This window comes from Nocardia sp. NPDC058244, from assembly GCF_042882065.1.
GTDB lineage: Bacteria > Actinomycetota > Actinomycetes > Mycobacteriales > Mycobacteriaceae > Nocardia.
The window spans coordinates 532,953-648,028 of sequence record NZ_JBHVWX010000003.1 but is presented as its reverse complement, the minus strand read 5'-3'; the positions used below and the strand labels follow the sequence as shown (position 1 = coordinate 648,028).

The following is a 115,076-nucleotide window of genomic DNA, read 5'->3' as shown; positions in this document are numbered from 1 at the left end:
ACGCTGTGATGTTCGGCGACCCAGAATCGGTGATATCCCCACCGCTCGGCCAGCTGGGCGAACTCGACGGTGTCGCGCAGCGCGTCGGCGTGAGACTGGCCACGCCGGACACGCGAGCGATCCAGGATCGAGAGGCGAGTCGCCTCGGGTATCGGGGTCATATCCCTGTCAACGCCGCGTGTCGCGGGAGATTCCACGGCGGGTCGCGGCTTCGCAAGATTCGATCGGCACCAACCCTGGACCAACCTTGCCCACCCATAGTGTCTGGCGACCCCGACAACCGAGATCTTCCGAGGAGTGCACCATGCCTTACCAAGCCGGGTCCGGACGCCGTGAGCGGCCTCCGCACGTTCATGCCGCGAACCACCGTCATCGAGCCATCGACACGACCGAGGACGCCCGTCACGTGCTGCAACTGCTGACCGCCATGCACGGACCCGTCGTCCTGTACCTCCCGCCCGACTCCGACGGTCACACCCCGATCTGTGTGCGCCGCACCGACTTCCACGCCGACGACGGCGACGTCCTGGCGGGCCAGACCGCCTGGCACACGGAATTCTGGCTGGCCGAACGCTTTCACGTCGGGCTGGAGGACCTCGACGTCGGCATCGATGTCCGCACCGCGCCCGCCGCCGATCGCCGGAGCGCCTCGCTGGAATCCTCCTGCGGCTTCCGCTTCACCCTGCGCATCGAGAGCGCACAGGCGACGACGGGCCTCGTCGAGGAGGCCTCCTAGCACTCCGACGGCCGACGGGGGGTTGTCGGTGGGTGTGGTTACCCTGCCGGGATGGTCGGACTGGACCCGGCGTTGCGCCGGTTGACGCGGGATGTGGGAAAGCTGCTGCAGCCATACGGTTTTCGTGGATCGGAAGCCAGATGGACGCAGGTGGCGGCGGGTGGGGTGGCGTCGGTCGGCCGCGGCCGGGTCCAGCGGAGCTGGACCGACGGTCAGCAGGAGGTCCGATTCGGGCTGGAGGTGAGCGCGACGCCGACGGCGTGGTGGGAGTTCGGCGACTGGTGCAGGCAGCGGCTGGGCGGTCCGCCCACGACGCTCGCGGACGCGACCGGGCCCGGACTCGTCGAACTGCGGGGGATACCCGCCGAATACACCGAACCGTGGTCGCTGCGCGTCGATCCCACCGTCGACGGACAGCAGGTACGGCAGTCCGACATCGAGGCGCTGCGGGCGGAACTGCCGCGCCGGGTCCACGTCTACGCGCGCCGGGCGCTGCGCCTGCTGGAACCGGACCGCTATCTGGACGAATTGCTCGCCGACCCCGACCCGGGGTCGCGCACCTGGGAAGCGGTCGTGGTGTTGCTGGCCGAGCGCGGCCCGGGGGACCGGCTCGACGAGGCGCTGGCGCGGTACGAGATGTGTCTCCGGGCCGAGGACGCCCAGGTGGGGCCCGTGAATGCCCTTGCCTACGTGCGTGATCGCGTCGCCACTGCCTGAACGTCGCTGTCGCCGAGTCCCTGCGACCGGTCGGGCGTACCGGTAGCATCGCTAACCGAATCGGAAGGTTCAGTCCAGCAGTATGTTTCGATGCGATCGCCTGCATTGGGGTCCGGGAAACACCGGTGATCGAGAGGTTCATGGTGGAATCGGTAACGAGTCGGTTGGTAATCGATACAACAGGGGAAGACATCCAGGGGGAGAGCGCGCGCATCCGGGAGCAGGGCCCGGCGGTGCTGGTCGAGCTGCCCGGCGGGGTGCCGGCGTGGTCGGTCACCGATCAGGCGCTGCTGGAGAAGCTGCTGACCGATTCGCGGGTCTCCAAGGACGCTTCGCAGCATTGGCCGTCGTTCGTCGCGGGCGAGATCCCGCCCGACTGGCCGCTGTTCCTGTGGGTCGCGGTGTCGAACATGTTCACCGCCTACGGCGCCGACCACCGCAGGCTGCGCAGGTTGGTGGCGCCCGCGTTCACCGCACGCCGCACCGAGGCCATGCGCGAACAGGTCGAGCGGATCACCACCGACCTGCTCGACGCGCTGGCCGAGACCCCGCCGGGCGAGGCCGTCGACCTGCGGGAGCACTTCGCCTATCCGCTGCCGATCCAAGTGATCTCGGAGCTGATGGGCGTGCCCGAATCGCTGAACCCGGGCCTGCGGACGTGTGTCGACGGCATCTTCGACACCACGCTCACCCCGGAGCAGTCCCAGGCCAACTACCTGGAGATGTACCGGATCCTCGGTGAGCTGGTGGCCTTCCGCCGCGAGCACCCCGGCGACGACATCACCAGCCTGCTCATCTCGCAGCGCGACGAGGACGAAGGCGGCGCGCTCACCGAGGAAGAACTGATCGGCACCCTGCTGCTGGTCATCTCGGCCGGTCACGAGACCACCGTCAACCTCCTCGATCAGGCGATCATCGCGCTGCTCACCCGGCCCGCGGTGCTCGCCGAGGTCACGGCGGGCACGATCACCTGGGCCGACGTCGTCGAGGAGACGCTGCGCTACGAGTCGCCGGTGGCGCACCTGCCGTTGCGGTTCGCGGTGTCCGACATCGACATCGACGGCGTCCACATCGCCCAGGGTGAGGCGATCCTGGCGAGTTACGCGGGCGCGGGACGTGACCCCAAGCGGCACGGCGAGACCGCCGACGAATTCGATCCGACCCGGGCCGACAAGTCCCACATGGCGTTCGGCTACGGCGTGCACCACTGCCTCGGCGCGCCGCTGGCCCGGCTCGAGGCACTGGTCTCGCTGCCCGCGCTGTTCGAGCGGTTCCCCGCGATGAGTCTGGCCGCGCCGGTCGGCGAGCTGGGTACCGTGCCCAGCTTCATCTCCAACGGGCACAAGCACCTGCCGGTGCGTGTGCACGGCGAGTAGCCGGCGGTGGTCCCTGCTCGGACGCCCGAGCAGGGACCACGCTCATCGCGACGGCGTCGCGAGCGGCGGCGTCTTCGGGAAGCGCACCGGCAGGGCGGCCAGCGCGCGGTGGAACGGCCCGGGACGCCAGACCAATTCGGCCTCGGGCACCGCTAGTTCCAGCTCGGGCAGCGCGTCGAGCAGCTGATCGATCGCCTCCTGCGCGATCAGGTAGGCGGGGGACTTGGCCGGGCAGCCGTGCGGGCCCGTGCTCCACGCCAGATGTGCCCGGTTGTCCAGGAAGTCACCGCTGCCGATCGAGGGATCGTTGTTGCACGCGGCCATGCTGATCACCACCGGCTGGTGGGCGGGCAGCCACACGTCGTCGACCAGGATGGGCTGGCGCGGGTAGGTGGTGCAGAAGTTGGCCATCGGCGGATCGGTGTAGAGCACCTCGTCGAGCGCGTCGCGGGTGGACAGGCTGCCACCGAGCAGGCTGCCCGCGAAGCGGTGATCGGTGAGCATCAGCCGGATCGTGTTGAGGACCAGGTTGAGCATCGGCTCGATCCCGGCGCCGTACATGGTCAGCAGCTGGTTCATCAGCTCTTCGTCGTTGAGCTGCTGCGGGTGCTGCACGAGCCGGGTGGTGATGTCGTCGCCGGGGGTGGCCTGTTTGAGCCGCACCAGGTCGTAGAGCGCGTCCTCGAGCATCTGCGCGCCGCGGACCGCGGTGTCGCCGCCCTCGAACATCTGGGCCATCCCGGTCGCGACCCGTCCGCCGATCTCCTCGGGGACGCCGAGCATGGCGTTGATCGTCGCGAAGACGACCGGGAACGCGTACTGGCTCAGCAGATCCGCCGTGCCGTCGGCGCAGAAGCCGTCGATCACCGGCATCGCGATCTGTTCCACGGTCCGGTGCAGCCGATACAGGTCGACGCCCGCCAGCCCGGCCACGGTCACCTGCCGGTACCGGACGTGTTCGGCGCCGCTGGTGCGAATCGCGTTGGGGCGGTAGCGCATCATCGGATACACCGGGCAGTCGACGGGGATCTCGCGCTGCCACATGCGCGGATCCGCCGGGAAATGGTCGGGGTCGTTGAGGATCTGAACGGCCGTGCGATAGCCGATCACCAGGGTGGCCGGCACACCGGGCACGAGATCCACCGGCACCAGCGAGCCGTACCGGTGCCGCATGGCGCGATAGGCGCTCTGCGGGTCGGCCGCGAATTCCGGCGAGTACAGCGGGACGCGATCCTGGCCGTCGCGCGAGTCCGGTGACACCGGGCAGCGGGTCGGGGCGAGGTCGAGCGGAAGATCGAGCGGCACCGCGGGTTCTCCTCTCGGTGGTACCAGGAAGGGCGTCGGGTCGGCCGTCACGCGGGCGACCGATCGCCGCGCCGCGGTGCCGTCCCCAGCTCGCGCCCGACCCGGGCCGCTAGCTCGTTCATCCGGTGCGCGACCAGGGCTAGGTCGACGTCGCTGCTCGTCGCGACCCCGAGCAGGGTGCCCGCGCCACCGGCGGTGATCAGCACCATGCCCTCCTCGTACTCGGTCATGTTCTGGCGCACCGGATTTCCTGGCTTGCCGCAGAACTCGCCGAGTGCCTTGCCCAGGGACCGCAGGCCGGAGGCGGCGGCCGCGAAACGCTCGGCCTCGTCGCGGGTGACACCGGCGGAGTGGGCGATGCGCAGCCCGTCGTCGGACAGCAGCACCGCGAAGCGCACACCGTCGAGCTCGAGGTCGTCGAGTAACCAGGCGAGCCGGTTGGTGCTGTCTGCGAGGGGAGTGCTCATCGGATGTCCTGCCCTTCCGTCGATTGCGCGGCCGCGGCGCGGCCGTGTCGGGAACCGCTGTGCCAGGCGGCGGCGAGTTCCGGCCTGCCCGGTGTGTCGGCGGTGTTCGCGCGGTCGTCGAGCGGGGCGACGTCTCGACGCCTGCGTTTGGGGAGCCCGCCGCTGGTCCGGCTGTCGGCGAGATCGTCCGGCGCCGGCGCGGCGGGCAGCGCCGCGGCGGGCCGGTGCTTACCGGTCGTCTCGGTCGCGGCGGCGAGCGCGGGCTGTTCGCGCAGCACGGGTTCCGGGTCGATCGGGCGTGGCTCGGCGACGACGAGCAGCGCCGCCGGGATGAAGACCATCGCCCGCGTCCCGCCGTAGATGTTGGGCCCGTCGACATAGGCGGCGAAGCCGTAGCGCCGAGCCAGCGCGGCGACACCGGGGAACCCGACGCGGGGCGACGGGCCGAGCGAGTTGATGTCGACCGCGCGCTCCCCGGAGAGCACCTGGCGCGCCTCCTCCATCTGCTCCTGGCTCATCCGCACGCCCGCGTCGTCGATGATCAGGGTGACGCCGTGATGCCCCTCCTGGAAGGAGATGTCGACGAACGAGGACGGCGGCGAGTAGCGCAGCGCGTTGTCGAGCAGCGTGGCCACGGTGTGGACCAGCGGTTCGACGGCCCGGCTCACGATCACCTGATCGCAGTTGCCCGACCGGATCCGCAGGTAGTCCCGCACCCGGCTGGTCGCGCCGCCGATCACCTCGTCGACGGTCTGCTGCGGCCAGCGCCTGCCGGGCAGGCCGCCGGAGACGATGACATAGGACTGCGCCTGCCGGATCATCTGCTGCACGGTGTGGTCGATCCGGCTCAGGATCGCGTAGACCTCGTCGTTGCGGTTCTCCCGCAGTGCGTTGCTGACCACCTGGCCGACATCGGCGCCGAGGCTGACGACGGTGGTCCCGAACGAACGGACCGCGCTGTTGGTGGCCGCGCGCGCGTCGCCGGCGACCTGTGCGCGAGTCGCCGCCTCGGCCGCCTCGACCCGCGCGATGGCCCGTTCCTCGGCGGCCGCTTCGACGGCGGCGGTGGTGTCGTGGCGGACCTGGCTCAGGTCGGCGGCATGACCGACCGCGATCCTGGCCACCTTCTGCGCGAACGGCGAATCCTGGAGCAGGGCGGGAACTTCCGCGGTGACGATCGGTTCGGTGTGCTGGCGGATCGCGTCGGTGATGCGCGGCAGGGTGAGCTCGGCCAGCCGCGTCATCGCCTCCTCGTGGGCGTAGAGCTCACGTTCGGCCGCGTCGAGGCGATGGCGGACGCGGCGTTCGTTGCGCAGCGCCAGGACCGCGACGGTCACCGCGCCCAGGAGCACCAGAGTGGCAAGAGAGAACAGGAGCACCGCGATTGTCGGAGTCATCGGTTCCTTCGTCGTCACCGACCGAAGAGCCCACGTGGCCGGCACCCCGCCGGTCTCTCCGGCGAGCCGCGTCGCCGACGTTCACTGTCCGAAGTGGTTGTACCGCTGCACCATTCGAGACGAACATGTGCGAACTCGGTTTCTGCCCGAGCTCGCTGCCCTGCGCTGTCCGGCGATCCCGGACACCCTAGCAGTGCTTTGTTGGACTATCGAAATGTGTTGACGGCGGCCGGTATTCAGCGCACCGGCCAGATCGGCAGGCGCAGTGCGGCAGCGGCCGTGGCGGGTACCACCGGTCGCTCGGGTGCGATCGGCGCGATGCGCTGGTAGGGCGCTCCGGCCGGTGGCCGCGGGTCGGGCTCGCCGTTGTTGGGCCACAGCGCGGCCGCGCGCTCGGCCTGGGCGGCGATCGTGAGCGAGGGGTTGACCCCGAGATTGGCCGAGATGGCCGACCCGTCGACGATGCTCAGAGTGGGATAGCCGTGCACGCGGTGGAACGGGTCGATGACGCCGGTCGCCGCGTCGGCCCCGATCACGCACCCGCCGAGGAAGTGCGCGGTGACCGGAACGCCGAACACGTCGGGCCAGGTGCTGCCCGGGGTGGCGCCGAGTTTGCCCGCGACGCGGCGGGTGGCCTCGTGGCCCGCCGGGATCCAGGACGGATTCGGTTCGCCGTAGCCCTGTTTCGAGGTGAAGCGGCGGCCGAACAGGCCGCGCCGGGTGTAGGTGGTGATCGAGTTGTCCAGGCTCTGCATCACCAGCAGGATCAGGGTCCGCTCGCTCCACCGGCCGGTGCGCAGCAGGCGCGGCGTCAGCAGCGGATGCCGCAGGGCGGTGAGCAGGACCCGGGCCCAGCGCGGTGCGCGATGACCGCCGTCGACGAGGTAGGTCTGCAACAGGCCCATCGCGTTGGACCCCTTGCCGTAGCGCACCGGCTCGACGTGGGTGTCCGGGGTCGGATGGAACGAGGAGGTGATCGCCACGCCCGTGGTGAGTTCGCGCTCCGGGTCGACGGTGGTCCGGCCCGCGCCGAGAATGGCCTCGGAGTTCGTCCGGGTCAGCACGCCGAGCCGGTCCGACAGGCCGGGCAGGACGGCCTGGTCACGCATCCGGAACAGCAGGTTCTGGGTGCCCCAGGTGCCCGCCGCCAGCACCACCTGGCGCGCCGACAGCGTGGCGCGATGCTTGCGCACCCAGGCGCCGGTGCGCCGGGTGTCCACGCGCCAGCTGCCGTCGGGTCGCGGGCGGATCGCGTCGACGGTGGTCAGCGGAAGTACTTGCGCGCCCGCCTGTTCCGCCAGCCCGAGATAGTTCTTGACCAAGGTGTTCTTCGCGCCGTGGCGGCAGCCGGTCATGCACTCGCCGCACTGGAGGCAGCCGGTGCGGTCGGGTCCGGCACCGCCGAAGTAGGGATCGGCGACGGTGCGGCCCGGCTCGCCGAAGTACACGCCGACCGGCGTCGGGACGAACGTCTCGCCCACGCCCATCTCCTCGGCCACCTCCCGGATGACGGTGTCGGCGGGGGTGAGATGCGGATTGGTGACGACCCCGAGCATCCGGCGGGCCTGGTCGTAATGCGGGCTGAGCTCGTCGTCCCAGTCGGTGATGGCGGCCCACTGCCGGTCACCGAAGAACGCCGCTCCCGGCTTGTAGAGGGTGTTGGCGTAGTTGAGCGAACCACCGCCGACCCCGGCGCCCGCCAGAATGAAACAGTCGCGCAACCGATGCACGCGCTGGATGCCGAAACACCCCAGCCGCGGGGCCCACAGGTAGCGGCGCAGATCCCAGTTCGTCGCGGCGAAATCGGCATCGGCGAAACGGCGGCCCGCCTCGACGATTCCGACCCGGTAGCCCTTCTCGACCAGCCGCAGCGCGGTGACGCTGCCGCCGAAGCCGGAACCGACGATCAGCACGTCGAAGTCGAACCCGGCCGCGGTGCCGTCGGTGGTCTGTTCCAACACCGTCCAGACACTAGGGCCCGGATGTCCGCGGAACGGAAACGTCACAGGTCGTTGGACGAATTCACCATGGCGGGCCGGTCGATCTGTCACGTGGAACAGCGCGCGCGGCCACCGCGCGATGGCCGGTTCTCCTATTCTGGGGAGCGCTGCAGCTCCCGGGCGTGAAAGGGGGAGGTCGAGGAATGCCGCCCAAAGGAACCCACCGACGGAAGCAGCCCGGTCAGCTTCGCCGCCAGCCCTCGCAGGATCGCGCGAAGGAGACCCGGGATCTCATTCTCGACACCGCCGCGGAACTGTTCGGCTCGCTCGGTGTCGCGCAGACCTCGACCAATCGCATCGCGGCCGAGGCCGGGGTCAGCATCGGCACCCTGTACCGGTACTTCGCGGACCGCTCGGTCATCGTCGACGAACTGCTCGATCGCCTGCTGGCCGATCTCGAACAGGGCTTCACCGCCCGGGCTTTCGAGTTCTCGGGCTCGGGTGGCGACGCCTCGGCCGAGTACTGCACGCGGATCGTCAGCGAGATCCTCGGCATCTTCAGCGACATCCTGGTCGCGAATTCCGCGTTGCTGCGGGCCTTGATCGGCGGCGTGCAGTTCTACAGCACCGGGCTGCCGCAGTTCGAACAGCGGCTGCGGTTGCTCGTCAAGGTCGTGCTGATCCAGGGGCTCGGGCCCGCCGACGACGGCTATCTCGACACGGTGACCTTCGTCTTCATCAATACCGGTTTCGCCGCTGTGGTGCGGGCCGCCGCGGTGGAGGTCTCCGCGCCGGAGCGCGCCGACGCCATCGCGATGACGGCGCGCATGATGGGCACGTGGCTGGCGGCCGAGGTCGCCGAGCGGGAACGGGCGGACGCTCAGGCCGCGCGCATGGCGCGATAGACGGCCGCGCCGACGAAGGCGCCCAGCTCATCGGGCTCCCACCCGGATCCGTCGGTGAACAGGGTCCGCACCGCGCCCTCGCCGGCCGAGACCCACAGTTCCACCAGGGCGGGGAGCTTGTGCTCGGCGTCGGCGGTGCCCCAGGCGTGCAGCGTCGGGCGCAGGAGTTCGGTGCAGCGCGCGATCGCCAGGGTCCGGCCCCGGCCGAAGGACGCGGCGACCGCGGGATCGGGATTGCCGTAGAGCAGCCGCCACGCGGCGGGCCTGCTCGCCACCTTGTGCAGCAGCGCGCGGTAGCCCTCGACGAAGACGGTCTCGTCGGCGTCGGTCGTGCGCGGCGGCAGGACATCGAGCACACCGGAGACCAGGAACGCCTCCTCGCGCTCGATCAGCGCGTCGATCAGCTGAACCCGGTCGGGGAAGCAGGCGTAGACGACCGGCCTGGTCACGCCCATGTGTTCGGCGATCGCGCCCATGGTCACCGCGGCGATGCCCTCCTCGGCCGCGATCGCCAGCGCGGCGTCGAGGACCTGGGGGCGTCTGCGCTCGGGCCCGAGATGTGCCGCCCGTTCTCGCCGCTGAACGGCCGACTCGCTTCCCATCGGTCCACGATAGCAACCGCCGACAGGTTCCTACACCCGTGTAGAAAAATGCTACATTTATGAATGAAGCGCCCGACCACGCTGGACGCCCGCACGAGGAGCCGACGATGCCCCAGGTCCTGTTCAACCCGAAGAACTGCGATTTCGCCCAGTTCGACCCGGAGACCCGCAGGCTGCTGCACGCGGTCGTCGACTGGTTCGAGGCCCGCGGCAAGGCCCGGCTGCTCCAGGACGACAAGGAGCAGGTCTGGCCCGCCGACTTCCTGGACTTCGTGAAGCGCGAGCGCCTGTTCGCGACGTTCCTCACCCCGGCGGCCGAGGCCGACGGCGATCCGGACAAGCGCTGGGACACCGGCCGCAATGCCGTGCTCAGCCAGATCTTCGGCTTCTACGGCATGACCTACTGGTATGTCTGGCAGGTCACCATCCTCGGGCTGGGCCCGATCTGGCAGAGCGGCAACGCCGCGGCCAAGAAGAAGGCGGCCGCGCAGCTCGATTCCGGCGAGATCTTCGCCTTCGGGCTCTCGGAGAAGGACCACGGCGCCGACGTGTACTCCACCGACATGATCGTCGACCCGCAGCCCGACGGCGGCTACTCGGCCACCGGCGCCAAGCACTACATCGGCAACGGCAACCTGGCCTCGATGGTGTCGGTGTTCGGCCGCCGCTCCGACAAGCCCATCATCGACAGCGCGAAGGCGCTGACCAGCAAGCCGACCGAAGCGGATTACGAGGGGTATCTGTTCTTCGTCGCCGACAGCCAGCACCCGGCCTACAAGCTCCAGCGCAATGTGGTCAACAGCCAGATCTACGTCGCGGCCTTCGAGCTGGACAACTACCCGGTCGCCGAGGCCGACATCCTGCATCGCGGCGAGGACGCGTTCCACGCGGCGATGAACACGGTGAACGTGGGCAAGTTCAACCTCGGCTTCGGCGCCATCGGCGCCTGTGAGCACTCCTTCTACGAGGCGATCGACCACGCGGAGAACCGGATCCTGTTCGGGCACAAGGTGACCGAGTTCCCGCAGGTGCGTTCGCTGATCGCCGACTCCTACGCGCGCATCGTGGCGATGAAGCTCTACAGCGAGCGCGCGATCGACTACATGCGCTCGGCCTCGCCGCAGGATCGCCGCTACCTGCTGTTCAACGCCATCGAGAAGATGTCGGTCACCCGGCAGGGGCAGCGCGTCATCGAGGATCTGGCCGATGTCATCGCCGCGCGCGGCTTCGAGAACGACATGTACTTCCCGGTCGCCATGACGGCGATGTTCGGCCTGCCGCGGCTCGAGGGCACCGTGCACGTGAACATGGCGCTGTCGCTGAAGTTCATGGCCAACTACATGTTCCATCCGGCCGACGCGGGACTGGCCGCGCTGCAATCGATTCCCGGCGCCGCGGTGGCCCCCACCGGTGCCGCGCGGGCGGTCACCGGCGCGCTGAGCTGGTCGAGCCGCAAGCTGGCGCCGCGACTCGGCGCGGTGGTCAAGCCGCTGCGCGCCGAATTCGCCAGTGCCAGTTACGCTCCGGTGCCGACCCGGCGCGACACCGCCGATGACGAGTTCCTGTTCCGGCAGGGTCCGAGCAGCGGCCTGGGCCGGATCCGGTTCGCCGACTGGCGCCCGGTCTTCGAGAGCTTCCGCGCCGTGCCCAACGTGGCGGTGTTCCTCGAGCAGGTGCTCGCGCTCCAGGGTCTGCTGGCCGCCGCGGCGCCGACCGCAGCCCAGCAGCAGGACGTCGACTTCCTCTTCGCGCTCGGCGAGCTGTTCACCGCGGTGCCCTACGCGCAGCTGATCCTGGAACAGGCGCGCATCGACGGCACCGACCCCGCTGTGCTCGACCAGATCTTCGACGGCTTCGTGCGCGCCTTCTCCACGAACGCGGTGACCCTGCACAACAAGCCGACCGCGACCCCCGCCCAGCAGCGCCGCGCGCTGGACCTCGTCCGCAGGCCCGTCCACGACGGGACGCGCTTCGACCGAGTGCTCGCCGAGGCTCGCGCACTGGCGGGCACCTACCGGATGAACCCCTAGCCGGAAGGCGCTGTCCGCGAACGTGAATTATGTTGCTGTGCAACATTATTGCTAGGGTTCGTGGCGGTGGTGTGGCCGATGGATCCCGCAGACCCGTTGCGCCGCACCACCTCTGGGGAGGCCGGGATCAGGAGCCGGTGGGGACCGGGTCCCAGTGCCGCAGGATCCAGCGGTTCTTGCCGAGGGCCTTGGCGGTGTAGAGGCAGTTGTCGGCGGCGGTCATCAGGTCGCGAGGCTCGGCGCCGGCGATCCGGGAGACGATCGCGCCCAGGCTGATGGTGATCTCGATCTCGTGATCGGCGACGACGAAGGGTTCGTCGACGGCGGCGTGGAGCAGGTCGACGGTGCGCTGGATGCGCGCCGCGTCGGCCGGCGGCGGCAGCACCGCGATGAACTCGTCGCCGCCGATGCGCGCGAGCAGATCGGTCTCGGGATCGAGGCAGGCCTGCAGGCGGGCGGCGACCTCGATGAGCAGGCTGTCACCGACGGTGTGGCCGAAGGCGTCGTTGATCTCCTTGAAGCCGTCCATGTCCAGCGCGCACACCGCGGCGACGTCGTCCGGCGCCGCCGCGGTGATCAGCGTGTCGAGGTGGGCGAGCAGGTGCCTGCGGTTGGCCAGCGCGGTGAGCGGGTCGTGGTGGGCCTGCCAGTGCAGGCGCTCGGTGGTGGTGCGGCGCTCGGTGGTGTCCTCGCCGAAGCCGAGCAGATAGAGGCCGCCGGAGGCGGACACGCATCGGGTCACCGTCCAGCTGGCCCAGCCCTCGGTGCCGTCGGGGCGCTCGTACTCGCCTTCGATCCGGATGGTGCCGGTCTCGGAACGCTCGAGTTCGCCGTGGACGCGTTCCCTGGCGTGGTGCACCTCCTCCTCGGCCAGGTCGAAGCCCGAGGTGCCCTGGAGTTCGGCCAGCGTCTTGCCGGTCAGCCGTTCGAAGGCGGGATTGGCGTTGATGATGTTGCCGTGCGCGTCGCCGATGGAGATGGCGATGGACGCGTGCCGGAACGCCGTCTCCAGCCCCTCCGTGGCCGGGGCGGCGGCGTCGGCCAGTGTGCGGGCGAAGCCCTGCCCGAAGCCGCCCGCGACGATGCCGAATGCCGCCGGGCCCGCGCCCGCCGCCTCGCTCATCGCCTGCAGGATCGGCATCGACCGGGCGATGGTCACCGGGTCGGCGCAGCCGAGGTCGTGCACGGCGGCCCCGGCCCGCTGGGCGACGACGGGGTCGGGATGTCCGGTGGCGAGGGTGGTCAGCAGCCGCTCGGTCCAGGTCTCGAGCGCGGTCACGAGGCACTCCGGCGGTGCGGCGTCGTCGACGGTGGCGGTCAGCTGCGCGGCCCAGCGCGCGGCGAATGCGCGGGACATGTCGGCTGACCACCTCCTGGCCGAGTGGGGATCGCTTCCAGCTATGGGCTGGCAATCGAACCTACCACCTGCGGAAAGTGCCGAGGCCGAGGTTGGCGAACTCCAGGTCGATCGTCCGATAAGTTCGCCCGGACGGCCGGTCGACCGCCGGTCGGGGGAGCCCGGTACCGGTCGGATCGGTATCCGATCAGCCCAGCCGGCGCAGGGCGCGCTCGGCCGCGTTGACGCCACACATGCCGTGCGCGCCCGGTCCGGGCGGGGTCGCCGCCGAGCACAGGTAGTGGCCGGGAATGCCGATGTCGTACGGCTGCAGGGTCTTTCGTGGGCCGAAGAGCAGCTGGGGGATGTCCTTGGCGCCGGTCATGATGTTGCCGCCGACATAGTTGGCGTTGTAGTCGGCGAACTCCGTCGTGGTGCGGGTGGTCGAGCCGACCACGCGGTCCCGGAACCCGGGCGCGAAGCGTTCGATCTGGGCGATGATCGCCGCGGTGGCGTCGCCGGTGTAGCCGTGCGGGACGTGGGCGTAGGTCCACACGGGGTGCACCGAGCCCACCGACCGCTGCGGATCGGCGAGATACTGCTGACCCACCAGGACGAACGGGCGCCGGGGCAGCCGACCCGCGTGGATGTCGCGTTCGCCCGCGGCGATCTCGGCGAACGAGCCGCCCAGATGCACCGTGCCCGCGCGCCGCGCCGCCGCGGCGGTCCACGGGACGCCGCCCTCGACCGCGAAGTCGACCTTGAACGCGCCGGGCCCGTAGCGGAAGCGCCGATAGGCGCGGGCGATCCGGGGCGGGAGGCGGTCGCCGACGATCTCGGCCACCGCCGTCGGCGCGACGTCCCAGACGGTGATGTCGGCGATCGGCAGATCGGCGAGCGAGCGCACCCGCACGCCGGTCTCGATCTTGCCGCCGTGGTCGGCCAGCGCCGCCGCCATGCTGTCGGCGATCCGCTGTGAGCCGCCGACGGCCACCGCCCAGCCGTAGCGGTGACCCGCGGTCAGGATGCCCAGCCCGATACTGGCGCTCAGCGGCCGCTCGAGCGGCTGGAACGCGTGCGCGGCGACCCCACCGAACAGCGCCCGGCCCGGCTCGGTGCGGAACGCCTTCGCCAGTAGCGCGGCGGGTGCCGTCGCGGGAATGCCGAAGCGCGCCAAGCGGAGTGGGTGCCGGGGCAGCCGCAGCAGCGGCCGCATGATGTCGGTGCCGGTCTCGTCGTAGCCGGCGACCGTCCGCTCGAACAGGGTGCGCCACAGCCGTTCGTCCGCGCCGAGGCCCGTGGCGGTCTCGGTGACCGACCGGTGCAGGACGCCGGCGCTGCCGTCGTCGAGCGGATGCACGCACTCGAGGTCGGCCCGCGCCCAGCGCAATCCGTACCGCTCGAGGTCGACGCGTCGCAGGAACGGCGACCCCACGGCCATCGGATGGATGGCCGAGCAGTGGTCGTGCAGCAGGCCGGGCACGATCGCCTCGCTCGAGCGGGTGCCGCCGCCGATCGTGTCGGCGGCCTCGAGCACCGTCACCGTCACGCCGGCCATGGCCAGGGTGATGGCCGCGGCCAGGCCGTTGGGGCCGCTACCGACCACTGTCGCCGTTGTCATCGACTCGTCCTCTCCTACTCGGCCGACTGGGCCACGGTGTCGTGCTGCGCGGCGATCGTGGTGACGTCGTCGCGTCGCCAGGTCACCCGGTGCGGGATGGGGCCGTCGGGCAGCCACGGCAGCGCCGCCACCGCGTCGGCGACCTCCCAGGTGCCGCGTTCGAGGACGCCGAGCGCGGCGTCGACCACCAGGTACCGCTGGGTGCCGCGGTGGATCGGCTGCGACTCCACCCACACTACGATCCATTCTCCCGGCGCGAACCCGACCCGGGCCTGCACCGCGGCGATCAGGTCGAGACCGTGCAGGTGACCGTCGCCGAAGTTGAACCCGATCAGCGAGTTGCAGGCGAACTCGGCCTCGCGCACCGTCCAGCTGTCCAGCGCCGGAATGTGCTTGTACAGCAGGGAGAACAGGCCGCGGCCCTGACTGTGCATCGACCGCCAGGCGATGGTCTGCTGCATGGTGATCTCGGCGACCGCGGGCGGGTAGCCCATGGCCAGCAGTTGGTCGATCTGGTTGTCGGCGGGCCGGTGCGCGATGGTGTTCAGCTTCGCCTCCGCGCCGGGGGCGAAGGCCCACAGCGCCGAGGCCCAGTTGCCCGCGTACTGGCGCATGGACGGCAGGAACGAGACCAGATCCGGGCGCAGATTGCCCAGCACCGGGAAGAACGCGAGACCCGCCGCGATCGCCACCGTCAGCCACGGGGAGGACATGTCGAACACGCCGTAGCCCTCGGCGTTCGGGAACCCGAGGAACAGGAACACGGTGAGGTAGGCAAACAGGATGTTCCACTCCAGCGGCACCGCCAGCGGGAAGGTGGAGGTGATGAACAGGTGGAAGATCACCATCATGGCGACGCCGGCCAGGTTGAGCCAGTGGTTGGTGGTGAACAGCAGCACGATCGGGGTGACCACCTCGACGGTGGTACCGCCGACGTGGGCCATGAACGAGGCCAGCCCCGACGGGCGGATGTCGTGCGGGAAGTCGCGGTAGTGCGCGCGTTTGATCGACCGGAAGGGCATCGCCGGGCTGTTGGACACCATCGGGGGCACCACATTGGTGAAGTGCTTGCCGAATTTGGACACCCCGGCGCCGACCCACACGATCACGATGAGCAGCTTGGCCGCGATGATCATGTCGGTGAACGGCAGCACCGCGAAGAACAGCAGCGCGGGCAGGTACTGCTCGCCGCGGGCCGCCAGGAAGATCGTCTTGTCGCGCAGTCCGCACAGCACGTACAGCACGATCGGCGCGACCAGCAGGGCGGGCGCGACCAGCCCGGACGTGTTGTCCGGCAACGCCGCCAGCAGCGAGGCGGTGGTCTTGCCCGGCGCCAGCAGCGCGACCAGCAGGGACGCGAGGAAGCCGAGGTAGAGGGCCACGTCCAGCAGGGTGCGCGAGTCACCGTCGGTGAACGGCACCCGATGCCACGGTCGCAGGCGGATGGCGCCGCGCCGGGCGAAATACAGCGCGCCGCCGGTCATCGGCTTGAACTTGCCCGCCAGCGGCCCCCACGAGCCCGCGACGCCGATGGCCTCGAGCAGGACCGTCCACAGCACCAGCTTCTGGTAGACGATCGGCTGGTTCCACCACTGCGCGACATCCCAGAACGGCCCGGTGCCCGAGGTCACGGTCGCCAGCACGACGCCGCCGAGGACATAGACCACCAGCAATTTCAGGATGTAGATGGTGTGGATCATCTTCGGCGTGCCGAAGCCGTATTCCGCCCAGTGCAAGGCCAGCGTCCGAATACGTTCGCGCAGTGTCAGATCCAGAAATGTCTCCGTATCCACCGGCGGGAAATCTCCCGTCTTGAAGCCCATGGCCCGATTCCTTTCTTCCTGCTCGCGGGCGCGGCGGACCGCGACCGAAAGTCCGACTTCCGTTCGAATTGATGTGTGGCGCAGTGGTGTTCAGACGTGCGTGGCGAGTTCCCGCAGTTGTTTCTTGTCGATCTTGCCGACCGGATTGCGCGGCATCTCGGCCGTGAGCAGGATCGCGACGGGCACCTTGAACGCGGCCAGTTCCGCCCGGCAGTGCTCGGTCAGCTCCGCGGCGGTGATCGTGGCCCGCGGCGCGGCCACCACATGGGCCACCGGTACCTCGCCGAGCACGGCGTCGGGTACCCCGACCACCGCGGCCTCGTGGACCGCCGGGTGCCGGTAGAGCGCGTTCTCGATCTCCTTGGGGTACAGGTTCTCCCCGCCGCGGATGATCATGTCCTTGATCCGGTCGACCAGCACCAGGTAGCCGTCGGTGTCGAAGTAGCCGACGTCGCCGGTGTGCAGCCAGCCGTCCACCACGGTGGCGGCCGTCTCGGCGGGCTTGCCGAGATAGCCCCGCATGACATTCGGTCCGCGGACGACGACCTCCCCGGGTTCACCGGGCGCCACCAGCGCGCCGTCGGGGTCCATGATCGCCACCGCCTGGCCGGGCAGCGGCAGCCCGACCGTGCCCGGTTTGCGCTGTCCCGCCACCGGATTCAGGGTCGACGCGCAGGTGCCCTCGGACAGGCCGTAGCCCTCCACGATCGGCACGCCGTAGCGCTGCTGGAAGCGGTCGATGAGCTCGGCGGGGGTGGGCGCCGCGCCGCAGATCGCCAGTCGCAGCGAGGACGCGTCGGGGTGCTCGCCCTCGGGCTGGGCCACCAGCATCGCGTAGATCGCGGGCACCGCCGAGAAATAGGTGGGCCGGATCCGTGCCACGGCGTCGAAGAATCCCGACGCGGAGAACTTGCCCGCGATGGTGGTGCGCCCGCCCGCCAGCAGCGGCGACAGCACGCTGACCACGATGCCGTTGACGTGGAACAGCGGCAGGATCAGCAGGCTGTGGTCGGTCGCGTCCAGGCCGAGCGCGCCGATGATCATCGTGCACATGGCGGCCAGGTTCTCGTGCCCGAGCAGCACGCCCTTGGGCCTGCCCGTGGTGCCGCTGGTGTAGATGATCAGCGCCAGGTTGTCGACGGGCGCCGCGGCGGCGACCGGGCCGGCGGACCGCGCGAGGTCGTCGACCGCGAGGGTGACCCCCGCGCGCCCGGATTCGCCGATCACCACCCCGGCGCCCGAATCCTCGATCTGGTACCGGATGTCGTCGTCGGTGAGGCCGGGGTTCACGGGCGTGACCGCGGCGCCGAGCCGCCAGGCGGCGAACAGGACCACCACGAGCTCCACCCGGTTGGGCAGCACGACGGCGACGACATCGTCGGCCCGGACTCCCGCCCGGTGCAGGACCGACGCGGCGGCCTCGACCCGCGCGTGGAACTGCGCGTTGGACAGCGTGGTCGAGTCGTCGGCCAGCGCGGGTCCGTGCGGGTCGGCGGTGGCTCTGACCTCGGGCAATTCGGCGATGTGTCGCATGATTCCTCACCGGAGACTGATGTGATCTGGATTACATGTCTCAAGGTAGGGCGCGGATCGGGCGCCGCCTACGGGCCCGCAGCCCAGCAATGCGACGCGGTGTTGTGCCCCGGGCACAAACCGCGCCGTCCGCCCCGGCACCGGGGGTACTGTCTGCGCCCATGGCCCCTGACAACGACCCCCTCGTGCGGACGGTGGCGGGCCGGATCAAGGCGGACCTGGACCGGCTGGCCCCGACGATGACCTCGATGTTCACCGAGGTCATCCCCGAATTCCGGCACGACGACGAGGTGCGCAGGCTGATGGTGGCCAGCACCGAGTCCAACCTCGCCGCCATCCTGGACATGCTCACCCTGGCCATCGGCATCGACGACGTCACCGTGCCGCCCGCCGCCGCCGAATACGCCCGCCGCTTCGCCCAGCACGATCTGTCGCTGGAGGCGCTGCTGCGGGCCTACCGGCTCGGCGAGCACATGTTCGTGCAGTGGACGATGACGCTGCTGACCGAACTGAACCCGCCCACCGACATCGCCCTGGCCGCCGCCGCCCGCATCGCCGACATCGTCAACAGCTATATCGACCAGGTGATCGAGGGCCTGATCGACATCTACGAGAGCGAACGCCGCCGCTGGGACGCGCGCACCGACGCCGCCCGCGCCGCCCAGGTGCGCGCGGTGCTCGACGCCGACGATCTGGACCTGGCCTCGGCCGAGCAGATGCTGGGGGTCTCGCTGCGCGGCTGGCAGCAGTTCGCGGTGCTGTGGACGCCACCGGGCACCCGCGATCCCGGCGCGATCCTGCGGGCTGGCATCGCGCTGATGGCCGCCGCGACCGGCAAGACCCCGATGACCGTCGAGGTCGACGACTACAGCCGCTGGGTGTGGATCTCCTCGGCCGGGAAGCCGGTGCTCGACACCGAAGGGCTCGTCCGCGGTCTGCGCGGGCAGCCGAAACTGTCGGTGGCACTGGGAGATCCGGCCACCGGCCTGGACGGCTTCCGGCAGACCTGCCGCGACGCCCAGCGGGCCCGCACCGTCGCCCTGGCCACCCGGACGCACGGGCTCACCGGATACGCCGACGTGGCGCTGTCGGCGCTGTTCACCGACCGGGTGCCCGAGGTGCAGGAGTGGGCGAGCCGGGTGCTGGGCGGGCTGATGGGGGAGGACGAGACGGCCGCGCGATTGCGCGAGACCGTGCGGGCGTTCCTCGACGCGCGCGGCAGCTACACCGATGCCGCCGCCCGGCTGCACGTGCACAAGAACACCGTGCACTACCGCGTGCGCAAAGCCGAAGAGCTGCTGGGTCATCCGCTCACCGAGCGCAGACTCGACCTCGAGGTGGCCCTGCGGGCCTGCGCTCAGCTGGGTCTGCCGAAGTCGTGATCCGGGCGTGATCCGCTGTGAATGCCCACAGCGTTGGGCCGATCCGCGGGCGGATTCGATCGGGGGCGCCGATGGTGGAGGGATGGGAACGCGATTCCCATACCGAACGACGCACTACTGGGGAATCGGAATGAACGCACCGGATGACCATCGGAAAAGAACAGCGCGGGAATGCCTGCCGAGCGCCACGCGCCGGAATATCGACCCCTATATCCGATCGGAAGTCGCGAGAATTCACGAGAATTGGCTCGACGACGCCGAATTCACGACATCGGCCGCCGATCGCGCCGCCCGCGTCGACGCCGAGGCGGCCGAGCTCACCGGCCGGGTCGCCGTCGCCGAAGCGGCCATCCTCGACGACCTGCGCGCCGACTGGCGCGCGATCCACGGCAGCGGGATCCCCGCCGCCCGGACCGTCGCGGCCCTGCGCGGCACCGCGCGCGAGGACGCCCGCCATGCCGTGCTGTGTGAACACCTGTATCCACGGGTGTCGCGGGACATGCTCGCGGAGCGCCGCCGCGCCGAATACGCGGCGGCCGACCGTCGCCTCAACGCCGCGGTCCACACCGACCTGCACCGGTGGCGGCGCCGGGCGGTCCACCCGACCGCGCCGACCCGCGCGATCGTGGCCAGGACCTGGGGCACCGTCCGGTCCGCGGAGTTCCTGGTCCTGGCCCACGCCCTCGTGCAGACGCGCGTCGAGGACGGGCTCCCGGTGCCGGTGACACCGCTGGATCCGCTGACCGAACAGCTCACCGACGCCATTCGTGATCAGCTGATGGCCGACGGCCTGCTGCCGGTCTGAGGGTTCGCCGGGACCGGGCGCTGGGCTCGAGTTACCGTGACCACACCACGACGAGGTGGTGTGGGGAAAAGGAGGCATCGCGGATGCCACGTCTCGATATCGGTGGAACGTCGATCGCCTACGACGAGGCGGGATCGGGGCCACCGGTCGTCTTCCTGCACAATCTCGGCGGCGATCGCACCATCTGGCGGGCGCAGTACGACGCGCTGCGGTCCGCGCACCGGGTCGTCGCCGTCGACCTGATCGGCTACGGCGAATCGGAGGCCCCCGACGCGGGGTACACCCTGGAGAACTACCTCGCCATGGTCGAGGCGGTCTTCACCGAACTGGATCTGCGCGAGGTGACGCTGGTCGGGCACTGCTTCGGCAGCGCGCTGTCGCTGCTGTTCACGCAGGCGCGTCCGGACCTGGTGCGGTCGCTGGTGCTGAGCAGCCCGCTGACCCCCGCCACCGTGAAGCCGACCAGGACCGGCTGGGCCGCGCTGCTCGGCAAGCATGTGCGCCTGGACTCGCTGCTGTCGATGGTCCGCATCCCGGGTCCGCTCGCCGGGCTCATCGTCGCCGAGCAACTCGGCGCGGGTGGCGCCCACACCGACGCGACCGCCCGGCATCTGCGGTCGAGCTGGACCGAGCCGCGCAGGCTGATGGTGACCGCCGCGATCGCCCGCGAGATCCCGCGCCTGGCCACGCTCGACGAGTTCGTGCCGCCCGAGGATTTCCCGCCGATCACCACGATCTGGGGCGGGCGCAACCGGGTGCTGTCGGCGCGCGCGGGCGCGCAGCTGAATCGGACGCTGCGGCCGGTGCGCGAGATCGTCGTCGACGACGCCGGGCACCTGGTCATGGTGGAGGCGCCCGAGACGGTCACCGCCGCGGTGCTGTCGGCGATCGAGCACGCCGACCGGCCACACTGAGGAGTTCGCCGGTGGGCGGTGCCACCGGCGAAGACCCACTGACTCAGGCGATCTCGGCGGGCGCGGACAAAGCGGCCTGCATGGCGACGCCGTCCACGTAGGTGTGCTTCTCCTTCACCGCGCCGTCCTCGACGAGCACCATGTCCGCGATATCCACATCGACGGCGCCGCCGGTGACGGAGGTGCCGGACAGCTTCCAGCGCACCACCCAGAAGTCGTCGCCGACGCGCAGGTCGACCTGGGTGAAGGTCAGGTCGGGGACCAGGGCGAAGGTTTCCGCCGCGGCGACGCGGATCTCGTCGCGTCCGTGCGCCGGCGCGCCGCCGGAATGCAGGTGGAAGATCGAATCGGTGGTGTGCAGGGCGACGATGCGATCGGGGTCGCGGTCGGCCCAGCAGGCGTGGTAGCGCTCGAACAGATCCTTGGTGGCATCGGACATGCGGCCGGCCCCTTCCGAGATACAAACAGGATGACTGTATGTTCCCGGAGCGGGGGTGCCCGGTCAAGGGGGCGAAGGGCCTCGATCCGCCCTGGCGGCCGTGCTGGCCTAGACTTCGACGTCGCCATGAACCCTGATCGCCGAACCCAAGCCGAGCGCTCGGCCGCCACCCGTGCCGCGGTCGTCCGCGCCGGGCGAGAACTGTTCGGGCAGTTCGGATACGGCGCGGTGAGCACCATCGCGGTCGCCGAGGCCGCGGGGGTCAGCCGGGGCGCGCTCTATCACCAGTTCGCCGAGAAGAAGGATCTGTTCGAGGCGGTCTTCGAGGACCTCGAACGCAGCCTGGTCGAGGTGATCGCCACCGCGGTCGCCGCGGCGCGGGCCGCGGATCCGATCGCGAGCCTGATCGTCGGCTGCCTGGCCTGGTTGCAGGCCTCCACCGCCACCGAGGTGCGGCGGATCGCGCTGCTCGACGCGCCGGCGGTGCTCGGGTGGAGCCGGTGGCGCGAGATCGAGTTGCGGCACACCATCGGCCTGGTGGAGAACGCGCTGGCCGGGGCGATGGCGGCCGGGCGGATCAGGAAGCAGCCGGTGCGGCCGCTGGCGCTGGTGGTGGTGGGCGCGCTGGACGAGGCGGCGCAGTACCTGGCGAACTCCGACGATCCCGAGGCGACGACGGCTGTCCGGGGCGTCATCGAGCAGCTCATCTCGGGCCTGGCGGTCGACTAGGGAGTGTCGACCCCGGGGGTGATAGGTTAGCCTTGCCTAATGGCTACCGAGACTGTGTCCCGTCCGACCATGGTCTACGCGCCGCTGCGGGTCCGCCGCGCGGTGCGGCTGACCCCGCGCATGGTGCGCGTCACCCTGACCTGTCCGGACCCAGCCGCCCTCGGGGACGCGGGACCGGATCAGTACACGAAGCTGTTCTTCCCGCTGCCCGGCCAGCGGCGTCCCGTCGTCCCGCCGCCGCTCGACGACGCGGGCAGCGTGATGAGCTGGTACCAGCGGTATCTCGCCATGGCCGACGAGATCCGCCCGCCGATGCGCACCTACACCATCCGGGCGCAACGGCCCGAGATCGGTGAGCTGGACATCGATTTCGCGCTGCACGCCGAGCACGCCGGACCCGCGTCGGAGTGGGCCACGACCGCGGCGCCCGGCGACGAGATCGGCCTGCTCTGCCCGCCGCACGCGCTCTACACCCCGCCGCCGAATCCCGCCTGGCAGTTGCTGATCGGCGACGAGACCGCGATTCCGGCCATCGGCGCGATCGTCGAACGCCTCGACGCGGGCGCGGCGGTCTTGGCGTTCATCGAGGTCGCCGGTCCCGCCGACGAGCAGCGGTTCGACACTCGCGGTGACGTGCGCGTCCGGTGGGTGCATCGCGGTGATCGCCCGCACGGCGCGGCCGTGGTGGACGCGGTGTGCGCCGCCGAATTCCCTTCGGGCGCACCGTACGCGTGGATCTCCGGCGAGGCCGAACTGGTGAAGCTCACCCGCCGCAATCTCGTGCGCGACCGCGGTATCGACAAGCGCGCCATCACCTTCACCGGGTACTGGCGGCAGGGGCGGACCGAGGAGGACAACGGCCGCGAGAAGGTTCGCCGCGCCGCCGCCGGGGAGCCGCTTGTCGACGAGGAGTGATCCCCGGCCGTCCGGTCTGTGATGCCACTAATAGTTATTGCACTAACTATTAGTGGCATAATAGTGTGTGGACGAAGGAAGGCGGTGGATCATGCAGGAGCTCGACGACCCGTTGCGGCTCGACCGGCAGGTGTGTTTCGCCCTGGCGGTGGCCAACCGATCGGTGCTGGCGGTCTACCGTCCGCTGCTCGAACCGCTGGGCCTGACCCATCCGCAGTACCTGGTGATGCTGGCCCTGTGGGGTGAGGCGCCGATGTCGGTCAAGGCGGTCGCCGAGGCGATCCAGCTCGACTCGGCGACGCTGTCGCCACTGCTCAAGCGGCTCGAATCCGCCGGCTTGATCACCCGCCGTCGCGATCCGCACGACGAACGGACGCTGCACATCGATCTCACCGCGGCGGGCCGCGACCTGCGCAGGCAGGCCGAGGAGATTCCGCCGGCGGTCGTCGAGCGGCTCGGTGTGAGCCTGGCGGATCTGGAAGAATTGCGCGATGTCCTCGGCCGGGTCAACGCGGCCGCGCGGCGCGCATCGGACGTGAGGGAGCACCAATGACCGCCTCGACCCCCAATCTCTGGCAGCGCGTGCGCTACGTCACCGGGGGCACCCTGCCGCCGGAGATGGCGGACTGGGTCCTCGCCGACCTGACCGGTCCCGGCGCCACCCGCCGCTACCTGATGCGCTTCCTGCTCCCGGTGCTGCCGATTCTGTGCCTGTTCCTGCTGGTCCCCGGTCCGCTCTGGATGGGCCTGTCGATGATGGCGCTGCTCTACCTGCCGCTGGTCTACTTCACCGTCGCCCTGGTCTACGTCTACCGGCGGCACCGCCTGGTCAGCCACGGCTTCGACCCCGAACTGGCCGACGAGGCCGAGCGCCGCCGCGCCGACGCCGAGCGCGCCGCCTACGAGAGCCGTCACCAGCGCGGCTGAGCGCCGCGTCAAGCCTGGGGGAGACCCTGGGAGATCGCGGCGAGGGTTTCGACCACGGGTTGATCCGGGTCGACGGTGACACCCTTGCCGCGCAGGAAGCCGTCCAGGAGCTGGCAGACCGAATCGGTGCTGCGCTCGATGAATTCCCTGGTGGCGGCGGGATCCGGCGTGCCGGGCACGTCGAGCCAGAGATCGGTGACCGCGACGAGGAAGCCGACGATGCCGCGCGCGAGGTGCTCGACACCGTCGGTGTCGAGACCGACCGCGGCGAACAGTGTGCTGGTGCGTTCGGCGAGATCGCCGGACAGGCGCCTGCCCACATCGAGCGGACGGGCCGTGCCGTCGCCGGTCGGGACGCTCTGGGTGATCGCGACGTAGCGGAACACGTTCGGGTACGTGAGCACGACCTCCGTGGCCGCGGTCAGGAACTGGTGCACGGTCGTCCGGCGGGTCTGCATCATCAGCGACAGATCCGGCGCCACCGCCCGGTAGATCTGGTCGACCAGCCAGTCCGCGACGGCCCGGTCCAGGTCGGACTTGTCGGTGAACATGCGGTACAGCCGCGGTTTCGCGACGCCCACCTCGGCCGCGATCGCCCCCATCGTCACCTGCGCGCCGTCGCGGCCGATGGCGCGGATCGCCCCCTGGACGACATCGTCGCGCGAGAGGATCCGCGCGGCCGAACGCCCCGATGTCATCGACATGTCCCTGTTCTTTCCGCGTCGCCCCAAGCCGTATCGGCAGCATACCGGCAGTTCCAGTGGTGATTGCCCGGTCGTGCTTGACAGGGTCGCCACCGGCCCGGGAAACTCTCCACCGGTACCAGCGGTACCGTGTAATCGAACCCGGAGTACAACGTGCAGTGGCGCACGCGTCCAGAAGGAATTCCCATGGCGGCTCACCTCGACCATCAGTCCAGTGTCCGGCCCGAACCACGGCGACAGCACCGGGTCCGCAACGGTGAGATCGAGCTCGCCGTCTTCGAGTACGGACGGCCCGACGGTGTACCCGTGGTACTGGTCCACGGCTGGCCGGACACCCATCACCTGTGGGACGGCGTGATCGCGCTGCTGGCGGACGACTACCGGGTGCTGGCCTACGACACCCGTGGGTACGGGGAGTCCAGCGCGCCGCGCGCGGTGTCGGCGTATCGCCTGGACCGGCTCGCGACCGATTTCTTCGCCGTGATCGATCAGCTCAGCCCGGAGCAGCCGGTGCACGTCGTCGCGCACGACTGGGGCTCGGTGCAGGTCTGGGAAGCGGTGTGCGAGCCGGGCGCCGAGGAATTCGTCGCGTCGTTCACCTCGATCTCCGGTCCCAACCTCGACCATCTCGGCACGTTCCTGCGGGCCCCGCTGCGCAGGCCGACGCCGCGCGCGGTGTGGAACACGCTGGCCCAGGGCCTGTCCTCGGCCTACACCGGGTTCTTCATGCTGCCGGTGCTGCCCGGCCTGTTCTTCCGGGTGGCCGGTTCGGCGCGGCTGTGGCGGCTGTTCCTGCGCCTGGTCGAGGGCATCCGGCCCGAGCAGGTCACCGTCGCCGACAGCCTGCGCCGCGACATGGTCTCGGGCCTGCGCTTCTACAAGGCCAACATCATTCCGCGGATGGTCGCGCCGCGGGACCGCCGCACCGCCGTGCCCGTCCAGCTGATCGTCAACACCCGCGACATCGCCGTGCGCCCGGCCGGCTACGACGGCTACGCGGAGCGGGCCGACGAGCTGGTCCGCCACGACCTGCCGCGCGGCCACTGGCTGCCCTTCACCGACCCCGGCGCGATCGCGGACTACGCGGAGAAGTTCATCGCCGCGCACTCGACCGACACCGGAAAGTAGTTCTCCCATGACCGATTTCGATCTCGTCATCACCGGCGGCACCTGGTTCGACGGCACCGGCGCCCCCGCGCAGCGCCGCCATCTCGGCATCACCGACGGCGTGGTGCGGCGGGTCTCGGCCGAGCCGCTGCCCATCGGACCGAACACCGAGGTGATCGACGCCGACGGCAAGTGGGTGCTGCCCGGCTTCGTCGACGTGCACACCCACTACGACGCCGAGGTGCTGATCAAACCGGAGCTGTCGGAGTCGTTGCGGCACGGTGTCACCACCGTCGTCATCGGCAACTGCTCGCTGTCGACGGTGCTGGCCTCCAACACCGACTGCGCCGACATCTTCAGCCGGGTCGAGGCCGTGCCCCGCGACGCCGTCTACGACACCCTCGACCGCACGCGGACCTGGTCGGATCCGGTCGAATACGCCAAGGCGATCGACGAGCTGCCGCTCGGGCCCAATATCGCTGCGTTCCTCGGGCATTCGGATCTGCGCACCCATGTGCTCGGCCTCGGTCGCGCCGTCACCAGGGACACCCGGCCGACGGCCGCGGAGCTCGAGCGGATGCAGGAGCTGCTCGGTGAGGCGATCGCGGCGGGCTTCCTCGGCCTGTCGTCGATGTCGAACCCGCTCGACAAGATCGACGGCGACGAGTACCGCTCCCGCTCGCTGCCCTCGACCTACGCGCGGGGCAAGGAGGTGCGCGCGCTCAACCGCGTGCTGCGCCGCAACCGCCGCGTCCTGCAGAGCGCGCCCACGGTGAGCCTGCGCCCGAACATCGCGAAGTTCTTCCTGGCCAGCGCCGGGATCGGACGTCGTCCGCTGCGCACCTCGCTGCTCTCGGCCGCCGACTCCAAGGCCTATCCGCCGCTGGTGTGGTTCATGCTGACGGTGGCGCCGCTGCTGAACCGCTTCGCGCGCACCGACTTCCGCTGGCAGCACCTGCCGGTACCGTTCACCGTGTACGCCGACGGCATCGATCTGGTGGTCTTCGAGGAGTTCGGCGCCGGCGCGGCCGCGCTGCACCTGAAGGACCAGGTCGAGCGCAACGAACTGCTGCGCGACGAGTCCTACCGGCGCTGGTTCCGCACGCAGTACGACAACAAGTTCACCCCGCGCATCTGGCACCGCGATTTCTTCGACGCCGAGATCATCGCCTGTCCCGACGCCGCCGTGGTCGGCAAGACGATCGGCCGGGTCGGCGCGGACCGGGGCCTGCACCCGGTCGACGCCTACCTCGACCTGGTCGTCGAACACGGCTCCGCGCTGCGCTGGCGCACCACCATCGCCAACGACCGGCCCGGCTACCTGGACAAGCTCGCCGCCAGCAGCGGCGTGCAGATGGGCTTCGGCGACGCCGGCGCGCACCTGCGCAACATGGCCTTCTACAACTATCCGCTGCGTCTGCTGGAACGGGTGCTGCGCGCGCAGGAAGCGGGGAAGCCGTTCCTCAGCGTGGAGCGGGCCGTGCACCGGCTCACCGGGGAGCTCGCCGACTGGTTCCGGATCGACGCCGGTCACCTGCGTGAAGGCGATCGCGCCGACCTGCTCGTCCTGGACCCCGCCTGCCTGGACGCCCGGGTGCACGAGCTGCACGAGGCGCCGCTGCCGGAATTCGGGCTGAACCGGATGGTCAACCGCAGCGACGACGCCGTCCCGGCCGCCGTCGTCGGTGGCAAGCGGGTGTTCGCGCGCGGCGAGTTCGCCGACGGGCTCGGCACCACCTGGGGCGCCGGCCGTTTCCTGCGCGCCGACACCCCGGTCACGGAGGAGGTCCGATGAGGCTGCCCCGCCGCCGGAGCGCACCCGCGCCGGTTGCGCTGCACGCGCGCAATGTGCGGTTCGACTGGACCGACACCGCCCTGCGGTGGATGCCGGACGAGCCGGTCGCCTCGCACGTCGTCAACTCGCTGAATCTGCTGCTGCCCGAAGGGGAGCGGATGTTCTGCGCGGCCTACAGCGAGGCGCTGCCGTACGTGCGCGACGCCAAGCTGCGCGAGGACATGCTCGGCTTCATCGGCCAGGAGTCGATGCACGCCGAGACGCACCAGAAGGTGCTGGCCGGGGTGCTCGCCGCGCACGGCATCGATACCGCGCCGTATGTGCGGCAGATGGAATTCGTCTTCCGCAACACCCTCGGCGCCCGGGACGCGGGGACCGCGGCCACCGAGGTGCGGATGGTGGAGCGGTTGACCTTCATCGCCAGCCTCGAGCACTTCTTCGCCTGGCTCGGCGACTGGATCCTCAACGCCGACTTGGAGAAACACCACGCCGATCCGCGGATGCTCGACCTGTTCCGCTGGCACGGCGCCGAGGAGGTGGAGCACCGCAATGTCGCCCACGATGTGGCGATCTACATCGGCGCGGGCTATCTGCGGCGCGCGGTGATGATGATGATCGTCATCCCGATCCTGCTGGTGCTGATCCTGCGCGGCACCCGCTACCTGATCAACCAGGACCCCGGCATGCCCGACATCGGCTATCCGATGCTGCTGTGGCGGATCCTCGGCGCCATGCGGCGCGGTGCGCTGCCACGCCTGCGGGCGCTCGCCGTCAGCGCGCTGTCGACGTTCGATCCGCGTTATTCGCCGAACAATGTGGGCTCGACCGAGCAGGCGATCGCGTATCTGGCGAAGTCGCCCGCGGCCAGGGCGGCGCACCAGTGACCGGGCCCGGCGTCCCCACCACGCTGCCGCCGGACCTGTACGGCAAGCACGACCACGACCCGACCACCCGGGTGATCGACCGGATCGCCACCGCGAAGGTGAGCCTGTCGACGCTGCTCAACCGGCGCAGGCTCGAATCCGGCGTGGACGACCGCCGTTTCCCGGTCGTCGTGACCGAGCGGACGATCGTCGCGGCCGACGCCGACGTGGTGAGCCTGCGCCTGGAGTCCCCGTCGGGGCGTGCCCTGCCGCGCTGGCAGCCGGGCGCGCACGTCGACCTGGAACTGCCCTCGGGGCGCGTCCGCCAGTACTCGCTGTGCGGCGATCCGGCCGACCGGGGCGTCTACCGGATCGCGGTGCGCCGCATCCCCACCGGTGGTGGCGGGTCGATCGAGGTGCACGACGCCCTGCTGGTCGGCGCGGAGCTGACCGTGCGCGGTCCGCGCAACGCCTTCCCGTTCGCCCCGCCCGGGCGCGGATCCACCGCGCGCCGACTGCATTTCGTGGCCGCTGGCATCGGTATCACCCCGATCCTGACCATGGCCAGGGCCGCCGACCGGCTCGGGGTGCCGTGGACGATGGTCTACTGCGGGCGCACCCGCGCGACCCTTCCGTTCCTCGACGAGATCGCGGAGTTCGGTGACCGCGTCACGGTGCGCACCGACGCCGAGCACGGCATCCCCACCGTCGCGGAACTACTCGCCGGTGTCGGCACCGACACCGCGATCTACTGCTGCGGACCGACCGTCCTGACCGCCGCCCTGCTGGACGCGGTCAGGCAGCGCGACGGCATCGAATTCCACGCGGAGCGTTTCTCGCCCGCGCCCGTCGTGGACGGCGCGCCGTTCACGGTGCGACTGGCGGGCAGCGGTGAGTCCGTGGATGTCGGCGCGGACGAGACCATGCTCGCCGCGCTCCTGCGCGTGCGGCCCGACCAGCCGTACTCCTGCCGTCAGGGCTTCTGCCGGACCTGCGTGGTGCGGGTGGTGGCCGGTGACCCCGACCATCGCGACACCGTGCTCACCGACGCCGAGCGGGCCGAGGGCAAGGCCCTCGCCTGCGTATCACGGTGCGACAGCGGGACTCTCGTCCTCGACCTGTGAGGCCGCGCGGCCGGTCGCGGCGCCGAGCATGGTCTCGAGCTCGGCGAGCACCTCGTCGAGCGGCTCGGTGGAGCCGTCGACCCGGCACAGGATGACCGCGCCCTCCACGGCCGCGATCGCCATCGTGGCCAGCCGCCCCGCACGCGCCGGGTCGACGCCGTCGGCGGTCAGGGCCGCGTCCAGGGCGCGATGCCAGCGGCGCAGGATCTCGGCGATCTCCGGGCGCAGGTGCCGGTCCTCGGAGGAACCGCCCACCGCGACCGAGACCACCGGGCAGCCCGCCTCGTATTCGGAGGAGCGCAGGATCGCGGTCCAGAACTCGCCGATGCTGCGCAGCGCCGTGCGTGATCCGCGCGCTGCCGCCTGATCGATGATCGTGCCGATCGTGTCCCCGGCGAGGGTGAGCGATTCGGTCATGATCTGGGCCCGGCCACCGGGGAAGTGGTGGTAGACCGACCCGCGGGGCGCGCCGCTGCGGGCCAGCACGGCATCGACGGTCACCCCGGCCGCACCGCGTTCGCGCAGCAGTTCCACGGCGCTGTAGAGCATCTTCTGCCGGGTGTTGGTGCGGGCTCCCACGGGGACGGTCTCCTTCGGCGATCTCGGGTCGGGCACCTGTCATGGTAGGCGCCCACTCTCTATGTTATGTTGCATAGCATACTACTCGGGTGTGACGGCGATCTCCGTCACCGCGGCGAAGGATGTCCCATGGTGGAAACGCAGCCGAAGGCGACCGCGTGCGTCCTGTGTGAATGCAACTGCGGCATCACCGTCGAACTGGACGGGCGCAGGCTGGCGAAGATCCGCGGCGACAAGACGCACCCGGCGTCGGAGGGCTACACCTGCGAGAAGGCGATGCGCCTCGATCTGTATCAGAACGGCCCGCATCGCCTGACCACCCCGCTGAAGCGGCAGGCCGACGGCAGCTATCGCGAGATCGATTGGGACACCGCCCTCGACGAGATCGCCGCGCGCTTGACCGCGCTGCGCGACGCGCACGGCGGCGACACGATCTTCTTCTACGGCGGTGGGGGACAGGGCAATCACCTCGGCTCGGCCAACGCCCTCGCGCTGCGGGGCGCGCTCGGCTCGGGGTATCACTCGAACGCGCTGGCGCAGGAGAAGACCGGCGAGATCTGGGTCGACGGGCGCCTCTACGGCGGGCACACCAAGGGCGACTTCGAGCATGCCGAGGTGCTGGTCTTCGTCGGCAAGAATCCGTGGCAGTCGCACAGTTTCCCGCGGGCGCGGCCGATCCTCAAGCAGGTCGCGGGCGATCCGGCGCGATCGATGGTGGTGATCGATCCGCGCGTGAGCGAGACCGCGGCCATGGCCGACTTCCACCTGCAGGTGGCGCCGGGGCGCGACGCCTGGCTGGTGGCGGCGCTGGTCGCGGTGATCATCCAGGAGGACCTGGTCGACGCCGAGTTCGTCGCCGCGCACACCGCGGGCTACGACGAGGTGCGAGCGGCGTTCCTGGACATCGACATTCCCGCGTTCGCCACCATCAGCGGCGTCGAGGTCGACCGGATCAGGGCCGCCGCCCGCCGGATCGCGACGGCGTCGAGCGTGTGCGTCTACGAGGATCTCGGCATCCAGCAGGCGCCCAATTCCACGCTGGTCTCGTATCTGAACAAGCTGCTGTGGATCGTCACCGGCAATTTCGGGCGGCCGGGGACGATGTTCCTGCACTCGTCGTTCGCGCTGCTGGCCGGGGGATCGGGCACGCCGTCGGGCCCGCGCAAGCCGCCCAGCGCGCTGGACAAGCTGCGCAAGAAGGCGCTGGCCCGCACCGTCACCACGGTCGCGGCGGCCGTCGGGACGACCCTGCCCACGCTGGCCAAGGTCGGCGCGCTGCGGCCCGGCCTCGAGGCGGGCGCCGCCGCACTGCTCGACGCGGTGGTGCCGCTGGCGGGTGGACTGCTCGCCGGAGGCGGCGGTGGTGGTGGCGGTGGCGGTGGCCGGGTCACGCCGGTGACCGGGGCCAAGATCATCGGCGGGCTGGTGCCGTGCAACTCGATCGCCGACGAGATCCTCACCGATCATCCGAAACGGTTCCGCGCCTTGTGGATCGACTCGTCGAACCCGGCGCACTCGCTGCCGGACTCCCAGCGTTTCCGCGCGGCGATGCGGGCCACCGAGCTCTCCGTCGTCATCGATGTGGCGTTCACCGAGACGGCCAGGCAGGCCGACTACGTGCTGCCCGCCGCGAGCCAGTTCGAGAAGCCCGAGGCCACGTTCTTCAATTTCGAGTTCCCCCGCAACGTCTTCCACTTGCGCAAGCCGCTGCTGGAACCGCTCGCGGGCACCCTGCCCGAACCGGAGATCTACGCGCGATTGCTGCGCCGGATGCGGGTGGTCGACGACGCGACCGTCGCCCGGCTGCGGCGCGCGGCCGAGACCGGCCGCGACACCTTCGGCGCGAGCTTCCTGGCGACCGTCGCGGCCGACCCCGCACTCGGCAAGGTCGTGCCGTTCCTGCTCTACGAAACACTCGGGGCCACCCTCGATCCCGCGGTCCGCGGGGCCGCGGTGCTCTGGGGCGTGAGCCAGCTGTGCGCGCTGTCGAACCCGAAGGCGGTCGGTCGCGCCGGATTCACCGGCGGCGGTCTGACACCGGGAAACCGGCTGTTCGACACGATCCTCGCGTCGCCGTCGGGAGTGGTGTTCACCGAGGACACCTGGGACGACGTCTGGCACTACGTCAAACGCAAGGATCGCCGGTTCACCCTCGACGTCGACACCCTGCTCGACGAGGTGCGCGCGCTGCCCACCGCGCGCGCCGCCTGGACCACGCCCGAGTTCCCGCTGGTCCTCGCCGCGGGCGAACGCCGGTCCTTCACCGCCAACACCATCTTCCGCAACCCGGACTGGCGCCGCCGCGACCGCGACGGCCACCTGCGCATCAGCGCCGACGACGCCGCCGCGGCGGGCGTGTCCGACGGCGACCTGGCCCGGCTGGTCACAGAGACCGGAACGGCCACCGTGACGGTCGAGATCAGCGACATGATGCGGGCGGGCAATATCGCCCTGCCCAACGGGCACGGCCTCGACTTCCCGGCCGGCGACGGCACCACGACCAGCGCGGGCGTGTCACCGAACGAACTGACCAGCACCACCCACAAGGACGCCTTCGCGGGCACCCCGTGGCACAAGCACGTTCCGGCCCGGCTGGAGGCGCTGTAGCGGAATCTCTTGTGCGGCTAGGGAATCCGGGCCATGCCGCACAGCATCGAGACCGCTTCCTTGCGCGGATGCGGACGCCATTCGGTGGGGCGCCAGTCGATCACCGAGGTGATGCCCGGCGAGACGAGTTCCAGGCCGTCGAAGAAACGGGTGAATTCGGCGGTCGAGCGGAGGCGGAACGGGACGCCGCTGCGCTCGTTGGCGGCGATGGTCGCCTCGAGGTCCTCGGCCGAGAGGTGGTCGTCGGTGGCGTGGGTCATGGTCAGGTAGCTGCCCGAGGGCAGCGCGGCGCACAGGTCCCGCACCACGTCGTAGGGGTGCATCTCGTCGGTGAGGAAGTGCAGTACCGCGCAGAGCATCAGGGCCACCGGCTGCTCGAGGTCGAGAGTGCCGCGCAGGGCCGGATGCTCGAGGATCGAGCTGGGCTCGCGCAGGTCGGCGTCGATATAGGCGGTCGCGCCGGTCGGGGAGCTGACCAGCAGGTCACGCGCGTGGTAGAGGACGATCGGGTCGTTGTCGACGTAGACCACCCGGGATTCGGGGGCGATCGCCTGGGCGAGTTCGTGGACATTGCCCGCGGTCGGCAATCCGGTGCCGATGTCGAGGAACTGGCGGATGCCCACGGTATCCACCAGGTAGGGAATCGCCCGGCGAAGGAAACTGCGGTTCTCCAGAACGGCGAAATGGATGGACGGGAATGCCTCGGCGACCGCGTCCGCGGACTTGCGGTCCGCTTCGAAGTTGGCGCTGCCGCCCAGCCAGTAGTCGTACCGGCGGGCGGGGTGTGGTTTGGTGACGTCCACCCGGTCGGCAGCGGCGTCGAAGTCCACGGCGCACTTCCTTTCTCTCGACTACGGTCGTCCCTGTCAGCCCGACTCGAGACCGGTGGTGGCGTGGCTGGTCCCGCCGCCGCGAAAGGCACGGCCATGCCCCTGCAGTTCAGCCCCTACGACTTCGCTGTCCATGCCGATCCGTATCCGTACTATGCCAGGTTGCGCAGCGAGGCCCCCGTCTACCGCAACGAGACCGACGACTTCTGGGCGCTGTCGCGGCATGCCGACGTGCGGGCGGCGTTGCGCGATTCGGAGCGCTTCTCCAGCGCCAACGGCCTGCGCATGGAACCGGCGTTCTGGGGTCCGCAGGCGGAGAAGTTCTTCTCGTTCGTGGCGATGGACCCGCCCAAGCACACCCGGATGCGCGAGCTCGTCGTCCGGGCGTTCACCCAGCGCCGGGTACAGAGTCTCGAGCCGCGCCTGCGCGAGATCGCCCGCAGCACACTGCGACCGCTGCTCGAGCAGGGCAGCTTCGACCTGATCGCCGACTTCGCCGGGCCCTTCCCGACCGATGTGATCTCCGAGCTGGTCGGCGTGCCGGAGGAGGACCGCGAGCTGCTGCGCAAGCTCGGCATGGAGATCATGTACACCGACGCCGAGTCGACCGATCTGCGCCCGGAGGCGATGGCCGCGATCGGGGCGCTGGTCGGGTACTACACGGAGCTGACCATCGCCCGCAGTCAGCACCGGACCGATGATCTGCTCTCTGGTCTGCTCGACGCCGCCGACGGCGACGACCGGCTCACCCCCGAGGAGATCGTCGGGGTGCTGATCCTGCTGGTCGGCGCGGGCATCGAGACGGTCATGCTGACCCTCGGCAATGCCTGGCACAGCGCCGCGCTGCACCCCGATCAGCGCCGCGCCGCTTTCGACGGCCGGATCGACGACTGGATCGCGGAGTCCATGCGCTACGACCCCGCCACCCAGTCCCAGCTGCGCACCACGACGACCCCGATCGAGCTGCACGGCGTCGAGATCCCGGCGCAGGCCCGGATCCTGCTGCTGAGCGGCTCGGCGCACCGCGACGAGGCGGTCTTCGCCAACCCCGACACCTTCGATCTGGACCGCGACACCAGCGCCTCGCTCGCCTTCGGCGCGGGCCGTCACCACTGCCTCGGCATGAACCTGGCCCAGCTGGAGCTGCGGGTGGCGTTGCAGGAGATCGTCGCCGCGGTGGCCGACTACGAGATCGATACCGACAACCTCGTGCGCATCCACTCGTCCAACAACCGGGGCTTCGCCGCGCTGCCGACCACCGTCACGCTGCGCTGATCCGGCGTCCGGCCGTCGCGGCGGCCGGATCCTACCGGTTGTCCCATGCTCGGTCCCGCGGTTGTGTGATCGGTCCCAATATCGGGGTGAGGTGGTTGCGCCGTGCCGGGAAGACGTCGAGGGTGAATACCTGGGAAGAGCAGTCTCACACACCAGTCGGTCGGGTTCTGTGACGGCCGAGTCGGCGGGAATCGACATCGGAGTCGGTATGAATGCTGTGTTCGAGTGTCATCACGGATGGGTCGTCGACCTCGTCGACGGCGACGACGCGCGCGAGCCGATCGGCTGGCGGGCGCAGTGCTCCTGCGGCCGATGGCGTGGGCAGCCGTGGCGACGCTCGGCGCATCCGCTCGGGCACGATCCCGCCGAGCGCCGCCTGCACAGCCCGTCCGGCCGGCTCGACCCCACGCTGACCCGGCTGGTGCTCGAGGACTGGGAGTGCCATCAGTTCGAGATGCGGGCGCTGATGCCGGTGCGGCTGGCCTTCCAGGATTCGGAGTCCGCGCGGCAGCGGCTGGTCGAGGCCGTCCGCTTCGTCCGGGCGACAGGCGCGTCCTGGGAGTCGATCGGGCACGCGCTCGGTACCGACTCGGCCGAGCTGGCCGAGCAGTGGTTCGGCACCGGCGCCACGGTCTGAGTCAGAACCCGGCCAGACCCGAGGCGAGATCGCTGATGTCGAGGGTGGCCAGTACCTGGTCGCGGACCTCCGGGCAGCGCTCGATGGTGACGGTGTCGATCGCGCCCCGGTTGAGCGTGATCGCGGTATTGATGGCGCCGTTGCGCAGCGCCCAGTTGTGCACGGTGCCGTTGTAGGACACCCGGGCGATAGCGGGCCCCTGCTGCTGCCAGTTGCCGATCTCGGCGGCCATCATGTCGCACAGCTGATCGGCGGCCGCGGTGCCGATCTCCGGTATCTGGGTGGGGGTGGGGCGAGTCGGGTCGACCGGCTCGGTACTGGTGCCGCACGCGGCGAGCGCGGCGGCGGTGAGGACGACGAGAACGAGGCCGGTGTGCCGCCGGGAACGTTGTCCGGATGATGAGCTGGACATCAGAACCTCCTGATCGGGACGATCCGGATAAATCCAGGGTGCCACATCCGGCCGGGCGAAACGCGGCGCGGCCTACTCTCGAAGTATGGCCGCCCAGGTGCGCCGGATCAGCGGATTCGTGGTGCTGCCGCCGGAGTGTCCGCGGACCACGGCGCGGATCGTCGTCGAGGTGCGGGACGTGACCTACCTCGACGCCGCGGCCCCGCTCGTCGCGGAGGTGGTGACGGCGGGCGTCGCGATCGGGCCCGGCGTGCGGTGGCCGTTCACGGTGGACGCGCCCGCCGGGACCGGACTGGGGCTGGCCTGTCACGTCGACCTGGCCGGTGACGGTGTGCTCGTCGCCGGGGACCTGGTGTCGGTCCAAGCGGTCCCGGTGCCCGCGCAGGGAGCGGTGTCGGACCTGCGCATTCCCGTTCGCACCGTCTGACCGGCCCCGTCATCGGGTAGCGCGCTACGCGTGTCGCGCGGGCGCGCGCGGCCGAGACTTCCTGCACGGCCACCGAACATCCGAGGAAGTGCAGCCATGATCATCGACGACACCGTCCCGGCCACCGTCGAACAGGACGACACCGGTGAGTTCCGTTCCGGCCCCGAGGCCGGGACGACCCTGATCCCGAGCGCCACCCGCGGACTCAGGGAAGTGCCCTACGCGGCGGTCGACGACCTCGCCGTCTTCGAGGGCGACATCGTCCTCGGCACCCTCGCCGAGATCGCCGCCCGCCGCGAGCAGGAGGGCATCGTCATCTCGGGGGCCGGTTTCCGCTGGCCCAACGCGGTGGTCCCCTTCGAGATCGACCCGGCGCTCCCCGGGCAGCAGCGGATCACCGACGCGGTGGCGCACTGGAATTCGCGCACCCGGCTGCGGTTCATCCCGCGCACCGCCCAGCACGCCGACTTCGTGCGGTTCGTGCCGAGCACGGCCAGCCGTTCCCCGGTCGGCAGGCAGGGCGGGATGCAGACGATCGAATTGACCAGTGGCGCACCGACCGGCACCGTCGTGCACGAGATGGGCCACGCGATCGGCCTCTGGCACGAACAGAGCCGGGAGGACCGCGAGACGTTCGTCGAGATCCGCCTGGCCAATGTGAGCGCGGGCAACCGGCACAATTTCGCCCAGCACATCACCGACGGCGACGACGTCGGCGGCTACGACTTCGGCTCGATCATGCATTACCCCGCAACGGCTTTCAGCACCAACGGGCAGGACACGATCGTCCCGCGCGTCGCGCTGCCGCCCGGGGTGACGATGGGTCAGCGCACGGCGCTGTCGGCCGGGGACGTCGGCGCCGCGCACGCGATCTACCCGAACTGGTCCGGTGCGGGCGACCGCTGGCGCGGGATCGGCGGGTTCTTCCCGCGGACCGCGCCGGTCACCGCGACCGCCCGGCGCGCCGACCACCTGGATCTGTTCATCACCGGCAACGACGGCCGGGTGTACACCTCGTGGTGGCACGCGGGCTCGGAGTGGTCGGGCTTCGGCGACCGGTGGCGCAATATCGGTGGCGTCTTCCCGGCGGGGGCGGCGGTGGGCGCGGTGGCGCGCACCTCGAACAATCTCGACGTCTTCACCGTCGGCAATGACGGCCGTGTCTACACCTCGTGGTGGCAGGCCGGGTCGGACTGGTCGGGGATCGGGGACCGCTGGCGGAATATCGGCGGCGTCTTCCCGCGCACCGCGCGGGTGTCCGCGACCGCGCGGCGATCGGATCATCTCGACCTGTTCGTCACCGGCAACGACGGCCGGGTCTACACGTCCTGGTGGCATCAGGGCGGTGACTGGTCGGGCGTCGGGGATCGGTGGCGCAATATCGGCGGGGTGTTCCCCGCGAGCGCGCGGGTGACCTCGGTCGCCCGGACGGCGAACACCCTGGATCTGTTCATCACCGGCAACGACGGGCGCGTGTACACCTCGTGGTGGCAGGCCGGGTCGGACTGGTCGGGCATCGGGGACCGGTGGCGCACTATCGGCGGGATCTTCCCCGCGGGCGCGCCGGTGACGGTGGTGGCGCGCACCGCCGATCATCTCGATCTGTTCATCACGGGCAACGACGGCTGCGTCTACACCTCCTGGTGGCATCAGGGCGGCGACTGGTCGGGCATCGGCAACCGGTGGCGCAATATCGGTGGCGTCTTCCCGCCCGGAGCGCCCGTCGCCGCCGTCGCCCGCACCTCGAACAACCTGGATCTGTTCATCACCGGCAACGACGGGCGCGTGTACACCTCGTGGTGGCAGGCCGGGTCGGACTGGTCCGGCATCGGCAACCGGTGGCGCAATATCGGCGGGGTCTTCCCGGCCGGCGGGCCCGTCGCCGCCGTGGCCAGGACCCCCGGTGAACTCGACGCGTTCACCACCGGCAACGACGGCCGGGTCTACACCTCCTGGTGGGAGCAGTAGCCCGGAAAATCGAGTGGTCCGCTACTCGTGTCCGGCACCCGGTCACCCGCCCACGCTGAGGGGACAAGCAGCATCCTTCTCCGGGCGAGGTGACCCATGGATACCGAGAGCGAAACCCGCACCGCCGCATGGCGCGAACAGATGGACGCCGCGTCGCGCCGGTTTGCCGACAGCGCGGCCGAGCGCGACGAGGTGACCCGCAAACGCCGGGTGGCGGAATCCGATGTCGTCGACACCGAGGAACAGATCCTCGCCAGGGCCGACCGGCTGCTGGTCACCGGCGAGGTGCCCGCCCAGGCGGTCATCGAACTGGGCCGACAGGACCCGCTCGACAGCATCGGCTCGCTGGAGCGGGTCATCGGATTCGCCAACGACCTGCAGGCCGTCAACTTCCTGACCCGCGGCACCCGCGCGGCCGCCGCCGTCGCCCGGATCTCGCTGACCGACCACGGTCGGCAGGTGCCGATCGGCACCGGGTCGCTGGTCTCGCCGCAACTGCTGCTCACGAACAATCACGTGCTGCCCAACATCGACGTCGCCGCCTCGGTGCTGATCGAATTCGCGGCGGAGGCGGGCATCGACAATGTGCCGACTCAGACGGTGCGTTTCGATCTCGCGCCGGGCGATTTCTTCGTCACGAGCAAGCATCTCGACTACACGCTGGTGCGGGTGGCGCCGGGCGCCGACGGCACCGCCGCGGGCGACACGTTCGGCTGGAATCCGCTGATCGCCAAGCCGGGCAAGATCGTGATCGGTGAGGCGATGAACGTCGTCGGCCATCCGCTGGGCAGGCTCAAGGAGATCTCCATCCGCGACAACCGGCTCGACCTGCAGCTCGACGACTTCCTGCACTACACCTCCGACACCGAGCCGGGGAACTCCGGCTCGCCGGTCTTCAACGATCAGTGGGAGATCGTCGCCCTGCACCACGCCGGCGTGCCCAAGAAGGACGACAAGGGCCGGGTCCTGCGCAAGGACGGCAAGCCGTGGCAGGGCGGCGACGGCGACGACGCGATCGACTGGGTCGCCAACGAGGGTGTCCGGGTGAGCGTGCTGCTGGCCGATCTCGGCTCCCGCGTGTTCGATCCGGCGCAGCGCGCGCTGCTCGACCAGCTCGGCCCCGCCGCGGGACTGTCCGCCGAGACGGTCGTCGTCGACACGACAGTCGCTGCGCCACAACCGGAGTCGGCCGCGGAGACGATCGTGCGCGGCACCCACGGCAGGCCGACCGCGTTCGGCGGCAAGCGCAGCGTGGTGTTCCTGCACGGCCGCAGGCAGGAGGGCCGCGATCCGGCCGACCTGCGCCGCGTCTGGACCGCGGGCCTGAACAAGGGCCTCACCCTCGCGGACCTGAGCCCGATCGATCCCGCCGACGTCTACTTCCCGTTCTACGGCGATCAGCTCGTCGCGAGTCTGAGCGCCCGCGAAGCCGCCGTCGAGACCGGCTCGGAGCTGTACGAGAGCCTGGTCGCCGAAGCGGCCCAGCGCTTCGGGATGCCGAGTGCCGCGGAGGCGCCCGCCGACCCGATCGCGCAGGAGCGCTTCGGCTTCGGTTCGGTCGTGCTGGGCCGGGTGCGCGACCAGCTCGGCTGGATCGCCGCGCGCAGCGGCCTGGATTCGCTGCTCATCGGGGCGATCTTCAAGGACGTCGCGGCCTATCTCGACGACGAGAAGGTGCGCAAAGGAGTCCTCGACACCGTGCTCGTCGACATGCCGACCAGCGGTGAGCTCGTGCTGGTCAGCCACAGTCTGGGCACGGTGGTGGCGATGGATCTGCTCACCCAGCTGCCCCGGGAGGTGACCGTGCGCCTGCTCGTCACCGCGGGCAGCCCGCTCGGGCTGGACGGGGTGTACGGCAAGCTGCTCAGCGGTGGGCCGCACCGGCCGGACAGGGTCGGCGACTGGCTCAACACCTGGTACGCGGGCGACCCGATCGCCATCGGCTGCCCGCTGCGGCAGGCGTGGGGACCGCGGCTGCGCGATCTCCCGGTGGAGAACCCGAAGGAGCGGGCGCACGACATCGCCGAGTACCTCGCCCACCCGGCGGTGGCGGCCACGATCGGGCGCACGCTGGCCGACTGAGGACACCCCGAGGCGGGTGCGGCGATCGCCGCACCCGCCTCGAGCTGTTCACGGCGTGAACGGGCGCTGCTCCAGGAACGCGGTGTCGGCGTTGATCGTGAACAGGTTCGGAACCTGGTCCGGCGGCATCAGATTCATGATCCGCTGATGGAACTGCCGATAGCCGGCCGTGAACGCGCCGTCGCCCCACACCCGCAGCAGGGCGCCGGTGAACTGTCCGTTGACCGGTCCGTCATAGGACAGCTGCGAGTCCTGGCACCCGGCCAGCAGCACCACGCCCGCCTCGACGACGGCCCGCGCGCTCGGCCCGGCCAGCTGCTGGACGAAGGCGTACATCGCCGCGCGCTGCTTGTTGTCCTCGGCCTGCACGTCCAGCGGCATCGCCTTGGCGCTGCCGTGGACGACGGCGCCGAGATCGTCGCCGGGATAGTCGCGCGCCGCCAGATCGACGATCGCCGTGCGGGTCTCGCGGGTGAACGCGTCGCGGACCACCGTGCCGCTGTGGCAGCTGTCCGAACAGACCACCACCCGCACGCCGGGGGCGAACCGCGACCACATCCGGTACAGCTCGTCGTCGACGATCTGGCGGTCGAACGCCACCCAGGTCTCGTCCTGGCGGTCGTCCTCCTCGCCGTCGACGTCCCTGGTCTGGCCGCCGTGGCCGGAGTAGGTGATCAGCACCAGATCACCCGCGCGCGCCGTGCCGGCGAGCCGGGCGATCTCGCCGATGATCGCGAACGAGGTCGCCGCGCCGTCGAGCAGGACGCGCGGGGCGGCGAAGCCCTGCGCGGCCGCCAGCGCGGCCATCGCGTTCGCGTCGTTGACACAGCCCGCGAGTGCGCCGTCCCAGCCGCCGTAGGCGGTGGGATCGACCCGGTTCAATCCGATGTGCAAGGAATATCCGCTCACTGTCGTTCCCTCCGTCTGGGATGTCCGATCAGGTGTGCCGGGGGAGTCCGGCGCGGATCAATTCTTCGGCGGCCGTACCTGTCTCGATAGCGTGCGGCACTACCCCAATCGGCGGAATCGCCGCGCCGAGGTGGAGTAGTGCGGTACGCGTTCGGAACGGGTACCGGATGCGCGACCATAGCGATGTGGGAATCTCCCCACTCTTCGGAAGGACAGGGAGATGTTCGATTCGGATACCGAGGACGCGGTCCTGGCAGCCAGCCCGGACACCGAGGAGGAGTGGTTCGAAACGACGAAGGCACCGGCCGGCTGTCCCGACAACGGCGTCGGGACGAGGGGAATCGACCGGACCAACGTCTCCTCCCTCTTCTGGGCCCAGAAGGTGCTCCGTACCCATGGAACGGGCGCCTGGGTGTTCGGTTTCCCGAACGCCACGGTGCTGGCCGACAGCCAGGTCTCGGTCAGCCTGACCGAGGTCGACGCCGACGGCACCCCGTTCCTCGGACCCGCGACGATGCAGGTCCTCAATGTCGTCCCGCACGCCGACGGCACCATGACGGTGCGCTACCACGTCGGCTGGGACGCCAACCTGCGGGTGCTCTTCAACTTCATCATCGTGAACTGACCGCCATGACCACAGCCGAACAGCACGCCGGATCGCCCGTGCGGGCCAGCGGTGACCACGTCACCTCGGGATTGGCGACCATCGAACAGGTCGGGCGGGGCAAGGTCTTCGCGTCCACCACCGGAATCGTGGTCTTCCTCGTCGCGGTGCAGGCGACGATGGCGTTCCCGCTCGGCGCGCGCACGCCGCAGGAATGCCACACCGCGGGGTTGCTGGCATTGCTGGTGGGCGCCATGATGGCGATCGCCGCGCCGACGGCGACCTACCGGTACTACGTCTACATCTATTCGCTGCGGCTGGACCCGAAGTACGCCCGGTTCGCGAAATGGGTCTTCGGAGTCTCGCTGTTCCTGTCGGTGTGCGACGGTGTGGTCGATCTCGTGCTGGCGATCCTGCTGACCGGCGCGCCCGCCTCGTGCGGTGGCGGCACCGTCATGGCGCTGCGCGTCCAGGCGGGGCTGCACCTGTTCTTCCTGCTGCTGGCCCTCGTGATCACCGCGATCATCTGGTACCGCGGCACCAAGAACCGGCTGGCCGGTGACGACCCGTCGCAACCGAAGTACGCGCAGACCCCGGCCGCCGCCACGGCGCCCGAGGGACTCGTCATCTGCTGCTCCGGCGGGGGTATCCGGTCCGCGTCGTTCTGCCTCGGCGCGTTGCAGGTGCTGCGTGACCGGGGGCGCTACCAGAGCGCGACCGCCGTGGTCGGGGTGAGCGGTGGCGGTTACATCGCCGCGGCGATGCACATCGTGCACCGCAATTTCACCGATCCGTACGCGCTCGAATCCTCGGAACTGGCCTATCTGCGCCGCCGCACGCGCTACCTGATGCCGCGCGGCACCGACAAGTTCCGCGCCGTGTTCTCCCTGCTCTACGGCATCGCCGTGAACGCGACACTGGTCGGGATCGCGCTGCTGGCGGTGTCGTGGTGGCTGGGCTGGCTGCTCGACGACATCGACGTGCTCACCCGCGACGGCGACCAGCTGGAGCTGCACCTGGTCCCGGCGGGCGGGTACTGGTACCTGGCGATCGCGCTCGGCCCGTTCGCGCTCGCGCTGGCGGCGTTCGTGCTGGAGAAGGCCTGGGACCGGCTGACGATGGTGCCGGACCGGATGCGCAACCTCCTCGCGAAGGCATCGCGGGTGCTGCTCGGGATCGGGGTGCCGCTGGCGGTGCTGCTCGTCGGGGTTCCGGTCGCGCTGTACGCGCTGAGCCGGGTGACGGACGGGTCCGGCGGCGCGGCGACGACGCTGCTGGTCGGGCTCGTCGACCCGGGCGGCAAGGGCGCGCTCACCTTCACCGCCACGCTGATCGCGGTGATCGGGCTCGGCCGCTCGGCGTGGAAGGGCCTGCACACCGGGGAGGGGTCGAGCGGCTGGTACGGACGCGTGCTCGCGGTGGTGCGCAAGCAGGTCGCGCCGTGGCTGGGCAGCGCGCTGATCGTCGCGGTCGCGGTCGTCCTGCTGCTGCGCTGGACGACGGTCTTCGCCACCGACGCGCACGCCCGCTCGAACTGGACGCTGGCCTGGTGGATGATCGGCATCGCCGTCGCGATCAAGGTGTTCACCGACGCCAACCGCACCTCGCTGCACACCTACTACCGGGAAGCGCTGTCGAAAGCCTTTCTCGTGGACAAGGATCCGCGCTCGCACCAGGCGGTGCCGCTGCCCTACAGCACCGCGCTGCGCTACTCCGACTACGGCAGGCCGGTCGGGCACGGGCCGCGGCTGGTCATCGCGGCCGCCGCCAACGCCAACGACGTCGCCTTCGTACCCACCCGGCGTGGCTGCGTGCCGTTCGTCTTCGATCCGGAGCGGATCGGTGTCGTCGGCGACCGCGCGCTCACCCAGGACGGCCTGCGCCCGACCGAGACCTACGAGCAGCTGGCCGACTACCGGTATCGCGATGTCACCGTGCCCGCCGCGATGGCCATCAGCGGCGCCGCGTTCAGCCCGCTGACCGGCCGCGAGAGCGCCCGCACCCGGCCGGTGCGGATCCTGCTCGCCCTGCTCAACGCGCGCCTGGGGGTGTGGCTGCCGAATCCGTATTGGCAGCCCGTCCCGCAGGGCAAACTCGCCGCGAAGTTGCCCGCGCTGTACAGCTGGGCCGACAAGCCGGGACCGTATCGGCTGCTGCGCGAGGCGTTCGGCAATCCGTCGCTCTACGACCGGTGGCTCTATGTCACCGACGGCGGGCACTACGACAACCTCGGCCTGGTGGAGGCGCTGCGCAGGCGGCCGGCGGCGGTCATCGTCCTCGACGCCAGCGGCAGTCCCGACGACCGGTTCTGCGCGCTGGCCGAGGCCATCGCGACGGCGCGCATGGACCACTGCGTGCAGATCAGCGTCGACTTGCGACAGATGCTGCGCGGCGACCGGAAGCGAGCACACAAGGCGTGGGCGCGCGGTGTCGCCACGCATCTCGACGGCGCCACCACCGACATCTATTACGTCAGGTCGCAACTGATCGACGACCTGAGCTGGGACCTGGAGAACTACAGCAGGGCGCATCCGGACTTCCCGTACACCTCCACCGGCGACCAGCTCTACAGCGAATGGGATTTCGAGGCCTACCGCGCCCTCGGGCACGAGGTGGCCGAGCGGGCCCTCGACGATCCGGTCTTCGCCGGGCTGCGCGGAGCGCGCGCGGCCGGGGCACCGGACACGGACGGCGAGACCGGCAAGCCGCTGGTGACCCGGCCGGGGTAGCGCCTACTCGACGACCGAGCTCGTCTCGGCGAGCAGGGTGAGGACCTGCTCGGTCTTGGTCAGCTCGGTAGAGATGGACAGGCCGTAGCCGCGGACGGCGGCGTGCAGCGCGCGCTGCACGTCGAGGGCGCGCGCGTGCAGGTCGGTGGGGGATTCGCCGGGCCAGGGGGTCACTCGCAGGGACAATTCGAACAGGTCGAGGCCGCCGACGGTCCACCGCTCGGCGTCGACCGCCAGGTCACCGACGGCGACGTTCGTCCACTTCGTCGACGCGACCGGGCCCATCGCCCGCAGATGGTCCACCGCGACACCGGGCGGCGTGCAGCTGACCAGGAACTGGCGCTGGGCCGAGTCCAGGGCCTCGGTGACGTCCTCGCCGCACAGCGCGGCCACCCGCAGCGAACCGGCCGGGCGCCTGCTCACCACCGAGGCCGACAGCACCCGGCGGTCCCCGCACCAGTCGCCCTCGACGCGGTACTGCATCCCGGGCTCGGTGAACGGCGTCGCCCAGCGGCCGACCAGCTGCGCGGCGGTGCACGGCCGCAGCTTGACGGTCAGGTCGTCGTAGTCGCCGCTGCGCAGCCGGATGGCGATCCGGCCCGCCAGCAGGGCGGGCGCGCCACGGGCGCCGGGGACTCGTGGCTCGGCGAACCACACGTCCCGGCTGATCGCGGCGGCGTTGGTACAGCCGAGCCGGGTTTGGGCATCGACGAGGTCCCCGTCGACATTGACCTTGATTTCGATCGGAGTATTCACCCGAGCAGCGTCGCCCATCGCCGCACCGCTCGGCGCGCGTAATTCGCTACTCGATTGCCGCGGGCGGGCTCGCGGCGCCACGGCGGCATTCCGGACACGGGCCGGTCACGGCCCTGAGTAGTGCACTACTCATGACATAGGTCACGTCGGAGGAGGAAACTGATCTTCGACCACTTCTCGTACATCGCGGTTCGAGCCAGTCAGCTATGTGGAGGTTCTCGATGGTCGAGGCAGAGCCGGCGATTCCGCCGCAGTCGTCGCCACCCCACCTGTCGTTCGTCGCCCGCGCCGCGGTCGAGGCCGCCGAAGCGCTCGACCGGCGGGTGGGCTGGTTCCGGTTACCGACACCGCTGGGGCTGGCCGTGCTGGTCGGCCTGCGCAGCAGGCTGCGGTCCCGCAATCTGTTCGACACCGGCCGACATCCGGCCGGACCACTGCCGCCGGACACGACCGGCGAACACCGTGCCGCGCGTACCATCGACGGCTCCTACAACAACGCCGACGATCCACGCACCGGCTCGGTCGGCTGCCGGTTCGGACGCAATTTCGCCCCCGAGCACAGCCATCCGGAGGACGCAGTCCGGATCCAGGAGCCCAACCCGCGCCAGGTCAGCCTGCGCCTGCTGGCCCGCGACCGCTTCCAGCCCGCCACCACACTGAACCTGCTGGCGGCGGCCTGGATCCAGTTCGAGGTGCACGACTGGTTCAGTCACACCCGCACCGATCGCGAGCCGTTCCGGGTGACCCTCGACGAGCACGACCCCTGGCCCGAACGGCCGATGACGATCCAGCGCACCGCGGCGGTCCCCGGTGCCGAACCCGGCGATCCGCCGAGCCATGTCACCGAGGACTCGCACTGGTGGGACGCCTCCCAGATCTACGGCAGCACACCGGCATTCGCCTCCGCCCTGCGCTCGGGCAAAAACGGCGAACTGGTGATCGACGAGCTCGGCCTGCCGCCGCTGGACGCGGCGAGCCTGCTCGCGCTCTCGGACGCGGCCGCCAACGCCTGGGTCGGCCTGGCGCTGCTGCATTCGCTGTTCCTGCGCGAGCACAACGCGATCTGCCGCCGCCTGTCGCGCCGCTATCCCGACCTGGACGACCAGCAGCTCTACGACACCGCGCGCCTGATCAACGCGGCGCTGATCGCCAAGATCCACACCGTCGACTGGACCCCGGCGATCATCGCCCACCCCACCACCGTCGCCGCCATGCGCGCCAACTGGTTCGGCGTCCTCGGTGAGCGCCTCTCGCGCCGGTTCGGCCGCCTCGTCGGCAACGAAGTGCTCTCCGGCATCCCGGGTTCCGCGGTCGACGACCACGGCGTGCCCTACGCGCTGACCGAGGAGTTCGTCTCGGTGTACCGGATGCACCCGCTGATCCCCGACGACCTCGTGGTGCGCAGTCTCACCGACGACCGGGTGCTGGCCGAGCATCCGTTCCCCGCGCTGGGGGTCGCCCACATCCGCGAGCGCCTCGGCGAGACCCCGATGGACACGCTGTTCTACTCCTTCGGCCGCGCCCATCCCGGCGCGCTGACGCTGCACAACTATCCACGCCACCTGCAGGAGCTGGCCCGTCCCGGCCAGCCCCTGATCGACCTCGCCACCATCGATATCCTGCGGGTCCGCGAACGAGGGGTGCCGCGCTACAACGAGTTCCGGCGTCAGCTGCGGCTCCCGCCCGCCGCCTCGTTCGACGAGCTGACCGACAACCCACAGTGGGCGGCTGAGCTCGCAGAGATCTACGGCGATGTCGACGACGTCGACCTGATGATCGGCCTGTACGCCGAGCCCAAGCCGCCCGGTTTCGGCTTCAGCGACACCGCGTTCCGGGTCTTCGTGCTGATGGCCTCGCGGCGACTGTCGGCCGACCGGTTCTTCACCACCGACTTCCGGCCCGAGATCTACACCGAGGCAGGCATGGCCTGGGTGCGCGACAACAGCATGCGCACCGTGCTGCTGCGGCATTTCCCCACGCTGGCGCCCGCCCTGGAGGGCGTCGCGAATCCCTTCGCCCCGTGGAGGACTCCGCGATGACCTACCTTCGCTTTCGCGACGACCTGGAACAGCCGCGCCCCGACGAAGAACAGATCATCGACAAGATCATCGCGGTCCTGCGCGACAACAACGAACGCGCCTACCGCAAGTACAAGCGCGGCCTGCGCGACGCGCACGCCAAGAGCCACGGCATCCTGCGCGGCGAACTGACCGTGCCCCCGGGCCTGCCTCCCGAGCTGGCACAGGGCCTGTTCGCCAGGCCTGCCACGTATCCGGTCATCGCCCGGCTGTCGAGTACCTCCGGGGTCATCCGTAGCGATCAGTTGCGCGGCGTGCGTGGCCTCGGCATCAAGGTGCTGGGGGTGCACGGCCCGCGCGCGATGGCCGGCGACGAGGCCACCACCCAGGACTTCATCATGGTGACCCACCGGGAGTTCCTGTTCGCCGACGCGCACGCCTACCTCACCCAGGGCATGCCGACCGCCTGGGTGCTGGCCCGGCTGCCCGACGACGTCCTTCGCACCGGCAGCGATCTCGTCGCGGCGCTGGACAAGCACGTGCTGCGACGCATCGGCAAGCGGGTGCCGCCGAATCTGGGGGTGTTCGTCGCGCCGAACACCCACATTCTCGGCGAGACCTTCTACACCTCGGCGCCGATCCGCTACGGCGATTACGTCGCCAAGCTGCTCTACGTCCCGGTGTCGCCGGAAGCCGCTGCGCTGCAAGGACAACCGGTGAGCACGGCGGCCGGGGTCAATGCCCACCAGGACGCGATCATCGATTTCTTCGGCGCGCACAGCGCCACCTACGAACTGCGCGCGCAGCTGTGCACCGACGCGGCCACCATGCCGATCGAGGACGCGACCGTACCGTGGCCGGAGGAAGCGTCTCCGCATCGCACCGTCGCGACCATCCGGTTCGATGTCCAGGATCCCTACACCCCGCAGCGCCGCGCCTACGGCGACGACGTGCTGTCGTTCAACTCCTGGCGCGGCCTGGACGCGCATCGCCCGCTGGGGTCGATCAACCGGCTCAAGAAGCGGGTCTACGAGGCGTCGAGCGACTACCGCCACGACGTCAACAACGCGCCGCGGCTCGAGCCCCGCGACGCCACCGAGCTGCCGCCATGACCACTGCTCCGATCCGTTGTGGGGGAGCCGGTCGCGAACTAGAATTTTGGTGTATGGGCGAATTGTGGCAACTGCTCGATCGCCCCGCCGAATTCGATGCCGTCCGTACGGCTTTGACGAACACGAACAGCGGCGGAGTGATAGTGGTCGGCGCCGCAGGCATCGGCAAGACCACGCTGGCCCGGCTGGTCACCGCGGTGCTCGCGGAGCCGGTCCGCTGGGTGGCGTGCACCGCCTCCTCACAAGCCATTCCGCTCGGCGCTTTCGCCCCCTGGATCGCCGCCTCGGCCTCGCGTGATCCACTCGCCCTGCTGCACTCGGCGCGGGAAAACGTACTGGCGCAACCGGATACGGTGATCGGTGTCGACGACGCGCACCTGCTCGACACCCTCTCGGCCACCCTGGTGCACCAGATCGCCGTCGACCGCAGCGCGCGCATCGTGGCCACGGTCCGCTCCGGTGAGCCCGTGCCCGACGCGATCACCTCACTGTGGAAGGACGGGTTCCTCGCCCGAGTGGAACTCACCCCGCTGTCCAAACCGCAGTGCACCGCCCTGGTCGAGACCGTGCTGGGCGGGACGCTGGAGGGACTCAGCGCCGATGTCATGTGGGAGGCCTCGGGTGGCAACCCGCTGTTCCTGCGCAACATGGTCGAGGGCGCGGTCGAGGCGCGCACGCTGACCGACGTCAACGGGGTCTGGCAGCTGCGCGGTCCGACCGCGGTGCCGTCCGGTCTGGTCGACCTGCTCGACGAGCGGCTGACCAGGGCGGGCGAACCGGTGCTCGACGCGCTGCGGATGCTGTCGGTCTACGAGCCGCTCGACATCGACATCCTCACCGAGCTGGTGGGGGTCGACGCCGTCGACGCCGCCGAGCTCAGCGGTCTGATCCGGGTCTGCCGCCACGGCACCTCGGTCGACGTCCGGTTCAGCCATCCGCTGCTCGGCGAGGTGGTCCGGCGCCGGATCGGCACCGCCGCGGCCCGCTCCCGGCGCGGGCGCATCGTCGAGACCCTGCGTGACCGGGCGCTGGACACGCCGGCGGAGCGGATCCGGCTGGCGCAGCTGTGTGTCGACAGCGATCAGCCGATCGACATCATGCTGCTGATCAACGCCGCCAAGGACGCGATCGCGCTGGCGAATCTGCCGCTGGGCGAGCGGCTGGCCCGCGCCGCCTGCGAGCGCTGCGGCGGCCTGCGCGCGGCCGAACTGCTGTCGCGGGCGCTGCTGTGGCAGGGCAAGCCGCACGAGGCCGACGAGATCCTCGCCAGGTTCGATCCCGACCGGCTCGATCCGCTACAGGTCGTGCAGTGGGGCCTGCCGCGGGCGAGCCTGCAGTTCTGGTCGCTCGGCGATGTCGACCGGGCCCACCAGGTGATCGACCTGGTCGCCGCCCGCGTGGAGCATCCGTCGCTGCGGCTGCTGGTCGACGCGGTCCGGGCGGCGATGGCGGTGCACGAGAACCGGCTCGCCGTCGGTGTCGCGGAGGCCGAGCGGGTGCTCGCCGATCCGGATTCGCCCCGCCAGGCCGCCGATTTCGCGGCGTTCACCCTCGGTCTCGCGCTGCCGTTCGTCGGCCGCGGCGCCGATTTCGCCCCCATCGCGGCCCGGATCACGGCCGAACAGAAGTCCACCGACGGCCTGATCCGGGTGATGGTGCGCTACGGCGACGTGATGGCCCTGACCATGATCGGCGACCTGGACCAGGCCGAACAGCGGGCCTCGGAATACCGGGAGTTCTCCTCGGCGGGCCAGTTCGCCGGCTGGGCCATCGCCCGCATCGCGATCGGCGTCGTCGCGACCTACCGCGGCCGGTTCCGGGCCGCGATCACCGCCTTCGAACAGGCGCTGGCCGCGCTCAACGCCGACTGCACCCTGCCCTGGCAGCTGCCCGCCCGGCTGGTGCTGGCGCGGGCCTACGCGGCGGTGGGCGAGGTCGACCAGGCCGAGCGGGTGCTCGCCGACGCCGAGGAGCACAGCGGCCCGCACATGGCCCTGCACGAGCCGCAGCGGATGATCGCCCGCGCCTGGGTGGCCGCGGCCGAGCACAGCCAGCACGCCGCGATCGACCTGGCCCGCAAGGCCGCCGACCTGGCCCACCGCACCGGTCAGTTCGCGCAGGAGGCCGAGGCGCTGCACCATGCCGCCCGCTTCGGCGACCGCTCCCTCGGCACCCGGCTCGCCACCGTCGCGGCCCGCGTGCAGGGACCGGTGGCCGACATCTACGCCCGCCACGCCGCGGCCGTGGCCCACGGCGACACCACGGCACTGGCCGCGGTCAGCGTGGAGTTCGAGGCCGTGGGGATGCTGCTGGCCGCCGCCGACGCCGCGGCCCAGGCCGTCCCGATCTTCGACCACGCGGGCCAGCGCCGCCCCAGCGCCCAGGCCGCGGCCCGCGCCACCGCGCTCGCGGCCCGCTGCGACGGTGCAGGCACGCCGGCCATCACGGCCGCCGCCCGCCCGCTCCCGATCACCGAGCGCGAGCGCGAGATCGCCGCGCTGATCGGCCGCGGACTGTCCAACCGGGCCATCGCCGAACGGCTCTGTGTCTCGGTCCGCACCGTCGAGGGCCACATCTATCGCGCGTGCATCAAACTCGACGCCACCGACCGCGACCAGCTCGCCAAACTGATCTGACACCATGGGCGGGGTGACGACCGGTCGCCGACGAGCTGTCTTCGGCGCCGCGCTGGTGGTCGCCCTCGCGGGCACCGCCTGCGCGAGCGACGAGCCGGACCGGAGCGCGCCCACCGCCGCCGTGTCCTCGACCGCGCCGAGCTCGCCGACGGGCAGCCCCGCGCTGGGATCGGCCGAGGAGATCGCGCGCGGTCTCGACGTGCCGTGGGGGCTCGCGTTCCTGCCGGACGGCGCGGCCCTGGTAGCCGAACGGGACTCGGGCCGTGTCCTGCGCGTGACGCCCGGTCGTACGCCGGAGATCTTCCATCAGGTGTCCGGCGTCGTCGCCCGCGGCGAGGGTGGCCTGCTCGGCCTCGCCGTCGCTCCCGACTACGCCGAGACGCGGTACGTCTACGCGTATCTCACCGCGGCCGACGACAATCGCATCGTGCGCTTCCGGCCGGGGGAACCGCACGAACTGGTCTACGGCGGAATCGCGAAGGCGGGCAACCACAATGGTGGCCGGATCGCCTTCGGGCCGGACGGCATGCTCTACGTCGGCACCGGCGACGCGGCCGAGAGCGCCCGCTCGCAGGACCCGGCGAGCCCGAACGGCAAGATCCTGCGGCTCACCCCCGACGGCGCACCGGCGCCGGGCAATCCGGCCCCGGGCTCGCCGGTCCTGAGCCTCGGCCACCGCAATGTGCAGGGCCTGGCCTGGGACCGCGCGGGCACCCTCTACGCCGCCGAGTTCGGCCAGAACCGCTGGGACGAGCTCAACCGGATCGAGCCGGGCCGCAACTACGGCTGGCCCGTCGTCGAAGGGGCGGGCGGCGCGGACCGCGGCTTCACCGAGCCGCTGCTCACCTGGACGACCGCCGAGTCCTCGCCCTCCGGCATCGCCATCGCGGGCGACACCGTGTACGTGGCCGCGCTGCGCGGGGAACGACTCTGGACCGCGACGCTGTCCGCGGGTGACGCGGCGAATCCGGTGGCTGTCCTGCGGGAGTCCTACGGCCGCCTGCGCACCGTCGCGGTGGCCCCGGACGGCGCCCTGTGGCTCACCACCTCCAATACCGACGGCCGCGGCGACGTCCGCGCGGGCGACGACCGGATCCTGCGGTTCCCGGCCCGCTGACCGCCGCCGGGTGGGGGCTACGGCGTGCCGATCTGTTCGACGTAGCCGGTGCCGGCGACCGGGCGGCCGCGGAAGGTGCCGGTGTAGTGGTAGCTGCCGACGTAGCCACCGGCCATACCGTAGATGTAGTCGTCGTTGGCGACGGCGTCGATCTCGATCAGCCGGTCGCCGTTGTCGTCGTCGACCGCCCAGGTGAACGCGGTGCCCAGCGTCATGTCCCGGCCCTCGGGTGTCCGTCGTGACGTGGGCTCGTACCGGGTGACCTGGTACCGGTAGCCGTTCTCGTAGGCGCCGCCGTGGTCGGTGCGGGACCGCACGTACACCGTCTGCTGGAACGGAACCCCCAGTGGCCCAAGCACTTCCACCATCAGCACCTGGGTGTCGGCGTCGATGTTGATGATCTGGTAGGTGAAGAAGTCGATGAACAGGTCGACCGAGACGGCGCGGGCGTATTCCAGGGTGCTGAGCCCGGACAGCGCGTAGCGGGTGCCCTGATGCTCGACGGTCCCCTCGTACTCGCACAGCAGCGACCAGTGGTCGTAGAGCCCGCCGCGGATCTTGGCGAAGTGCGCGATCTTGTCGGTGGCGCGCACCCGCAGATCCGCGCGGAACTCCGGATTGCGGTAGGTGACCAGGAAGTCCGGATGGCTGCCGCGCAGCGCGAAGTCCTCGCCGAACCGGATCAGGCTCGCGTCCGGCGCCAGCTCCAGATCCCGGTCGACCTGGTAGCCGCGGAACTGGCCGGGGAAGCGAACCGCCGTGCCCGCCAGCAGGTTCGCCGTATCGGCCGCGGTGGTCTCGATCAGATGCGCGTTGCGGAACGCCCGTACCTTCGGCTGCCCGATCACGGTGATGAAGTCCAGGAAGTTCAGCGGCGCGGGCAGGCCGGGGAACATCAGGCCGTAGTGCACGGTGCGGTAGCGCCCGCGGGGCGGATGGAACGGGGTGCTCGGGTCGTACGGGGTGCCGTTCACCGCGTACGAGCCGGAGACGGTGCGTTGAATGCCGTGGAGCAGGGGAGTCGTGATCGCCATGGATCGGCGCCTTTCGCTGGACGTGCATCGAGCTGACCGATGGGGAAATTACCGTTTGGTCAATTCGACGTCAACCAGTTGTGTGCCGCGCCCGAGATGGACGCCCGCTCAATTGACCGTCTTCGAGGAGGCGGTAAATTACCTGGTGGCCGGACACGGTCAACCGGGTGAAGGAGGGCGTGATGGGCACCGCGGGAACGAAAGGCGTGCCGCGCGCCGAGCGCGAACAGCAGATCCTCGACATCGCCGGTGAGCAGATCAGCCGGGTCGGCTACGCCGGGCTGTCCCCCGGCGCCGTGGCGACCGCGGCCGGGGTCTCGAAACCCATGGTGTTCCACTACTTTCGCAGCAAAGAGGGGCTCTACGCCGCGTGTGTCGAACGGGCGGCCGACACGGTGTGCGGTGCCATCGAACCGGTCTTCGACGGCACCCCGGGGATCGAGATGGCCGAGCACACACTCGAAGTCGTCATCGCCGTGCTGGCGCGCCGACCGCACGACTGGAACGTGCTGCTGGACCGGTCGTACCCACCGGACGGTGTCGCGGCCGAGGCCTCGCACCGGGCCGAACGCCGCCTCGCCGAGCAGGCGTACCGCGGCGCCGCCGCCCTGCTCGCCGAACGCGGCATCACCGATCCCGCCGACCTGTCCGCGCTCACCGATGTCTGGATGGGGGTGGTGACGGCGCTGGTGAACTGGTGGCTGCGGCATCCGGACGAAAGCGCCGAGGCGATGATCGCCCGCTGCACCCGGCTGCTCGGCGCGTTGTTCTGAAATCCTTGCCGGACAGGCTGTTCGGTCCGTACGGTCGGTGGATGGTTCCGCTTCCGAATCTGCTCGCGTTCCTCGCGGCGGCGTTCGTCATCGTCGTCGTGCCGGGGCCGGGCGTGCTGTTCGCGGTCGGCCGGGCGCTGACCTCGGGGCGGCGGGCCGCGCTGCTGTCGGTGTTCGGGCACGCCATGGGCGTGCAGACGACGCTGGTGCTGGTCGCGGCCGGGCTCGGTACCGTGCTCGCCGTCTCGGCGCTGGTGCTGACCGCGGTGAAGATCATCGGCGCGCTGTATCTGCTGCACCTGGGCGTGCAGGCCATCCGGCACCGCCGGGAGCTGTCCGCGGCATTGGCGGCGGGCGCGGCGCCGGTGGCGGCGACGAAACTGTTCCGGCAGGGCTACGTCGTCGGTGTCACCAATCCGAAGGCCATCGTCTTCTTCGCCGCGGTGCTGCCGCAGTTCGTCGATCCGGCGGCCGGCTCGATGGTCGGGCAGCTGGTGGTGCTCGGGACGATCATGGCCGTGCTGGCGCTGGTGCTCGACAGCAGCTGGGCGCTGCTCGCCGGCACCGCGCGCAGCTGGTTCGCCCGCTCGCCGCGCCGCCTGGAAGCGGTGGGCGCCACCGGGGGAGCGATGATCATCGGGCTCGGCGCCTCCGTCGCGCTCACCGGCGCCGTCAAGTGACGTCGGGACGCGCCGGGTAGCGCACTACTCTCGGCCGGTCGCGCGATCCGGAGGACACTGGATGTACCGCCTGCGGCCGGTGCCGTCCGCGCGCGCCGAGGCACGCCGGGAACCCCGCACTGACCGGGGCGGGATGTGACCGACTCCAACAATACGTGCGGGTAACCCTTGGACGCTGTTCACATATACGGAGTAGAGGTGCACACTGCCCTGGAACCGGAGTTCGAATTCGTACCCGTCCGGGCCACACAACTCGGTATTGGAAAGGAGTCGGCGAGTGTTCAGCCGCATCGCCATCGTCAACAGGGGAGAGGCCGCCATGCGGCTCATCCATGCCGTCCGTGATCTGGCGGCGGCGAGCGGGCTACCGATCGAAACGGTCGCCCTGTACACCGACGTCGACCGCAACGCCACCTTCGTCCGGGCCGCCGACGTGGCCTACGACCTCGGGCCGGCCTCGGCCCGCCCGTACCTGGATCTGAAGGTGCTCGAGCAGGCCCTGGTGGCCACCAAGGCCGACGCGGCCTGGGTCGGCTGGGGCTTCGTCGCCGAGGATCCGGCCTTCGCCGAACTGTGCGAGCACATCGGCGTCACCTTCATCGGCCCCAGCGCCGACGCGATGCGCAAGCTGGGCGACAAGATCGGCGCCAAGCTGCTCGCCGAGGAGGTCGGGGTCCCGGTCGCGCCGTGGAGCCGCGGCGCGGTCGACACCGTCGAGGACGCCATCGAGGCCGCCGCCGAGATCGGCTACCCGCTGATGCTCAAGGCCACCGCCGGTGGTGGCGGGCGCGGTATCCGCGTCATCACCAACGAGGCCGAGCTGGTCGACGCCTACGAGCGCACCAAGCAGGAAGCCGCGCGCGCCTTCGGCAGCGGCGTTGTCTTCCTGGAGCGGCTGGTCACCGGTGCCCGCCACGTCGAGGTCCAGGTGATCGCCGACGGCCAGGGCACGGCGTGGGCGCTCGGCGTCCGCGACTGCTCGGTGCAGCGGCGCAACCAGAAGGTCATCGAGGAGTCCGCCTCGCCCGTGCTCAGCGCGGAGCAGACCAGCGAGCTGAAGGCCTCCGCCGAGCGCCTCGCCGTCGCGGTCGGCTACTGCGGCGCGGCGACCGTCGAGTTCCTGTACCACCCGGGCGAGCAGCTGTTCGCCTTCCTCGAGGTCAACACCCGGCTGCAGGTCGAGCACCCGATCACCGAGTGCACCACCGGTGTCGATCTCGTGCACGCGCAGCTGTCGGTGGCCTCCGGCACCAAGCTCGAGGGCACCCCGCCGGTCGAGCGCGGCCACGCCATCGAGGCCCGGCTCAACGCCGAGGACCCCGACCGCGACTTCGCGCCCGCTCCCGGCCGCATCGTGCGCCTCGACCTGCCCGCGGGCCCCGGTATCCGCGTGGACACCGGCGTCAGCGAGGGCGACACCATCCCCGCCGACTTCGACTCCATGATCGCCAAGATCATCGCCTACGGCCGCGACCGCAACGAGGCCCTGGGCCGGCTGCGCCGGGCCATGGCGCAGACCCGGGTGGTCATCGAGGGCGGCGCGACGAACAAGAGCTTCGTCCTCGACCTGCTCGAGCAGCCCGAGGTGATCGACGCCAGCGCCGACACCGGCTGGATCGACCGGGTCCGCGGCGAGGGCCGCCTGGTCACCCACCAGCATTCCGCCATCGCGCTGGCCGCCGCCGCGATCGACGCCTACGAGGACGAGGAGCGTGCCGAGCGGCACCGCCTGCTGTCCACCGCCTCCGGCGGCCGCCCGCAGGTCCAGCACGAGAGCGGCCGCCCGCTCGACCTGAAGCTGCGCGGCGCGAGCTACCGGGTCCGCGTCGCCCGCATCGGCGCGCACCGGTTCCGCGTCGGCATCGAGGCCGGGACCGAACTGACCACCGCCGACGTCGATCTCGAGCGCTTCGATCAGCACACCGGGCAGATCGTCGTCAACGGCACCCGCTACCGCCTGATCACCGGCACCCACGGACCGACCCACCTGGTCGACGTCGACGGCGTGACCCACCGGATCAGCCGGGACGAGGGCGGCGTCGTCCGTTCGCCCGCGCCCGCGCTGGTCGTCGGCACCCCGCTCGAGGTCGGCGCCGAGGTCGAGGCAGGCGCCGCGGTGCTGGTGCTGGAGAGCATGAAGATGGAGACGGTGCTGCGCGCGCCGTTCCGCGCCCGGCTCAAGGAACTCGCCGTCTCGGTCGGTACCCAGGTCGAGACCGGCGCGCCGCTGCTGCGTCTGGAGCCCCTCGCCGACGACGACGAGGCGGGCGAGGCCGAAGTGGTCGGGACGGTCGAACTCGACCTGCCCACCGAGCCCGCCCCGCGTCAGCCGCACGAGCGGCTGGCCCGCGGCCTGCAGGACCTGCGCAGCCTGCTGCTCGGCTTCGATGTCGACCCGCACGACGACCGCCGCGTCCTCGACGAGTACCTCGCGGCCCGCCGCGATTCCGTCGCAGGCGATCACCGCCCGCTGGCCGAGGAACTCGAGCTCGTCCAGGTCTTCGCCGATCTCGCCGAACTGAGCCACAACCGCGCGGCCGACGACGAGCAGAGCGTCGGCCACCTGCACAGCGCGCGCGAGTACTTCCACACCTACCTGCAGAGCCTCGACGTCGAGCGGGCCGGTCTGCCCGAGGCGTACCAGGCCAAGCTGGCGCAGGCGCTGAGCCACTACGGCGTCACCGAGCTGGACCGGTCGGCCGATCTCGAGGCCGCCGTCTTCCGGATCTTCCTGGCCCAGCAGCGCCCGACCGACACCGTCGAGGTCATCACCACGCTGCTGCGCGAGTGGCTGCGCGAGCCGATGCCCGACCAGGTGCTGCGCGAGCCCGTCGGCCTGGCGCTGGAGCGCCTGGTCGCGGCCACCCAGGTGCGCTTCCCGGTGATCGCCGACCTGACCCGTGGTCTGGTCTACGGCTGGTACGGCCAGCCGCTGCTGCGCCGCAACCGCGCCCGCGTCTACACCAATGTCCGCAAGCACCTGACCTACCTGGACGCGAACCCGGACGCGGCCGATCGCGCCACCCGCATCGCCGACATGGTGCGCAGCACCGAGCCGCTGGTGCGGCTGCTCGGCCAGCGGCTCGAGCGCGACAAGCCCGAGCACACCGTTCTGCTCGAGGTGCTGACCCGCCGTTACTACGGCAACAAGGGCCTGACGGGTGTGCGCGCCGAGCAGGTCGGCGGCACCTCCTTCGTCGTCGCCGAGCGGGACGGCGCGAGCCTGGTCTCGGCCGCGGTGAGCTTCGACGAGCTCGGCACCGCGGTGCAGGGTCTCGGCGAGCTGGCCGGCGGCGCGTCCTCGATCGACGCCGACATCTACCTGAGCTGGGAGGCCCAGCCCGAGGACTCCGACGCCATGGCCGCGGCCCTGCAGGAGGTCCTCGGCGGCTACCAGCTGCCGCAGCAGGTGCACCGGATCACCGCGACGGTGGCGGGCAGCAACGGCGCGGTCATGCACCACCACTTCACCTTCCGCCCGTCGGCCACCGGCATGGCGGAGGAGCGGCTGATCCGCGGTCTGCACCCCTACATCGCGCAGCGGATGCAGATGGAGCGGCTGCGCAAGTTCGACCTGACCCGCCTGCCGTCCTCGGACGACGAAGAGGTCTACCTGTTCCGGTGCGTCGCCAAGGGCAACCCGTCCGACGACCGCCTGATCGCTTTCGCCCAGGTCCGCGACCTGGCCGCGCTGCGCGAGCACGACGGCAGGCTGCTGGCTCTGCCCACGGCCGAGAGCACCATCGCGACCTGTGTCGACTCGATCCGCCGGGCGCAGTCGCGGCGGCCATCGGCCAAGCGGCTCAACACCAACCGCATCGTGATGTACATCTGGCCGCCGATGGATGTCACCAGCGAGGAACTGGCCACGATCGGCGGACACGTGCTGCCGACCGCCGTCGGCGCCGGGCTGGAGGAGATCCTGCTCATCGCCCGGCAGCGGGACCCGAACACCGGCGAGCTGACCAAGGTCGGCGTCCGGATCACGATCGGCGCGACCGGCGGCTCCGAGGTGACCGTCGGCGAGCTGACCGACGAGCCGGTCGAGCCGCTCGACGAGTACCGTCAGAAGGTGCTGCGCGCCGCGGGCCGCAACACCGTCTACCCGTACGAGCTGACCGGCGTGCTGGGCGATTTCGCCGAGTACGACCTCGACGCCGACCACGTGCTGGTCCCCGTCGACCGGCCGAAGGGCCGCAACAAGGCGGCCATCGTCGCCGGTGTGGTCAGCACCCCGACCATCCAGCATCCCGAGGGCGTCACCCGCGTCCTGCTGCTCGGCGACCCGACCAAGTCGCTGGGCGCGCTCTCCGAGCCCGAGTGCCGCCGCGTGATCGCCGCGCTCGATCTCGCCGAACGCCTGCAGGTGCCGCTGGAGTGGTACGCGCTGTCCTCCGGCGCCCGGATCTCGATGGAGTCCGGCACCGAGAACATGGACTGGGTCGCCGCCGCGCTCAAGCGGATCGTCGAGTTCACCCAGGACGGCGGCGAGATCAACATCGTGGTCGCCGGCATCAACGTCGGCGCGCAGCCGTACTGGAACGCCGAAGCCACCATGCTCATGCACACCAAGGGCGTGCTGGTGATGACCCCGGACTCGGCGATGGTGCTGACCGGCAAGCAGTCGCTGGACTTCTCCGGCGGCGTCTCGGCCGAGGACAACTTCGGCATCGGTGGCTACGACCGCGTGATGGGCCCCAACGGCCAGGCGCAGTACTGGGCGCCGAACCTGACCGCCGCACGCGACGTGCTGATGGCGCACTACGACCACACCTACGTCGCGCCGGGCGAGCAGTCGCCGCGCCGCTCGCAGACCGTCGACCCCAGCGACCGCGACATCTCGAGCTTCCCGCACGTGCTCGCGGACAGCTCCTTCGCCACCGTCGGTGAGATCTTCTCCGCGGCCGCCAACCCGGACCGCAAGAAGCCCTTCGACATCCGGACCGTGATGCGCGCGCTGGCCGACCAGGACCACCAGGTGCTGGAACGCTGGGCGGGCATGGCCGACGCCGAGACCGCGGTGGTGCAGGACGCGCACCTCGGCGGCATCCCGGTGTGCCTGCTGGGCATCGAGTCGCGCAGCGTGCCCCGCCGCGGTTTCCCGTCGACCGACGGCCCCGACACCTACACCGCGGGCACCCTGTTCCCGCGGTCGTCGAAGAAGGCCGCCCGGGCGATCAACGCGGCCAGCGGTAACCGGCCGCTGGTGGTGCTGGCGAACCTGTCGGGCTTCGACGGCTCGCCGGAGTCGATGCGCAAGCTGCAGCTCGAGTACGGTGCCGAGATCGGTCGTGCCATCGTCAACTTCGAGGGCCCGATCGTGTTCACCGTGATCTCGCGGTACCACGGCGGCGCGTTCGTGGTGTTCTCGAAGGCGCTGAACCCGAACATGACCGTGCTCGCGCTGGAGGGCTCGTTCGCCTCCGTCCTCGGTGGCGCCCCCGCCGCCGCGGTGGTCTTCGCGGGCGAGGTCAACTCCCGGACCGCGGCCGACCCGCGCGTGCGCGATCTGGAGACCCAGGCCGCCAACGCGTTCGGCACCGACCGCGCGACCCTGACCGCGGAACTCGACGAGGTCCGCTCCTCGGTGCGCGCGGAGAAGCTGGGCGAGGTGGCCGCGGAGTTCGACGGCGTGCACAACATCCAGCGTGCCGTCGAGGTCGGTTCGGTCGACGCCATCGTCAGCGTGCCCGACCTGCGCCCGCGCATCATCGCCGCGATCGAGGCGGGCCTGCCGAAGTAGGCAACCCGCACGACGAACCGAGCCGCCCACCCCGGTCCGACCGGGGTGGGCGGCTCGCGCGTGGGACACTGCACGGGTACGCAATCCTTCTCGTCACCTCCGGAAGCGGGTGCGCGATGCGGAAACAGCAGCGGGTGCGGGCCGGGGTCGTCGATCCCGGGCTGCACAGCAGGTTCGTCCCGGATTTCACCCATCGCAATGCCGAGTTCCTCGCTGCCGTGGCGGGCGCGGACTCGCTGTGGTCCGTCGATCACCTGATCGGGTTGTTCCCGGCGTCGGTGTGGTCGGCGCGGCACGCGGGCGGCGCGCGTGTCGCGCCCGAGGCCGACGCCTATTTCGAGCCGTGGACGATGCTCGGGTACGCGGCCGCGCGAAACCGGTGGCGTCGATTGCGCCTCGGCATCGGGGTGACCGATACCGGCCGTCGGCATCCGGCGGTGACCGCGCAGGCCGCGGCGACCCTGCACCTGCTCACCCGTGGGCGGGCGATCCTCGGCATCGGCCCGGGAGAGCGGGAGAACAACGAGCCCTACGGGGTCGACTGGCGGCGTCCGGTGGCCCGGTTCGAGGAGGCGGTCGCCACGATCCGGGCACTGTGGGACTCCGGTGGCGAGCCGATCTCCCGGGATTCGGAGTTCTTTCCGTTGCGCGACGCGATCTTCGCGCTGCCGCCGTATCGCGGCACCCGGCCGGAGCTATGGATGGGCGCCCACGGACCGCGGATGCTGCGAGCGGCGGGCCGGTACGCCGATGCCTGGATGCCCGCCTTCCCCAGCAGTCCCGCCGACTATCGCGCCAAGCTCGACACCATCCGCGCCGCGGCCTCGGACGCGGGCCGCGACCCGTCGGCGGTGCGGGCGGCGGGCTGGTTCTTCGTCGTCGCGGGCAGGTCGGCGGCGATCGTCGAGGAGATCCTCGACTCGCCCGTGGTCCGCGCCTACGCGCTCATCGGGTCGGCGCAGGCCTGGGCGCGCCACGGTGCCGAACACCCGCTGGGCCCCACTTTCGCCGGCGCGCAGGACATCCTGCCGCAGACCATCGACGAGGCCACGGCTCTCGAGTACGGACGCCGCGCTCCCGCGTCGCTGATCCGGGAGATCTTCGTGGCCGGGACCCCGGACGAGATCCTCGAGCAACTCGCCGTCCGCCGCGATCACGGCCTGACCTATGCCGTGATGGTCGACCTCGGTGCCTGCCATCCCCGGCTCGGCAAGGGGTTGCTGACGGCATCGTCGTTCGCGAAGGTGGTCCGTGGCGTCCGGCGACTGTGAGCGGGTACGGAGTGCGGGTCAGCTCCCGCGTGCAGCTGTGCGGGGCGATCGTGCCGGGGGAGGGGACGCGGTCCCGTAGCGGCTCAGGAAGGTGTCGACGCCCTCGGTGACGAGCCGGTCGGCGAGGTCCGGCGGCAGGTCGGAACCGATCGAGCCGGTGATCAGGTGGGGGTAGATCGTCAGCCCGAAGAACTGGACGACCGCCACTTCGAGGTCGGGCACGGTGAGGTGGCCGCGGGCGCACAGGTCGGCGAGGAGTTCACCCATGGCGACGGCGGACTGGGCGGGTCCCTGCGCGTGGTAGGCGCGGCCGAGGTCGGGAAAGCGGCGCAGTTCGGCGGTGACAAGGTTGCGTAGGGCCAGTCTGGTCGGGTCCGTCGCGGCGGTGACCAGGGCGCGCGCCGCCCGGAGCAGGGCGTCGCGGACATCGTCGGTATCGGCGAGCTCGCTGCGGACCTGCGCCATCGTCGCGTGCGCTGCCCCCATGGCCTCGCCGATGACCTCGGTGAACAGGTCCTCTTTGCTGCTGAAGTGGTTGTACACGGTCACTTTCGACACGCCCGCCGCGGCGGCGATCCGGTCCATGCCCGCGTCGAATCCCTCGGCGATGAACACCGCGCGGGCGGCGGTCACGATGGCGTGCCGACTGCGCTCGGCGCGGGCCCCCGAAGGTGGCGCCGGTCTGGTTCTCGCTGTGCCCACGCTCCGCATGGTAGCGCAGCTGAACTCTTGAGTTCAGCTGTAACTTTCCTGTACTGTTCAGTTCAGTTACCGGCAGGGAGTGGAGGCTGACGTGAGCGAGATCTGGACGGTGGTGCACGCCGAGCGCGCCGCGCTGATCGCGGACCTGGCGGACCTGCCCGCGGGGCGGTGGTCGACGCCGTCGCTGTGTCCCGGCTGGGACGTGCACGACGTCGTGGCGCATCTGACCGACGACGCGAAGACCACCCGGCTGAGCTTCGTCGTCCACTTCGCCGCTGCCCGTTTCGATTTCGACCGTTTCAACCAGGCGGGTGTCGCGCGGGAGCGGGCCGAGGATCCCGCGCTGACCTTGGCCGCGTTCCGGGCAGCGAGCGGGCGCACCACGGGTGCCCCGGCGCCGAAGGCGACCCGGTTGATCGAAGCGTTCGTGCACGGCGAGGACATCCGGCGCCCCCTCGGCCTGCATCGGGACTATCCCGTCGCACCCGTGGTGACGGCGGTCCGTCATCAGCTCGACACGTCGGTGAAGGTCGGCGGCGGGAAGGAGCGCGCGCGGGGCCTGCGCCTGACGGCGACCGACGCGGATCTCGATGTCGGGGACGGTCCGCGAGTGCGCGGCTCCGCGGTGGCCCTCCTGCTCGCTCTCTCCGGAAGGGCCCTCGCGGCAGGGGAATTGGATGGCCCGGGCGCCGCGACGCTGACCGCGTAGGCGCACCTCGGGCGTGACACGTGCCGCTCCGCATCGGCTCCGAGCGGCACAGGCTGGAGCGGGAAGCTATGGTTACGAGACTAATAGTTTCGTAACTGGAGGCCCCATGTTCGACGCCTGGCCGCCCGAGTGCTCGTCTCGCACCCGGCACATCCGTGAACTCCCCGCGGTGACGGAGGCGAGCAAATGACCGCTCTGGCCGACCCACCCGTGCGCACCGGACGGCTCCACACCGCGTGGCGGACGGTGCACACGCCGGTTCCGGGAGTTCCGCGATGGGCCACGATCGCCGCCTTCGCTGTTCCATTGACGGCGCTACCGTCCAGTCTCTGGCGGATCGGCGTGGCCTTCCTCGACGACGACACCGCGGGCAAGCGCGGGGACCTCCCGTCCTGGCTCCCCGGCGAGCTGTATGTGATCGCCTTGTCGATCGTGTCGGAACTGGTGGCGTTCACCGCCGTTGGCCTGGTCGCGGCCTGGGGTGAATGGTTCCCGCGCTGGATTCCGCGGTTGCGGGGCCGGCGCATCCCCACTCCGGTCGCCGTGGTCCCGGCCGCGCTCGGCGCGGCGACGCTGACGATCATGTGGACCGCCGCCTTCGTCACGGAGTTCGCCGGTGTCACCCTGCGTGGCGACCCGACACCGGCGGACTTCCCCTCCCGCGCCGGTGGTTGGGAGTCGGCCGTCTACTACCTCTGCTACGCCCCGCTCCTGCTGTGGGGCCCGCTGCTGGCCGCGGTCACCTACGCCTACTACCGGCGTCGCCGGGCCGGGATCGTCGCGGGGGTCCCGGCCCCGGATCGAGTGTCCCCGTGACGATCACCGACACGTCACTAGGCGAGCTGCACCAGCACGCACCCGGTGATCAGCGCCGCGAGACCGGCCAGGCGCCCGCTGGTCACCGGCTTGCTCGGCAGCTGGAACCAGCCGCGATGATCGATGGCCGCCGACACCAGCTGCTGCCCGGTGACCGTGAGGGCGATGGTGGTGGCGGCGCTGATCTGCGGGATGACCGTGAACGTGACGGTCACGTAGGTCGCCGCCGCGACGCCGCCCAGCCACCCCCACCACGGCACCGTCCGCAGCGGGGCGAGCCGAGGACGCGGCGTGCGGCCGGTGCTCACGAGGACGATCAGCGCCACCGCGATGGTCGCCGTCGCCACGACGAACGACCACAGTCCGGTGGCGAACGGATCGTCGAGCGCGCGGCGCAACGCGGCATTGGTCGCGCCCTGCACCGGAAGGACCGCTCCGGCACCGAGTCCCAGCGCGATCCAGCCGATCCGCGCCGCGGTGGAGGTTTGCCCCTGGCCCCCGGCGAGCTGGCTGCGGATCACCACCACGATCCCGGCCAGCAGCACCGCCGCGCCCAGCACCGTGCCCGGCCCCAGCGGTCGCCGCTCGACGCCGAGCAGCCCGCCGACATCGAGCGCGATGGAGGCGAACATCTGCCCGGTGACGAACAGGCCGACCGAGGCGAGCGCGCCGAGGCGCGGGAACAGCAGGATGGCGCTGGTGATGTAGACGGGCGAGGCGATGCCGCCCACCAGTTTCCACCACTCGACGTCACCGAGCCCGGCGAGCGCGCCCCAGCCGCCCGCCACTGCGGCCACGACCGCGAGCAGCACGGCCGAGACCGCCAGTTGCACGGTGGCCGCACCGTACGGCGTGCCCACCGCCTTACCCAATTGCAGGTTCACCGAAGCCTGCAGCGCGAGCAGGCCGCCGACGGCGAGCGCCGCGGCCAGATAGACGAGCGTCAATGGTCTCTCCCAAAAGCGTGACGAATTCGGCACATTCACCATGTCGGTGGACGACGTCGCTGATCAACGCCAGTTTTCGGAACGAGCCATGACCGTCGGATCATGATCATGGAGGCACACCGTGGAAATGCGGGACATCGAGATCTTCCTGACCCTCGCCGAGGAGCTGCACTTCGGCCGGACCGCGCACCGGCTGCACATCACCCAGTCCCGGGTCAGTCACGCCATCAAGAAGCAGGAACGCCGCATCGGCGCCCCGCTGTTCCTCCGGACCAGCCGCTCGGTCGCACTCACCCCCATCGGCGTGCAATTGCGCGACGAGCTGCGCCGCGGCAGTCTGCTGATCGAAGCGGCGGTCGCGCGGGCGAGGGCCGCGGCGCAGGGGAGAGGCGATGTGCTCACCGTGGGGATCATGGGTGCGCTCGGCCATGTCATCGCCCCGGTACTGCGCTCGTTCACCGACGCCAACCCCGACGTCGAATTAGTCTTGCGCGAGGCGCATTTCGCCGACCCGTTCGGCCCGCTGCGCGCCGGAACGGTCGATGTCCAGCTGCTGTGGCTGCCGGTCGAGGAGCCCGACATCACCGTCGGCCCCACCGTGCTCGTCGAGCCGGTCCGGCTGGCGGTCCAGGAGGGCAGTGCATTGTCCAGGCACACAACGGTTTCGCTGGAAGAGCTCGGTGCTCACACCCTGTGCGACATCGGCACCGTCGCGCCCGGCTACTGGGCCGACGAGCTGATCCCGCCCCGCACACCGTCCGGTCGCCCGATCCCGCGTGGCCCCCGCGTACACACCTTCCAGGAAATGCTGGCGACCATCGCCGCGGGCCGGGCCGTCGCCTTGGCCCAGGAGCACTGCGTGCAGTACTACGCCCGCCCCGGCATCGTCTATGTACCCATGCCGGACGGCCCGCGCTGCCGCTGGACCTTCGTCTGGCGCGCCGACGCCGAAACGGCGCTGATCCGCGCGTTCGCCGCCGTCACCGCCGCGGGTGCCGCGTCATCCGACGCCGCGGCGGCTGGATGTGTTGTGTATGAGGCATAATACGTAATAACCGACCGGAAGGACCGACGCCATGGAGACCACGGTGCAGGGTTTGCCGCGCAGGGCGGGCAGGCAGCGGCATCAGCTGTCGGAGGACGTCGCTACCTATGTGCGCGAGCTGATCATCTCCGGCCAGGTCCGGCCGGGTGAGTTCCTGCGGATCGAGCCGGTCGCGGAGGCCGTCGGCGTCAGCAATACGCCGGTGCGGGAAGGACTGCTGCTGCTCAGTGGCGAGGGCTTCGTCGAGCTGGTGCCGCGCCGCGGCTTCATGGTCTCGGAATTCACCAAACAGGATGTGCACGACCTGTTCTGGGCGCAGGCGACGATGGCTGGGGAGCTCGCGAGCCGCGCCGCGAAGTCGATCTCGGGGGCCGAACTCGACCGGCTCGCCGGGGTGGTGGCGGCGCACGCGCGCGCCGCCGAGGTCGAGGCCGACGAGGACCTCGTCGTCTACGGTCACGAGTTCCATCGTTCGGTCAATCTGGCCGCGAACTCCCGGCGGCTGGCGACCCTGCTCGGTACGGTCGTCAAGCAGCTGCCGAACCGCTTCTACATCAGCATCGAAGGCCACCGTGAGGACACGCTGCGGGATCACCCCGCGATCCTCGAGGCGCTGCGGCAGCGCCGCGCCAAGGCGGCGGGCTCGCTGATGCGCGACCACATCATGTCCAGTGCCGACGAGTTGATCGCCATGCTGGAGAAGCAGGGCATGTGGTTGGTGGAGGCCCGCAAGTCCACGGCCTGACCGGCCGATCGCCCGGCCATCCGATCAGCCCATCGTATCTGTACGCAAAATATAGTATATATAATTGAGCGTTGCGTGCGTCACAGTGGCGTGGCGACTACAGATCCGAAGGGCTTTCATGACCAAGTCAGTGGTGACCGGTGCGCTGCCCGCACATCCCGAGGCGTCCTACATCGACGGCGACTGGATCCCCGTCTCCACGTCCGAGGTCTTCGACGTGGTGAACTGCAGCACCGAGGAGATCGTGACGAGCGTCGGCGCGGCGGGCGTCGACGACGTGGACGCGGCTGTGACGGCGGCTCGCCGGGCATTCGACCAGGGGCCGTGGCCGCTGCTGTCGCCCGCCGAACGCGCGAGCTACCTGCGCGCCATCGCCGCGGAACTCACGGCGCGCGGTGACGATTTCGCCCGGCTGTGGTCCATCGAATCCGGCATCTCCTACTCGTTGGCCAAGACCCGACTGCCGCTGTTCCTGGCCGGCGCGTTCAACGCCTACGCCGACCTGGGCGAGACGTTCGAGTTCCGGGAGGCGCACACCCCCGCGGCAGGCGGCGCGGGTCTGCTCGTCCGCGAGCCGGTCGGTGTGGTGGCGGCGATCGTGCCGTGGAACGGCCCGGCCGGGCTGATGGCCTACAAGTGCGCCCCCGCGCTGCTGGCGGGCTGCACCGTGGTGCTGAAGCCGCCGCAGGAGGCGCCGACCTCGGCCTATCTGTTCGCCGAGATCTGCGCGAAGGTGGGGCTGCCCGCGGGCGTGCTCAATGTGGTGACGGCCGATCGCGCGGTGTCGGAGTCGCTGGTCCGCCATCCCGGCGTCGACAAGGTGACCTTCACCGGCTCCACCGCCGCGGGCCGGGCGATCGGCGCGATCTGTGCCGACCGGATGGCACGGTGCACCCTCGAACTGGGCGGCAAGTCGCCCGCCCTGATCCTCGACGACTACGACCTCGGCACCGCGGCGAAGGTCCTGGCCGGGGGCATCAGCTACCTGGCCGGGCAGGTATGTCACAGCCTGACGCGCGTCATCGTCACCGAGCGGCGGCACGACGAGCTCGCCGAGGCGCTCGGTGCGGCGATGAGCGCGGTGCGCGTGGGTGATCCGTTCGACGAGACCGTCACGATGGGCCCGCTCGCCTCCGCGCGGCAGCGCGAGCGCGTCGAGAGCTACATCGCGGCGGGAAAGTCCTCGGGTGCCCGGCTGGTGACCGGCGGCGGCCGCCCGGCGCACCTGGACCGCGGCTTCTTCGTCGAGCCGACGGTGTTCGCGAATGTCGACAACCGGTCGGTGATCGCCACCGAGGAGATCTTCGGTCCGGTCCTGGCCGTCATCGCGGCGAAGGACGAGGACGACGCGATCGCGCTGGCCAACGACAACCCCTACGGCCTCAACGCCGCGGTGTTCACCGACGACGCCGACCGCGCCTACCGGGTGGCGCGCAGACTGCGCACCGGCACGGTGGGCCACAACGGCCCGCGCACCGACTTCTCCATCGCCTTCGGCGGCTTCAAACTGTCCGGTATCGGCCGTGAGGGCGGCACGGAGGGGCTGCTGCCGTTCCTGGAGACCAAGACCCTGGTGCTCGAGCAGCCGCCGACCGATGCCTCGGGTTTCGGCAACTGACACTGCCCGCCCCGGCATTCTCGGCACCCGATATCGGCGGGGATTGCCGCGAAAAGGCCCCGTCGACCCAGGTCGGCGGGGTCTTTTCGCGTCGTCGCGGCGAAACGAGAATCGCTGTTCCCGAATGGCGATGAATGTCCACATTGTTGGACATTCGGGCTGCGGAGTTCTGCTTACGCTCGCAAAGGGAAAGGGGCACAAGGTAATCACTCCCTTTCTTATTCATCGGCGCATGTCGCGCGCGTTCTATTCGGCCGGGGGAGCAATGCTGCCCGCCGGCGGCTGGAGGTTGTACAGATGTTCCGCAGCAAGCGTTTTCGTCCGCGGCGGTGGGCCGCGGGTCTGGCGGTCGTGCTCGCCCTCGGGTCGGGTGCCGGGCTGGATTCCCCGGTGGCTCTGGCGGATTCGGGTGCGCGGTACCTGGTGATCACCGGTGCCGGGTCGTCGAACATCAGCGTGCTCGGGCTCGATCGCCTGGGCACCCTGTCGACGGTGGCGGGGTCGCCGTTCGCCTCCGGCACCGGCGGGCTGTCGGTGACGATCACTCCGGACGGGCGGAAGGTCTACACGGCGAACACGGTGTCGGGGACGGTCGAGGGATTCCACCTCGGCACCGACGGCACGCTCACCCCGATCGCCGACGCCCACCTCGAGCTCGGTGGCCCCGGCGTCGGCGTGCTGGCGTCGCCGGATGGGCGGACGGTGTTCGTGACCACCGGCGTGGCGACGAACGAGATCCGCTCCTACACGATCACCGGTTCGGGCGGGCTCGTGCCCACCGGGGCGGCGCCGGTGCGGATTCCCGGGGTCAGCGGGCTGAGTATGCCGGCGATCACGCCCGACGGCCGGTTCCTGTTCACCGCGGGCTGGCTCGAGGCGACGGTCTTCAGCTACGCGATCGGCCCCAACGGCGCGCTGACGCAGGTGGACTCGGTGCCGGCCGGGTTGATGTCGACGCTGCCCGGCGTCAGTCCGGACGGTCGCTTCCTCTACACCAGCAACGAGGCCGACGGCAGCATGTCGGGCTACGCGATCGGGGCCGAGGGCAGGCTGACGCCGATCCCCGGATCGCCCTTCCGCACCGGCCTGATGCCGCTGCCGCACGGCGCGATGTTCACCGCCGACAGCGAGCGCCTGTACATCGCCGAGGCGATGGCCGGTGACATCGCCGGTTTCCGGATCGCCGACAACGGCGCGCTGAGCCCGCTGCCCGGTTCGCCGTACCCGGCGCCCGCGGGGACGCTGCCGGGCCGGGTGCTGGTGGATTCGGTGTCGGAGCGGGTCTTCCTGATCGACACGCTCACCATTCAGGGCACCTCGCGGGTGCACACCTACGCGATGGCGGCCGACGGATCGTTGTCGCGCACCGGGACGCCGTCCGTCGACACCGGTCTGCTCTTCTCCGACGGGCCCGACGCGTTCGTGGCCACGCAGTGACGTTCACGGGGAACCCTACAGGGTTCCGAATATTACATATATTATATTCAAGAAGGATTTGAACTGTACTCGCCAAGGGAGGCACTCCGATGAAACCGTACCGCTCGATGCTCTTCGTCCCAGGTCACAAGGCCGCCTGGGCGGACAAGGGCGTCGCCTCCGGTGCCGACGCGCTCATTCTCGACCTGGAGGACTCGGTCCCCGCCGACGACAAGGTCGAGGCACGGGCGACCGTCGCGGCCACCATCGACCGCCTCACCGGCGTCGGGGTCCGGCCGGACCTGTGGGTCAGGGCCAATCCGGAGGTGAGCGGCCTGCTCGGCGGCGACCTCGAGGCCATCGTGCGGCCCGGCCTGGCCGGGCTGTTCCTGGCCAAGGTCTTCACCGCCGACGAGATCGTGCGCCTGGACGCGGTGCTCGGCCATATCGAGCAGCGCGAGGGCATCGAGGTCGGCACGGTGCGGCTGATCGTGTCGTACGAGACCGCGACGTCGATGGCGCACTGTGAGGAGATCGCCGCGGCCAGCCCGCGCGTGGCCTCGTTGCTCGGCGCCACCGGCCCGAACGCCGATGTCGGCCGGGAACTCGGCTTCGAGTTCACGCCCGGCGGGCTGGAGACGCTGTACCTGCGCAGCCGGATCATCCTGGCGGCGCGCTCGAACGGGCTGCACCACCCGGTCGCGGGCGTGTGGCAGGACATCAAGGATCTCGACGGCGCGCGGCGCTTCTGCCTGGACAACCGGCAGCTGGGCTATCGCGGACTGGTGGCCATCCACCCGTCGCACGTGGCGATCGCCAACGAGGTGTTCTCGCCCTCGCCGGAGACCGTCGACTTCTACCGGCGGATGATCGTGGCGTACCAGGAGGCCGAGGCGGCGGGCAGCGCCGCGGTCGACTTCGAGGGCCAGCACATCGATCTCGCGCACGCGAAGACCGCGGAGGGCGTCATCGCGCTGGCGGACGCGGTGTCGGCCAACGCGTAGGACCGACAGCGAAACGGGGGGTGGCCGCGGCCACCCCCCGTTTTTCGTGCGCGCGGATCAGTCGACGATCAGCACGACGGTCTCGGCGACGCAGGCCGGTTTGGTCTCGCCGCCGTCGAGCACGTACTTCGCGGTCACCAGCGCGCCCGCCGGGGATGCGGTGACGTCGGTGATCGTGACGGTCGCCCGCAACTGCGACCCGACGCGCAGCGGTGCCGGGAAGCGAACCTTGTTGACGCCGTAGTTGACCCGGGCCGAGCCGAAGGTGAAGTCCAGCAGTTCCGGGCGGAAGTGCGAGATCAACGACAGCGTGAGATAGCCGTGCGCGATGGTGTCGCCGTAGGGTCCGTCGGCGGCGCGCTGCGGATCGACGTGGATCCACTGCTCGTCGTCGGTGACGACGGCGAACGCGGTGATCCTGGCCTGGTCGACGACAAACGGTGCGCTCGGGCCGATCGGCTCGCCCACCGCGGCGCGAACATCGTCGAGGGTGCTGAAAACGCGGGTCACGAGAAGCTCCTGGCTAGACGGTGAGGTCGACGGTGGCATTGGGTCCGGCGGACTCGCCACCGGGACCGAACAATTCGAGGGCGACGCCGTCCGGCACGGTGGTGGCGAGCAGCCGCGCGGGCTGACCGCAGAACAGCGGCGCCCGGCCCCGGTGCCGGAGCTCGCGCACCGGCGCCCCACCCATCAGCCGATGGATCTCGGCCAGCGCGATGGCCTGGAGTGGGCCGTGCACGACGAGTCCCGGATAACCCTCCACGCCGGTGGCGTAGGGCCAGTCGTAGTGGATGCGATGGGCATTCGCGGTCGCCGCGGAGAACCGGGCCAGCAGTGACGGATCGGTCCGCAGCTCCCAGGCATCGTCCGCGGTCCGGTGCAGGGGCGCCCCGGGAACCACGTCCGCGGCCGGAACGGCGGCGGACGCGGCGGGTGCCGGTGCCGCCTCGCGGTAGATCAGGTTCTGCGACTCCTCGATCGCGAGGGCGCCGGTGTGGTCGAACAACCGGATCTGGACTTTGACCACGACCAGCGCGCCGGAGCGGCCGCTCTTCTCGGTCACCGAGACCACCTCCGCCTCGCGCCGGATCGTGCTGCCGACGAGCAGCGGTGCGTGGAAACGGATCTCCCCACCGGCGAACATCCGCCGCGGCAGCGCGACCGGCGGCAGGAACGAGCCGCGGCGCGGGTGCCCGTCGGCGCCGAGGACGCCCGAGGCGGCCCAGCGCGGCAGAGCGACCCAGTGCCACAGCGGCGGCAGCGGGTCACCCGGCTCCGGGGTGGGCAGCCCGTCGTCGAGCAGCGCGGCGAGCGTGGCGACAGGGGCGGGGTCGAGGAGTTCGGTGCTGGTCTCGAGGTGGGGTTCCCAGGCGGACTCGGTCACATGAACCGCCCGCCGGTCACCTCGAGCACGGTGCCGGTCATGTACGAGGACAGGTCGGAGGCGAGAAACAGTGCCACCGAGGCGATCTCGTCGACCTCGCCGGCGCGGCCCAGCGGGATCTCGCTCATCTTCTGGTCCCACACCTTCTGCGGCATGGCCTCGGTCATGGCCGTGCGGATGAGGCCGGGCTGGATGGCGTTGACCCGGACGCCCAGGTGCGCGAGCTCCTTCGCGGCGGCCTTGGACAGGCCGACGATGCCGGCCTTGGCGGCAGAGTAGTTGGTCTGGCCGGGCAGGCCGATCTTGCCCGAGAGCGAGGACATGTTGACGATGGCGCCGCTGCCGCGTTCGCGCATCACCGCGCCCGCCAGCCGGGTGCCGTTCCAGGTGCCCTTGAGGTGCACGTTGATGACCTGGTCGAAGTCGTCCTCGGTCATCTTGCGCATGGTCGCGTCGCGGGTGATGCCCGCGTTGTTGATCATGACGTCGACGGGGGAGAAGGACTGCGCCGCGGCGTCGAGTAGCGCCTGGACGTCCGCGGCGCTGGTGACGTCGCAGCGCACGCCGCGCGCCACGGCCGTGCCGCCCAGCTTCTCGGCGGCGGCCTCGGCCGCCGCGCCGTCGATGTCACCGACGACGACGCGGGCGCCCTCGGCGATGAACCGTTCGGCGATGGCGTACCCGATGCCCTGGGCGGCACCGGTGACGACGGCGGTCTTGTCGGCGAGCAGTGGTCCGGTCATGGCAGTTCCTTACTGTCGGTGGTGGTGGCGAGCTGCGCCAGGATGCGGCGGGCGCGGTCGACCACGGGCTTGTCGACCATGGCGCCGTCGACGACGGCGACACCGGAGGTCCCGGTGGTCGCGTCGAGAATCTTTCTCGCCCAAGCGTGTTCACGCTCGGTGGGCCGGAAGGCGGTCGTCACCGGGTCGAGCTGGCGCGGATGGATGCAGAGCTTGCCGGTGCAGCCGAGCCGGCGGCCGTAGGTGGCGTCGTCGTGGACGAGGTCGGCGTCGTCGACCACCCCGGTGACGCCGTCGATCGGACCGGGCAGCCCGGCCGCGGCGGATGCCAGGACCACCGCGTGCCGGGTACCGGCCAGTGCGTCGCGGTCGGCGGGATCGACACCGATCTCGGCGGCGAGATCGAAGGTGCCGATCGCGAGCCGGTCCACCCCGTCGGTGGCCGCGACGGCCGCGGCATGCACCACGCCCGCGGCGGTTTCGATCAGGGCGATCAGCGGCGCCGGGGTGTCGACATCGCCGAGGGGCGAGCCCGGGGCGAGGGTCGCGAGGACAGCTGGGAGAACGCCGATCTCGGCCTTGGGCAACATCACCGCGCAGTGCAGCGGCGCCAGCGCGGCCAGATCGTCGTCGTGCCAGCGGGTCCCGGCCGCGTTGATCCGGACGGCGCATTCGTTGCCCGCCGTGATCCAGGCGACGGCGTTGTCGCGCGCGGCGTCCTTGGCCGCGGGCGCGACGGCGTCCTCCAGGTCGAGGACCACCAGTCCCGGGTTCGCGGCGGTGGCCTTGGCGAAGCGTTCGGGACGATCGGCGGGGACGAACAGCAGGGTGGCGGCCGTGCGGACCCGGGTCGCCAGGTCGACGGCGGTACTCGTCCTCACGCGCGCTTCTTCGCTTCGCGCACGAGCCCGCCACCGATGATCAGCCGCTGGATCTCACTGGTGCCCTCGTAGAGGCGCAGCAGCCGGACGTCGCGATAGATGTGCTCGACGGTGACCTCGCGCATATAGCCGCTGCCGCCGTGGATCTGCACCGCGTTGTCGGCGACCCGGCCGACCATCTCGGTGCAGAACAGCTTGGCCACCGAGGGCGAGATCCGCCGATCCTCGCCGGAGACGTACTTGGCCGCGGCCTCACGCACCAGCGCGCGACCGGCCATGACGCCGGTCTGCATGTCGGCCAGCATGGCCTGGACCAGCTGGAAGTCACCGATCGGGGTGCCGCCCTGGGTCACCGTCGCAGCGTAGGCGACCGATTCGTCGAGCGCGCGCTGGGCGGTGCCGACGGCCAGCGCGGCGATGTGCACGCGACCGCGCGAGAGCGAGGCCATCGCGGCCTTGTAGCCGACGTCCTCCGCGCCGCCGACGAGCGCGTCGGCGGGCACGCGGACATCGGTGAAGGTGACATCGGCGGTCCAGGCGCCCTCCTGGCCCATCTTCTTGTCCTTGGGGCCGACGAGCACGCCCGGCGTGTCGGCGGGCACCAGGAAGACCGCGATGCCGGGGCCGTCCGGGCCGGGCTCGGCGGTGCGGGCGAAGGTGACGAACAGATCCGCGAGCGGGGCGTTGGTGATGAAGCGCTTCTGGCCGTCGATGACCCAGTCGTCACCGTCACGCCGTGCGCGCGTGCGCAATCCGGCCGGGTTGGATCCGGCGCCGGGCTCGGTGAGCGCGAAGGAGGCCAGCACCTCGCCCGCGGCGATCCGCTCGAGCCACTGCTTCTTCTGCTCGTCGGTGCCGTAGTTCACCAGCACCTGGCCGGCGATGCCGTTGTTCGTGCCGAACAGCGAACGCAGCGACAGCGAGGTGTAGCCGAACTCCATCGCCAGCTCGACGTCCTGGGTGAGGTCGACGCCGAGCCCGCCCCACTGCTGCGGGATGGCGTAGCCGAACAGACCCAGCTCCGCCGCGGCCCGGCGGATGTCGTCCGGGATGGCGTCGGTGTCGAGGATCTCCTGCTCGCGAGGCACCACCTTGGTGCGGATGAACGTGCGGACATGGGCCAGGATCGGCTCGAAGTCCTCGGCACTGAGTTCGGACACTCTCGGCTCCTTCTCACGGGATCTAGATATAATATATGATGATATAATATACGATAACCGGTGAGGGCGAGCTACGATCCCTCCGTCGGTACTCAGTACATAATATATTTGAAGGGATGTGCACATGCCGGGCCTGTACTTCGAGGAGCTCGAACCCGGGTTGGTCATCGACCATCCGACCCGCCGCACGGTCACCGAGGCCGACAACACCTTCTTCAGCGTCATGACGCTGAACCTGGCGCCCCTGCACCTCGACGCCGAGTACAGCAAGAACTCCATCTACGGGCAGCGCCTGGTGAACAGCCTGTTCATCCTCGGTCTCGTCTCGGGCATCACCGTCCCCGAGACCACCCAGGGGACCACCCTGGGCAACCTGGGCTTCGAGCAGATCAAGTTCCCCAAGCCGGTCTTCCACGGCGACACCATCCATGTGCGGACCGAGATCGAGGCGCGCCGGGAATCCAAGAGCCGCACCGATTCCGGAATCGTGACGTTCCGCCACCTGGGCATCAACCAGCGCGACGAGATCGTCTGTGACGCGCTGCGGGTGGGCCTGATGATGAAGCGCCCGGCCGAGCAGGCCTGACCCACGTCGACGCACCATCAACGAGGAGGACACGTCATGGTGGACGTTGCGTCCGTCGCCGGGCCCGCGTGGGTGCCGGACGAGCGGATACGTGAGCGCAGCAGGCTGCTCGCGGCGATGCGCGCCTGGGAGCTGGGCGCCGACGCCGCCGCGGTGGCCGAACTGAACCAGCGCGCGATCGAGGACCCCGAATGGTTCTGGCGGGCCGCGGTGGCCGACCTGGGGATCGACTTCACCGTCCCGTTCGAGCGGGTGCTCGACGACACGGACGGCAAGCCGTTCCCGCGCTGGTTCCCGGGCGGGCGGATCAATATCGCCCAGCTCACGGCGCACCGGCACGCCAAGGGCGCGGCCGCGGACCGGACCGCCGTCGTCTACGAGGGCGACGAGGGCCTGCGCCGGACGCTGACGTTCGCCGAACTCGACGCCGAGGTCCGGCGTTTCGCCGCCAACCTCACCGCACTGGGTGTGCGGCGCGGCGATCGGGTGGTGCTGTTCATGCCGGTGGTGCCCGAAGCGGCGGTGGCATTCCTGGCCGTCGCCATGATCGGCGCGGTCTCGGTGCCGACCTTCAGCGGCTACGCCCCCGACGCCTTGGCCACCCGGCTGCAGGACTCGGAGGCGGTGCTGCTGGTGACCGCCGACGGCACCACCCGGCGCGGCAAGCGGGTCGAGCTCAAGGCCACCGCCGACGCGGCGCTGGCTGCGGCGCCGACCGTGCGCTCGGTGGTGGTCGTCCGGCACCTGGGCACCGATGTGCCGATGCGCGCGGGACGCGATGTCTACTACGACGAACTCGCCGCCGATCCGGCACCGGTGCCGACCGCCGACACCGAGGCCAACGATCCGCTGACCATCGTCTACACCTCCGGCACCACCGGCCGCCCGAAGGGAATCGTCCACTCGCACGGCGGTTTCGCCGTGAAGACGGCGGTCGACTTCGCCTACGGCTTCGATGTGCACGCCGGGGACGTGGTCTCCTGGATCACCGATCTGGGCTGGCTGGTCGGCCCCATGCTGATGACCGGACCGCTGCAGCTCGGCGCCACCATCGTGATGATCGAGGGCCTGCCGACGCACCCGACCGCGGATCGCATGTGGGAGATCGTCGAGCGCAACGGCGTCACCGTCGCCGGTATCGCGCCGACGGCGGCGCGGGCGCTGAAGGCGGCGGGCTCCGTCGCGCCGGAGCTGCCCAGCCTGCGCACCTTCGTCTCCACCGGCGAGGCGTGGGACGAGCCCACCTGGTGGTGGCTGTTCGGGGAGATCGGCGGCGGGCGGCGCCCGATCGTCAACTACAGCGGCGGCACCGAGGTCGGCGGCGGCATCCTGATCGGCTATCCGTTCCTGCCCGCCGAGGCGGCCGCGTTCACCGGCGCGCTGCCGGGCGTGGACGCCGCGGTGTTCGGTGAGGACGGCACGCCGGTCGCCGGTGACATCGGAGAACTGGTGGTGCGCAACACCTTCCCCGGCATGACGCACGCGTTCTGGCAGGACCGCGACCGCTACCTCGAGACCTACTGGAACCAGTGGGACGGGGTCTGGGTGCACGGCGACCTGGCCAGCGTCGACGACACCGGGATGTGGCGCATCCACGGCCGCTCCGACGACACCATCAAACTGTCCGGCCGCCGGGTCGGGCCCGCCGAGATCGAGGCGGCGCTACTGCGCGACGGCCGGATCGCCGAGGTCGCCGTGATCGGCGTCCCCGACGAGCTGCGCGGGCAGCGCGCGGTCGCCTTCGCGGTGCTGCGGGCTGCGGGCGCGACGCCGGACGACCTGCAGGACACCGCGACCGGCAACGCGGGGCGCTCGTTCGCGCCGACCCTCGTCGTCGTGGCGAGCCTGCCCAAGACCAAGAACGGCAAGATCATGCGCCGCGCGATTCGGTCCCGGTATCTCGGGGCGCCGACCGGGGACATGTCCTCCCTCGACCCCACCACCCCACTCGAAGCGATCCCCGTGTCCGCGGGCGACGAACAGGAGTAGTACATGACCTCCGCTACCGGCACCGACGACAACGTCGAAGTCGTCCGGCAGGCGACGCGCGAGCTCGCCCGCAAGTTCGACAACAACTACTGGCTGGAGAAGGACAACAAGCACGAGTACCCCTGGGAATTCGTGAAGGCCTTCGCCGCGGGCGGCTGGCTCGGCGCGATGATCCCCGAGGAATACGGCGGCATCGGTCTCGGGCTCAAGGAAGCCGCGGTCATGCTGGGCGAGATCTCGGCCTCCGGCGCGGGCATGAGCGGCGGTTCGGCGATCCACTTCTACGCCTTCCCGCCCGCCCCGATCGTGAAGTACGGCTCGGAGGCGATGAAGCGCGAGTACCTGCCCCAGCTCGCCTCGGGTGATCTGCTGATGGCCTTCGGTGTCACCGAACCCACCGCGGGCGTGGATACGTCGCGGATCAAGACCAAGGCCACCAAGGTCGACGGCGGCTGGGTGATCAACGGGCAGAAGGTGTTCATCACCAACGCCCAGAACGCGCACAAGATCCTGCTGCTGGCGCGCACCTCGCCGCGCCGCGAGGACAAGCCGCTGTGGGGCATGTCGCTGTTCCTGGCCGACATGGATCGCAGCCGGGTCACCGTGCGCGAGATCGACAAGCTCGGCCGCGCCGCGATCGACACCAACGAGCTGTTCATCGACAACCTCGAGGTGGCCGACGACCGGCTCGTCGGCGAGGTCGACAAGGGCTTCTACTACCTGCTCGACGGCCTCAATCCCGAGCGGATCGTGGTCGGCATGGAGGGCATCGGCCTGGGCCGGGCCGCGCTCGAGATCGGCGCCGAATACGCCAAGAACCGGGTGGTGTTCGACCGTCCGATCGGCCAGAACCAGGCCGTCGCGCATCCGCTGGCCGACTCCTGGATCCGGTTGGAGGCCGCCGAGGGCATGGTCATGCGGGCCGCGGAACTGTTCGACGCGGGTCTGCCGTGCGGTCCGGAAGCGGCCGCCGCCAAGTACCTCGGCGCCGAAGCCGGTTTCGAGGCCTGCGATCGGGCGTTCTCGACGCTGGGTGGCTACGCCTACGCGAAGGAGTACCACATCGAGCGGCTGTGGCGGGAGGTGCGGCTGCTGCGCAACGCCCCGTTCTCGCAGGAGATGGTGCGCAACTACATCTCCCAGCAGGTGCTCGGCCTGCCCCGTTCCTACTGAGAGGGATTCGCACACATGACGGGACCATTGGCGGGCGTGCGCGTGGTCGTGCTGGCGGGCATGGGGCCGGTGCCCTATGTCTCGATGCTGCTGGCCGACATGGGCGCCGACGTCGTCCGGGTGGTGCGGCCGCCGCACCGCTCGGCGCGGGAACTGAGCCAGACCGTCGGCCTGACCGAGGAGACCGATGTGGTCAACCGCGGGGTCGGGTCGGTGGCGGTGGATCTGAAGGACCCGGCGGGTCGCGCAGCCGTGCTGCGGCTGGCCGCCGCGGCCGAGGTGTTCATCGAGGGCTATCGCCCCGGTGTCACCGAGCGGTTGGGGCTGGGTCCGGACGAGGTCACCGCGCGCAATCCCCGCCTGGTCTACGTCCGGCTCACCGGCTACGGGCAGCGCGGGCCGCGGGCGCAGGACGCCGGACACGACATCAACTATGTCGCCCAGTCCGGCGCCCTGCACGCGCTCGCGGCCGCGGGCGGTGCGCCGCGCCCGCCGATCAACCTGCTCGGCGACTACGCGGGCGGCGGCGCGATCGGCGCCTTCGGAATCGCCTGCGCGCTGGTCGAAGCCGGGCGCACCGGCCGGGGCCAGGTGATCGACGCGGCCATGGTCGACGGTGTCGCGGTGCTCACCGCGAAGTTGCAGGGCCTGCGCGCGGCCGGGCTGTATTCCGACGAACCGGGGACGAACTTCCTCGACTCGGGCGCCCCGTTCTACGACACCTACCGGTGCGCCGACGGCCGCTACCTGGCGGTGGGCGCGCTCGAGCCCGACTTCTACCGGCAGTTCCTCGACCGGCTCGGGGTCGACACCACCGACTGGCCCGGCCAGGACGACCGGGCCGAGTGGCCGCGCCTGCGCGAGCTCATCGCCGACGCGGTGGCGCGGCGCACCCGCGACGAGTGGTGGCAGGTCTATCAGGGCACCGACGCCTGCGTGTCGCCGGTGCTCACCTTCGACGAGGCCGCCGAGGACCCGCACAATGTCGAACGTGGCGTGTTCGAACGGGTTTCGGGTGTCCTGCACCCGGCGCCCGCGCCGCGGTTCGACCGGACACCCGCCCGCGTGCCCTCGGTGCCGCCTGCCGGGATCGGCGACCTCGACGAGCTCCTCGCGCGGTGGGCGAGGACCGCGACCCCCACCGGCACCGACGCGGTGCCGGTCAGCGAATGAAAGGACGACACGTGCCCGGCTACGAGGACTTCTCGGCGTTGACGATCGACCGCCCGTCCGAGGGCGTGCTGCGCATCGTCCTGGACGGCCCGAACCTGAATTCGGTCGGGGCCGAGGCCCATCGGCACCTGGCCGATGTCTGGCCGGTGATCGCCCTCGACGAGACCGTGCGCGCGGTGCTCATCCGTGGCGCCGGCGAGCGGGCGTTCTCCGCGGGCGGCAGTTTCGACCTGGTCGAGGACATGATCGGCGACTACGCCGCGCGCACCAGGGTGATGCGCGAGGCGCGGGATCTGGTGCGCAACATCATCGAGGTGCCCCAGCCGATCATCTCCGCGATCAACGGACCGGCCGCGGGCGCGGGCCTGGTGGCGGCGCTGCTCGCCGACATCTCGGTGGCGGGGCGCCGGGCCAAGATCGTCGACGGGCACGTCCGCCTCGGCGTCGCGGCCGGCGATCACGCGGCCATCTGCTGGCCGCTGCTCACCTCGATGGCCAAGGCCAAGTACCACCTGCTCACCAACGAGGTGCTGACCGGCGAGGAGGCCGAGCGCATCGGCATGGTCTCGCTGTGCGTCGACGACGACCAGGTCCAGGACCGGGCGATGGAGATCGCGCGGAAGCTGGCCGCGGGGTCGCGGGCGGGCATCCAGGGCACCAAGATGGCGCTCAACGGCTGGTATCGCCAGGCGATGCCGATCTTCGACGCCTCGCTGGGCCTGGAGTTCTACCACTTCGGCGGCCCCGATGTCGCCGAGGGCGTCGGCTCGCACCGGGAGAAGCGGGAGCCGAAGTTCGCATGAGCACCGAACGCGCGCACGGCCCGCTGGCCGGGGTGACGGTGATCGGCCTGGAGCAGGCCATCGCCGCCCCGCTGTGCACCCGTCATCTCGCCGATCTCGGGGCCCGGGTGATCAAGATCGAACAACCGGGCTCGGGCGACTCGACCCGGCACTACGACACCGTGGTCGGTGGCCTGTCGGCGCACTTCACCTGGCTCAACCACGGCAAGGAGTCCGCGGCGCTCGACCTGCGCGAGGCCGAGGACCTCGCCCTGCTCGAACGCATGCTCGGCGGCGCCGACGTGCTGGTGAGCAACCTAGGCCCCGGTGCACTGGACCGCCTCGGGCTCGGTGTCGGGGAACTCGCGCGCCGCTACCCCCGGCTGATCATCGTCGACATCTCCGGCTACGGCCGCGGCGGTCCGTTCGACCACAAACGCGCCTACGACCTGCTCGTCCAGGCCGAGGCGGGGTCGTGCACCATCACCGGCACGCCGGGGCACCCGGCGAAACCCGGTATCCCCGTGGCCGATATCGGCACGGCGCTGTACTCCTATTCGGCGGTGCTTGCCGCGCTCTACGACCGCGAACGCACCGGGCGCGGCGCGATCGTGCCGGTCGCCATGCTCGACGTGGTGTCGGAGATGATGGGCTTCGCGCTCAACCAATTCCTGCACACCGGAACCGAACCCCTGCCGGTGGGCATGGGCTCGCCGATGATCGCGCCCTACGGGTCCTATCCGACCGCCGACGGGCAGGTCGCGGTGCTCGGCACGACCAGCGATCGCGAGTGGCGCAGGCTCACCGAGCTGATGGACCGACCGGATCTCGCGGCGGACGCGCGCTACGCGCACAACGACGACCGCGTCGCCTGCCGCGCGGAACTCGATGCGGCGGTGGGGAAGTGGTGCGCCGAGCGCACCCTCGCCGAGATCCAGGCCGCCGCCGATGCGGCGGGCATCGGCAATGCCCGGCTCAACGGCGTGCGGGAGCTCGCCGAGCATCCGCAGCTGCGTGATCGCGGACGCTGGCGCGAGATCGGCACGCCCTCCGGGCCGGTGCCCGCCCTGCTGCCGCCGGGGACCGCGCTCGACTGGCCCGCCGTGCACGGATCGGTCCCGGCACTGGGCGCCGACACCGCCGCGCTCCGCGCCGAATTCGCGCCCGAGTCCGCCGATGTATGACGGCGCCCCGCGCATCGGGCCCGCGCTGAGCCTGAAGAGCACCGCGGCACAGGAGATCCGGCGGCGGATCTTCGCCGGCGAGCTGCGTCCGGGCGACAAGATCGACCAGAGCGAGATCGCCGAGTCGCTCGACATCAGCAAGCTGCCGGTGCGCGAGGCGCTGATCGCCCTCGATGTGGAGGGCGTGGTCGACATGCCGCCGCGGCGCGGGGCCTACGTCGCCCCGATGAGCCGCGACGACGTGCGCGATCACTACTGGCTGCTCGGCGTGGTGTCCGGGCTGGCCGCCGCACGGGCGGCCACCCGGATCCCGGATGCCACGCTGGACCGGCTCGACGTCATCCTGCGCCGGATGGAGGAGTCCGCCGCCAGCGCGGAGCGGGAGGCGCTGAACTTCGCGTTTCATCGAGAGATCAACCGCGCCTCCGGATCTCGCCGCCTGATCTCCGAGCTCAAGGTGCTCGGCAGCGCGGGACCGCACGGCTTCTACGAGGCACACGACGACTGGCCGGAGACCGCGGACCGCGACCATCGCGAGATCGTCGCCGCGCTGCGCGCCCGCTCGGCGCCGCTGGCCAGGCAGGCCACCGAGGAACACTTCCAGCACGGCGGGAACCGGGCGGTGGAAATGCTCGATTCCCGCGGCTTCTGGCAGTGATATAATATTTTAAGTACAAACTATGGGAAGGTGGCAGGTAGGCATGAGTCTCACGGCCGACGAGCAGCAGATGGTCGACCTGGTCGCGGAATTCGTCGATCAGCGGGTCAAGGACCGGGTTCGCGAATTCGAAGAGGACGATATCTATCCCGAGGAATTCATCGAGGAGATGAAGAAGCTCGGGTTCTTCGGGCTGCTCGCGCCCGCCGAGTACGGCGGTGTCGACGTGAGCACCGCCTGTTTCGCCGCGGTCACCGAGCAGCTGGCGCGCGGCTGGATGAGCCTGGCGGGCGCGATCGGCGGCCACTCCGTGATCACCTACCTGATCAAGACTTTCGGCACCGACGAGCAGAAGCAGAGGTACCTGCCGAAGATGGCCGAGGGCGCGATCCGCGCCACCATGGCGCTGACCGAACCCGGCGGCGGCAGCGACCTGCAGGCGATGCGGACCGTCGCGGTCCGCGACGGCGACCAGTGGTCGATCTCGGGCTCCAAGACCTGGATCTCCAATGCCGCGCACTCCGGCCTGATCGGCCTGCTCTGCCTCACCGACAAGGACGCGAAGCCCGCGCACCAGGGCATGAGCGTGATCCTGGTCGAACCCGGTGACGGGATGATCATCTCCAAGAAGCTGCCCAAGCTCGGCTACCGCGGCGTCGAGGCCTGCGAGCTGGTCTTCGACGGGCGCAAAGTCGGCGACGACGCGATTCTCGGTGGCGTGCCGAACCAGGGCTGGGCGCAGATGATGCGCGGGCTCGAGGTCGGGCGCATCCAGGTGGCCTCGCGCGCGCTGGGCGTCGGCCAGGCCGCGCTCGACGCCGCCGTGCGCTACGCGCAGGAACGGCAGTCCTTCGGCAAGCCGATCTGGAAGCACCAGTCCATCGGAAACCTGTTGGCCGACATGGCGACCAAGCAGCGTGCCGCCCGCCTGCTCACCCTCGACGCGGCCCAGAAACTGGACGCGGGGGAGCGCGCCGATATGGAGGCGGGCATGGCCAAGCTGTTCGCCTCCGAGACCGCGATGCAGATCGCGCTCGACGCGATCCGCGTCCACGGTGGCTACGGCTACTCCAAGGAATACGACGTGGAGCGGTACTTCCGCGACGCGCCGCTGATGATCGTCGGTGAGGGCACCAACGAGATCCAGCGCAATGTCATCGCCGCACAGTTGATCGCGCGCAACGCGATCTGATCGGAGCCATTCGGATGTCCACCCTGCGCAGGGCCGCGATCGTCGCGCCCATCCGCACTCCCGTCGGCACCTTCGGCGGCTCGCTGCGTGATGTCCCGGTCGAGGACCTGGGCGCCACCGTGGTGCGCGCCGTGGTCGAACGCTCGGGCATCGATCCCGAACGCATCGACGACGTCGTCTTCGCCCAATCCTACGCCAGCTCCGAGGTCCCGTGCGTCGGCCGCTGGCTGGCCCTGCACGCCGGACTGCCGATCACCGTGCCCGGCATGCAGCTCGACCGCCGCTGCGGTGGTGGCCTGCAGGCCCTGGCGACCTCGGCGATGATGGTGCAGACCGGCGCGGCCGATGTCGTGCTGGCCGGCGGCGTCGAGTCGATGAGCCGTATCGAGTACTACTCCACCACCGCGCGCTGGGGCGCGCGGGCGGGCACCGTGCAGCTGTTCGACCGGCTCGACCGGGGCCGCGAGCGATCCCAGCCGGAAGCCCGCTTCGGCAAGATCTCCGGGATGATCGAGACCGCCGAGAACCTGGCCCAGGACTACGGCCTGATGCGCGAGGAAGCCGACGACTTCGCCGCGCGCAGTCACCAGCGAGCCGCCGCGGCGTGGGCCGAGGGCCGCTTCGCCGACGAGGTGGTGCCGGTGACCGTGCCGCAGCGCAAGGGCGACCCGATCGTCTTCGCCGCCGACGAGGGCATCCGCCCGGAATCCACCCCGCAGACGCTCGCGAAGCTGCGCACCCTCACCCCCGGCGGCACCGTCACCGCGGGCAACTCCAGCCAGCAGAACGACGCCGCCGCCGGGCTTCTCGTCGTCGCCGAAGATCAGCTCGACGCCCTCGGCCTGGAGCCGATCGGGTTCCTCACCGGCTGGGCCGCCGCGGGGTGCGAGCCCTCGCGCATGGGCATCGGTCCGGTGCCCGCCGTCGCGAAACTCGCCGCACGCCTGGGCACCGAGACCACGGCGCTGCTGGACTCGATGGACCTCGTCGAGGTCAACGAGGCGTTCGCGGTGCAGGTGCTGGCGGTGCTGGAGGGCTGGGGCTGGCGTGATCACGACAAGCTCAATGTCAACGGTTCGGGCATCTCGCTGGGCCACCCGATCGGCGCCACCGGCGTCCGCATGGTGACCACGCTGCTGCACGAACTGCGTCGCCGCGGCGGCGGTCGCGGCCTCGCGACCATGTGCATCGGTGGTGGCCAGGGCATGGCCGCCACCTTCGAGACCGCCTGAAACACCCGTTCAGGCAACGACTGTGCCCCGGCGAACCGAACAGGCCCGCCGGGGCACGGTCATTTCTCCCCGATCCGAGCGAGGAACGATGAAGCGATCGCCGCTGCCGGAGGAACCCGACATCCGCCTGATGGTCCAGTTCGCCACCGTCCGGATGGAATTCGCCGCCTGTCTCACGGCCGCGCTCGTCTTCGTTCAGGACATGGCGGCCGGTTGTCGTCCGTGCACCGTCTCGGTCGCGTTCGGGCCCTGCGCCGGGCTGCCCAGGTTGCCGAACGAACGCCTGTACCTGCTGCCCTGAATCGGCGGGTGAACACCTCGATCGACGAATGACGAACCCCTGCGGACCCGAATCGCGCTGGGCGGTTCGGGTCCGAAGGGGTTTCGTGGTGGATCAGACGCGCAGGAGTGCGGCGAAATCGGTGGCCGGGGTGGCCGGATCGCCCGCCGTGATGGCCCGCAACAGGGCTTCGCTGCGCTCGGCGCCCAGGTCGGTGACGGTGAGCTCGCGGAACTTGGCGTCCAGGTCGGCCTGCGACATCGGGTTCTCGGCGGTGCCGCGCGGGTTGTCCACGAACACGTGACCGGTGCTGCCGTCGCGGTAGGTGACCGTGATGTCGGCGATCCAGCGGCCGGGGTATTCGGCATCGAGGGCGGGGTCGACCTCGATCTTCACCCGGCGGGCCATGGTCGCGACCTCGCTGCCCGCGCTCAGGTCGAGACGCCCGGCCATGTAGTCGTGGTGGGTGCGGAAGCCGTTGCCGCGGCCCAGGATCGCCAGCGCGAACTGGAACGGCAGGCTGTACTGCAGGTGCTCGATGATCTGCGGGGCGTAGGCGTTGGCGTTCTGGTTGCCGATCACCACGTCGCCGCCGGACTGGATGCCGAGGCGGATGGTGTCGATCTCGCCCGCCCGCGCGGTCAGCTGCTGGGCGCCGTCGATGTAGGCGTGGTTGATCCCGCAGCAGCAGTACGGCTTGATCCACACCCGGGTGATCTCGAATGTCGCGTCCGGAGCGAACAGCGCGGCGGCCGCCGCGTCGTCGACCGGTCGGCCGACGAAGCTGCGGTAGAAGCCCTTGCGGCCGCTGAGGAACGTGGTCGGCCCGGTGATCCCCGCCGCGGCCATCTCGGCGGCGCGAATGCCGTTGCGGGTGCCGATACCCGAGTGCAGGCGCTTCACCGAACCGCCCGAGGACGTGTACTCGGTGGTGCCCGCGCTGTGGCTCATCGCGATCGACAGCGCGTGCGCGGTGCGCTCGAGATCGAACCCGCGCATCTTGGCGACCACTGCGGCGGCGCCGAACGTCGAGAGCAGACCGTGCGGATGGAAACCGCGCTCGAGCAGCTGCGGCGCGGCCAGGATGCCGATCCGGGTGTAGACCTCGTAGCCGGCGACGATGCCGGTGATCACCTCGGCCATCGAGGAGCCCAGCTCCTCGCCGACCGCGATGGCGGCCGAGACGACCGCGCTGCCGGGATGGCTGGAGCTGGACCGGTGGGCGTCGTCGTACTCGAAGCCGTGTCCGTAGGTGGCGTTGACGAACGCCGCGTCGGCGGCGCTCATCTCGTCACCCGAGGCGGTGACGTGGGCTGATCCGGGAGCGTGCGACGCCTTGGTCAGCTCGAGCGTGGCGCGGCTCCAGTCCAGCGAGGCGCTGCCGATCTGCAGGGCCAGCTGGTCCTGCATCAACCGCCGCGCGCCCGCGAGCGCGTCGGCCGGGATCGAGTCGTAGTCGAGCTCGGTGACCAGCCGGGCGACGGCGGTCTCGAGCGGGGGAAGGGAAGACATGGAGAACCTTTCGGGTGTCTGTGTCAGGCCAGGGTGTCCAGCAGCGGCTGCGGCAGGCCGTAGGACTTGAGCTCGACATAGGCGTCGAAGCCCTCGATCCCGGCCTCGCGGCCGATGCCGCTGTTCTTGAATCCGCCGATCGGCGCGAAGAAGCCGGCGGGGGTGCCGTTGAGTTCGACGGTGCCGGTGCGGATATGGCGGGCCACGGCCAGGGCGCGCGCCGGGTCGGCGGCGAACACCGAGCCGTTGAGGCCGTAGTTCGAGTTGTTGGCGATCTCGATGGCCTCGGCCTCGGTGTCGAAGGTGTGCACGGTCAGCACCGGACCGAAGACCTCCTCCTGGGCGATCGCGGCGTTCGGGTCGACGTCGGCGAAGATCGTCGGCTGGACGAACCAGCCGCGGTCCAGGCCCTCGGGCCTGCCGCCGCCGGCGAGCACCTGGGTGCCCGCGTCCCGCGCCGCGGCGATGTAGCCCTCGACCCGGTCCCGCTGCGCGCGGCTCACCAGCGGGCCCACCTCGGTCGCCGGATCGAACGGATCGCCGACCGGCATCGAGCCGATCATGTCGCGCAACCGGTCGTAGAGGTCGTCGCGCAGCGAGCGGGCCACCACGATCCGGGTCTTGTTGCTGCACACCTGGCCGCTGTTGCGCAGCGAGAGCGCGCGGATGACCGGCACGGCCGCGTCGAGGTCGGCGTCGTCGAGCAGCACCGCCGCGGACTTGCCACCGAGCTCCAGGGTGACCCGGCGCAGGTCCTCGCCACAGATCGCGGCGATCCGGCGGCCCGCCGCGGTGGATCCGGTGAACGAGACCTTGTCGATGCCGGGGTGCCGCACCAGGTGCTCGCTGACCTCGCGCCCGGCGACCACGACATTGAGCACGCCCGCGGGCAGCCCGGCCTGCTCGAAGATCTCGGCCAGCAGGTAGGCCGAGAGCGCGGTCTCCGGTGACGGCTTGAGCACCACGGTGCACCCGGCCAGCAGCGCGGGCGCGAGCTTGATGATCGCGATCTGCAGCGGGGCGTTCCACGGCACGATCGCGGCCACCACACCGACCGGCTCGCGAGTGACCAGCGCGTTGCCGGTGACCGAGCGGCGGATGTCGGACCACTGGTACTGCGGCGCGAGCTCGAGGAACGCGTCGAGCAGCATCCGCGTGCCCATCGACTGCATCCTGGTGGACAGCGTGATCGGGCAGCCCATCTCGGCGCTGATCAGCCGGGCGATCTCGTCCTGGCGCGCGGCGAGCCCTTCGCTCACGCGGGTGAGCACGGCGATCCGCTGGGCGAGTTCCAGGCGCGGCCACGCTCCGCGGTCGAACGCGGCCCTGGCGGCCGCGACGGCGGCGTCGATATCGGCTTCGGCTCCGTCGGCTACGCGGGCCAGCACCGCTTCGGTGGCGGGCGAGATGACCTCGAAGGTGCGGTCGGTGGCCGGAGCCACCCACGCGCCGCCGATGAACAGCTTGTCGAACTGTCCTTGCCAAAGCTCTGTCTGAACACTCATTGAGGAGACCTTCTCGTTCTCTATGGCGATGGTTGCCGACCGGAAAAGACCTGGTCGGCGGCGGTGCCACGGGTCGGGCCGTCGATGGTCTGTGACCGGAGTCGTGTAAATTATATGATATAACGTAGCTCACCGGCTGACTTCGCTGTGTCGGGGACCACTTCCCCGGGTATGGCGATCGCCTGGCTCATCTTCTGTCGCCGGTAATCCACTCCATGTGACCGCCGCCACGAATGGTCCGGTAATAATATATAATATGAGCCAGTGAGAGAGGGAGACAGGGCTATGCAGCACAAGCCACTCGACGGCATCCGGATCCTCGAGATCGGGGGATACATCGCGCTGCCGTTCGCCACGTCGATGCTGTGCGCGCTCGGCGCCGAAGTGGTGAAGATCGAGCGCCCCGTCGTCGGCGAGGATTTCCGTCGCCACCAGAACGACGGCAGCCCGTACTTCCGTCAGTACAACACCGGCAAGCGCAGTCTCGCGGTGGATCTCAAGCGTCCCGAGGGCGTCGACCTGGTGAAGGCGCTGGTGCCGCACTTCGATGTGGTGCTCGAGAACATGCGCCCCGGCAAGGTGGCCGCCATGGGTCTCGGCCCCGAGGAGTGCCGGGCCCTGCGACCTGACATCGTCTACGGCTCGGTGACCGGCTTCGGCAACGGCGGCCCGCTGTCCGACCGGCCCGCCTACGACACCATCGGCCACGCCTTCGGCGGCCTGTACTCCCTGTTCGGCGACGAGGGCAGGCCGCAGCTGACCGGTGGCCTGAGTGCCGACCTGGTCACCGGCCTGAGCACCGCCGCGGGCGTGCTGGCCGCGCTGGTCGGCCGGCTGCGCACCGGGGAACCACAGCACGTGGAGACCTCGATCATGGAGGCCGTCAGCGTGCTCGCCACCGACGGGATCACCCAGGCCTTCGAACTGGGCGCCGACCCGACCCGCGAGAGCAGGCATCCGCAGGCGCAGAATTTCTGTGTGAAGACCGCGTCGGGGGAGTTCCTCGCGGTGCACCTGTCCTCGTCGCAGAAGTTCTGGCAGTCGCTGTGCCGGGCGATGGACCGCCCGGACCTGGCCGAGGACCCGCGCTTCGCGGAGTACCGGCCGCGCGAGGCGCACTACTTCGAGCTGGCCGAGATCGTCGAGGCGGAGTTCGAGCGGCGCACCTTCGCCGAATGGGAGAAGGCGCTCACCGCGCAGGACGTCCCGTTCGCGCCGGTGCTGTCGATGACCGGCTACGTCGACCACGAACAGGTCGACTGGCTGCGCATGGTCGAGCCGCAGGACGACGGCCTCGCCCTGGTGCGCCCGCCGTGGCGGTTCGACGGTGAACGCCCCGATCGTCCCGGCGCCGCACCGCGCGTCGGTGCCGACAGCCGGACCGTCGCCGCCGAGGTGTACACCGCCGAGCAGATCGAGGCCCTGATCGCCGCCGGCGTGGTCTCGGTGGAGGATCGAGGATGACCGAGCACACCGACACGCTGGCCGAGGCCCCTGCCCTCGCGCAGAACGGGGATCGTTCCGCCTACCTGGCCGAGCTGCTGACCAGCCGCTGGAGTTGCCGCGCCTACGACCGGCGCGAGGTGCCGCGGCCGGTGATCGAACGGCTGCTGAGCCTGGCGCAGCGCTCCGCGTCGTGGTGCAACACCCAGCCGTGGCAGGTCATCGTGACGAGCGGTGCCGGGACCGAACGGTTCCGTGCCGGGCTGGCCGAGTACTCGGCGGCGCACGGGGCCGACCACGGTGCCGAGTTCGAGTTCCCACCACCCGGCGCCTACACCGGGGTATATCGCGAGCGGCGCCGCGCCAGCGGCTGGCAGCTGTACGAGGCTGTCGGCGTGGCACGCGGCGATCGGGAGGCGTCGGCGCGCCAGGCCTTCGAGAACTTCCGGCTCTTCGGCGCACCGCACGTCGCGATCGTCACCACCGACGCCGAACAGGGCGTCTACGGCGCGGTCGACGGCGGCCTCTACATCGGCACCTTCCTGCTCGCGGCCGCCAGTCTCGGGCTGGCCGCTGTCCCGCAGGCCGCGCTGGCGGGCCGCTCCCGGTTCATCCGCGGGTACTTCGACATCCCCGCCGACCGCAAGATCCTCGCCGGGATCTCGTTCGGCTATGCCGCCGCCGATCATCCGGCCAACAGCTACCGGACCGCCCGTGCGCCGCTGAGCGAGGTCGTCACCTGGCGGGACGAGTAGCGGAAGACAGTGTCGTCTTCCCGTCCGCCCCGGCCGACGGGCCGGGGCGGACGCCCTCATCGACGCCAGTCGGTGGGGGTGAACTGCTCGATGTGCACCTGCCCGGCCGGGACGCCCGCCGTGGCCAGTTGCGCGCGGACGCCATCGAGGAACGCGTCGCCGCCGCACACGTAGATCTCGGCGTCGCCGGGCAGCGTCACCGCCGACAGATCCAGCCTGCCGCGGTGGGTGCCCTCGGCGCCCTCGGTGTACCAGAACGCGACCTCGGCGCGCGCGAGGCGGTCGGCGAGGTCGAGCACCCTGGCACGCAAGGGGTGCGTCGCGGCCTGGCGATCGGCGTGCAGCACCTGCACCGGCCTGCCCGGATCTCGGGCCGCGAGGTGCTCGAGAATGCCCACCATCGGCGTGACGCCGATACCGGCCGAGATGAGTACCAGCGGTGTGTCCGCATCGGGGTCGATGGTGAGATCGCCGAAGGGCAGCGAGATCTCGAGCGTGTCGCCGGTCGTGACTTGCTCGTGCAGCCAGCTCGACACCTCCCCGGCGGGGCAGCCCGCCGCCGCGGCGACCGGCTTGACCGCGAACGACAGCGTGCCGTCCCCGCCCGCGCCGATCAGGCTGTACTGACGCAATTGGCGTCCGCCGTCGGATAGCCGGACACCCACCGAGATGTACTGACCCGCGACGAATCCGGGCAGCTCCTCGGCCGGATCGACGGCCCTGACCCGGAAGACGGCGACGCCCGCCGGATCATCGACGCGCTCGGTCACCGTGACGGCGCGGAACACCCGGCCGGGCTGCACCCCCGCGTCGGTGTAGAGCTGCTTCTCCAGGTCGATCAGGGCATCGGCCATCAGCCAGTACACCCGGTCCCACGCGTCGGCGACCGGCGCGGTGACCACCTCGGCGCCGAGCACCTCCACGATGGCCGCGAACAGATTGTCGTGCACCACCTGGTACTGATCGGCGGTGATCCCGAGCGAGGCGTGCTTGTGCCCGATCCGGCGCAGCATCGCCGCCGGGTGCGGGAGCGCGGGGTCGACGAGATAGGTCGCGAACATCGCGATCGAGGCGGCGAGCGCGCGCGGCTGGCTGCCCTGGGCCTGGTTGCCGCGGTTGAACAGGTCGCGCAACAGGTCGGGGTGGTTGCCGAACAGCGTCCGGTAGAAGACGGTGGTGATCTCGTCGACGGCGGCGCCGATCGCCGGGAGGGTCGCCCGCACGATCTCGGCCTGGGCCGCGGCGAGTTCGGGGTGGACGCGGGTGGGTTCGGTCATCAGGGCTCCTCGGCCTCGACGGGCGGACGCCGCGCTGTCTGCGCGCGCAACGGCAGCAGCTGCCCGGCCGAGCCCGCAACGAGATCGGCCACGGTGAACCGGTCGAGCTCGCGATAGAACGCCTCGGTGGCCTGGGCCAGCGCATGGCGCAGGCGGCACCCCGCGATCATCGGGCACGTCGGCGGCCCCGCGCAGTCGACGACCTCGGGACGCTGTTCCAGTTGCCGGATCAGCGTGCCGAGCCGCGTCGAGCGCGCGGTGCCGGTGAGGACCAACCCGCCGCCGCGGCCACGGGTCGTCGCGATCACGCCCACCTCGACCAGGCGTGCCACCACGGTGGACACGGTGCGTTCGGACGCACCGACCTGGTGGGCGATCGCCTTGATGGTCACCCGGTCACCGAGCTGGTCGGCGGCGGCCAGTCGCATCACGGCGCGCATCCCGATATCGGTCGACGCGGTCAGCTGCATGCCATCGACGCTACCGCCCGGCGAACCCGGTATCCGCCCTGATCAGCGGTGTCTTCGATTACGCACGGCGCTGCGTAATTGCCGTCACAGGCCGAGGTCGATCCGCGGCGATGACACCGGCGGCGCGCAGCCGGGACAGCTCGCCGCCGCCGAGCCCGAGCACCTCGGCGAAGACCTGACAGGTGTCGGCCCCCAGCGCCGACGCGGGGCCGACCGGGCCGTAGCCGTCGTGCTCCCGAATCGGGCTGTGCGCCGAGATGACCGGCCCGATCCCGGGCTGGTCGAGTTCGGTCAGCACGCCGCTACCGTCGCCCGCCTCGAAATCGGCGACGACGTCGCTCATCTGCCGGTAGCGGCTCCACAGCACACCCGCGTCGGTGAGCGCGTCGCCGGCCGCGTCGAGGGTGAGGCCCGCGAACCACGGCCGCATCACCGCGGCGAGGGTCTCCCGGTGGACATACCGATGCGACTCGTCGGCGAAATCGACGCCGAATGTCTCCGCCAGCGCCGCGATGACCTTCGCGGTCCCGGTCGCCGTGCACAGTGCCTGCCATTGCCGTGGCGTCAGCGCGACGACCATGACGCGCCCACCGTCGGCGGTGACGAAGTCGGCGCCGAACGAGCCGTACATGTAGTTGCCGTGCCGTGGCCGGTCGCCGCGTTCGCGAACCTCGCTGAGCCACCCCAGATTCGCGACGCCGGCGAGCGCGACATCGGCCAGCGCGATCTGCAGGTGCGACCCCTCGCCGGACCGTTGCCTGCGGTGCAGCGCGGCGAGCAGCGCCGTGGTCGCGGTCATGCCGGCGACCAGGTCCCACGCGGGCAGCACATGATTCACCGGCGTGCGCGAATCGGCGGGCCCGGTCAGATCGGTGACGCCGACCTCGGTGTTGACGGTGTAGTCCACCGCGGGCCCACCGCCCGCCTGGCCGCCGATGTGCACCTTGATCACGTCGGCGCGCCGGGCCGCCAGCGCCTCGTAGGAGAACCACGGTCGCCCGACCGCGTTGTCGACGACGATGCCCGCGTTCGGGCCCGGCGCGGTCGCCAGCGCCAGCACCAGTTCCCGGCCCTGCTCGCTGCGCACATCGACGGCCACCGACCGCTTCCCGCGATTGAGCGAATTCCAGTACAGGCTCTCGCCGTTGGCGCGCGCCACCGGCCACCGCCGGTAGTCCGGCCCGCCGCCGAGCGGGTCGATCCGGATCACCTCGGCGCCGAGCTGGGCCAGCGTCATGCCCGCCGACGGACCCGCGACGAAACTGGCGAACTCGACGACCCGCAGTCCATCGAGCGGGCCCTTCATCCGCGTGCCGTGTGGTCGAGGTGGCCGGGCTCGTGCATCGCGTCTCTCCTTCGTTCGCGGCGAACGGCCGCACCTTCATTCGAATATAATATATCTAAACAGCCTCGGCGGGTGCCGCCGGTGGCCTACGGCGCGGACCGAACTGCCACTGAAAACCCGGAGGACAGACCATGACGGAGAACACCCCGACCGCCACCCCGGCCCAGCGACTGATCGGTGACTTCGCGCCGAAACTGGTCTCGCTCACCGATGACGTTCTGTTCGGCGATATCTGGGCCCGACCCGAACTCGGCCCCCGCGACCGCAGCCTGATCACGTGTGCCGTCCTGGTCGCCGGGGGCAACACCGAACAGCTGCGTGGTCATCTGACCCGGGCGGTCGAGAACGGGGTCACCGAGGCGGAACTCGTCGAGCTGATCGTGCACTCGGCCTTCTATGCGGGCTGGCCGCGCGCGGTGTCGGCGATCCTGGTCGCCAAGGAGCTGTTCGGCGGTGACGCCGAGTAGCCGGGCCGGATCGGATCCGATGTCAGCCGACGGGATCCAGGCGCGGGGTGGTCGCGGCCGCGATGTCGGACACCCTTGATCAGGCGTATTGCAGGTCCGCGCGAGGGATGCGGCCGTCGGTGATGGTGAAGTCGAAGCTCGCGCGGAAGTCGCCGCCGCTGTTGCGGTCGACCCGGACCAGCAGGCGCTGTCCGTCGGCCCGGCGCTCGCCCACCTCGAGCACCTGGACGGAGTAGCCGGCGACCTCGGGGACGGCGAACCCGGTGCGGATCTGCTCGCGTCCCTCGAAGCGGCGGTCCGCATCGATCAGGACGGCGTCGTCGGTGAACAGCGCGGCCATCGCGTCGGCGTCGCGGGCGTTCCACGCGTCGACGAACGCCGTGGCCACCGGGTCCATCGCGGCCGCCGATGCCGGCGCGATCGGCGCGAGCGACGACGCCGCGGGGGCAGGGGAGGGGTCACCGCTCGAAGCGCAGCCGGTGACGGCGATCAGCACGCCGAGTCCGATCGCGGGGATGAGTCGCCGCGCCCGGTGCGGGGCGCGGAGGTGAGCTGTGGGCATGTCCTCATGTCCTTTCCCTGGAGTGCGTAGGCCCAGGTTATGGACGATTCGGAGGGCGAGGGAGAGCCTGGCGGTACCCCTGACGGGCGGGGTGCCCCGCCCGCGTTCACCTCAGGAGGCGGTCATCCGCCGCATCGAGACCGGCGCGCGCCAGCCGCACGGCAGGCCGCAGGTGGCGACGACTTCGCGGTCGATCGAACCGTCCGCGAACCGCTGGGTGACCAGCGAGGCCGATGCCGGGTAGCCGCAGGCGCCGCAGCGCCCGAAGTAGTCGAGCAATTCGTGAACGGTGGTGTGGGTGGGCGCTGACACAGCTGTACTCCGGTGTCGAGAGGTGGGTCCGTCGGACGGCTGACCGACAAAGGATTATGCATAATATATTTACAGGGTGCGGCGAGATCCGCCACCGACGTGCTGTTCACACCGGGGCGGTCACTCAGTGGGGGTGTTTCACCCGCTCCGTGTCGGCGGCGGGCGCCGCCCAGGACATGAGGATGCGCAGTTTGTCGTGCGAGCTGGTGCCGGGATCGGCCGACCACAGCACCAGCTGCTGATCGGTGTCGCCGGTGTCGCGGAAGGTGTCCCAGTTGAGCGTCAGCTCGCCGACCTCGGGGTGGATCAGCGTCTTGGTGCCGAACTCCTGTCGCGTGACGTGCCGCGCCGCCCACCACTGCCGGAACTGTGCGTCGGCGATGGACAGTTCGCCGACCAGCGTGGACAACTGTGGATCGGTGGGGTTGGTCGCCGCGTCCATGCGCAGGATCGCCACGCAGGTGCGGGCCACCGCTTCCCAGTCGGCGTAGAGCGTGCGCATCGCGGGATCGGTGAACACCATCCGGACGTAGTTACGCTGTCGCGGCGCCATCGCCGAGAAGTCGGTCAGCAGCGCGGCGGCCAGGGGGTTCCAGGCGAGGATGTCGAGATTGCGCCCGAAGATCAGCGCGGGGGTCTCGCCGAGCTGATCGAGCAGGCGCTGCAATTGGGGGCGAACGGGTTTCTGCCCGCGCCGGACCGCGCGCCGACCGCTGCGTTTGGCCAGATTCTCCACGTAGTCGCGCTGGGTGTCGTCGAAGCGAAGGACCCGCGCGAGAGCGTCGAGGACCGGTTCGGACGGTGCGAGCCTGCCCTGCTCGATCCGGGTGTAGTAGTCGTGGCTGATCGCGACGAGGTCGGCGACTTCCTCGCGCCGCAGTCCGCTCACCCGGCGTGGGGTGTTGCTGTGCGCGGTGAGGCCGACATCGGCGGGGGTGAGCTCGCCGCGCCGTGCCTTCAGGAAGGCACCCAGCTCGCGCAGGTGGGGGGCTCGGTCGGTCATGTAGTCGAGGATAGGTCGGTCACGGGGCCGCTGCCTGGGAGTATTCGTTCCCAGGCAGCGGCCGGGGCTGGGTTTCGCGGATCTCGCCGGTGGGTGACAGTATTGTGTATAAAATATTTATTGTCGGAGATCACAGACTCAACCGCGGTGCATGACGCGTCGGGACAGGGTGGTGTTGGCGTGACCACGAACTCGCTGCAGGCGTATACGGAGACCTCGTCGCGGGCCGACATCCGGGCGTCCTGGACTCGTTCCCGCATGAGCGGCTTGCGCGAGGACGCCACGCCCCGGCTCGACATCGACGACAAGGTCACCGACGGCGGGCTGGCGCGCGCCGCGTACCCGGTCCTGCGCCGCACACTCTCCGAGATCGACGGGAGCCGGGTCGCGCTGGTGCTCGCCGACCAGTCCGCCCGGCTGGTCGAGGTGCGGGGCGCGACCGCCGCCATCTCCGCCGCCGTCGAACGGGTGGGCCTGGTCCCCGGGGTGCGGCTGAGCGAGGACCGGATCGGCACCAATGCCCTGGGCACCCCGGTGGAGATCCGGCGCAGCCTGCTCGTGCGCGGGCCCGATCACTACATGTCGGTCTTTCGAGACTTCACCTGTTACGGGCACCCGATCTTCCACCCGGTCACCCGGCGGCTCGAAGGCGTACTCGGGATCGGTGGCGAGTTCGAGGAGGACCACCGGCTCTCGGCGCCGCTGGCCCGGCGCATGGTGCGTGACATCGAGGACCGGCTACTGCGCGACTCGCCGCGGGCGCAGAGCAGGCTGATGGGCGCCTTCCAGGCCGCGGCGAGCCGCCGTGGCAGGCCGATCGTGGTCATCGGCGACGGGCTGGTGCTCGCCACCCCCGCGGCGCTGGATCTGCTCGAACCCGCCGATCACGCGGCCGTCCGGGCCTGCGCCGAGGAACTGGGTACGGGAACCGCCGAGAGCCATCGCCTCACCCTCGCTTCGGGACGTCAGGTCATGCTGACCTGCGAGCCGATCGACGGCGCCGACGGCGTCCTGGTCGACATCACCACCGATCGGGTGATCCGGCGGGCGGCGGCGGCCGACCGGACGGTGCGCTGGCCACTGCTGGTCATCGGCGAAGCGGGCACGGGGCGCAGTACCGAGGCGCGCGCCGCCACCGGCCCCGGGGCGATCGTGCTCGACGCGACCGAGATCGTGCTGGTCGGTGAGAAGTCCTGGGCGACAAGGATGGAGCGGGTGCTGGCGAGCCGCGGGCCCGCCGTCGTCGTGGAGAACATCCAGTTGCTCTCCGCACAGCTCACCGCGCTGCTGGCCCAGCGCCTGCGCGAGACCCGACGCCACGTCGCGCTGACCTCGACGCCCGGCGACCACCTCGACGACCTCCACACCGCGCTGCCCGCCGTATGCAACGACCGCAGGGAACTGCTGCCGCTGCGGCGGCGCAGGCACGAGATCCCCGCCCTCGCACAGCATCTGCTCACCGAGGTGTCCGGCCACACCAGGACCAGATTCACCGCCGAGACGCTGCGGGTGCTGGCCGCCCAGCCCTGGCGCGGCAATGTCGCCGAACTCCGGCGGGTGGTCGAACTCGCGGCGAGCGCGCGCTCGGCGGGCGACATCATCCCGTCCGACCTGCCCGTCTCGCATCGCGGCGGACCGGCGCCCAGTTCTCCGTTCCACGAGGCCGAGCGCGACGTCATCGTCGCAGCCATCGAGGCGGCGGGCGGCAACAAGCAGCAGGCCGCCAGGGCGCTCGGTGTCAGCCGGTCCACGCTCTACAACCGCATCAGGGCACTGCGTATCGCCTAGCCGTACGCGACGACATCGGCACGCGACGTGGGGTGCGTGCCGATGTCGTTGCGTACGTGCAGAATACGAAGGGGCCCCGCCCGTGTAGGGGGCGGGCGGGGCCCTTCTCGGCGGGCTCAGTCGTTCGGGCCGCTGGGGGTGAGCAGGCGCATCACGGTGCCGAAGTCGTCGATCCGATCGACGCCGAGGACCGCCTCGACGACCTGGTCCATCCGGGACTTCGACAGCACTCCCTCGGCGTTGACACGGAACTTGGCGACCAGCTCGTCGGTCGTCATCCTGGTGCTCGGATCAGGGGAGGGGCTGCCCTTCGGGTAGGTGCGCTCGGCGCTGAACGTCGTGCCACGGGCGTCGACCTCCACCCGGGTAGGCCGGGCCGAGGGGTGCGTGGACAGTGCCTGGAAGTAATCCGGGTGCGGCGCGAAGGTGACCTTGTCCATCAGGCCGAGGACCGAGTCGCTGAACACCAGTTCCGGTGCGTGCCACGCCCGGCTGGGCACCACGCGGTGCGCGCCGACCGCCAGGCCGTGCGCGATGTCGAATTGCGCGTCGTGGGTCTTCTCGATGACGCGGCTCTGCCACAGCGGATGCATGACCGCGGCCTCGCCCCAGCAGCGGATCGCGTCGATCTCGCCGGGCGCGATGTCGTCGGTCTCGAGGATCTCGGTGAGCGCGTGCAAGGGACCGTGCAGGATCCGGCAGTGCGGGTACGGCTTGTAGGACTGCTCGGTCAGGAAGCGCCATTCGGTGCCGAGCGCGTCGGTGAGGTTCGACGGTTCCCATCGCCGGGTGCCGATGAACCTGCGGAAGCCGACCTCGGCGTCGTCGAGGATCTCCAGGTCGCCGGTGTGGCCCAGCTGGGCCATGTGCACCGCGGTGAGCGTCGCCTGGGTGAGGGTGCCGGCGAGCAGGTACTTCAGGGTCGAGCTCGGGGCGTGCTCGATCCACGGCCGCATCGCGTTGACCGGTGCGGTCGCGGCGGCGATGCCCAGCGCGTGCGCGAGGGTCTCGGTGGACTGGCCCGCGAGCTTGCCCGCGGCCGCCGTGCCACCGAAAACGGTGACGCTGTAACCGATCACGGGGGACAGGTTCATCGAGTCGTGCTGCACGTCGCGCAGGTAGTCCATCGACTTGTAGAAGCGATAGGACATCTCGTGCGAGAGCGCGACGGCGGCCAGCACCTCGCGGCCGGATCGGCCACGGCTCTCGGCCATGGCCATCGTGGTGGGCAGCACGTAGGGCGACACGTGGCCGGGCGGGAGCACGGCGTCGAAGTCGAGGGCGTTGATCAGCTCGCCGTTGGCGAAGGCGGCGCCGAAGATCGAGACCCGGTCGGCGGTGCCGATGACCGTGGCGTCACCGTCGGTGCCGCCGGTCAACCTGCCGTACTCGATGCCGATCTTGCCCTTGGGCTCCTCGACCGCGCCGAGCGCGCAACCCATCGCGTCGAGCAGCAGTCGCTTGGATTCCTCGACCGCCTCGGGTGGCAGGGTGTCGAAGTCGGCCTTCGTGGTGAACTGCGCCAGCTGCTCGACGATCGTGTCGGCCATGAGTGTCCTCTCGCGGGCGCGGCAGGTCGGGGACCCACCGCTGGATCTTCTCGCATTATATAATATATGGCGAGCCTGGTGGCGTGTTCCGACGGCCGTCGCGGTCAGCGGGGAGTGGGCCGGCGCAGCCAGGAGGCCACGGCCTCGGCGCGGTTCGCCGCGCCGAGTTTGCGCAGGATATGGGTGATGTGGGTTTTCACCGTCGCCTCCGAGATCGCGAGTTCGCGCGCGATCCGGCGGTTGGCCAGGCCCGCGGCCAGCAGGTCGACGACCTCGATCTCGCGCGCCGAGAGTGCGGGTGCCGCGGTGCTCGGCACCGGTCCCGGGCTCAGTATCCGGTCGAACCCGGCGCGCATCGCCGTCAGTCCGTCGAGTAGTAGCGTGCCCGCCATGGCCTGGCCGAGGCCCTCGGCGAACACCGCGAGCATCGCGCGCGCGGTCGGGTCCACCTCGCGCCGCTGGAAGTAGAAGTCGCCGTGGACCAGCCCGGCCACCGCGCCGTTCACGATGAGCGGGGCGACGGCGTAGGAGCTGCACCGGGTCATCGTCACGATCGGCCGGACCACGCGGGGATTGTGCTGGACGTCGAAGACCAGGCCCGGCCGGGCGCGGGCGACGATGTCGCTCTCGACGAGCTGTCCGTCCAGGGTCGGCGGCGCTTCGCGGCCCGCGGCGACGACCTCCTCGGCCCACCGCTGATCGTCGGCGATGAACATCGTGTGCATGTTCCACGTCGGGCCGTCGGTGGTCGAGACGAGGGCGCGGTCGAAACCCATGGCCCCCACCGATTCCGCCGCGCGGGTCAGCAGCTCGTCGGTGCTGCGGGCACCGCGCAGCAGTGCGATCGCCTCGCCGGTGCGCCGTAGGTCGGCCGCGCCGTCGGGGGCGCGCGCGGCGGCCAGTTCGGCCTCGACGGCGCGGATGCGCGCGAGCAGCGCGGTGGCGCGGGCCAGGTCGGTGGCCCGCGCGGGTTCGGTGACGAGCGCGACGACGGCGTCCCAGATCTGGTTCAGCAGCTGGGCGACGCCGGCGAGGGAGCGGGGGCCGGGCGGGGTGATCCGGCGGCCGAGCACCTCGGCGGCGTCGGTCAGCACGGCGGACAGGCCGGGCACCGGCTCGACGTCGAGCGGTGTGTCCCGCCGGTGTGTCATCGTCTCGATCGCCACGTGCCAGCTCCCTGTCTTTACCACTGTTGTGCAGAATATTCAATGCATCTGTCGATGTGGGGTCTTTGCCCGAATCGTTGTCGAACCTGTCCGTTCGCATCGTCCGCTGGTCGGAGCGGAATACGACTTCCGGATGACTGTCCAGGTCAACCCTTGTGACGCGTGACACCGCGTACTTAATATTCTGCCCACCGCCACTGGAGTGACCTGAGTCTCATCGGTGCTCTTCAAATATATCAAGCATTGTGCGTGGCATGGTCTGGGTAAGGAGTAGCAACTATGCGGGGTGTTGTGTTCAACGGGGATCGCGACCTCGAGATCGCCGAATTCGACGATCCGGCGCCGGGTCCCGACGACGCCGTCGTGGCGATGAAGGCCTCCGGCATGTGCGGCAGCGATCTGCGGTTCTACCGCGCCCCGGCGGGCGACGCGCTGGCGGCCTTCGGCCTGTCCGGCGACGGCGGCGGCATCATCGCGGGCCACGAACCCTGCGGGGTGGTCGTCGCGCTGGGCGCGAATGTCGACCAGCGCGCGGTCCGCGTCGGCGACCGGGTGATGATCTACCACTACGACGGTTGTGGCACCTGCGATCGGTGCCGTACCGGCTGGACCCAGATGTGTCAGCGCGGCGCGACCATCTTCGGCGCCACGGCCCACGGCGGCCACGCCGACTTCATCAAGGTGCCGGCGCGGACCCTGGTGCCGCTGCCGGACGAGGTGAGTTTCGCCGCGGGCGCGGCGATTTCGTGCGGTACCGGCACGGCCTACGGCGCGCTGCGCAGGCTGCGGCTCGACGCCTGCGATGCCATCGCGGTCTTCGGACTCGGCCCGGTCGGGCTCTCGGCGGTGCAGCTGGCCGCGGCCATGGGTGCCGAGGTGATCGCCGTCGACGTCCAGGCCGACCGGGTCGCCAGGGCGAGGGAATTCGGCGCCGTCCACACGATCGACTCCGGCAGCGTCGACGCCGTGACGGCGATCCGGGAGCTGACCGGCGGCGCGGGCGTCAGCTGCGCGCTGGACTGCTCCGGCGCACCGATGGCCCGCGCGGCCGCGGTCAAGTCGGCCGCCCAGTGGGGACGGGTCGCCTTCGTCGGCGAAGGCAACGACGTGACCCTCGACGTGAGCCCGGATGTCATCCGCAAACAGCTCACCATCCTCGGCTCGTACACCTTCTCGATCACCGGACAGGCCGACTGCGCCCGCTTCGTCGCCCGGCACGAGCTCGACGTCGACCGGTTGTTCACCGATCGCTGGCGGCTCGCCGACGCGGCCGTCGCGTACGCGGAGTTCGACAAACAGGCAGGCGGCAAGGCCGTCATCGAGTTCTGAACGGGAGCATCATGACGACGACAACCACCGCGGCGCCCAGTACGCCGCGCCCCGGCCTGCGCGACCGCCTCGGCCGCGCGGAGCAGGCCTATTTTGTTCTCGGCATCACCGTGGTGCTGTGCGTGGTCGGCGCCGCCACCACGCCCGGGTTCCTCACCGCGGGCAACTTCGCCAGCCTGCTGCGGCTCTCGGCCGCGTTCGGGATCCTGGCCGTCGGCGTGGCGATCGTGATCCTGGGCAAGGGCATCGATCTGTCCATCGCCGGTGTCGCGCTCGGCTGCGCGCAGACCACGCTGGCGATGATGTCGCAGGGCCGACCGGAATGGCAGGCCATCGCGGTGGCCGCGGCGGTCGCGCTGATCGTCGGCCTGGTCAACGGCGTGCTGGTGGCCTATGTCGAGGTGCCGTCGCTGTTCGTCACGCTGGCCACCGGTCTGCTGGTGATCGGCGGTGTCGACGTGCTGCTGCTCGACAGTAATTACTACGCCCTGCCCGGCGGCTCGTGGATCGCCGAACTGAGCAACGGCTCGGTCTTCGGCGTGCCGCGGCCGGTGGTGATCGCCGCCCTGGCCTTCCTGCTGGCCTGGCTGTTCGTCACCTACACCGCCGCGGGCAGGCTGATCCGGGCGATGGGCGACAACTTCGCCACCGCCCGCGCCACCGGCGCCCCGGTCCGTCCGCTACAGGTGCTGACCTACGTGATCTCCGCGCTGCTCGCGCTGCTGGCCGGCTACCTGACGGTCTCCATCCAGGGCAGCGTGCAGACGACGGTCACCTCCTTCGACCCACTGCTGTTCACCGCGCTCACCGCCACCGTCATCGGCGGCATCTCCCTGGCCGGTGGCCGCGGCTCGATCCTCGGCGTCCTCGCCGGCGCGCTGTTCATCGGCGTGCTCAACAACCTGCTCGTCCTGCACGGGCTCACCTCCGCCGTCCAGGACCTGATCCGCGGCGGCGTCCTGATCGTGGCGATCGCACTCGACGCCTGGCTGCATCCGCGCGACGAGGAAACCGCCAAGAGCGGCGAACTGTGATGTCCGCCTTCGTACCACCCCGTTCTCACAAGGAGTCTTCGACGATGAAGAAAAGAATGATCGCCCTCGCTCTCGCCTCGGTCTCGGCCGTCGTCCTCGCGGGCTGTTCCACCGGTGGGCGCACCGCGGCCACCGGACCCGTCGGCGGCGGCGAGCAGGCGTTCGGTGAGAACGTGCAGCTGTTCGACGCGACGCAGCAGGTGCACGAGTCGATGGCGGGCAAGAAGGTCGCCTTCGTGCCCATCCTCTACAAGGGCTACAACCTCACCATGAACTGGGGCGCCTCGATGGAGCGCGCGTTCGGCAACCTCGGGGCCGACTTCCAGGTCTACGACCCCAATTTCGACACCGACAAGATGACCAGGATCATCAGCGACCTGATCGCGCGCAAGGCCGCCGACGTGCTGATCCTGCACAACCCCGACGTGGGTGTGCTGTCCAAGCAGATCGAGGACGCCCAGCGCGCCGGCATCTACACGATCGTGGTCAACATGATCTCGAGCCGCCTCGGTGACGCCTACATCGGCGTGGACAACATCGCCGCCGCCGAGGACATCAGCAAGCGCGCCGTCGCGGACTGCGAGAAGCGCGGTGCCCCCAAGCGTCTGGCGATCATCGACGGCCCCGGCAACGACGCGGCCTCGCTGCTGTGGTCCAAGGGCGTGCACAACGTGCTCGACCCGGCCGGCTTCGAGGTGGTGACCACCGCGCACACCCAGTGGCAGAACTCGCTCGCCCAGCAGGCCGCCGAGTCGATCATCCAGCAGCAGAAGAACAACTTCTGCGGCTTCCTGGTCACCTACGACCTCAACTCGGTCGCCGTCGGTGACGCCGTGCAGAGCGCCGTCTCCCGCGGCGTGATCCCGGCCGACTCGCTGGCCACCTACACGATGGCGACCGACACCCTGTGGTGTGACGCGTTGCGCCAGAACAAGGTGACGGCCTCGGCGTCCTATGACGTGCAGGGCGTCGGCACCGCCGCGGTGGTGACCGCCCAGCAGCTCGTGCAGACCGGCGCGGCCCCCGGCAGCACGCACACCGTGGCCTTCGTCCCGCACACCATCGTGGATCGCGGCAACGTCGACAACACCACGATCGCCTGCTACAAGGGGCAGTGAGCATGGCCCGCGGAATCGACGCCTTCGGGCAGACCGGCGGCACCTGGCGGGACCGGTTCGCGCCGGCCAGGTCGCTGTCGGACCTGTTCGAGAAACGCTGGATGGAAGGGGCTGTGCCGCTGGGCCTGGCCCTGCTGCTGAGCCTGCTGTTCGTCCTGCTCACCCCGGTCGGCCCGGCCGACACCCCGATCATCATGGACGAGGTGTCGGAGAAGGGACTGCTCGCCATCGGCCTCACCGTCGTGCTGGTGGCGGGCGGGATCGACCTGTCGGTGGGCTCGATGGTGGGGCTCACCGCGATCGGGGCGATGGTGGCCTCGCGTGCCTGGGACTGGCCGATGGCGATCGTCGCGCCGGGCACCATCGTGTTCGGTGCCCTGCTCGGCGGTGTGAACGGCTACTTCATCGCGTTCCGGAAGATGCGGCCGTTCATCACCACGCTGGTCACCCTGGTGGCCTTCGGCGGTGCGGCCGCCGCGCTGCAGTCGGCCTACAGCTTCGATCTGAGCATGCCGAAACCCGATATCGTCTGGGACTTCCTGGGCGAGGGCACCATCGCGACCGTGCCGACCGGGTGGGTGTTCTTCCTCGCGGTGCTGGTCGTCGTCCACGTCGGGCTGACCCGGTCCCGGTGGGGCTGGTGGGTCTCCGCGGTGGGCAGCGACCGGCGCTCCGCGCGCCGCAACGGCATTCCCGTCGACCGGGTGACCTTCCTGGTCTACGTGCTCTCGGGCACGCTGGCCGGGCTGGCCGCGCTGCTCACCTCGGCGCGGGTCGGGCGCACCGACCCGGACATCGGGCAGGGCTGGGAGATCATCGCGCTCACCGCGGTCGTGCTCGGCGGCGTGAGCCTCAAGGGCGGGCGCGGCTCGGTCCTGCGGGCCACCGTCGGCATCATCGTCGTGCAGGTGATCCAGCAGGCCACCGTCGCGATGCGGCTCGAAGGTTCCTACTACACCGTGATTCTCGCGACGGCGCTGCTCGTGTTCGCCGTGCTGGATCTGCAGTGGGGCAAGTACCGGCAGCGCACCGCCGACAAGCTGAAGATCGATCCCGGCCGGATCACCCTCGGCCCGCTGGTCGACGTCACCGAGCCGGGCACCGTCTGGACGATCAACGACACGATGACCGCCGCCCCGCCCATCGGCCTCGGCAAGATCGAGGGCGCCGAGGACTGCGCCGTCGACACCGAGGGCAACGTCTACTGCGGTGACCGCCGCGGCTGGGTGTGGAAGTTCGGCCCCGACAATCCCGACGAGGGCGAGATCTTCGCGCGCACCGGCGGTTTCCCGCTCGGGCACGGCTGGGACCGGGACGGCCGCCTGCTGGTCGCGGTCGGCGGCATGGGCGTCTACCGGCTCTCGCCCGACGGCGAATCCGAGCCGGTGGCCACCAAGGTCGCGCGCAGCCGGTTCTCGCTGCTCGACGACTCCGGTCTGCGCGCCGTCGACGATCTCGATGTCGCGCCCGACGGCTCGATCTACGTCTCCGACTTCTCCACCCGCACCAACGCGGCCGAGTACCTGGTCGAGCTGGTGGAATCGCGGGCCAACGGACGCGTGGTCCGGATCGATCCCGACGGCAGCACCGAGGTCGTCGTGTCGAACAGCGTGTTCCCCAACGGCATCTGCACCGCGCACGACGGCCAGTCGATCCTCATCACGAGCACCGGCCTGTGCCGGGTCGACCGGCTCTGGATCGCGGGGCCGAAGCAGGGGCAGCTGGAGCCGGTGCTGGAGAACCTGCCCGGCAATCCCGACAACCTCAACCGCTCCTCCGACGGCAACTACTGGCTGCCGTTCGTCTCGATGCGGACGCCGATGTCGGACCTGCTCAATCGCTATCCGGCGGTGCGCAGGCGGATGACCCAGGAGGTGCCGCTGGACAGCTGGGTGGTGCCGCAGCTCAACGTGTCCTGCGTGATGAAGTTCAACGATCGCGGCGAAATCCTGCAGGTGCTGTGGGATTCGTCGCTGGCGAACTACCCGATGGTGACCGCCGTCAAGGAACGCGCCGGACAGCTCTACCTGTGCGGCGTCAGCAACAACCGCATCGGCAGGCTGACCCTGGACCCCGGCGAGGTCGGATCGATCGATCCGGCCGCGGTCCCCGGTCTGCTCGTGCCGGGCCGATCGATGGCGGAGGTCGAGGGATGAATCGCACGCTCAGCACCCTGAAGGAATGGCTGAACCCGGACTGGGCACGGCACCGCACGGTACCGCCGTTCGAAGCGGGACTGCGGCCGAACCGCAGGCTCGACGAGGGCGCCGCACTGCTTCCCGCCGGCGACTTCGAGCCCGACGATCTGCTGATCCGCGCATCCGGTGACGTCGTGTTCTCCAGCGGTGACACCGTTTTCACGCTGACCGGCGCGGTGGTCACCCCACTGGCCGCCCTCGGCGGCCGGGTCGGCGCTCTGCTCGCGGTCGGCGCGAGCGTGATCGCCGCGGTCGACGGCGTCGGCCTGGTCACCGTCGACGCCGCGGGCACCGCCCGCGACCTGTGCACCGACCCGCTCGTGGCGTCGTGTGTCACCGACCTGGCCCTGCTGCCCGACGGCACCGTGCTGGTCACGGTCGGGTCGAGCACCGTCGGGGACTGGGCGGCCGCGCTGGTCGCCGACGACCGGACCGGGCGCGTCGTGCGCGTCACGGGTGCCAAGGCCGAGCTCGTGGCCGACGGCCTCGGCTGGCCCGCGGGCATCGAGAGCGCCTCGGACACCGAGGTCCTGCTGTCGCTGAGCTTCGAGCACCGCATCGAGCGCCGCGCGACGGCGGCGCTGGGCACCCGGGGCACGCCGGTGGGCGCGAACCTGCCGGTCTATCCCGGCCGGATCACCGCGACGGCCGACGGGTGGTGGGTCGCGGCGCCGTACGCGCGCAACCGGTTCACCGAACTGCTGCTCGACGAACCGGAGCTGCTCCACGAGATGACCGCGACGATCCGTCCGGACCAGTGGTTCGTCCCCCGGCTGCGCTGCCCGAACCCCTACACCGACACCCTGCAGCTCGGTCAGCTGCGGGTGCTCGGGGTGATCAAACCCTGGGCCCCGGCCCGGTCCTACGGCCTGGCGTTCCGGCTCGACCGCCGGGGCCGGATCGCCGAGAGCGTGCACTCGCGCGTCGACGGCGACCGGCACGGGATCACCGGCGTCGCGTCCCGTGACGGCCGAATCCTTGTGGCGGCGCACGGTTTCCGCAACGTGCTCGAGCCGCAGACAGCGAACGAAAGGTGAGTACCGTGACGCAGAGCGACACCGCTGTCGCCACGGAGCCGGTCATCCGGCTCACGGGGGTCAGCAAGCACTACAGCGGAACGTACGCGTTGCGCGATGTCGACTTCGAGGTCAGGCCGGGGGAGATCCACGCCCTGCTCGGTGAGAACGGCGCGGGCAAATCCACCCTCGTCAAGGTGATCTCGGGGGCGATCGGGCACGACGCGGGCACCCTGCTCGTCACCGGGCGGATGCGCAACTTCACCGCGCCCAAGGAATCCGCGCAGGCCGGGGTCGCGATGGTGTACCAGGAGGGCTCGCTGGTCGAGTCGATGACGGTGGCCCAGAATCTGTTCCTCGGCGACGAGCAGCCCTTCAACAACCTCTCGCAGCTCAACGTCGTGGCGCGAGAACTGCTGGAGTCGCACAACTTCCACATCCGGCCGGAGGTACCCGCCGGTGCGCTCGGCATCGCGCAGAAGCAGATGGTCGAGATCGCGCGCGCGGTGCACCGCGACGCCAAGGTGGTGATCCTCGACGAACCGACCGCCTCGGTGACGCCGGAGGAACGGTTGCAGCTGTTCCTGTCGATGCGCCGGCTCAAGCGCCAGGGCATCGGCGTCGTGTTCATCACCCACATGCTCGACGAGGCGTTCGAGGAAGCCGACCGGATCACCGTCCTGCGCGACGGCGAGGTCCAGGGCACCCTCGACAAACCCGATTTCGACCGCACCGAGGTGGTGCGGATGATGGTCGGGCGCAGCGTGGAATATCAACGGGTGCCGCCGAATCGGGAGCCGGACCCGGCGCCGGTGCTCGAGGTCGACGACATCACGCTGCTGCCGGTGGTACGCAATATGTCGTTCTCCGCCCACGCCGGCGAGATCGTCGGTATCTACGGCCTGGTCGGCGCGGGCCGCAGCGAGACGGCGATGATCGTCGGCGGCGTGGTCAAACGCAGGCGGTTGCGGGGCGGCAAGATCCGGCTCGCCGGCCGGGAGGTGCGCTTCCGCACGCCGCGGCACGCGCGCCGGGCCGGGATCGTCTACATCACCGAGGACCGCAAGGCCTCCGGGTTCTTCGGCCACTTCTCGATCGCCGACAACATCTACTTCGGGCATCTGTGCAGCGCGGCCCGGTTGCCGCTGCTGGTGCGCCCGGGGGAGCGGAAGTCGGTGGCGCAGCGGTTCGTCGAACGATTCCACGTCCGCACCCTGCGGCCGGAACGCGCGAAACTCGAGGAGCTCAGCGGCGGCAACCAGCAGAAGGTGGTGCTGGCCAAGGGGCTCACCCGGCAGCCGCTGGTGGCGATCATCGACGAGCCGACGCGCGGTGTCGACCTCGGCACCATCACCGAGATCCACGCCATGATCCGGGCGCTGGCCGACGACGGTGTGGCGGTGGTGGTGATCTCGTCGTACCTGCCCGAGATCCGCGCCCTGTCGGACCGGATCCTGGTCGCCAAACAGGGCAGCATCGTCGCGGAGTTCGATCCCGCCGAGGCCGACGACGAGAAGCTGATGTTCGCCGCGGTGCACTGAGGGGAAGGATTCTTCCCACCCCGCTGTGCGCACCCCCTATCAATGTCAAGAAAAAGTATTACGGATCATATATTGTGCGCTATTGTGACCTGCATCGCTCGGCACAGTCGCCGTCGTGGAGCGTTGAAGGAGAACACAGATGGTCCGTCCCACCCCGCGCAGACGCAGCGGCCTCTTCGTGGTCATGCTCTGCTTCCTCACGATCGTGGCCGACGGCTACGACCTGATCGTCTACGGCGCCACCGTGCCCAGCCTGCTGGAGGAACCAGGCTGGGGAATGAGCAAGGCGGCAGCGGGCCTCATCGGCAGCTGGACGCTGGTCGGCCTGATGGTCGGCTTCCTGGTCGCCGGGCCGCTGGCCGACCGGATCGGGCGCCGCAAGATCATGCTGGCCGGCGTCGCCTGGTTCTCCCTCGGCTGCGCGATCTGCGCGGTCGCGACGTCGCCCGAATTCCTCGGTGCCGCACGGTTCTTCACCGGAATCGGCCTGGGCGGTGTGGTGCCCTCGGCCGTCGCGCTGACGGCCGAGTTCGCCCCGCGCAACCGCAAGCAGATCTACAACGGCCTCATGCTGACCGGCTACTCCTTCGGCGGCATCATCGCCTCGCTCGCGGCCATCGCGCTGCTGCCCGACCACGGCTGGCGCGTGCTCTACGGCATCGGCGCGGTGTGCGTGATCGTGCTGCCGGTGATGTACTTCTGGCTGCCCGAATCGGTGAACTACCTGGTGGCGCGTGGACGTGACGACGAGGCGGCCGAACTGGCCACGACCTACGGTCTCGACCTCGACGCGGTCCGCGCCGAACAGCGGGCCCAGGTCACGGCCACCGCGCAGGGCACCGAGCGGTCCGGCGGCTACCGCCAGCTGCTGACCGGCGAATACCTGCCGTCACTGCTGCTGTTCGTCGTCGTCTGCTTCTGCGGGCAGCTGATCGGCTACGGCCTGAGCACCTGGCTGCCGCAGATCATGCGCCAGGCCGGGTACCCGCTGGGCTCGTCGCTGCAGTTCCTGCTCGTGCTCCAGGTGGGCGCCGTGGTCGGCATGATCGGCGGCTCGCTGCTGGCCGACCGGTTCGGCTCCAAACGCGTTCTCGTCCCGTTCTTCCTGATCGGCGCGATCTCGCTGCTCGTCCTGAGCCGCAAGGTCGACACCGCGGTGCTGATGGTCGCGGTGGCAGGCGCCGGGCTCGGTTCCATCGGGTCCAGCTCGCTGACCTACGGCTACATCGCGGCGCGCTATCCCGCGTCCTGCCGTGGCTCGGCTGTCGGCGCGGCCATGGGGCTGGGCCGGGTCGGATCGATCCTCGGCCCGATGGTGGGTGGCTGGATTCTCGGATCGTCGCTGGCCGCGTACTGGAACTTCTACGCCTTCGCGGTCCCGGCGGTGCTGGCGGCGATCATCGTCATCCTGCTGCCCGGTGCCACCTCGGCGGGTGCGGCGGAGCCTGCCGCCGAGCCGAAGCCGACCGACCGCGATCTGGTGGTGGAAGCGGGCTGATCGGACGGACCTCCCCGGGAAGTCTCCGGGGAGGTCCCTCAGTAGTTTTCCTGGGCCGCGTCGGCAGGCAGTCGAGGCAGGCCGAGCTGTTCACAGCGCCGCACCAGCGGGGCGAGGAGCCGATCCGCCTCGGTCGGGCGGCCCGCCGCTCGCAGCGTCGCACCGAGCGACAGACCCGCGCGCACCCCGGCCAGCGGCCTGCGCTCGGCGTCGACAGCGGCCACCAGGGCTTCGGCGCGCTCGACCGCGAGTTCGTGGCGATCGGCGGCCACGAGCAGCCGTATCGCGGAGTCCTCGTCGAGTTCGTCGATGGCGGTGGCGATTCCGTCCTCGCGCCGGATCGTGCGCGGGCGGGTGATGTCCGCGACGACGGCGGGTTCGAGGGGCACGCCGAGGCGCACCTGCTCATTGCGGACGCGGGCCGCCAAGCGCGGCAGGTGCAGGCGCTCGGCATGAATCGTGCCCTCGTCGAGCAGGTCGAGCGCGCTGTCCCGATCCCCACGGAGCGCGCGCACCCTGGCGCCGGTCGCGTAGGTGGACAGCATGAAGTCGACCCCGCCACCGCCTTCGGTGGACAGTTCCCTGCTCTGTTCCAGGAGTTCGGCCGCGGAATCCAGATCGCCTGTCTCGTAACGTAATCCGCCGAGTAGGGCGCCCGCGAGCCGGGTCGCGTGCGCGGCCGGGCCCATCGTCGACCGCGCGGTGTCGTAGGCGGTCGTCAACAGCTCGGTGGCGCCGGCGACATCGAGCTGTTCCCAGGCGGCGAGGCCCGCGTAGCAGCGCCCGTAGACCGCCAGGAACGGCCCGCTCACCTCGTGATACGGCGCGGCCCAGAGCTGCCAGCGGCGGGCCTTGTCGAAATCGAAACTGTGCAGCGCCACATAGGTGGCGATATTGGCCGCTACCCCGGGAATGCGCGGCGAGAAGTCGTCGGGGCGGGCCAGCGCATCGCCGATCAGGCCGTCCAGCAGCGACACCCGGTCGGTGAACATCTCCCCGACACTGATCGCGACATCGGCCTCGGTGCGCATATCGGTGCGGTCCGGCTCGGCGGGCTCGGCGGCGGCCATGGCGGTGTCGAAGCGGGCGATGGTGGTGGCGGTGGCCGTCGGGCGGCGCAGCACCAGATCGATCCAGATGCCGAACAGCTGGATCCGGGGTCTGACCCGGCACACGGAGGCGGGCAGTTTGGCCAGAATGCCCTGCAGCATCATCATTCTCGAACGCTCGAGCAGATAGCCGGCGCCCTCTTCGACGAAATCGGCCGCGCGCTCGGGGTCCCCGGCGGCCAGGGCGTGCTCGACCGCGTCATTGAGCAGATGATGCCGCGCGAACCAGGCTGCCGCCCGCAGCCGTAACGGTGCGATCTCGGTCGGCCGGTCCTGGGCCAGCCTGCGGCACAGGTACCCGGCGAACAGCTGGTGGTAGCGGTACCACTCGTGGTCAGGGCTCGTCGGCAGCAGGAACAGCCCGCGATCGGCGAGATCGGCGAGCAGGTCGGCGGCGTCGGCGCGTCCGGTGAGCGCGGTGGCCAGGCCGCCGCAGATCCGCTCGCAGATCGAGGTCGTCATGAGGAAGTCGAGAGTGTCGGGATCGAGGGCGTCGAGCACGTTCTCGGCGAGGAACGCCCCGATGTCGGGATGCAGGGCGAGACTGTCGAGCAGGTGCTCGGGCGCCTCGCCCGCGCGCAGCGACAGCACCGTCAGCTGGAGTGCCGCGATCCAGCCGTCGGTGGCGCGGGCCAGTCCGGCGACCTCGCCGGCCGTCAGGTGCACGCCACCGGCCTCGGCCAGGAAGGCGCGCACCTCGTCGGGATCGAAACGGAGTGTGGCGGCGTCGATCTCGGCGAGCTCACCGTGGATGCGCAGGCGGCTCAGCGGCAGTTCGAGCCGCGCGGTGCTGGTGACGACCAGCGGCAGGTGGTGGCAGCCGTGCTCGAGCAGGAACCGGATGGCCGCCACCGAGTCCGCGCCGGTGACACGCTGCCAGTCGTCGAGGACCAGCGTCACCCGCTGGTCGCTCGTGTGCAGGCCGTCGACGAGCGCGGTGAGCACGGCGCGGGTCGGGTCGTCGGGGTTGGCTTCGAGCAGCCGGTCGAGGTCGTCGGCGAGGTCGGGGACGGCGGGCCGCAGCGCCTCGGCCAGGTGGGTGAGGAACCAGGCGACGTTGTCGTCGTCCTCGTCGACCGTCAGCCAGGCGACCGCGGCACCGTGCTCGATCAGCTCGTCGTGCCACTGCGCGGCCAGCGTGGTCTTGCCGAAACCGCTGGGCGCGTGGATGGCGGTGAGCCGGGTGCGTTCGCTGGTGCGCAGATGCTCGAGCAGGCGTTTCCTGGCCAGGGTGGCGCGTGCGGGGGTCGGCGGCCGGTATTTGGTGGCCGGTGTCGGTGGGGCGGTGGTCCGTTCGTGCGCGCGCGGCGGCAGCGGCACGGGTGCCGTCGCGGGGCGCACCGTGCTCGGGATCCGCAGGATGTCGACCTCGCCGCCGGTGCTGCGCTGGGCCTCGCGCAGTTCCGCGCCGAGCGCGGCGGCGCTGTCGGGCCGATCGGCGGGATCGGCGGCCATCGCGTGCTCGATGACGGCCCTGACCTCGGCGGGCACGTCCTGATCGGTGAGATCGGGCCCCGGCTGCGCCGACACCCGCAGGAACTGCGACAGCACCTGCTCGCCGACCCGCCGCTCGTAGGCGACATGGCCGGTGAGCGCGCAGAACAGGGTCGCGCCGAGGCCGTACACGTCGGCGGCCGGGGTCGCCTGCCCGCCGCGCAGCACCTCCGGGGCGGCGAACGCGGGGGAGCCGGTGACGACGCCGGTCGTCGTGTGGAATCCGCCCTGGATCCGGGCGATCCCGAAATCGGTGAGTTCCGGCTCGTTGTAGTCGCTGAGCAGGATGTTGGATGGCTTCACGTCGCGGTGCAGGATGCCGGCCCGGTGCGCGGTCTCGAGCGCGCCCGCCATCTTCACCCCCAGCCGCAGGGTCGCCGCCCAATCGAGGGGGCCGACGGAGTGGATGCGCTGTTCGAGCGAGCCGCGCGCGTGATACGGCATCACCAGATATGGATGCCCGCCGTGCGTGGTGCCCGCCTGGAACACCGCGACGATGTGCGGGTGACCGGAGAGCCTGCCCATGGCCTGCTGCTCACGGACGAAGCGTTGCAGCCCGTCGGCGTCCAGCTCGGCGGTGAGGACCTTGACGGCGACCACCCGGTCCAGATCGGGCTGCGCGCACCGATACACCACACCGAAACCGCCGCGCCCGATCTCCTCGGCGTCCTCGAAGCCCTCGGCGGTCAGTTCCGCCGCGATGCCCGAGGCCGAGCTGCGTTGAGTCGGCAGGTTGTCGGCCATTTCGGCTCGATTCGGTCACGGCCACTCGGCGGTGCGCTGGTGCGCTCGCCTCTATCGAGGATAGCCCGCCGACCGCCGGTATTCGACGACGTCAGGTGCGTTTCGGCGGCCAGTGCAGCCACCGGTAGCGCGCCCGTTCGCGCGGTGTCATCCCGCCCCAGATGCCGTGCGGTTCGTTGGCGGCGACCGCGTGGTCACGGCAGTGTGTCAGCACCGGGCACTGCGCGCAGATCCGCTTGGCGGCCAGCATCTTGCGCGGTTCGTGGCCGGTGTCGTAGAACTCGTTGACATCGTGCGCCCGGCAGACGGCGTGCATCTGCCAGGCCCAGGTCTCCGCGCGCGGGGCGGGTAGTCGCAGCGCGTACACACTGACCCGGCTCATGCCCGATCCCCGGCGGCGACCCGCCGGGCGCGCCGGTGCGCGGCGGCGGCCAGTTCGTGTTCGCGGGCGCTGTCCGGACCGCCGAGACCGGCCAGGTGCTCGTGCAACCGTGCCTTCGCCGCGTACCAGGCGGCCAGCGATTCCGGGCCTGCGCCACGGGCGGGGCGGCTCAGGCACAGCGCGGTCATTTCGATCAGCACGTTCATGGTCGGGTCCTTTGGCGTCAAATATTACGCATAATATTTTATTGAGTGTCGCATGGTCCTGACCTGCGCGTCAACGGTTCGGTGCCGGGGTGTGGTGCGCGGCCGGTTCGGCGAAGAACGTGGGCAGGTCGACGGCCTGATGCGCGTTGGCCAGCGCCGAGACCGTCGCGGTCCCGAAGACGCCGGAGCGATCGAACGCCGCGGCGGTCCCCACGGCGATTCCCGCGTCCTCCCTGCGGTCGATGGCGGCGAAGCCCACCCCGTCGCCCTCGGGCAGGCGCGCCAGCGCCAGGGTGATGTCGGCGTTGATGAACTCGAGTCCGTTCCCGCCGAGGTTGGCCACGACATTCACCACATCGGCGATCCCGGCAGCCAGCTGGAACGGGGTGATCGGCTCGTCCTCGACCACCGGGATCGGCTCGTGCCAGATCTGGGTGCGGTGGTCGTTCTGTGCCTGCGCCGCCGCGCCCCACCCGGTGTCCGCGCTGCGGTAGAGCCGGTGCTGACCGGGCGCCATCGGGGTGCCGGGGGCGGGTGGTCGCGGCTGGACGCCGCCCGACCAGACCGCACCGGCGGGGCTCCGGCTCGGCGCCAGGAACAGGGCGGTTCCCCGTGCGACCGGCCGGTCGTCCTGCCGCAGGACGGTGTCGATCAGGCACAGGCGCCGGCCTTCCCGGACGATCGTCGCCGAGGTGGTGCAGGGCAGCCGCATCCTGGCGGGCCGGAACAGATCGAGGGTCCAGCGGGCCGGACGCACGTCGGTGCGGCCGATGCGGTCGAGGGCACGTTCGGCCTCGCGGGCCAGGGCGGAGCTGACGGCGAGGCCGCGCAGCTGTCCTTCGCCCCACCCGCTGGCCGCCTCGGCCTGGGGGATCAAGGCGATCCCCGCGGGGCTGTCCTGTGTGCGGAAGAAGGCCGATGTCATGCGTATCCCTCCGAGGTTGGCAGATATTAAATATATGATATTGTCTGATCGTAGCCACGATACCTCCCGAGGTCCTGCTGACCCCCTGCCAGGGGGCCTCGGGCCGCGGGGGGGGGGGGCCGGCGGGGGGGGGGTGCGAGGTGGGTCGGGGGGGGGGCGGGTGGGGGGGGTGGTGGTTGGAGGATAGATTTGAGGAGGCGTGGAGAAAAAGCGG

The 115,076-nt window shown here is 70.5% G+C and carries 99 protein-coding genes (1 of these 99 only partly in view); 60 read left to right on the top strand and 39 right to left on the bottom strand.

The genetic code is table 11. The annotated features are described in order from the left end of the window. Positions 1-161, bottom strand: the start of a protein-coding gene (locus ACFVW6_RS12705) for an LLM class flavin-dependent oxidoreductase (protein ID WP_378831985.1). 850 nt of this gene lie to the left of the window's left edge; 161 of the gene's 1,011 nt are visible here — the first part of the coding sequence; its start codon is at positions 159-161; the stop codon falls past the left edge of the window. Positions 162-406: 245 nt separating this feature from the next. On the opposite strand from ACFVW6_RS12705, the gene ACFVW6_RS12700 reads away from it, so the two are divergent. The 3 genes from ACFVW6_RS12700 (at position 407) to ACFVW6_RS12690 (ending at position 2,829) form a co-directional block, all read left to right on the top strand. Next, complete coding sequence (locus ACFVW6_RS12700) at positions 407-736, top strand: DUF779 domain-containing protein (protein WP_378831983.1); 330 nt, start codon at positions 407-409, stop codon at positions 734-736. Positions 737-787: 51 nt separating this feature from the next. Further along, positions 788-1,453: a hypothetical protein gene (locus ACFVW6_RS12695; RefSeq protein ID WP_378831980.1), complete on the top strand. Its 666-nt coding sequence runs from the start codon at positions 788-790 to the stop codon at positions 1,451-1,453. A 140-nt stretch (positions 1,454-1,593) separates the two neighbouring features. Continuing rightward, positions 1,594-2,829, top strand: a complete 1,236-nt coding sequence (locus tag ACFVW6_RS12690) for a cytochrome P450 (protein ID WP_378831978.1) — start codon at positions 1,594-1,596, stop codon at positions 2,827-2,829. Positions 2,830-2,871: 42 nt separating this feature from the next. Here the strand turns inward: ACFVW6_RS12690 and ACFVW6_RS12685 are convergent, their stop codons facing one another. The 4 genes from ACFVW6_RS12685 to ACFVW6_RS12670 all read right to left on the bottom strand — a co-directional run bounded on the left by ACFVW6_RS12685 (position 2,872) and on the right by ACFVW6_RS12670 (position 7,956). Then, positions 2,872-4,134, bottom strand: coding sequence for a cytochrome P450 (locus ACFVW6_RS12685; RefSeq protein ID WP_378831976.1), 1,263 nt, complete (start codon positions 4,132-4,134; stop codon positions 2,872-2,874). Positions 4,135-4,181: 47 nt separating this feature from the next. Beyond that, positions 4,182-4,601 carry a roadblock/LC7 domain-containing protein gene (locus ACFVW6_RS12680; RefSeq protein ID WP_355281117.1) on the bottom strand — a complete coding sequence of 140 codons (420 nt, stop codon included), beginning with the start codon at positions 4,599-4,601 and terminating at the stop codon, positions 4,182-4,184. Beyond that, a complete protein-coding gene (locus ACFVW6_RS12675; RefSeq protein ID WP_378831972.1) occupies positions 4,598-5,998 on the bottom strand; it encodes an ATP-binding protein in 1,401 nt (466 codons plus the stop codon). The genes ACFVW6_RS12680 and ACFVW6_RS12675 overlap by 4 nt, the downstream gene beginning before the upstream one ends. 236 nt (positions 5,999-6,234) lie before the next feature. Next, a complete protein-coding gene (locus ACFVW6_RS12670; protein ID WP_378832105.1) occupies positions 6,235-7,956 on the bottom strand; it encodes an FAD-dependent oxidoreductase in 1,722 nt (573 codons plus the stop codon). Positions 7,957-8,141: 185 nt separating this feature from the next. Between ACFVW6_RS12670 and ACFVW6_RS12665 the strand changes: the two genes are divergently transcribed. Beyond that, complete coding sequence (locus tag ACFVW6_RS12665; RefSeq protein ID WP_378831970.1) at positions 8,142-8,843, top strand: TetR/AcrR family transcriptional regulator; 702 nt, start codon at positions 8,142-8,144, stop codon at positions 8,841-8,843. Here ACFVW6_RS12665 and ACFVW6_RS12660 read toward each other — a convergent pair. Continuing rightward, entirely contained in the window at positions 8,819-9,445 is a 627-nt protein-coding gene (locus ACFVW6_RS12660; protein WP_355281125.1) for a TetR/AcrR family transcriptional regulator, read from the bottom strand. The two genes, ACFVW6_RS12665 and ACFVW6_RS12660, sit on opposite strands and share 25 nt — an antisense overlap. Before the next feature lie 107 nt (positions 9,446-9,552). On the opposite strand from ACFVW6_RS12660, the gene ACFVW6_RS12655 reads away from it, so the two are divergent. Continuing rightward, on the top strand, positions 9,553-11,475 hold the full coding sequence (locus ACFVW6_RS12655; protein ID WP_378831967.1) for an acyl-CoA dehydrogenase family protein: 1,923 nt from the start codon (positions 9,553-9,555) through the stop codon (positions 11,473-11,475). Positions 11,476-11,602: 127 nt separating this feature from the next. Here the strand turns inward: ACFVW6_RS12655 and ACFVW6_RS12650 are convergent, their stop codons facing one another. From ACFVW6_RS12650 to ACFVW6_RS12635, 4 genes are all read right to left on the bottom strand, one after another. Next, positions 11,603-12,832, bottom strand: a complete 1,230-nt coding sequence (locus tag ACFVW6_RS12650; protein WP_378831965.1) for a diguanylate cyclase domain-containing protein — start codon at positions 12,830-12,832, stop codon at positions 11,603-11,605. Between the two features lie 187 nt (positions 12,833-13,019). Then, positions 13,020-14,432: a phytoene desaturase family protein gene (locus tag ACFVW6_RS12645; RefSeq protein ID WP_378831962.1), complete on the bottom strand. Its 1,413-nt coding sequence runs from the start codon at positions 14,430-14,432 to the stop codon at positions 13,020-13,022. Between the two features lie 14 nt (positions 14,433-14,446). After that, entirely contained in the window at positions 14,447-16,255 is a 1,809-nt protein-coding gene (locus ACFVW6_RS12640) for a DUF3556 domain-containing protein (protein WP_378831960.1), read from the bottom strand. Positions 16,256-16,345: 90 nt separating this feature from the next. Beyond that, on the bottom strand, positions 16,346-17,788 hold the full coding sequence (locus ACFVW6_RS12635; protein ID WP_378831957.1) for a class I adenylate-forming enzyme family protein: 1,443 nt from the start codon (positions 17,786-17,788) through the stop codon (positions 16,346-16,348). A gap of 161 nt (positions 17,789-17,949) precedes the next feature. On the opposite strand from ACFVW6_RS12635, the gene ACFVW6_RS12630 reads away from it, so the two are divergent. From ACFVW6_RS12630 to ACFVW6_RS12620, 3 genes are all read left to right on the top strand, one after another. Next, positions 17,950-19,170, top strand: a complete 1,221-nt coding sequence (locus ACFVW6_RS12630; RefSeq protein ID WP_378831955.1) for a PucR family transcriptional regulator — start codon at positions 17,950-17,952, stop codon at positions 19,168-19,170. 130 nt (positions 19,171-19,300) lie between these two features. Further along, positions 19,301-19,975, top strand: a complete 675-nt coding sequence (locus ACFVW6_RS12625; protein ID WP_378831953.1) for a hypothetical protein — start codon at positions 19,301-19,303, stop codon at positions 19,973-19,975. An 83-nt stretch (positions 19,976-20,058) separates the two neighbouring features. Beyond that, on the top strand, positions 20,059-20,889 hold the full coding sequence (locus ACFVW6_RS12620) for an alpha/beta fold hydrolase (RefSeq protein ID WP_378831950.1): 831 nt from the start codon (positions 20,059-20,061) through the stop codon (positions 20,887-20,889). A 43-nt stretch (positions 20,890-20,932) separates the two neighbouring features. Here ACFVW6_RS12620 and ACFVW6_RS12615 read toward each other — a convergent pair whose 3' ends face one another. Continuing rightward, positions 20,933-21,328, bottom strand: a complete 396-nt coding sequence (locus ACFVW6_RS12615) for a nuclear transport factor 2 family protein (RefSeq protein WP_355281140.1) — start codon at positions 21,326-21,328, stop codon at positions 20,933-20,935. 126 nt (positions 21,329-21,454) lie between these two features. On the opposite strand from ACFVW6_RS12615, the gene ACFVW6_RS12610 reads away from it, so the two are divergent. From ACFVW6_RS12610 to ACFVW6_RS12595, 4 genes are all read left to right on the top strand, one after another. Beyond that, the gene (locus tag ACFVW6_RS12610) at positions 21,455-22,057 is read left to right on the top strand and encodes a TetR/AcrR family transcriptional regulator (RefSeq protein ID WP_355281142.1); all 603 of its coding nucleotides are present in this window, start codon (positions 21,455-21,457) and stop codon (positions 22,055-22,057) included. 39 nt (positions 22,058-22,096) lie between these two features. Then, positions 22,097-22,972 (top strand): siderophore-interacting protein, encoded by an 876-nt coding sequence (locus ACFVW6_RS12605; RefSeq protein WP_378831948.1) that lies wholly within the window; start codon positions 22,097-22,099, stop codon positions 22,970-22,972. Positions 22,973-23,063: 91 nt separating this feature from the next. After that, on the top strand, positions 23,064-23,525 hold the full coding sequence (locus tag ACFVW6_RS12600; RefSeq protein ID WP_365013908.1) for a MarR family transcriptional regulator: 462 nt from the start codon (positions 23,064-23,066) through the stop codon (positions 23,523-23,525). Continuing rightward, a complete protein-coding gene (locus ACFVW6_RS12595) occupies positions 23,522-23,899 on the top strand; it encodes a DUF5313 family protein (protein ID WP_355281148.1) in 378 nt (125 codons plus the stop codon). Before ACFVW6_RS12600 ends, ACFVW6_RS12595 begins: the two co-directional genes overlap by 4 nt. Positions 23,900-23,907: 8 nt before the next feature. On the opposite strand, the gene ACFVW6_RS12590 is transcribed toward ACFVW6_RS12595, so the two are convergent. After that, complete coding sequence (locus ACFVW6_RS12590) at positions 23,908-24,597, bottom strand: TetR/AcrR family transcriptional regulator (RefSeq protein WP_378831943.1); 690 nt, start codon at positions 24,595-24,597, stop codon at positions 23,908-23,910. Between the two features lie 192 nt (positions 24,598-24,789). On the opposite strand from ACFVW6_RS12590, the gene ACFVW6_RS12585 reads away from it, so the two are divergent. The 4 genes from ACFVW6_RS12585 to ACFVW6_RS12570 are packed head-to-tail and all read left to right on the top strand — an operon-like array spanning position 24,790 to position 29,492. Then, entirely contained in the window at positions 24,790-25,731 is a 942-nt protein-coding gene (locus tag ACFVW6_RS12585) for an alpha/beta fold hydrolase (RefSeq protein ID WP_378831941.1), read from the top strand. A gap of 7 nt (positions 25,732-25,738) precedes the next feature. Continuing rightward, positions 25,739-27,505, top strand: a complete 1,767-nt coding sequence (locus ACFVW6_RS12580) for an amidohydrolase family protein (protein ID WP_378831939.1) — start codon at positions 25,739-25,741, stop codon at positions 27,503-27,505. Beyond that, the gene (locus ACFVW6_RS12575) at positions 27,502-28,389 is read left to right on the top strand and encodes a metal-dependent hydrolase (protein WP_378831937.1); all 888 of its coding nucleotides are present in this window, start codon (positions 27,502-27,504) and stop codon (positions 28,387-28,389) included. The genes ACFVW6_RS12580 and ACFVW6_RS12575 overlap by 4 nt, the downstream gene beginning before the upstream one ends. Then, positions 28,386-29,492, top strand: coding sequence for a PDR/VanB family oxidoreductase (locus ACFVW6_RS12570; RefSeq protein WP_378831934.1), 1,107 nt, complete (start codon positions 28,386-28,388; stop codon positions 29,490-29,492). Before ACFVW6_RS12575 ends, ACFVW6_RS12570 begins: the two co-directional genes overlap by 4 nt. Here the strand turns inward: ACFVW6_RS12570 and ACFVW6_RS12565 are convergent. Next, positions 29,454-30,071 (bottom strand): TetR/AcrR family transcriptional regulator, encoded by a 618-nt coding sequence (locus tag ACFVW6_RS12565; RefSeq protein ID WP_355281158.1) that lies wholly within the window; start codon positions 30,069-30,071, stop codon positions 29,454-29,456. The two genes, ACFVW6_RS12570 and ACFVW6_RS12565, sit on opposite strands and share 39 nt — an antisense overlap. Before the next feature lie 129 nt (positions 30,072-30,200). Here ACFVW6_RS12565 and ACFVW6_RS12560 point away from each other — a divergent pair, with 129 nt between their 5' ends. Further along, on the top strand, positions 30,201-32,678 hold the full coding sequence (locus ACFVW6_RS12560; protein ID WP_378831930.1) for a molybdopterin-dependent oxidoreductase: 2,478 nt from the start codon (positions 30,201-30,203) through the stop codon (positions 32,676-32,678). 17 nt (positions 32,679-32,695) lie between these two features. Here ACFVW6_RS12560 and ACFVW6_RS12555 read toward each other — a convergent pair whose 3' ends face one another. Then, positions 32,696-33,508 carry an SAM-dependent methyltransferase gene (locus ACFVW6_RS12555; protein WP_378831928.1) on the bottom strand — a complete coding sequence of 271 codons (813 nt, stop codon included), beginning with the start codon at positions 33,506-33,508 and terminating at the stop codon, positions 32,696-32,698. 63 nt (positions 33,509-33,571) lie between these two features. Here ACFVW6_RS12555 and ACFVW6_RS12550 point away from each other — a divergent pair, with 63 nt between their 5' ends. Together ACFVW6_RS12550 and ACFVW6_RS12545 are read left to right on the top strand one after the other, a co-directional pair. Further along, positions 33,572-34,783 carry a cytochrome P450 gene (locus ACFVW6_RS12550; protein ID WP_387791575.1) on the top strand — a complete coding sequence of 404 codons (1,212 nt, stop codon included), beginning with the start codon at positions 33,572-33,574 and terminating at the stop codon, positions 34,781-34,783. A 208-nt stretch (positions 34,784-34,991) separates the two neighbouring features. Further along, complete coding sequence (locus tag ACFVW6_RS12545) at positions 34,992-35,420, top strand: hypothetical protein (RefSeq protein ID WP_378831924.1); 429 nt, start codon at positions 34,992-34,994, stop codon at positions 35,418-35,420. Between the two features lies 1 nt (position 35,421). On the opposite strand, the gene ACFVW6_RS12540 is transcribed toward ACFVW6_RS12545, so the two are convergent. Further along, positions 35,422-35,832, bottom strand: a complete 411-nt coding sequence (locus ACFVW6_RS12540) for a hypothetical protein (RefSeq protein WP_355281164.1) — start codon at positions 35,830-35,832, stop codon at positions 35,422-35,424. Positions 35,833-35,917: 85 nt separating this feature from the next. Here ACFVW6_RS12540 and ACFVW6_RS12535 point away from each other — a divergent pair, with 85 nt between their 5' ends. The 3 genes from ACFVW6_RS12535 (at position 35,918) to ACFVW6_RS12525 (ending at position 40,309) form a co-directional block, all read left to right on the top strand. Beyond that, on the top strand, positions 35,918-36,259 hold the full coding sequence (locus tag ACFVW6_RS12535; RefSeq protein WP_378831922.1) for a hypothetical protein: 342 nt from the start codon (positions 35,918-35,920) through the stop codon (positions 36,257-36,259). Positions 36,260-36,355: 96 nt separating this feature from the next. Beyond that, positions 36,356-38,227, top strand: coding sequence for a Dot/Icm T4SS effector Zinc-dependent metalloprotease LegP (gene legP, locus ACFVW6_RS12530; protein ID WP_378831920.1), 1,872 nt, complete (start codon positions 36,356-36,358; stop codon positions 38,225-38,227). A gap of 96 nt (positions 38,228-38,323) precedes the next feature. Beyond that, complete coding sequence (locus tag ACFVW6_RS12525; RefSeq protein WP_378831917.1) at positions 38,324-40,309, top strand: trypsin-like serine peptidase; 1,986 nt, start codon at positions 38,324-38,326, stop codon at positions 40,307-40,309. A 48-nt stretch (positions 40,310-40,357) separates the two neighbouring features. Here ACFVW6_RS12525 and ACFVW6_RS12520 read toward each other — a convergent pair whose 3' ends face one another. Then, on the bottom strand, positions 40,358-41,218 hold the full coding sequence (locus ACFVW6_RS12520) for a caspase family protein (protein WP_378831914.1): 861 nt from the start codon (positions 41,216-41,218) through the stop codon (positions 40,358-40,360). Positions 41,219-41,438: 220 nt separating this feature from the next. Here ACFVW6_RS12520 and ACFVW6_RS12515 point away from each other — a divergent pair, with 220 nt between their 5' ends. Beyond that, complete coding sequence (locus ACFVW6_RS12515) at positions 41,439-41,843, top strand: hypothetical protein (RefSeq protein WP_355281173.1); 405 nt, start codon at positions 41,439-41,441, stop codon at positions 41,841-41,843. A 5-nt stretch (positions 41,844-41,848) separates the two neighbouring features. After that, complete coding sequence (locus ACFVW6_RS12510) at positions 41,849-44,551, top strand: hypothetical protein (RefSeq protein ID WP_378831911.1); 2,703 nt, start codon at positions 41,849-41,851, stop codon at positions 44,549-44,551. Between the two features lie 3 nt (positions 44,552-44,554). On the opposite strand, the gene ACFVW6_RS12505 is transcribed toward ACFVW6_RS12510, so the two are convergent. After that, on the bottom strand, positions 44,555-45,307 hold the full coding sequence (locus tag ACFVW6_RS12505) for a hypothetical protein (RefSeq protein ID WP_378831909.1): 753 nt from the start codon (positions 45,305-45,307) through the stop codon (positions 44,555-44,557). A 221-nt stretch (positions 45,308-45,528) separates the two neighbouring features. On the opposite strand from ACFVW6_RS12505, the gene ACFVW6_RS12500 reads away from it, so the two are divergent. Genes ACFVW6_RS12500 through ACFVW6_RS12485 form a run of 4 tightly spaced genes read left to right on the top strand, consistent with a single transcriptional unit; the run spans position 45,529 to position 52,190 of the window. Next, positions 45,529-47,346: a peroxidase family protein gene (locus ACFVW6_RS12500; protein ID WP_378831907.1), complete on the top strand. Its 1,818-nt coding sequence runs from the start codon at positions 45,529-45,531 to the stop codon at positions 47,344-47,346. Beyond that, the gene (locus ACFVW6_RS12495) at positions 47,343-48,437 is read left to right on the top strand and encodes a catalase family protein (protein ID WP_378831905.1); all 1,095 of its coding nucleotides are present in this window, start codon (positions 47,343-47,345) and stop codon (positions 48,435-48,437) included. The genes ACFVW6_RS12500 and ACFVW6_RS12495 overlap by 4 nt, the downstream gene beginning before the upstream one ends. Positions 48,438-48,490: 53 nt before the next feature. Next, positions 48,491-51,073, top strand: coding sequence for a LuxR C-terminal-related transcriptional regulator (locus ACFVW6_RS12490; protein ID WP_355281181.1), 2,583 nt, complete (start codon positions 48,491-48,493; stop codon positions 51,071-51,073). A gap of 13 nt (positions 51,074-51,086) precedes the next feature. Beyond that, a complete protein-coding gene (locus tag ACFVW6_RS12485) occupies positions 51,087-52,190 on the top strand; it encodes a PQQ-dependent sugar dehydrogenase (protein WP_378831902.1) in 1,104 nt (367 codons plus the stop codon). 17 nt (positions 52,191-52,207) lie between these two features. Here ACFVW6_RS12485 and ACFVW6_RS12480 read toward each other — a convergent pair whose 3' ends face one another. Then, positions 52,208-53,224 (bottom strand): DUF6670 family protein, encoded by a 1,017-nt coding sequence (locus ACFVW6_RS12480; protein ID WP_378831900.1) that lies wholly within the window; start codon positions 53,222-53,224, stop codon positions 52,208-52,210. A 182-nt stretch (positions 53,225-53,406) separates the two neighbouring features. On the opposite strand from ACFVW6_RS12480, the gene ACFVW6_RS12475 reads away from it, so the two are divergent. From ACFVW6_RS12475 to ACFVW6_RS12460, 4 genes are all read left to right on the top strand, one after another. After that, the gene (locus ACFVW6_RS12475; protein WP_365013955.1) at positions 53,407-53,997 is read left to right on the top strand and encodes a TetR/AcrR family transcriptional regulator; all 591 of its coding nucleotides are present in this window, start codon (positions 53,407-53,409) and stop codon (positions 53,995-53,997) included. Positions 53,998-54,038: 41 nt separating this feature from the next. Next, complete coding sequence (locus ACFVW6_RS12470) at positions 54,039-54,677, top strand: LysE family translocator (protein ID WP_357348665.1); 639 nt, start codon at positions 54,039-54,041, stop codon at positions 54,675-54,677. Between the two features lie 277 nt (positions 54,678-54,954). Further along, the gene (locus ACFVW6_RS12465; RefSeq protein WP_378831896.1) at positions 54,955-60,420 is read left to right on the top strand and encodes a carboxyl transferase domain-containing protein; all 5,466 of its coding nucleotides are present in this window, start codon (positions 54,955-54,957) and stop codon (positions 60,418-60,420) included. A gap of 116 nt (positions 60,421-60,536) precedes the next feature. Further along, positions 60,537-61,691 (top strand): LLM class flavin-dependent oxidoreductase, encoded by a 1,155-nt coding sequence (locus ACFVW6_RS12460; RefSeq protein WP_378831894.1) that lies wholly within the window; start codon positions 60,537-60,539, stop codon positions 61,689-61,691. A gap of 18 nt (positions 61,692-61,709) precedes the next feature. On the opposite strand, the gene ACFVW6_RS12455 is transcribed toward ACFVW6_RS12460, so the two are convergent. Next, positions 61,710-62,393, bottom strand: coding sequence for a TetR/AcrR family transcriptional regulator (locus ACFVW6_RS12455; protein ID WP_378831892.1), 684 nt, complete (start codon positions 62,391-62,393; stop codon positions 61,710-61,712). 91 nt (positions 62,394-62,484) lie between these two features. Here ACFVW6_RS12455 and ACFVW6_RS12450 point away from each other — a divergent pair, with 91 nt between their 5' ends. Both ACFVW6_RS12450 and ACFVW6_RS12445 read left to right on the top strand, forming a co-directional pair. Then, positions 62,485-63,102, top strand: a complete 618-nt coding sequence (locus ACFVW6_RS12450; protein WP_378831890.1) for a maleylpyruvate isomerase family mycothiol-dependent enzyme — start codon at positions 62,485-62,487, stop codon at positions 63,100-63,102. Positions 63,103-63,288: 186 nt separating this feature from the next. After that, on the top strand, positions 63,289-63,918 hold the full coding sequence (locus tag ACFVW6_RS12445) for a hypothetical protein (RefSeq protein ID WP_378831888.1): 630 nt from the start codon (positions 63,289-63,291) through the stop codon (positions 63,916-63,918). Positions 63,919-63,935: 17 nt separating this feature from the next. On the opposite strand, the gene ACFVW6_RS12440 is transcribed toward ACFVW6_RS12445, so the two are convergent. Continuing rightward, positions 63,936-64,865, bottom strand: coding sequence for a DMT family transporter (locus ACFVW6_RS12440; RefSeq protein WP_378831886.1), 930 nt, complete (start codon positions 64,863-64,865; stop codon positions 63,936-63,938). A gap of 127 nt (positions 64,866-64,992) precedes the next feature. Here ACFVW6_RS12440 and ACFVW6_RS12435 point away from each other — a divergent pair, with 127 nt between their 5' ends. The 5 genes from ACFVW6_RS12435 (at position 64,993) to ACFVW6_RS12415 (ending at position 70,693) form a co-directional block, all read left to right on the top strand. Continuing rightward, positions 64,993-65,910 carry a LysR family transcriptional regulator gene (locus tag ACFVW6_RS12435; protein WP_378832103.1) on the top strand — a complete coding sequence of 306 codons (918 nt, stop codon included), beginning with the start codon at positions 64,993-64,995 and terminating at the stop codon, positions 65,908-65,910. A 31-nt stretch (positions 65,911-65,941) separates the two neighbouring features. Further along, a complete protein-coding gene (locus tag ACFVW6_RS12430; protein WP_378831883.1) occupies positions 65,942-66,655 on the top strand; it encodes a GntR family transcriptional regulator in 714 nt (237 codons plus the stop codon). A 118-nt stretch (positions 66,656-66,773) separates the two neighbouring features. After that, positions 66,774-68,273 carry an aldehyde dehydrogenase gene (locus ACFVW6_RS12425; protein ID WP_378831881.1) on the top strand — a complete coding sequence of 500 codons (1,500 nt, stop codon included), beginning with the start codon at positions 66,774-66,776 and terminating at the stop codon, positions 68,271-68,273. 297 nt (positions 68,274-68,570) lie between these two features. Next, positions 68,571-69,710 carry a lactonase family protein gene (locus ACFVW6_RS12420; RefSeq protein WP_378831880.1) on the top strand — a complete coding sequence of 380 codons (1,140 nt, stop codon included), beginning with the start codon at positions 68,571-68,573 and terminating at the stop codon, positions 69,708-69,710. Positions 69,711-69,799: 89 nt separating this feature from the next. Beyond that, the gene (locus tag ACFVW6_RS12415) at positions 69,800-70,693 is read left to right on the top strand and encodes an HpcH/HpaI aldolase/citrate lyase family protein (protein WP_378831877.1); all 894 of its coding nucleotides are present in this window, start codon (positions 69,800-69,802) and stop codon (positions 70,691-70,693) included. Between the two features lie 57 nt (positions 70,694-70,750). On the opposite strand, the gene ACFVW6_RS12410 is transcribed toward ACFVW6_RS12415, so the two are convergent. The 5 genes from ACFVW6_RS12410 to ACFVW6_RS12390 are packed head-to-tail and all read right to left on the bottom strand — an operon-like array spanning position 70,751 to position 74,864. Then, complete coding sequence (locus ACFVW6_RS12410; protein WP_378831875.1) at positions 70,751-71,203, bottom strand: MaoC family dehydratase; 453 nt, start codon at positions 71,201-71,203, stop codon at positions 70,751-70,753. Between the two features lie 13 nt (positions 71,204-71,216). Beyond that, complete coding sequence (locus ACFVW6_RS12405) at positions 71,217-72,080, bottom strand: MaoC family dehydratase N-terminal domain-containing protein (protein WP_378831872.1); 864 nt, start codon at positions 72,078-72,080, stop codon at positions 71,217-71,219. After that, positions 72,077-72,823: a 3-oxoacyl-ACP reductase FabG gene (gene fabG / locus ACFVW6_RS12400; RefSeq protein ID WP_378831870.1), complete on the bottom strand. Its 747-nt coding sequence runs from the start codon at positions 72,821-72,823 to the stop codon at positions 72,077-72,079. The genes ACFVW6_RS12405 and fabG overlap by 4 nt, the downstream gene beginning before the upstream one ends. Beyond that, entirely contained in the window at positions 72,820-73,704 is an 885-nt protein-coding gene (locus ACFVW6_RS12395) for an HpcH/HpaI aldolase/citrate lyase family protein (protein WP_378831867.1), read from the bottom strand. The genes fabG and ACFVW6_RS12395 overlap by 4 nt, the downstream gene beginning before the upstream one ends. Further along, complete coding sequence (locus ACFVW6_RS12390; protein ID WP_378831865.1) at positions 73,701-74,864, bottom strand: acyl-CoA dehydrogenase family protein; 1,164 nt, start codon at positions 74,862-74,864, stop codon at positions 73,701-73,703. Before ACFVW6_RS12390 ends, ACFVW6_RS12395 begins: the two co-directional genes overlap by 4 nt. 124 nt (positions 74,865-74,988) lie before the next feature. Between ACFVW6_RS12390 and ACFVW6_RS12385 the strand changes: the two genes are divergently transcribed. The 10 genes from ACFVW6_RS12385 (at position 74,989) to ACFVW6_RS12340 (ending at position 85,134) form a co-directional block, all read left to right on the top strand. After that, the gene (locus ACFVW6_RS12385; RefSeq protein ID WP_355281211.1) at positions 74,989-75,450 is read left to right on the top strand and encodes a MaoC family dehydratase; all 462 of its coding nucleotides are present in this window, start codon (positions 74,989-74,991) and stop codon (positions 75,448-75,450) included. A 36-nt stretch (positions 75,451-75,486) separates the two neighbouring features. Continuing rightward, entirely contained in the window at positions 75,487-77,439 is a 1,953-nt protein-coding gene (locus tag ACFVW6_RS12380) for an AMP-binding protein (RefSeq protein WP_378831862.1), read from the top strand. Between the two features lie 3 nt (positions 77,440-77,442). Continuing rightward, complete coding sequence (locus tag ACFVW6_RS12375; RefSeq protein ID WP_355281213.1) at positions 77,443-78,612, top strand: acyl-CoA dehydrogenase family protein; 1,170 nt, start codon at positions 77,443-77,445, stop codon at positions 78,610-78,612. A 15-nt stretch (positions 78,613-78,627) separates the two neighbouring features. Further along, complete coding sequence (locus ACFVW6_RS12370; protein WP_378831859.1) at positions 78,628-79,785, top strand: CaiB/BaiF CoA transferase family protein; 1,158 nt, start codon at positions 78,628-78,630, stop codon at positions 79,783-79,785. A gap of 11 nt (positions 79,786-79,796) precedes the next feature. Further along, positions 79,797-80,588 (top strand): enoyl-CoA hydratase/isomerase family protein, encoded by a 792-nt coding sequence (locus ACFVW6_RS12365; protein ID WP_378831857.1) that lies wholly within the window; start codon positions 79,797-79,799, stop codon positions 80,586-80,588. Then, positions 80,585-81,751, top strand: coding sequence for a CaiB/BaiF CoA transferase family protein (locus ACFVW6_RS12360; RefSeq protein WP_378831854.1), 1,167 nt, complete (start codon positions 80,585-80,587; stop codon positions 81,749-81,751). The genes ACFVW6_RS12365 and ACFVW6_RS12360 overlap by 4 nt, the downstream gene beginning before the upstream one ends. Further along, a complete protein-coding gene (locus ACFVW6_RS12355) occupies positions 81,744-82,409 on the top strand; it encodes a GntR family transcriptional regulator (protein ID WP_378831851.1) in 666 nt (221 codons plus the stop codon). Before ACFVW6_RS12360 ends, ACFVW6_RS12355 begins: the two co-directional genes overlap by 8 nt. Positions 82,410-82,452: 43 nt before the next feature. After that, a complete protein-coding gene (locus ACFVW6_RS12350; RefSeq protein WP_378831848.1) occupies positions 82,453-83,601 on the top strand; it encodes an acyl-CoA dehydrogenase family protein in 1,149 nt (382 codons plus the stop codon). Positions 83,602-83,615: 14 nt separating this feature from the next. Next, positions 83,616-84,833: an acetyl-CoA C-acetyltransferase gene (locus ACFVW6_RS12345; protein WP_378831846.1), complete on the top strand. Its 1,218-nt coding sequence runs from the start codon at positions 83,616-83,618 to the stop codon at positions 84,831-84,833. 88 nt (positions 84,834-84,921) lie between these two features. Then, positions 84,922-85,134 carry a hypothetical protein gene (locus ACFVW6_RS12340; RefSeq protein ID WP_378831844.1) on the top strand — a complete coding sequence of 71 codons (213 nt, stop codon included), beginning with the start codon at positions 84,922-84,924 and terminating at the stop codon, positions 85,132-85,134. A gap of 93 nt (positions 85,135-85,227) precedes the next feature. Here ACFVW6_RS12340 and ACFVW6_RS12335 read toward each other — a convergent pair whose 3' ends face one another. After that, on the bottom strand, positions 85,228-86,625 hold the full coding sequence (locus ACFVW6_RS12335) for an MmgE/PrpD family protein (RefSeq protein WP_378831841.1): 1,398 nt from the start codon (positions 86,623-86,625) through the stop codon (positions 85,228-85,230). A gap of 23 nt (positions 86,626-86,648) precedes the next feature. Next, complete coding sequence (locus tag ACFVW6_RS12330) at positions 86,649-88,130, bottom strand: aldehyde dehydrogenase (RefSeq protein ID WP_378831839.1); 1,482 nt, start codon at positions 88,128-88,130, stop codon at positions 86,649-86,651. A 285-nt stretch (positions 88,131-88,415) separates the two neighbouring features. On the opposite strand from ACFVW6_RS12330, the gene ACFVW6_RS12325 reads away from it, so the two are divergent. Further along, on the top strand, positions 88,416-89,594 hold the full coding sequence (locus tag ACFVW6_RS12325; protein ID WP_378831837.1) for a CaiB/BaiF CoA transferase family protein: 1,179 nt from the start codon (positions 88,416-88,418) through the stop codon (positions 89,592-89,594). Beyond that, on the top strand, positions 89,591-90,328 hold the full coding sequence (locus ACFVW6_RS12320) for a nitroreductase family protein (protein WP_378831835.1): 738 nt from the start codon (positions 89,591-89,593) through the stop codon (positions 90,326-90,328). The genes ACFVW6_RS12325 and ACFVW6_RS12320 overlap by 4 nt, the downstream gene beginning before the upstream one ends. Positions 90,329-90,384: 56 nt before the next feature. Here ACFVW6_RS12320 and ACFVW6_RS12315 read toward each other — a convergent pair whose 3' ends face one another. From ACFVW6_RS12315 to ACFVW6_RS12305, 3 genes are read right to left on the bottom strand one after another with little or no spacing between them, the layout of a single operon-like run. Beyond that, positions 90,385-91,605, bottom strand: a complete 1,221-nt coding sequence (locus tag ACFVW6_RS12315) for a globin domain-containing protein (RefSeq protein WP_378831833.1) — start codon at positions 91,603-91,605, stop codon at positions 90,385-90,387. Beyond that, positions 91,605-92,075, bottom strand: a complete 471-nt coding sequence (locus tag ACFVW6_RS12310; protein WP_355281232.1) for an Rrf2 family transcriptional regulator — start codon at positions 92,073-92,075, stop codon at positions 91,605-91,607. The genes ACFVW6_RS12315 and ACFVW6_RS12310 overlap by 1 nt, the downstream gene beginning before the upstream one ends. 58 nt (positions 92,076-92,133) lie before the next feature. After that, entirely contained in the window at positions 92,134-93,381 is a 1,248-nt protein-coding gene (locus ACFVW6_RS12305) for a CoA transferase (protein WP_378831831.1), read from the bottom strand. Between the two features lie 170 nt (positions 93,382-93,551). Here ACFVW6_RS12305 and ACFVW6_RS12300 point away from each other — a divergent pair, with 170 nt between their 5' ends. Next, positions 93,552-93,887 (top strand): carboxymuconolactone decarboxylase family protein, encoded by a 336-nt coding sequence (locus ACFVW6_RS12300; protein ID WP_378831829.1) that lies wholly within the window; start codon positions 93,552-93,554, stop codon positions 93,885-93,887. A gap of 79 nt (positions 93,888-93,966) precedes the next feature. On the opposite strand, the gene ACFVW6_RS12295 is transcribed toward ACFVW6_RS12300, so the two are convergent. The 3 genes from ACFVW6_RS12295 to ACFVW6_RS12285 all read right to left on the bottom strand — a co-directional run bounded on the left by ACFVW6_RS12295 (position 93,967) and on the right by ACFVW6_RS12285 (position 95,764). Beyond that, positions 93,967-94,449 carry a nuclear transport factor 2 family protein gene (locus ACFVW6_RS12295; protein ID WP_378831826.1) on the bottom strand — a complete coding sequence of 161 codons (483 nt, stop codon included), beginning with the start codon at positions 94,447-94,449 and terminating at the stop codon, positions 93,967-93,969. A 111-nt stretch (positions 94,450-94,560) separates the two neighbouring features. After that, positions 94,561-94,761: a hypothetical protein gene (locus ACFVW6_RS12290; protein WP_355281240.1), complete on the bottom strand. Its 201-nt coding sequence runs from the start codon at positions 94,759-94,761 to the stop codon at positions 94,561-94,563. Positions 94,762-94,885: 124 nt separating this feature from the next. Next, positions 94,886-95,764: a helix-turn-helix transcriptional regulator gene (locus ACFVW6_RS12285; protein ID WP_378831824.1), complete on the bottom strand. Its 879-nt coding sequence runs from the start codon at positions 95,762-95,764 to the stop codon at positions 94,886-94,888. A gap of 180 nt (positions 95,765-95,944) precedes the next feature. On the opposite strand from ACFVW6_RS12285, the gene ACFVW6_RS12280 reads away from it, so the two are divergent. After that, a complete protein-coding gene (locus ACFVW6_RS12280) occupies positions 95,945-97,552 on the top strand; it encodes a sigma-54-dependent Fis family transcriptional regulator (RefSeq protein WP_378831822.1) in 1,608 nt (535 codons plus the stop codon). 116 nt (positions 97,553-97,668) lie between these two features. On the opposite strand, the gene ACFVW6_RS12275 is transcribed toward ACFVW6_RS12280, so the two are convergent. After that, on the bottom strand, positions 97,669-99,102 hold the full coding sequence (locus tag ACFVW6_RS12275) for an MmgE/PrpD family protein (protein ID WP_378831820.1): 1,434 nt from the start codon (positions 99,100-99,102) through the stop codon (positions 97,669-97,671). A gap of 104 nt (positions 99,103-99,206) precedes the next feature. Then, complete coding sequence (locus tag ACFVW6_RS12270; protein ID WP_378831818.1) at positions 99,207-100,268, bottom strand: LuxR C-terminal-related transcriptional regulator; 1,062 nt, start codon at positions 100,266-100,268, stop codon at positions 99,207-99,209. A 279-nt stretch (positions 100,269-100,547) separates the two neighbouring features. On the opposite strand from ACFVW6_RS12270, the gene ACFVW6_RS12265 reads away from it, so the two are divergent. From ACFVW6_RS12265 to ACFVW6_RS12235, 7 genes are all read left to right on the top strand, one after another. Then, positions 100,548-101,597 (top strand): zinc-binding dehydrogenase, encoded by a 1,050-nt coding sequence (locus ACFVW6_RS12265; RefSeq protein ID WP_378831815.1) that lies wholly within the window; start codon positions 100,548-100,550, stop codon positions 101,595-101,597. 11 nt (positions 101,598-101,608) lie between these two features. Next, complete coding sequence (locus ACFVW6_RS12260) at positions 101,609-102,631, top strand: ABC transporter permease (protein WP_378831812.1); 1,023 nt, start codon at positions 101,609-101,611, stop codon at positions 102,629-102,631. A gap of 44 nt (positions 102,632-102,675) precedes the next feature. Continuing rightward, the gene (locus ACFVW6_RS12255) at positions 102,676-103,749 is read left to right on the top strand and encodes a substrate-binding domain-containing protein (protein ID WP_355282397.1); all 1,074 of its coding nucleotides are present in this window, start codon (positions 102,676-102,678) and stop codon (positions 103,747-103,749) included. Between the two features lie 2 nt (positions 103,750-103,751). Next, on the top strand, positions 103,752-105,905 hold the full coding sequence (locus tag ACFVW6_RS12250; RefSeq protein ID WP_378831809.1) for an ABC transporter permease: 2,154 nt from the start codon (positions 103,752-103,754) through the stop codon (positions 105,903-105,905). Then, positions 105,902-106,984 carry a hypothetical protein gene (locus tag ACFVW6_RS12245; RefSeq protein WP_378831806.1) on the top strand — a complete coding sequence of 361 codons (1,083 nt, stop codon included), beginning with the start codon at positions 105,902-105,904 and terminating at the stop codon, positions 106,982-106,984. The genes ACFVW6_RS12250 and ACFVW6_RS12245 overlap by 4 nt, the downstream gene beginning before the upstream one ends. 5 nt (positions 106,985-106,989) lie before the next feature. After that, positions 106,990-108,504, top strand: a complete 1,515-nt coding sequence (locus ACFVW6_RS12240; RefSeq protein WP_378831804.1) for a sugar ABC transporter ATP-binding protein — start codon at positions 106,990-106,992, stop codon at positions 108,502-108,504. A gap of 139 nt (positions 108,505-108,643) precedes the next feature. Beyond that, positions 108,644-110,002, top strand: a complete 1,359-nt coding sequence (locus ACFVW6_RS12235) for an MFS transporter (RefSeq protein WP_378831802.1) — start codon at positions 108,644-108,646, stop codon at positions 110,000-110,002. Between the two features lie 38 nt (positions 110,003-110,040). On the opposite strand, the gene ACFVW6_RS12230 is transcribed toward ACFVW6_RS12235, so the two are convergent. From ACFVW6_RS12230 to ACFVW6_RS12215, 4 genes are all read right to left on the bottom strand, one after another. Further along, complete coding sequence (locus tag ACFVW6_RS12230; RefSeq protein ID WP_378831799.1) at positions 110,041-113,349, bottom strand: protein kinase; 3,309 nt, start codon at positions 113,347-113,349, stop codon at positions 110,041-110,043. Positions 113,350-113,440: 91 nt separating this feature from the next. Beyond that, the gene (locus tag ACFVW6_RS12225; RefSeq protein WP_378831797.1) at positions 113,441-113,731 is read right to left on the bottom strand and encodes a WhiB family transcriptional regulator; all 291 of its coding nucleotides are present in this window, start codon (positions 113,729-113,731) and stop codon (positions 113,441-113,443) included. Next, positions 113,728-113,937 (bottom strand): hypothetical protein, encoded by a 210-nt coding sequence (locus tag ACFVW6_RS12220; RefSeq protein ID WP_355282415.1) that lies wholly within the window; start codon positions 113,935-113,937, stop codon positions 113,728-113,730. The genes ACFVW6_RS12225 and ACFVW6_RS12220 overlap by 4 nt, the downstream gene beginning before the upstream one ends. Positions 113,938-114,007: 70 nt before the next feature. Then, positions 114,008-114,862 carry an acyl-CoA thioesterase domain-containing protein gene (locus ACFVW6_RS12215; protein WP_378831794.1) on the bottom strand — a complete coding sequence of 285 codons (855 nt, stop codon included), beginning with the start codon at positions 114,860-114,862 and terminating at the stop codon, positions 114,008-114,010. Positions 114,863-115,076: the final 214 nt, after the last annotated feature.

Coding starts and splice junctions, on each gene's coding strand:
- ACFVW6_RS12690 (WP_378831978.1), top strand. CDS start 1,594: ATGGTGGAATCGGTAACGAGTCGGTTGGTAATCGATACAACAGGGGAA.
- ACFVW6_RS12300 (WP_378831829.1), top strand. CDS start 93,552: ATGACGGAGAACACCCCGACCGCCACCCCGGCCCAGCGACTGATCGGT.
- ACFVW6_RS12340 (WP_378831844.1), top strand. CDS start 84,922: ATGAAGCGATCGCCGCTGCCGGAGGAACCCGACATCCGCCTGATGGTC.
- ACFVW6_RS12330 (WP_378831839.1), bottom strand. CDS start 88,130: ATGAGTGTTCAGACAGAGCTTTGGCAAGGACAGTTCGACAAGCTGTTC.
- ACFVW6_RS12655 (WP_378831967.1), top strand. CDS start 9,553: ATGCCCCAGGTCCTGTTCAACCCGAAGAACTGCGATTTCGCCCAGTTC.
- ACFVW6_RS12475 (WP_365013955.1), top strand. CDS start 53,407: ATGGGCACCGCGGGAACGAAAGGCGTGCCGCGCGCCGAGCGCGAACAG.
- ACFVW6_RS12645 (WP_378831962.1), bottom strand. CDS start 14,432: ATGACAACGGCGACAGTGGTCGGTAGCGGCCCCAACGGCCTGGCCGCG.
- ACFVW6_RS12445 (WP_378831888.1), top strand. CDS start 63,289: ATGACCGCTCTGGCCGACCCACCCGTGCGCACCGGACGGCTCCACACC.
- ACFVW6_RS12480 (WP_378831900.1), bottom strand. CDS start 53,224: ATGGCGATCACGACTCCCCTGCTCCACGGCATTCAACGCACCGTCTCC.
- ACFVW6_RS12275 (WP_378831820.1), bottom strand. CDS start 99,102: ATGGCCGACACGATCGTCGAGCAGCTGGCGCAGTTCACCACGAAGGCC.
- ACFVW6_RS12435 (WP_378832103.1), top strand. CDS start 64,993: ATGCGGGACATCGAGATCTTCCTGACCCTCGCCGAGGAGCTGCACTTC.
- fabG (WP_378831870.1), bottom strand. CDS start 72,823: ATGACCGGACCACTGCTCGCCGACAAGACCGCCGTCGTCACCGGTGCC.
- ACFVW6_RS12695 (WP_378831980.1), top strand. CDS start 788: ATGGTCGGACTGGACCCGGCGTTGCGCCGGTTGACGCGGGATGTGGGA.
- ACFVW6_RS12305 (WP_378831831.1), bottom strand. CDS start 93,381: ATGAAGGGCCCGCTCGATGGACTGCGGGTCGTCGAGTTCGCCAGTTTC.
- ACFVW6_RS12285 (WP_378831824.1), bottom strand. CDS start 95,764: ATGACCGACCGAGCCCCCCACCTGCGCGAGCTGGGTGCCTTCCTGAAG.
- ACFVW6_RS12215 (WP_378831794.1), bottom strand. CDS start 114,862: ATGACATCGGCCTTCTTCCGCACACAGGACAGCCCCGCGGGGATCGCC.
- ACFVW6_RS12665 (WP_378831970.1), top strand. CDS start 8,142: ATGCCGCCCAAAGGAACCCACCGACGGAAGCAGCCCGGTCAGCTTCGC.
- ACFVW6_RS12320 (WP_378831835.1), top strand. CDS start 89,591: ATGACCGAGCACACCGACACGCTGGCCGAGGCCCCTGCCCTCGCGCAG.
- ACFVW6_RS12620 (WP_378831950.1), top strand. CDS start 20,059: ATGCCACGTCTCGATATCGGTGGAACGTCGATCGCCTACGACGAGGCG.
- ACFVW6_RS12385 (WP_355281211.1), top strand. CDS start 74,989: ATGCCGGGCCTGTACTTCGAGGAGCTCGAACCCGGGTTGGTCATCGAC.
- ACFVW6_RS12610 (WP_355281142.1), top strand. CDS start 21,455: ATGAACCCTGATCGCCGAACCCAAGCCGAGCGCTCGGCCGCCACCCGT.
- ACFVW6_RS12580 (WP_378831939.1), top strand. CDS start 25,739: ATGACCGATTTCGATCTCGTCATCACCGGCGGCACCTGGTTCGACGGC.
- ACFVW6_RS12245 (WP_378831806.1), top strand. CDS start 105,902: ATGAATCGCACGCTCAGCACCCTGAAGGAATGGCTGAACCCGGACTGG.
- ACFVW6_RS12425 (WP_378831881.1), top strand. CDS start 66,774: ATGACCAAGTCAGTGGTGACCGGTGCGCTGCCCGCACATCCCGAGGCG.
- ACFVW6_RS12370 (WP_378831859.1), top strand. CDS start 78,628: ATGACGGGACCATTGGCGGGCGTGCGCGTGGTCGTGCTGGCGGGCATG.
- ACFVW6_RS12675 (WP_378831972.1), bottom strand. CDS start 5,998: ATGACTCCGACAATCGCGGTGCTCCTGTTCTCTCTTGCCACTCTGGTG.
- ACFVW6_RS12595 (WP_355281148.1), top strand. CDS start 23,522: ATGACCGCCTCGACCCCCAATCTCTGGCAGCGCGTGCGCTACGTCACC.
- ACFVW6_RS12525 (WP_378831917.1), top strand. CDS start 38,324: ATGGATACCGAGAGCGAAACCCGCACCGCCGCATGGCGCGAACAGATG.
- ACFVW6_RS12625 (WP_378831953.1), top strand. CDS start 19,301: ATGAACGCACCGGATGACCATCGGAAAAGAACAGCGCGGGAATGCCTG.
- ACFVW6_RS12325 (WP_378831837.1), top strand. CDS start 88,416: ATGCAGCACAAGCCACTCGACGGCATCCGGATCCTCGAGATCGGGGGA.
- ACFVW6_RS12680 (WP_355281117.1), bottom strand. CDS start 4,601: ATGAGCACTCCCCTCGCAGACAGCACCAACCGGCTCGCCTGGTTACTC.
- ACFVW6_RS12635 (WP_378831957.1), bottom strand. CDS start 17,788: ATGCGACACATCGCCGAATTGCCCGAGGTCAGAGCCACCGCCGACCCG.
- ACFVW6_RS12575 (WP_378831937.1), top strand. CDS start 27,502: ATGAGGCTGCCCCGCCGCCGGAGCGCACCCGCGCCGGTTGCGCTGCAC.
- ACFVW6_RS12255 (WP_355282397.1), top strand. CDS start 102,676: ATGAAGAAAAGAATGATCGCCCTCGCTCTCGCCTCGGTCTCGGCCGTC.
- ACFVW6_RS12265 (WP_378831815.1), top strand. CDS start 100,548: ATGCGGGGTGTTGTGTTCAACGGGGATCGCGACCTCGAGATCGCCGAA.
- legP (WP_378831920.1), top strand. CDS start 36,356: ATGATCATCGACGACACCGTCCCGGCCACCGTCGAACAGGACGACACC.
- ACFVW6_RS12560 (WP_378831930.1), top strand. CDS start 30,201: ATGGTGGAAACGCAGCCGAAGGCGACCGCGTGCGTCCTGTGTGAATGC.
- ACFVW6_RS12650 (WP_378831965.1), bottom strand. CDS start 12,832: ATGTCCCGCGCATTCGCCGCGCGCTGGGCCGCGCAGCTGACCGCCACC.
- ACFVW6_RS12535 (WP_378831922.1), top strand. CDS start 35,918: ATGGCCGCCCAGGTGCGCCGGATCAGCGGATTCGTGGTGCTGCCGCCG.
- ACFVW6_RS12295 (WP_378831826.1), bottom strand. CDS start 94,449: ATGCCCACAGCTCACCTCCGCGCCCCGCACCGGGCGCGGCGACTCATC.
- ACFVW6_RS12605 (WP_378831948.1), top strand. CDS start 22,097: ATGGCTACCGAGACTGTGTCCCGTCCGACCATGGTCTACGCGCCGCTG.
- ACFVW6_RS12545 (WP_378831924.1), top strand. CDS start 34,992: ATGAATGCTGTGTTCGAGTGTCATCACGGATGGGTCGTCGACCTCGTC.
- ACFVW6_RS12585 (WP_378831941.1), top strand. CDS start 24,790: ATGGCGGCTCACCTCGACCATCAGTCCAGTGTCCGGCCCGAACCACGG.
- ACFVW6_RS12220 (WP_355282415.1), bottom strand. CDS start 113,937: ATGAACGTGCTGATCGAAATGACCGCGCTGTGCCTGAGCCGCCCCGCC.
- ACFVW6_RS12660 (WP_355281125.1), bottom strand. CDS start 9,445: ATGGGAAGCGAGTCGGCCGTTCAGCGGCGAGAACGGGCGGCACATCTC.
- ACFVW6_RS12355 (WP_378831851.1), top strand. CDS start 81,744: ATGTATGACGGCGCCCCGCGCATCGGGCCCGCGCTGAGCCTGAAGAGC.
- ACFVW6_RS12600 (WP_365013908.1), top strand. CDS start 23,064: ATGCAGGAGCTCGACGACCCGTTGCGGCTCGACCGGCAGGTGTGTTTC.
- ACFVW6_RS12540 (WP_355281164.1), bottom strand. CDS start 35,832: ATGTCCAGCTCATCATCCGGACAACGTTCCCGGCGGCACACCGGCCTC.
- ACFVW6_RS12260 (WP_378831812.1), top strand. CDS start 101,609: ATGACGACGACAACCACCGCGGCGCCCAGTACGCCGCGCCCCGGCCTG.
- ACFVW6_RS12310 (WP_355281232.1), bottom strand. CDS start 92,075: ATGCAGCTGACCGCGTCGACCGATATCGGGATGCGCGCCGTGATGCGA.
- ACFVW6_RS12315 (WP_378831833.1), bottom strand. CDS start 91,605: ATGACCGAACCCACCCGCGTCCACCCCGAACTCGCCGCGGCCCAGGCC.
- ACFVW6_RS12235 (WP_378831802.1), top strand. CDS start 108,644: ATGGTCCGTCCCACCCCGCGCAGACGCAGCGGCCTCTTCGTGGTCATG.
- ACFVW6_RS12510 (WP_378831911.1), top strand. CDS start 41,849: ATGACCACAGCCGAACAGCACGCCGGATCGCCCGTGCGGGCCAGCGGT.
- ACFVW6_RS12640 (WP_378831960.1), bottom strand. CDS start 16,255: ATGGGCTTCAAGACGGGAGATTTCCCGCCGGTGGATACGGAGACATTT.
- ACFVW6_RS12230 (WP_378831799.1), bottom strand. CDS start 113,349: ATGGCCGACAACCTGCCGACTCAACGCAGCTCGGCCTCGGGCATCGCG.
- ACFVW6_RS12495 (WP_378831905.1), top strand. CDS start 47,343: ATGACCTACCTTCGCTTTCGCGACGACCTGGAACAGCCGCGCCCCGAC.
- ACFVW6_RS12615 (WP_355281140.1), bottom strand. CDS start 21,328: ATGTCCGATGCCACCAAGGATCTGTTCGAGCGCTACCACGCCTGCTGG.
- ACFVW6_RS12430 (WP_378831883.1), top strand. CDS start 65,942: ATGGAGACCACGGTGCAGGGTTTGCCGCGCAGGGCGGGCAGGCAGCGG.
- ACFVW6_RS12630 (WP_378831955.1), top strand. CDS start 17,950: ATGGCCCCTGACAACGACCCCCTCGTGCGGACGGTGGCGGGCCGGATC.
- ACFVW6_RS12345 (WP_378831846.1), top strand. CDS start 83,616: ATGTCCACCCTGCGCAGGGCCGCGATCGTCGCGCCCATCCGCACTCCC.
- ACFVW6_RS12360 (WP_378831854.1), top strand. CDS start 80,585: ATGAGCACCGAACGCGCGCACGGCCCGCTGGCCGGGGTGACGGTGATC.
- ACFVW6_RS12250 (WP_378831809.1), top strand. CDS start 103,752: ATGGCCCGCGGAATCGACGCCTTCGGGCAGACCGGCGGCACCTGGCGG.
- ACFVW6_RS12515 (WP_355281173.1), top strand. CDS start 41,439: ATGTTCGATTCGGATACCGAGGACGCGGTCCTGGCAGCCAGCCCGGAC.
- ACFVW6_RS12375 (WP_355281213.1), top strand. CDS start 77,443: ATGACCTCCGCTACCGGCACCGACGACAACGTCGAAGTCGTCCGGCAG.
- ACFVW6_RS12460 (WP_378831894.1), top strand. CDS start 60,537: ATGCGGAAACAGCAGCGGGTGCGGGCCGGGGTCGTCGATCCCGGGCTG.
- ACFVW6_RS12420 (WP_378831880.1), top strand. CDS start 68,571: ATGTTCCGCAGCAAGCGTTTTCGTCCGCGGCGGTGGGCCGCGGGTCTG.
- ACFVW6_RS12490 (WP_355281181.1), top strand. CDS start 48,491: ATGGGCGAATTGTGGCAACTGCTCGATCGCCCCGCCGAATTCGATGCC.
- ACFVW6_RS12590 (WP_378831943.1), bottom strand. CDS start 24,597: ATGACATCGGGGCGTTCGGCCGCGCGGATCCTCTCGCGCGACGATGTC.
- ACFVW6_RS12470 (WP_357348665.1), top strand. CDS start 54,039: ATGGTTCCGCTTCCGAATCTGCTCGCGTTCCTCGCGGCGGCGTTCGTC.
- ACFVW6_RS12415 (WP_378831877.1), top strand. CDS start 69,800: ATGAAACCGTACCGCTCGATGCTCTTCGTCCCAGGTCACAAGGCCGCC.
- ACFVW6_RS12380 (WP_378831862.1), top strand. CDS start 75,487: ATGGTGGACGTTGCGTCCGTCGCCGGGCCCGCGTGGGTGCCGGACGAG.
- ACFVW6_RS12350 (WP_378831848.1), top strand. CDS start 82,453: ATGAGTCTCACGGCCGACGAGCAGCAGATGGTCGACCTGGTCGCGGAA.
- ACFVW6_RS12335 (WP_378831841.1), bottom strand. CDS start 86,625: ATGTCTTCCCTTCCCCCGCTCGAGACCGCCGTCGCCCGGCTGGTCACC.
- ACFVW6_RS12500 (WP_378831907.1), top strand. CDS start 45,529: ATGGTCGAGGCAGAGCCGGCGATTCCGCCGCAGTCGTCGCCACCCCAC.
- ACFVW6_RS12225 (WP_378831797.1), bottom strand. CDS start 113,731: ATGAGCCGGGTCAGTGTGTACGCGCTGCGACTACCCGCCCCGCGCGCG.